The organism is Rhodopseudomonas rhenobacensis (genome assembly GCF_014203125.1).
In the GTDB taxonomy this organism is placed as follows: domain Bacteria; phylum Pseudomonadota; class Alphaproteobacteria; order Rhizobiales; family Xanthobacteraceae; genus Rhodopseudomonas_A; species Rhodopseudomonas_A rhenobacensis.
On the sequence record NZ_JACHIH010000013.1, the window covers coordinates 1 to 113267 of the forward strand.

Below are 113267 nucleotides of genomic sequence, written 5' to 3' on the forward strand. Positions count from 1 at the left end.
GCGCGCAAACTCCTGGTCCGCCTCAACGCCAAAGCGCGCGATGCGCGAGCCGAATACGCTAATGCAACTTGACACGCCAGATAGTCGCTCACCCGGCGCTACGCGCCGACCTCTCCCCGCGAAGAGCGGGGAGAGGTGAGGTCGTGCTTGCGGCAAGTTCGGCATTTCGATTGATGAACCGCGCTTACGAATGCAGCCGGCGCTTGCGCCGACCCGGCCCGGTCGGCGGCGCCGCGGTCTCGCTGAACAATTCGGCGAGCTTTTCGGTGATCGCGCCGCCGAGTTCTTCGGCATCGACGATGGTCACCGCGCGACGATAGTAGCGCGTCACGTCGTGACCGATGCCGATCGCGATCAGTTCGACCGGCGAGCGGGTCTCGATCTCCTCGATGATGTGGCGCAGGTGGCGTTCCAGATAGTTGCCGGGATTGACCGACAGCGTGGAATCGTCGACCGGGGCGCCGTCGGAAATCATCATCAGGATCTTGCGCTGCTCGCTTCGGCCGAGCAGCCGCTTGTGCGCCCAATCCAGCGCCTCGCCGTCGATGTTCTCCTTCAGCAGCCCCTCGCGCATCATCAGCCCGAGATTTTTTCGCGCGCGACGCCAGGGGGCATCGGCCGACTTGTAGATGATGTGGCGCAGATCGTTGAGCCGGCCCGGCGACGCCGGCTTGCCGGCGGCAAGCCACGCCTCGCGCGACTGCCCGCCCTTCCAGGCCCGCGTGGTGAAGCCGAGAATCTCCACCTTGACGCCGCAGCGCTCCAGGGTTCGCGCCAGAATGTCGGCGCAGGTCGCCGCCACGGTAATCGGACGGCCGCGCATCGAACCGGAATTGTCCAGCAGCAGCGTCACCACGGTGTCGCGGAAGGTGGCTTCCTTCTCGCTCATGAACGACAGCGGATGGAACGGGTCGGTGACCACCCGCGACAGCCGCGCCGGATCGAGCACGCCTTCTTCCAGATCGAAATCCCAGGCGCGGTTCTGCTGCGCCATGAGACGCCTTTGAAGTCGGTTGGCGAGCCGCGCGACGATGCCCTGCAGGTGCGCCAGCTGCTTGTCGAGATAGCTGCGCAGCCGCTCCAATTCGTCGTGGTCGCAGAGGTCTTCGGCGGCGACCACCTCGTCGAATTTCGGCGCAAACGCGTGATATTCCGGGCCGCGCGGCTCGTTGCCGCCGCGCGAATTCGGTCGCGTCGCCTCGCCCGGGGTCTCGTCGTCGCCGAGTTCGCCGTCGTCGAAGGCGTCGCTCATCGAGGCCTGCGCGCTCTCCATGGCGCTATCCGACATCTCTTCGGACGACGCCTCGGCCTGGTCGGCGCTCATCTCCTGCGCGGCGTCGCTATCGGGCGAGCCTTCGGCGCCGGACTGGTCGTTCTCGCCCTGCTGGTTGTCGTCTTCGCTCTCCTCATCGTCGGCGTCGGCATTGCGATCGTCGCCGAGCTCCAGCGCCTGCAACAGATCGTGGATCGCGTCGCCGAACTTGGTCTGGTCCTCGGCAAACCGCTCCAGCCGGTCGAGTCGGGGGCCGATCTTGTCTTCCAGCACCGGGCGCCAGAGGTCGACCATCTTCTTCGCCGCGGCGGGCGGCGCGAGCCCGGTCAGGCGTTCGCGCACCAGCATCGCCAGCGCATCCGCCAGCGGCGCGTCGGCGCGGTCGGTGATCTCGTCGAACTTGCCGCGGTGGAAGTGATCGTCGAGCATCGCGCCGAGGTTCTTCGCCACGCCGGCCATGCGGCGCGAGCCGAGCGCTTCCACCCGGGCCTGCTCGACGGCTTCGAACACGCCGCGCGCCTGCGGATTGCCCGGCATCAATTTGCGATGCAGCTTGGCGTCGTGGCAGGCGAGCTTCAACGCGATGGAATCGGCGTGGCCGCGCACGATCGCGGCGTCGCGCTTGCTCATCTTGCGCGCCGGCTCCGGCAGCCGGGCCTTGCCGGGTGACAGCCCGGGGCGTTCGGCGGCGAAGGTGACTTCGAGCTCCGGCGATTTGGCGATCGCGCGCAGGCAGGAGGTCACCGCGCGCTTGAACGGCTCGGTCGGCGCTTCACGGGAGTTGCCGCGGAATTTGGTGTTGGATGTGGTCATGTGATCGCGCGACGCTCCAGCAACATGTCAATCTTTCGGCGATCGCTGATCGTCGAACTCGACGAAGCGGGTCGTAATGACAGACCAGTCGTAGGGGCAATCTGTCGGAAAGTTTGCCTCCGCGAGGCTGGTTTCAAAAGCTGCACCGCCGCGCGCGTCATCGTAGGCTTCCCTGGTGGCTTCCGGAATACGCGGCTTGAGGCTCGGATTTTCCCGCAGGAGGCGTGCGATCTGTTTCCTCTGGACCTCGATGGAGCGCACCCAACTTCGCGAACGATGCGTCGCTTGATGGTCCCATTTCAGAAGATGCAGCATCAATACGCGCAACGCACTTTCCAATCTGTTGTACTGATCGCGCCCCACGTCGGACAATTCCTCGGCAATGTTGTCCGCATCGATCTCGGACAGCCGACCGGCCTTCAACAGCGCGACTTGATGTTCGACCCAGCCGTAGACATCGTCTTCGTAGCGCGGCGACGCGACCAAAGGCGTGGTCGACGGAGAGCGGATCTTTAAACTCGTGGTCATCGCCAATCCTCAGACGCGCCGTGATCAACCGGGCTACGCCGCCGGCTCAACGGCGCAATTCGCCCCTCACCCGGCTTCGCTTCGCGAAGACTGCCTCTCCCACGAGGGGAGAGGGCTAGAACCTCAGCTCATCGCCACGTTGACCGAGCTTTCCGGCAATTCGGCGTTGAAGCAGCGTTGATAGAATTCCGCCACCAGCGGGCGCTCCAGCTCGTCGCATTTGTTGAGGAAGGTGACGCGGAAGGCGAAGCCGACGTCGCCGAAGATCTCGGCGTTTTCCGCCCAGGTGATCACGGTGCGTGGGCTCATCACCGTCGACAGATCGCCGTTGGCGAAGGCGTTGCGGGTCAGATCGGCGAGCCGCACCATCTTGTTGGTGATGTCGCGGCCTTCCGGGTTGCGGTAGTGCACCGCTTTCGCCAGCACGATTTCGACTTCCTCGTCGTGCGGCAGGTAGTTCAGCGTGGTGACGATCGACCAGCGGTCCATCTGGCCCTGGTTGATCTGCTGGGTGCCGTGATAGAGCCCGGAGGTGTCGCCGAGACCGATGGTGTTGGCGGTGGAGAACAGCCGGAACGCCGGATGCGGCTTGATCACCTTGTTCTGGTCGAGCAGCGTGAGGCGGCCGGAGACTTCCAGCACGCGCTGGATCACGAACATCACGTCGGGACGACCGGCGTCGTATTCGTCGAACACCAAGGCGACGTTGTGCTGCAGCGCCCAGGGCAGGATGCCGTCGCGGAATTCGGTGACCTGCTTGCCGTCGCGCACCACGATGGAGTCCTTGCCGACCAGATCGATGCGGCTGATGTGGCTGTCGAGATTGACGCGCACGCAGGGCCAGTTCAGCCGGGCCGCGACCTGCTCGATATGGGTCGACTTGCCGGTGCCGTGGAAGCCGGTGACCATGACGCGGCGGTTTTTGGCAAAACCGGCGAGAATCGCCAGCGTGGTGGCGCGGTCGAAGCGGTAATCGGCATCGACATCCGGGACGTGGGCGTCGACTTCGGAATAGGCCGGAACTTCAAGATCACTATCGATGCCGAACACCTGCCGCACCGACACCTTCATGTCGGGCAATCCGGCGGGCTCCTGCGAGGTCGTCATGGCGGCGGTCATCAATCCTCCGTGGTCCCGGACGCGCCCGGGACCGGATAAGCATGTTGCTGCGGTTGAGTGCTTCGGCAAACCTAGCAGAGAGCCGCGATTGGCAGAAGCCCGTCGGAGCATCAAAGTTCCGCTGCGATATCATCAAGATAAGCACACAGCGCGAAATTTGCCAGGCTGCCTTGCGAATCGCGGAGGATTTGCCAGCCATTCCGGGCGGAACGCGATCGGCGGCAGCGGCTTTTCCCCGCGTGCGCACATGCCGCCCTCCAGGCCGCAGTCAGGCCTGCGCCATCGCCGAACGGGGGTCACGTGAGCGCTTTCCTCGACCAATTGATCGCTTTCGCCGGCCACCATGCCGGCTGGGCCTATCTGACGCTGTTTCTCGTAGCTCTGTTGGAAGCCGTGCCGATCCTCGGCTCGCTGATTCCGGGCTCGACCATCATCCTGGCGTTGAGCGCGCTGGTGCCGGGCGGGCAGCTCGAGCTCGTGCCGGTGCTGGCCTCGGCGGCCGCCGGGGCGCTGATCGGCGACGGCACTGCGTACTGGATCGGGCATCGCGAGCAGCGCCAGATCCTCGGCGCCTGGCCGATGTCGCGCTATCCGGAGCTGGTGGCGCGCAGCGAGGCATTCTTCAAGCGCTTCGGCATGTGGGCGGTGTTCTTCGCCCGCTTCGTGCCGCCGATCCGCGCCTTCGTGCCGGTCACCGCCGGCGCGTTGGGGCTATCGCCAGCGCGGTTCTTCGCGGTGAATATTCCGGCGATTCTATTATGGGCGCCGGCGCATGTGCTGCCCGGCGTGTTCGCGGCGACCGAGTTGGAAAAGTCGGGCGGCTTGCGGATCCATCACTGGCTGCCGGTCGTGGCCGGCGTGGTTGCGACCTTGGCGCTTGCAGTGTGGGCGTTTCGCTGGTGGCGAAAGAGCAATCTGGCCAGCCACGACGCCTGACGACGCGGAGCGCGCAAGCCGACCTCAGCTCGCGCCGCGGACCACCGTCTTCAGGTAGTTGTACGCCTTGATGATCTCGATGAGGCGATCCTCGGTGGAACGGTCGCCGCCGTTGGCGTCGGGGTGATGCTGCTTGACCAGCGCCTTGTACTTCGCCTTCACGGTTTCCAGCGTGGCGTCGGCGCCGAGCCCCATCACCTGCAGCGCCTTACGCTCGGCGTTAAAGACTTTGCGCGTTTCCGGCTTCGGTTCCTCGGCGGCGGAGCCGGGACCCGGACGCCAGCGGCCGCGGCCGTTGAGTTCGCTGAACATGTGGAACGGATCTGCGGCGGCTTCCAGATCGGCTTCGGCGGACTTGCCTTTGCCCTTGGTGCCGTTGGCGCCCATCTTCCAGGTCGGGCGATGCCCGGTCAGCGCGTCTTTCTGATAACGCGCCACCGCATCGGCAGCCATGCCCTGGAAAAAATTATAGCCCTGGTTGTATTCGCGGACGTGGTTGAGACAGAAGTGCCAGTATTCCTTCTCGGCGCCGCGGCCCTTCGGCGCGCGATGCGGCCCCTTGTTGGCACAGCCCGGGGCTTCGCACATCACCGCGGCCTCGCGCGCCGCCGCTTGCTGCTTCGCGCTCAGCTTGTTCGGCTTGATGCGGATACTGTCGAAGAATTTTGAGGAATCGATCGCCATGGCCGACTATGACAACGCAACGCGAAATGCTTCAAGTCTTGACATTGCGATTCCCTGACAGGTTGATACGCGGTTGACGTCACTCGGCTCACCACGTAAGGCGACGACATGAGCGCAAAAGACGATATTACAAAGAAGTTGAGCGAAGCTTTCGCTCCGCAGCGTCTCGACGTGATCGACGAATCACATCTTCATGAGGGTCATTCCGGGCACCGTCATGGCGGCGAGACCCATTTCAGGGTCAACATCGTGTCGCCGGCGTTCGAAGGCAAGAGCCGGGTCGAGCGCCACCGCATGATCAACACCGCGCTCGCTGCGGAACTCGCCGGTCAGCTGCACGCGCTGGCGATCAAGGCGCAGGCGCCGGGCGAGGCCGGGGCTTAGCATCAACCGGCGCTGAAACGATTTGCGGCGGCATCTTCGCCGCAACCTCATGGCTGGCGCCGCGATCAGAACCCTGTCACGGCGCGCTTGGGCTTGTCGTCGCCGTCGGCCTCGCCCTCGCGTAGCACCGGCACGATGCGCAGCGCGGTGATGCGATTGCGCTCGCGGCGCAGCACCCGGAACCGAAAGCCGTGAAAGGTGAAGCTCTGGCCGCGCTCCGGAATCGAGCGCGCCTCGTGGATCACCAGGCCGGCGACCGTGGTGGCCTCCTCGTCCGGCAAATGCCAATCCATCGCGCGGTTGAGATCGCGGATCGGCACCGAGCCGTCGACCACCACCGAGCCGTCGGGCTGGGCGCGGACGCCTGCGAACACCACGTCGTGCTCGTCGGCGATGTCGCCGACGATCTCTTCCAGAATGTCTTCCAGCGTCACCATGCCTTCGACTTCGCCGTATTCGTCGACGACGAGCGCGAAATGGGTCTTGCGGCTGCGGAACGCCTTCAGTTGTTCCGACACCGGGCGCATTTCCGGCACGAACCACGGCGGCAGCGCGATGGTGGTGACGTCGATGTTGTCGGTCTCGCCGTCGGCGGCGCGGATCGCCCGCAGCAGGTCCTTGGCGTGCAGCACGCCGATGATGTTTTCCGGCTTGTCGCGCCATAGCGGAATGCGGGTGTATTCGGTCGCCAGCACTTCGCGCACCAATTCCTCGGGCGGCAGATCGGCGTTGATCATCACCATCTCGGTGCGATGCACCATGACGTCGGACACCTGCAACTCGCTGAGGTCCAGCAGGCCGCCCAGCATGTCACGGTCCTGCTTGGCGACGCCGCCCTCGTGATGGATCAGTTCGACCGCGCCGCGCAGCCGTTCGGTCGGCGACAGCAGCGGCTGGTTGGCGCCGATCCGGATGCCGAGCAGGTTCATCAACACCCGCACGATGCCTTCGATCACCCGCAAGAGCGGACCGAGCACCAGCACCATCAGCCGCATCGGCCGCGCCACCAGCAGCGACACCCGGTCCGGCGCGTTGATCGCGATGGTCTTCGGCAGCACTTCGGCGAAGATCACCACCACCACGGTCATCACCCCGGTGGCGTAGAGCACGCCGAGTTCGCCGAACCAGGCGGTGAACAGCCCGGTCGCCAGCGCCGAGGCGCCGATGTTGAAGATGTTGTTGCCGAGCAAGAGCGCGCCGATCATCCGCTCGCGCATCGCGAACAATTCGCCGACCACGCCGGCCTCGCGGCTGCCCTGGCTGGCGAGCCGCATCATGCTGGCGCGCGACGAGCCGGTCAGCGCGGTTTCGGAAGCGGAGAAGAACGCCGAGCCGACCAGGCAGGCCAGCACGATGCCGAATGTGATCCATTCCATCTTCAATTACTGCTCTGGTTTGGCGCTCAAATCTTGTCCGCGAGCTTGCGCGCCAGAAAATCGCGAACCGGCTGCGGCTCGACGTCGTTGGCGATCACCGCGCGGCCGATCGCTTCCAGCAGAATGAAGGTGAGACGGCCGCGCTTGACCTTCTTGTCCTGCGCCATCAGCGCCATCAGGGCGTCGGCGTCGGCCAGGCCCTCCTGCGCCAAGCCGGCGATGTCCTGCAGCCGGGTCGGCAGCCCGACCTCGGCGAGATGATGCGACAGCCGCTTCGCGGCGTCAGCCGCCAGCATGCCGCGCTCGGCGGAAAATTCAGCCGCCAGCACCATGCCGACCGCGACGCCTTCGCCATGGAACAGCCGGTCGGAGAAGCCGGTGGCGGCCTCCAGCGCGTGGCCGAAAGTGTGGCCGAGGTTGAGCAGCGCGCGCTCGCCGGTCTCGCGCTCGTCACGCGCCACGATCGCCGCCTTGGCGCGGCAGGAGGTGGCGATGGCGTGTTCGCGAGCTGAGCCGCCGCGGACGATATCGGCGTGATTGGCCTCCAGCCAGGCGAAGAACGCCTCGTCGCCGAGCGCGCCGTATTTTGCGACCTCGGCATAGCCGGCGCGGAACTGACGCGGCGACAGCGTGTCGAGCACCGCGGTGTCGGCGATCACCAACACCGGCTGATGAAACGCGCCGACCAGATTCTTGCCGTGCGGCGAATTGATCCCGGTTTTGCCGCCGACGGAGGAATCCACCTGCGCCAATAGCGAGGTCGGCACCTGCACGAAATCGAGACCGCGGCGCACGATCGAGGCGGAAAAGCCGGCGAGATCGCCGACCACGCCGCCGCCGAGCGCAATCACCAGGTCGTTGCGCTCGATCTTCGCGGCAATCAGCGCCTCGCAGACTTGCTGCAAGCCGGCATAGCTCTTCGAGCCCTCGCCGCCCTCGACCACGATCGGGAACGAGACGATGCCGACATCGTCGAGCGCCTCCTGGGTCTGCGCCAGCCAGCTGGCGGCGACGGTGCGGTCGGTGACGATCGCGGTGCGGGCGCCGGGCCGCAACGCCGCGATGCGGGTCCCGAGCGAGCGCAGCACGTCGCGGCCGATCACGATGTCGTAGCCGCGGTCGCCGAGCGCGACCTCGACGGTGATCGGGGCGGAGGGGTTGAGCTGCGCGGTCATGATGAGGGACTCGTGGTTGAGGCGACGACAGCGCCGCGGCCAAGATGGGCGTGCAACGCCTCGACGCATTCGTCGACGATCTTTTCGTGCGGCACGTCGCGCGACGCGATGGTGAGGTCGGCGCTTTGATAGACCGGATAGCGCTCGGCGATCAGCCGGTCGATGGTGGCGGCGGGGTCGGGGGTTTTCAGCAAGGGGCGATCGGCGCGGCGTTTGATCCGGCGCATGATGACGTCGGCCTCGGCGTGCAGCCACAGCGACACCGCCTGGGCGGCGATCCGCTGCCTGGTCTCCTCGCGCATGAAGGCGCCGCCGCCGGTCGCCAGCACCTGCGGGCCGTTGTCCAGCAGCCGCGCGATCACCCGCGCCTCGCCGTCGCGAAAATACGGCTCGCCATGGTTGGCGAAGATATCGGCGATGGTCATGCCGGCCGCGGTCTCGATTTCGGTGTCGGCATCGACGAACGGCAGATGCAGCCGGGTCGCCAGCCGCCGTCCGACCGTGGACTTGCCGGCCCCCATCATGCCGACCAGCACGATCGGGCGCCGCCCGAGCGCCGCGACGATCGCGGCCTCGGCGGCGGTGGGCGGGCTGGCGGAGGGCACCGTCTCGGACATCAATGCAAGAACCCGCAATCAAATGAAGCTGTTGGCGCCGCGCTGGGCGGCCCGGCCCACCTATACTCCCGCAGTCGGCGGCGTTGCCAGAGACTCTTGCAACCTGGGAACGAACATGGTCATCGTCAGCCGCCGCCCGACCGCCTTCTTGCTGCCCCCGCGCCGAGACCCTTGATGCCCAGTCTGTTCCGCTTTCTGACCATAGTCGCGGTGATCGGCGGGCTGATTTACGGTGCGATCTTCGCGCTGGCCAATTTCGTCACCCCGAAGCCGCGGGAAATGACCGTCACGATCCAGGCCGACAAGTTTCTCAAGAAATAGCGTGGGCCCGCCATGCCGCCCGGCAAAAATTCCGACGCCCGGCTGATCGAGCTGTTCCTCGACATGATCGCCGCCGAACAGGGCGCCGGCAAGAACACGCTCGACGCCTATCGCAGCGACCTCACCGATCTGTCGGATTTCCTCGGCCACGCCAAGTCGAGCTTCGTCGCCGCCGACACCGAGGTGCTGCGCGGCTATCTCGCCGATCTCGACGAGCGCGGCTACAAATCGACCAGCGTGGCGCGGAAATTGTCGGCGTTCCGGCACCTGTTTCGCTTCCTGTTGACCGAACGGATCCGCGCCGACGATCCGGCCGCGATCCTGTCCGGGCCGAAACGCGGCCGCGGCCTGCCGAAGGTGCTGTCGATCGCCGACGTCGACCGGCTGCTGCAGCACGCCAAGGATCTGATCGAGACGCCGCAGGCCAACACCCAGCAGCGGTTGCGGGCGGCGCGGCTGTATTGCCTGCTGGAAGTGCTCTACGCGACCGGGCTGCGGGTCTCCGAGCTGGTGTCGCTGCCGTTGTCGGCGGCGCGGCGCGACGCCCGGATGATCGTCGTGCGCGGCAAGGGCAACAAGGAGCGGCTGGTGCCGCTCAACGAATCCTCCAAGCAGGCGATGGCGGGCTATCTCGCGGCGCTCGATGAGCTGCGAAAAGAGAAAGCCAGCAACGCCAGCGCCTCGAAATGGCTGTTTCCGTCGTTCGGCGAAAGCGGCCATCTCACCCGGCAGCACTTTGCCCGCGAGCTGAAAGAGCTCGCCGGCGCCGCCGGGCTGTCGCCGCGGCTGGTCAGCCCGCACGTGCTGCGCCACGCCTTTGCCAGCCACCTTTTGCACAACGGCGCCGACCTCCGCATCGTGCAGGCCCTGCTCGGCCACACCGATATATCGACCACGCAGATCTACACCCATGTGGTCGAAGAACGGCTCAAGAGCCTGGTGCGCGATCTGCACCCGCTGGCCGACAAGCCGTAGCCAAGTCTCCCATTAAAATACGGTCGTGATATATCATATCTCTTGCTTTGCCGATTTTTATGATATATCTCAGAACAATCATAAACGCACAAAGGACTTGAAATGTTTGGTTTTCATCACGAACCCCACCCGCAAGGTCGCCATGGTCGCGGCGACGGATGCCATCACCATCACGCCGGCCCGCGCGGCGGCGGGCGCTACGGCCGCGGCGACGGTCCCGAAGACTTCCAGGGCGACGACCGCGGCCACGGCGGCGGGCGCCGGCGCCGGTTCGACGGCGCCGAGCTGCGGCTGGTGCTGTTGAAGCTGATCGCCGACAAGCCGCGGCACGGCTACGACCTGATCCGCGCGGTCGAGGAATTGACCGGCGGCGCCTATGCGCCGAGCCCCGGCATCGTCTATCCGACGCTGACGCTGCTCAGCGACATGGGCCTGATCGCCGAGCAATCGGCCGAGGGCGCCCGCAAGCAGTTCGCCGTCACGCCGGACGGCACCGCGCATCTCGCCGAACAGGCGACCGAGGTCGCCGCCATGCTGGCGCGGCTTGCAGCGCTCGGCGCAATGCGCGAGCGGGTCGATGCCGTCCCGGTGCGCCGCGCCATGCACAATCTGCGCAGCGTGCTGATGCATCGGCTCGGCGAGGGGCTCGACAAGGAGAAGCTGCTCGCGGCGGTGGCGCTGATCGACGAGGCCGCGCAGAAGATCGAGCGGCTCTGACCAAAAGCAACTGGCCGAGCGGCGCATCGCTCGGCCGGTTCTCCGCGATCCGCAAGCATAGTGACGCAAACGCGCCAAGCATTCGCATCAATCCTGCGCCGTAGCGCAATTGCTAGGGTCGCCGCCGCTTGACTTGGCGCGGCATTTGGCTTGAAAAGCCCGAAAGGTCGGCGTTTGCCGCGATTTCGCTTTTCCCTTTGCAACTCTCCGAATGCACCCCATGCCCGAACCGATGCGCAGTTACCTGGATTTCGAAAAGCCGGTTGCGGAACTCGATTCCAAGATCGACGAATTGCGGGCGTTGGCGGCCTCCGGCAGCAACATCGGCGAGGAAATCGCGCGGATGGAGGAGAAGGCGCAGCAGGCGCTGACCGATCTCTACGTCGCGCTGACGCCGTGGCAGAAGACCCAGGTGGCGCGGCATCCGCAGCGGCCGCACTGCATCGATTACGTCGAGGCGCTGATCGCCGATTTCACCCCGCTCGCCGGCGACCGCAAATTCGGCGACGACGAAGCGCTGATCGGCGGCTTCGGCCGCTTCCGTGGCGAGAGCATTTGCGTGCTCGGCCAGGAGAAGGGCTCCTCGACCGAGACCCGGCTGAAGCACAATTTCGGCATGGCGCGTCCGGAAGGCTACCGCAAGGCGGTGCGCCTGATGGAAATGGCCGACCGCTTCGGCATTCCGGTGCTGTCGCTGGTCGATACCGCCGGCGCCTACCCCGGCATCGGCGCCGAGGAACGCGGCCAGGCCGAGGCGATCGCGCGCTCGACCGACGCTTGTCTGTCGCTGACCGTCCCGAATGTCGCCGTGGTGATCGGTGAGGGCGGCTCCGGGGGCGCCATCGCGATCGCCACCGCCAACAAGGTCTTGATGCTGGAACACGCGATCTACAGCGTGATCTCGCCGGAAGCCGCGTCCTCGATCCTGTGGCGGGATTCCGCCAAGGCCCAGGAAGCCGCGACCTCGATGAAGATCACCGCGCAGGATCTGGCGCGGTTCGGCGTGATCGACAGCATCCTCACCGAACCGCGCGGCGGCGCGCATCGCGATCCCGAAGCGATGATCGCCAAGACCGGCGACGCCATCGCCAAGGCGTTCGGCGACATGCGCGACCTCGACGGCGCCGCGATCCGCGCGCAGCGGCGGCAGAAGTTTCTCGATATCGGCCGCAAGCTCGGCTGAGTCGCGCGCTGCGATCGCGATTTCAGCGTTTCGGCGAGCGTTCGTCGCCACCGGCAAGTTCAACCGAAGTATTCATCTGCGGCGCTCAGCGCAATCGCGGCTTTTTCTAGGCAAGCCGCTTCGTTCGCGACGGTTATCAGCTCGGCGAAATCTTCAGCCTCTATTCACCATGGCGGCCCTGCGGCCCGCCGGGTCGGCCTGATCGGCTTGCGACCCGGGGGGCTTAAGGATAATAATTGCTTCACGGCGGCGGACAGATCGTCTCAAATTCCGGGACGATGCCCCGATCGGCTGCGGAGCTTTACCTTGATTGATCGCACGCTCGTTCGCGCGCTGGTGACGTCGGTTGCGCTTGCCACTGGTGTCATGCTCGCCGGCTGCAACAGCGACGAGATTTCGCTGGCCAACAACGCCAAGGCCAACCAGCCGGTGTCGCCGAAGCTGATCGCCGAGATGCAGGCCAAGGACATGGACCTGCAGGCGCCGATGCTGGTGCGGCTGTTCAAGCAGGAGGCCGAGCTCGAGGTCTGGAAGCAGACCCGCTCCGGCCAGTTCGCGCTGTTGAAAACCTATCCGATCTGCCGCTGGTCCGGCGATCTCGGCCCGAAGGTGCGCGAGGGCGACCGCCAGGCGCCCGAGGGCTTCTACAACATCACCCCGGCGCAGATGAATCCGCAGTCGGCCTATTACCTGTCGTTCAACACCGGCTACCCCAACGCCTTCGACAAGGCGCTCGGCCGCACCGGCTCGCAGCTGATGGTGCATGGCGACTGCTCGTCGCGCGGCTGCTACGCGATGACCGACGAACAGATCGCCGAGATCTATTCGCTCGGCCGCGAATCCTTCTTCGGCGGCCAGCGCGCGTTCCAGCTGCAGGCCTATCCGTTCAAGATGACGCCGGTGAACATGGCGAAGCACCGCGACAACCCGAACATGCCGTTCTGGAAGATGATCAAGGAAGGCTACGATCATTTCGAAGTGACGCGGCAGGAGCCGAAGGTCGAGTTCTGCGAAGCCAAATACGTGTTCGATCCGGCCGCGCCGCCGAACGCCTCGAGGCCGCTGGCGTTCAACGCCGCGGCGAAATGCCCGGCCTATGTGATCCCGAGCGAGATCGCCGACGCGGTGCGGCAGAAGCAGCGTCAGGACGACGTCAAGACCGCCGAACTGGTCGCCAAGGGCATTCCGGTGGCGCAGCGCCGGCCCGACATCGACGGCGGCATGAACCGGATCTTCGCCTCGAAGATTCCCGACGGCGCGACCGGGCTGTCGGAGCCGGATGCCCCGGGGCTGCAGACCGCCTTCGCCCGCGCGCCCGGCACCATCCCGGCGCATGTCAATCCGCCGAAGGCCACCGTGGCGACCGCGTCCGAAGAGGCCGAGCAGCTCGCCAACAGCCGCGCCGCCTCGCCGTCGCAGGGCTTGCTCAACAATCTGGCGCAAAAGAGCAGCAGCGAAACCACCGCTACGACGGCGCCCGCCAAGCCGAAGCTGGTGGTCGCCCCGAAGCCGGCCAGCGAGCCGGCCCGCCCGGCCTCGGTGGTCGCGGTGAAGCCGCCGGCCGCCAAGCCGGGCAGCGCGCCGCATCAGGTCGCCGCGGCCCGGCCGCCGCTGAAGCCGTCGGTCTCGTCGGCCGATGCGGCCGCCCCGTCCGCCCCCGCACGCGGCGGTACGCTGTCCGGCGCGCAGCCGGTGGTGTCGGCCAATTCCTTCGAGAACCGCTTCTCCGCGATGCGCTGAAGCGGGCGCTCCTCAGGATCTATTTGAAGTAATCGCGAGCGCATTCATCGCTTAATTACTGGCATCACCCAACGTGCTGTCATCTGCGGATTTCAGCAGAGATGACCCGTCACAACAGCGGTGGTAAATTATGTTGGATAGAATGGCTGCCAACATAGAGAGGTGCCCGTCTTCCATGTCGTCAAAATGCAATTGTCCATGCTCAAGAGATGCATGTACACGGCCAGACGCCGCAGCGATTGAATCGCTTTGATTTAGATCTCGAAACGCGCCCTGCTCAAGAATCCAAGCATAGTCGTAGCCAATCCAGCGACCACTTTTCTTCTGTATAGGCCACCTCGCCTCTCGCAAGAGATGTTCAACAAGAGCATCTTCGTGGCGATGATATTCGTCTGGGCGAGGACATAAGGCAACAAGCTCAATTACTTCGTTAATATCAGCGGCAAAACTGAAGGGCTCAGGACGGTACGATTTCTTTTCGTGATCCCACCGGAGTTCCCAATACGGAGCAATGTGACTCAAGGGCCTGAGCACGAAATGGTCGAGCCAATTGCTCCAGGCGAAAAATCGGCGAACGTCGTCCGGCGTATATCGCCGAGCTAAGGTCCTACGCCTCACTTAACTTAAGCGTACCTGCCGTGGCAGTGCTTGTACTTCTTGCCGGAGCCGCAGGGGCAATCCTCGTTACGGCCGACCTTGCCCCAGGTCGAAGGATCGTTCGGATTGCGCGCGGTCTTGTCGGCATTGTCCGCCGGCGCCAGCGAGACGTTGGCGAACGCCATCTCGTCCTCGCCGGTGTCGGCGTTGAACTTATGGCCTTCCATCGGCGGCAGTTCCTGCGGCTGCTCCGGCGGCACGATCTCGACCCGCATCAGCTGCGCGGTGACCGCCTCGCGCAGATGCGTGATCATCGCCTCGAACAGCGCGAAGGCCTCCGACTTGTACTCCTGCAACGGGTCGCGCTGGCCATAGCCGCGCAGGCCGATGACGTTGCGCAGATGGTCGAGCATCACCAGATGCTCGCGCCACAGATGATCCAGCGTCTGCAGCAGGATCGATTTCTCGGCGTAGCGCATCACCTCGGGGCCCCACTGCGCCACCTTGGCGGCCATGTGCTCGTCGACGCGCTGCTCGATCCTGGTCAGCAATTCCTCGTCGGCGATGCCTTCTTCCTTGGCCCATTCGTCGACCGGCAGGTCGAGCCCGAGCACACGCTCCAGCTCTTCCTTCAGCCCGGCGACGTCCCACTGCTCGGCATAGGCGTGTTCCGGCACGTGCTTGGCGACGATGTCGTCGATGTAGTCGTGGCGCATCCCGGCGACGGTCTCGGCGACGCTGTCGTCCTTCATCAGGCTGACGCGGTGATCGAAGATTTCCTTGCGCTGGTCGTTCTGGACGTTGTCGAACTTCAGCAAATTCTTGCGGATATCGAAGTTGCGCGCCTCGACCTTCTGCTGCGCCTTCTCCAGCGCCTTGTTGATCCAGGGATGGATGATCGCCTCGCCTTCCTTCAGGCCGAGCCTTGTCAGCATGGTGTCGAGCCGGTCGGAGCCGAAGATCCGCATCAGATCGTCTTCCAGCGACAGGAAGAACTTCGAGCGGCCGGGATCGCCCTGACGGCCGGACCGGCCGCGCAGCTGGTTGTCGATACGGCGGGATTCGTGGCGTTCGGAGCCGATGATGTAGAGACCGCCCGGGCGGGTGATGGTCTTGGCCGGCCTGTTGCCCTTGGCGGGCTCGATCTCGACGGTCTCTTCGGCCTTCAGCACGATCTCGCGGAACCGCTCGATGTCGGCCTTGATGCGCTCGATCTTGGCGGCCTTCTCGGCCTCGTCGGTGATGCCGACGGTCTCGTGCTGGATCCGCATCTCCAGCGAACCGCCGAGTTTGATGTCGGTGCCGCGGCCGGCCATGTTGGTGGCGATGGTGATCGCGCCCGGTACGCCGGCTTCGGCGACGATATAGGCTTCCTGCTCGTGGAAGCGGGCGTTCAGCACCGCGAACAGCTTGGCCGGCTTGCCCGCGCGGGCCGCGGCGTACAGCTTCTCCATGCCCTTCGGATCGGTGAAGTCGATCTGCTTGTAGCCGTGCTTCCTCAGATACTCGCCGAGCACCTCGGACTTCTCGATCGAGGCGGTGCCGACCAAGACCGGCTGCAGCCGCGAATTGGCGCGCTCCACTTCGGCGAGGATCGCGGCGTATTTCTCGCCCTGGGTGCGATACACCTCATCGTCTTCATCGAGACGGGCGATCGGCACGTTGGTCGGGATCTCGACCACTTCGAGCTTGTAGATGTCGAACAATTCGTCGGCTTCGGTCAGCGCCGTGCCGGTCATGCCCGACAGCTTTTCGTACATCCGGAAGTAGTTCTGGAAGGTGATCGAGGCCAGGGTCTGGTTTTCCGGCTGGACCTGGACGTGTTCCTTGGCTTCCAGCGCCTGGTGCAGGCCTTCGGAATAGCGCCGGCCCGGCATCATGCGGCCGGTGAATTCGTCGATGATCACCACTTCGTCGTCGCGGACGATGTAGTCCTTGTCGCGCTGGAACAGCGAATGCGCGCGCAGCGCCTGGTTGACGTGGTGCACCACCGAGACGTTCTCGACGTCGTACAGCGAGTCGCCCTTGAGCTGGCCGGCGTCGCGCAACAGCACCTCGATGTGCTCCATGCCGGCTTCGGTCAGCGTCACGGTGCGCTGCTTCTCGTCGACCTCGTAATCGGTCGCCTTGTCGAGCGACGGCATGAAGGTGTCGATGGTGTTGTAGAATTCCGAACGGTCGTCGAGCGGACCGGAGATGATCAGCGGGGTGCGGGCTTCGTCGATCAGGATCGAGTCGACTTCGTCGACGATCGCGTAGTAGTGGCCGCGCTGGACCATGTCCTCCAGCCGGTACTTCATGTTGTCGCGCAGATAGTCGAAGCCGTATTCGTTGTTGGTGCCGTAGGTGATGTCGCAGGCATAGGCGGCCTGGCGCTGCTGATCGTCGAGACCGTGGACGATGACGCCGGTGGTCATGCCGAGGAAGCCGTAGATCTCGCCCATCCAGGCGGAGTCGCGCCGCGCCAGATAATCGTTGACGGTGACGACGTGGACGCCCTTGCCGGCCAGCGCGTTGAGATAGACCGCAAGCGTCGCGACCAGGGTCTTGCCTTCGCCGGTCTTCATCTCGGCGATGTCGCCCTCGTGCAGCACCATGCCGCCGATCAGCTGCACGTCGAAATGCCGCTGCCCGAGCGTGCGCTTGGCGGCCTCGCGCACCGTGGCGAACGCCGGCACCAGAATGTCGTCGAGCGTCTTGCCGTCGGCCAGTTGCTGGCGGAATTCCGCGGTCCGCGCCCGCAGCGCCTCGTCGGACAACGCGATGAGCTCGGGCTCCAGCGCGTTGATGGCCTCCACACGGGGTTGATAGGCCTTGATCCGGCGGTCGTTGGGGGAGCCGAAGAGCCTACGGGCGAGCGCGCCGATCATACCAATTTCCTGTCTTTGCAGTTCGGCGTTGCAGCCATCGTCCGTTCACCCCGTCGCTATCAACTCATCGTGACGCTTTGAGGCCGGTATCCCTTTCTGGGGATCGGGCGCGAAATGAATGGAAAGCCAGCAATCCGAAAGTTCGCGGCCCAGGCGCGGCCAGGCACCTGCCGTCGCGCCGGTCCGATCGCGGAGAGATATGGCTGGGGTAGTGGGTTGTCAACGCGCCGACGTGGCGGGAAATTCATGATTTTGACAGAGTTTGCGCGTTGCCAAGGCGGCATGATTGGGCGAGTGTCCCGCCGCCCCGCACATTCCGCCTTTGCAGATAAGGATTTTCCATGACCTCTTTGCCGCTCCATTCCAAACCGGGCCTGCGCTTCGGCCTGGCCGGCGTCGCCATGACCGGCTGCCTGCTGCTGGCCGGCCTGCCGGTCCGCGCGCAGGACGCCGATCCGGTGCTCGCCAAGGTCAACGGCCAGGAAATCCGCCAGAGCGACGTCGCCGTCGCCGAAGAGGAGCTCGGGCCGAGCCTGGCGCAGATGGACCCCGCCACCAAGAACGAGAACGTGCTGTCGTTCCTGATCGACCTCAAGATCGTCGCCAAGGCCGCCGAAGACAAGAAAATCGCCGACCGCGAGGACTTCAAGGCCAAGCTCGGCTTCGCCCGCAACCGGCTGTTGATGGACAATCTGTTGGCCGTCGAAGGCAAGGCGGCGACCACCGACGTGGCGATGAAGAAGGTCTATGAGGACGCCGCCAAGCAGATCACCAGCGAGACCGAAGTGCGCGCCCGCCACATCCTGGTGGAGACCGAGGACGAGGCCAAGGCGATCGAAGAGGAACTGAAGAAGGGCGCCGATTTTGGCGAGCTCGCCAAGAAGAAGTCCAAGGATCCCGGCGCCTCCGACGGCGGCGACCTCGGCTTCTTCACCAAGGACCAGATGGTGCCGGAGTTCTCTTCGGTCGCCTTCGCGCTGGAGCCCGGCAAGATTTCCGATCCGGTGAAGTCGCAATTCGGCTGGCACATCATCAAGGTCGAAGAAAAGCGCAACCGCAAGGCGCCGGACTTCGAACAGGTCAAGGCGCAGATCGAGACCTATGTGACCCGCAAGGCGCAGGCCGATTACGTCACCAAGCTGCGCGAAACCGCCAAGATCGAGCGGCTCGACAAGCCGGCCGACGCCGCCAAGACCGATGCGGCGAAGCCGGCCGAAGTCGCCAAGCCCGAGGCGGCAAAGCCCGACGCCGCCAAGACCCCGGCGAAGAAGTAACCGACGCTGCGAGGCTTCTCCCCCTGCGGGGAGGCATCGCGTAAGCAAGCGAGCCGGATGAGGAACGCAGCGGTCGGCCGCAGCACCCCTCGTCCGGCTTTTTCGTTTTGCGCGCAACCGGCCCTCCCCGCGGTGGCGCGGAGGTGATACAGAGCGCTCCACTCGTCGCAGATCCTTGCTGAAAGCTGAACGCGCATGTCGACCGCCGTCTCCCCGCTCGCCCCGACCAATGTCCCCGAATTGCCGCCGCTCGACGGCGTCAAGCTCGCCACCGCCGCCGCCGGGATCCGCTACAAGGGCCGCACCGACGTGCTGCTGGCGCTGCTCGACCCCGGCACCGCGGTCGCCGGCGTGTTCACCCAGTCGAAATGCCCCTCCGCCCCGGTGGAATGGTGCCGGCTCAATCTGAAGGGCGGCAAGGCGCGGGCGCTGGTGGTGAATTCCGGCAACGCCAACGCCTTCACCGGCAAGACCGGCCGGGTCGCAACCGCTTTGACCGCGAAAATCGCCGCCAAAGCGATCGGCTGTAAACCCGCCGATATTTTTCTCGCCTCGACCGGGGTGATCGGCGAACCGCTCGACGCGACGAAATTCGACGGCGTGCTGGATCAGCTCGCCGAGGGCGCCGTGCCGGGCGGCTGGATGGACGCCGCCAAAGCCATCATGACCACCGACACCTTCCCGAAGGTCGCCACCGCCACGGTGAAGCTCGGCAAGGCCAAGGTGACCATCAACGGCATAGCCAAGGGCGCCGGCATGATCGCCCCCGACATGGCGACGATGCTGGCCTTCGTATTCACCGACGCGCCGATTGCGGCGCCTGCGCTGCAGTCGCTGCTGAAGGCCGGCGTCGCCGATACCTTCAACGCCGTGACCATCGACGGCGACACCTCGACCTCGGACACGCTGCTGGCCTTCGCCACCGGCGCCGCCGCGGCCAACGGCGCGCCAAAAATTTCCAAGGCCAGCGACATCCGGCTGAAAGCCTTCGTCAAAGCCTTCAACGCGGTGCTGGCAAATCTCGCCGAACAGGTCGCCCGCGACGGCGAAGGCGCCCGCAAGCTGGTCGAGATCATCGTCGACGGCGCCACCTCGAAGGCCAGCGCCCGCAAGATCGCGATGTCGATCGCCAATTCGCCTTTGGTGAAGACCGCGATCGCCGGCGAGGATGCCAATTGGGGCCGCGTGGTGATGGCGGTCGGCAAGGCCGGCGAGCCCGCGGACCGCGATAAATTGTCGATCTCGTTCAACGGCATCCGGGTCGCCAAGGCGGGCGCGCGGGATCCGTCCTACAACGAGGCCGAAGTCTCCAAGGCAATGAAGAGCCCGGAAATCCAGATCAAGGTCGCGCTCGGCCTCGGCAAGGGCCGCGACCGCGTGCTGACCTGCGACCTCACCAAGGAATACATCGCCATCAACGGCGACTATCGGTCGTGAACCTGCTGCTGGTCGTCGCGGTGGCGTTGATCGACGCCGATAATCGCGTGCTGATCGCCCAGCGCCCGCCCGGCAAGACCTTGGCGGGGCTATGGGAATTCCCCGGCGGCAAACTCGACGCGGGCGAGCGGCCGGAGCAGGCCTTGATCCGCGAATTGGACGAAGAACTCGGCATCACCGTCAAGGAACCGTGCCTGGCGCCGCTGACCTTCGCCAGCCACGCTTACGAGGACTTTCATCTGTTGATGCCGCTGTACATCTGCCGGCGCTGGGAAGGCGTTGCGACCGCGCGCGAAGGCCAAACGCTGGCCTGGGTTCGCCCGAACAAATTACGCGACTATCCGATGCCGCCCGCCGACATTCCGCTGCTCTCGCACCTGATCGATCTGTTGCAATAGTTCTTCGTGCCCCGGACGCAGTGCACCGCGCCGCCCTTGCGGCGTGGTGCACTGCAGATCCGGGGCCGTTACGAATGCTGGCTTTGCGGCGGTCCCGGCTCGCGGAGCAGCGTAAGAACGCTGCCCGCGTCCGGGACAAAGCACTCGTTATATTTGTTATTTCGGCATCATCCGCTTCACCGCGTCGGCCAGGCTGGCCTTGGCGGAGCCCGGTTTCAGCGGCTGCTGCTGACTTTCATGCGGCGACCAGGCGGATAACCACACCAGTTCGAAGGTGGCGCGGATGCGGCCGTCGGGGTCGGCGAAGCGTTCGCCATAGATCTCGACCATCCGCAGCAGCGTGGCGCGGCGCAAGGGCGTGCGGCGGCGTTCCACCAAAACGTTGGTGGCGCCCATTCGCCGCAAATCCTGCATCAGCGCCAAGGCGTTATCGTAGCGTACCACGATCCGGTCAACGTCGGTGACCGGCAGCGCGAAGCCGGCGCGCTGCAGCAAGGCGCCGAGATCGCGCAGATCGGCGGCCGGCGCGACCCGCGGCGAGACCCCGCCGTCCAGCTCGGATTCCGCTGTGGCAAACGCGTGGCGCAATTCTGTCAATGTGTCGCCGCCGGTCAGCACCGCCAACAGCAGCCCATCCGGCTTCAAAGCGCGGCGAATCTGCGCGAGCACCCCGGGCAGGTCGTTGACGAACTGCAATGCCAGCGCCGACACCGCCAGATCGATCGCGCCTTCGGCGAGCGGCAGCCGCTCGTCGGCACCGAGGTCGATCGCGGCCACTTCACCAAGTCGATCCTGCAGCGCCGCGCGGAGTTCATCGCCCGGGGTGGCGATGTCGGCCGCGGCGGAAAAATCGCGCAGCACCGCGTGGAGGCGTTCCGCCATCTCCTCGGCGACGCGGTCGAGCAGAAACGTCGCCGGTCCCAAGGCGCGGGCGCGGCGCTGCCGCGCGGCCAACAGGGCGCGATCGAACAATTTGGGCGCTTGCGGCGAACTCATGCCGCAGGGTTAAGCCGGCCGCGCGGCGCTGGCAATCAGTTCAGCTTCGACGACGCCGCGGCCGGACCCGGCGTCTGCGGCGGCGCTTCGAACATCTTCAACGAGGCGTCGAGCGCGTTGCGCAGATGCATCGCCGCAGCCTGGCTGCAGCGCAGCCGGCCGGTGGTGACGAATTTCACCTCGACCGAGCCGTCGGGCAACGGATTCAGCGTCCGCGACGCCAGTTCGATCTGCACGGTGTTGGCCATGATGCCGTGCGCCGGGGCGATGTCGAACGAGATGATCGGCGCGGTCGAGATATCGACATAGATCAGCGTCTCAGTTGGCTTGGCCTCTGGATCGGACAACTCGCTCTCCTCGGTCTGATTCGTTTGTCAGGCAACTTAGGCATCTGGCCGGCAAAATACGACGAAGCTGCCGCTTGAGCGGACGCCGCGGCGGCCGTAGCCTCGGGAGATGGAAACCGACGTCCCAGCGCCGCGATCCATCGCGGCCTCGTTGCATGGCGTGCTGCGGCTGTGCCGGCAGGCGGTGCGGCACGGCGCGCGCCTCGCGATCGACATCGCGCTGCCGACGCTGTGCGTCGCCTGCCGCGAGCCGGTCGACGGTCCCGGCGTCTGCGCGACCTGCTGGTCGCAACTGTCGTTCATCGCCCCGCCCTATTGCGAACGGCTCGGCATTCCCTTCGTCTATGATCCCGGCCCCGGCATTCTGTCGATGCAGGCGATCGCCGATCCGCCGGCCTATGCGCGGGCGCGCGCCGCGGTGCGCTACGACGAGATGGCGCGGACCTTGGTGCATGCGCTCAAGTTCCACGACCGCGTCGATCTGGCGCCGACCATGGGGCGCTGGATGGCGCAGGCCGGGGCGCCGCTGCTCGCCGACGCCGATCTGCTGGTGCCGGTGCCGCTGCATTGGCGGCGCGGCTTTTCCAGGCGCTACAACCAGTCCGGCGCGTTGGCGCGGGCGATCAGCCGGCACGCCAACGTGCCGGTGTCGCGCGACGCGTTGCGCCGGGTACGGGCCACCGCGCATCAGATCGGGCTCTCGAAAGCCGAGCGCGCCGCCAATGTGCAGGGCGCGTTCCGGGTTCCGCCGGAGAACAAATCCACTGTGCAGGGCCGCCGCATCGTGCTGATCGACGACGTCTTGACCTCTGGTGCTACGGTCGACGCCTGCGCCCGGGCGCTGCTGCGCGCCAAGGCCGCCTCGGTCGATGTGCTGGTCTTTGCGCGGGTTGTGGAGACCCACAAATCCCCCATATAATCCGGTCAACCTGTTCTTGATGAGCATGATTTGGTCCGAAACCCCGCGTCCGCTTTTCGGAATCATGCTCCAGCAATCTGAGGCGACATGACCGCTGCAATCGAAATCTTCACGCGGCCGGGCTGTGGTTATTGCAGCGCCGCCCGTTCGCTGTTGACCCGCAAGAAGGCGGCGTTCACCGAATACGACGTGGCGCGCGATCCGAAATTTCGCGACGAGATGACGACGCGGGTCGGCCCCGGCGCGACCTATCCGCAGATCTTCATCGGCGAACTGCATGTCGGCGGCTGCGACGATCTCTATGAGCTCGACCGCGCCGGCAAGCTCGATGCGCTGCTCGCCGGCGAAACGGCCGCTTCATGAGCGCCGCGGGACCCTTCACCGCCGCGATGGTGCAATTGCGCACCGGGCTGTTGCCGCAGCCGAGCCTGGAACAGGCCAGCGCGCTGATCCGCGAAGCGGTCGCCGCGGGCGCCGACTACGTGCTCACCCCCGAGGTGAGCAACATGATGCAGCCGAACCGCGCCGCGCTGTTCGAGCAGCTCGCGTTCCAGGACGACGATCTTTCGCTGAAGGCGTATCGCACGCTGGCGCGCGACCTCAACATCCATCTGCACATCGGCTCGCTGGCGCTGAAGGCGTCGCCCGATCGCGCCGCCAATCGCTCGTTCCTGATCGATCCGCAGGGCGCGATCCTCGCCAGCTACGACAAGATCCACATGTTCGACATCGATCTCGAGAACGGCGAAAGCTATCGGGAATCGGCGAACTATCAACCCGGCGAAACCGCGGTGATCAGCGACCTGCCGTGGGGCCGGATCGGGCTGACGATCTGCTACGACGTGCGGTTTCCGGCGCTGTATCGCGCGCTGGCCGACGCCGGCGCTTCGTTCATCACGGTGCCGGCGGCATTCACCAAGACCACCGGCGAGGCGCATTGGCACGTTCTGTTGCGCGCCCGCGCCATCGAGAACGGCTGCTTCATCTTCGCCGCGGCGCAGGGCGGGCGGCACGACAACGGCCGCGACACCTTCGGCCATTCGCTGATCGTCGATCCGTGGGGCGTGGTGCTGGCGGAAGGCGGCACCGAGCCGGGCTTCATCATCACCGAGATCGACCCCGCCAAGGTCACCAAGGCGCGCAGCGCGATCCCGTCGCTGCAGCACGGCCGCCGCTTCGGCCTCGCCGATCCGAAAACCAATCCCGAGCATCTGCACCTGGTGCGGGGCACGGTATGATCCGCTACACGCTGCGCTGCGACCACGGCCACGAATTCGAGAGCTGGTTTCAGAGCTCGGCGGCCTATGATCAGCAGGCGCGGCGCAAGCTGGTGAGCTGCCCGAGCTGCGGTTCGGTCAAGGTCGACAAGGCGATCATGGCGCCGCAGATCTCGCATCGGCGCAAGGATCCGGCGCCGCCCGCCGCGACGCCGTCGCCTGCCGCGACGGCCGAGCCCGAGGTGACGGCGCCGGCCGCACACTCGACCTCGACGCCGCTGTTGCTGGCGCAGGAGCGCGAACTGCGCAGCAAGCTGAAAGAGCTGCGCGACCACATCACCAAGAATGCCGAGAACGTCGGGCAGAAGTTTCCCAACGAAGCCCGCAAGATGCATTACGGCGACATCGAGCACCGGCCGATCTTCGGCGAGGCCACCACCGACGAGGCCCGCGCGCTGATCGACGAAGGCATCGAGGTCACGCCGCTGCCGGTGCTGCCGGAAGACCGCAATTAGTTCAAGTCGCCGGGGCATACATGGAGAGGCTCACCGGATGCTGCGACGGCGATCAGGCACTTTGCTCAAGCCGTCATTCCGGGGCGCGAGGCCGCAGGCCGAGCGAACCCGGAATCCAGTATCCCAGGGCGGTGATTACTGGATCCCGGGTTCGCTCGCGGCTGACGCCGCTCGCGCCCCGGGATGACGGCCTGGTGGTTCAACGGATGTCAGCGCCATGAACATTGACTCATTCTCCTCGTGGCAATTCTGGGCGGTCGCCTCGGCGGTGTTCGCGGCGCTGACCGCGATCTTCGCCAAGATCGGCGTCGCCGATATCGATAGCGATCTCGCCACCTTCATCCGTACCATCGTGGTGCTGATGAGCCTCGCGCTGATCCTGCTCGCCACCGGCAAGTTCGCCGCGCCCGGCCCGATCAGCGGCAAGACCTGGCTGTTCCTGGTGCTGTCCGGGCTCGGCACCGGCGCGTCGTGGCTGTGTTATTTCCGCGCGCTTAAACTCGGGCCGGCGTCGCTGGTGGCGCCGATCGACAAGCTGAGCGTGGTGCTGGTGGCGCTGTTCGCGGTGGCGTTTCTCGGCGAACGGCCCTCGCTCAACCAATGGCTCGGTATCGGCCTGATCGCAGCGGGCGCGGTGCTGATCGCGCTGCGCTGATCAGCCGGCGATCAGCAGCCCGACGCCGACCACGATCAGCGCGATGCCGAACAATTCCCGCGGCAACAGCGGCTGCTTGAACGAGTAGTATGCCACGCCTTGCGCGAACAGCACCTCGACCAGCGCCAGCGTGCGGACGTTGGCGGCGGCGGTCAGCGCGAAGGCGAGGAACCAGAACTGCGAGGCCAGCGCGCCGGTGAAGCCCGCCAGCATCGACGGCTTCCACAGCCGGAGGATGTCGCGCAGAATGTTCGGCGCGCGGGCCAAGAGATAGATCGTCAGCACCAGCGTCTGCACGCCGAGTCCGAACACCAGCGTATAAGAGGCCGCGGTGACGAAGGAGACGTCCGGCACCACGATAATGGCGCCGCGAAAGCCCACCGCCGACAGCGCGAAGGCGGCTGCCGCAACCAGCCCCTGGATGGTCGGTTTCAGACTGGTGAACGCCTTGTCGCCGCCCGGCCGCAGCGCAGTGATCACCACGCCGATCGTGGCGATCACGATCGCGGTGACTTTCAGCCAAGTCAAATGATCGCCGAGAAACACGAAGCCGAAGATCGCGGTCTGGATCGCCTCGGTCTTCAGATACGCGGTGGTGACCACGAAGGAGCGGTCGTTCATCGCCGCCAGCATCAGGCCGGTGGCGAGGATCTGGCTCAGCGCGCCGAGCAGCAGCCACGGCCAGAACGCAGCCGTCGGCCACGGCACCGCGTCGCCGGTGGCGAGGATCACCACCGCGAAGAACACGAGCGAGAACGGAAAGCCGAACAGGAAGCGGATATTGGTGGCGCCCCAGGTGCCGAGCGGCCCGGTGAGTGAGCGCTGCATCGCGTTGCGCGCGACCTGGCCGAGCGCGGCCACGATCGTGAAGGGAATCCAGAGCGCGGCGACGGAGAACATGCGGGGGCTGCTAAGCGGGAGGGCGGGTCGAGTATCGTGCCGGGCATGCGCCGCGCGGTCAACGGCGGCCGCGGCATGGCGCCATGCGCGGCGGCCCGTCACGCTGCGCGCGCCCCTATCCCCAGCGCCGTCGTGCTGCGCGCGCCCCGATCGCAGCGTCGTCATCCTGAGGCGCCCGAGCGTCGCGAGGGCCTCGAAGGATGCGGCTCCGGGTGCATGCGGCTCGCCAAGGACTCGCGGCTCATCCTTCGAGACGCCCGGCTACGCGCTGCGCGCTATGCCGAGCTCCTCAGGATGACGGCGGAGTGAGTGGCAAGGTCCAGCCCGGCCATGACGCGAAGGGGACAAACATTCTAAGTGGCGCCGCCTGCGTAGCAACGTTGGCTATTCGGCGCGACCTTCCAGATAGAAGTCGCCGCTTCAGCTCGCCACAGCGGTCTCGGCCACCACCATGTAGTTGACGTCCATGTCGGCGGAGAGGCTCCATTTGTCGGCGAGCGGATTGTACACCAGCCCGGCCTGTTCGGTGACCGCGAGCTTGCTGTTGTGCAAATGCTTGGTGAGTTCGTCCGGGGTGACGAACTTGTCCCATTGATGGGTGCCGCGCGGCAGCCAGCGCATCACATATTCGGCGCCGACGATGGCCAGCGCAAAACTCTTCCAGTTGCGGTTCAGCGTCGCCACCACCATCAAGCCGCCGGGCTTGGTGATCGCGGCGCAGCGCGCCAGAAAGGCGCCGACGTCGGTGACGTGCTCGATCACCTCCATTGCCAGCACGATGTCGAAGCGCTCGCGCGGATCCATCTGCTCGACGGTGGTGCAGCGATAGTCGATCAAGAGCTGCGATTTCTCGGCGTGCAGCTTCGCCGCCGCGATGTTGGTGGCGGAGGGATCCACCCCGATCACCTGGGCGCCGAGCCGCGTGAACGGCTCGCACAACAGCCCGGCACCGCAGCCGATGTCGATCATGCGCAGGCCGGACAGGCAGTTCAGGCTCTTGGCGTTGCGTTCGAATTTGCGGCAGGCGGCGTCGCGAATGAACGACAGCCGCAGCGGGTTGATCTTGTGCAGCGGCGCCATCTTGCCGGTGGGGTCCCACCACTGCGCCGACAGCTTGGAAAACTTGGCGATTTCGGCGGGATCGACGGTCGCCGACGAGGCGTTGGCCGACGATACGTTCGGTGAATCTGATTGCATGCTCATGAGATGCGCCGTTGCTCCTAGCGGGCGGTGATCGAATGGCGAAACGCCTGCGGCGCGGCGGGGTTGCGCGGGCTGCGCTGGCCGACCGGGGCGTCCCCGCCCGCGAGGGCCCGGGATCGGTGCCGGCGATCGCCCAGACTATCGTCGCTATGGCACCGCATCGAGCCTCGAATCGCTTTCGCCAGAGTTCTGCTATTCCGCCCGCGGGGCCGGGGCCGGTTGCTTGCCCGCATCCGGCTCGATATGTATACGCGCCTTCCGGCGCCGCGTCGCGGACCGCGATATCATTATCCGTTGTTCTCAGGGAATGCACTATTGGTCATGGGCCGGCTCGTGATGAAATTCGGCGGCACGTCCGTCGCCAATATCGACCGCATCCGCAACGTCGCACTGCATGTGAAGCGCGAAGTCGATGCCGGCCATCAGGTCGCGGTGGTGGTGTCGGCGATGTCCGGCAAGACCAACGAACTGGTGGCGTGGTGCCGCGACGCCTCGGCGATGCACGACGCCCGCGAATACGACGCCGTGGTGGCATCCGGCGAGCAGGTGACCTCCGGGCTTTTAGCGATCGCGCTGCAAGCGATCGGCATCCAGGCGCGATCCTGGCAGGGCTGGCAGATCCCGATCAAAACCAGCGACGTCCACGCCTCGGCGCGAATTCTGGAGATCGACGGCAGCGAGATCATCAAGCGGTTTGACGACCGCAAGGAGGTCGCGGTGATCGCCGGGTTCCAGGGCATCAATGCCGAGACCGGCCGCATCACCACGCTCGGCCGCGGCGGCTCCGACACCTCGGCGGTGGCGATCGCCGCGGCGCTGAAGGCCGACCGCTGCGACATCTACACCGACGTCGACGGCGTCTACACCACCGACCCGCGGGTGGTGCCGAAGGCCAAGCGGCTCGACAAGGTGTCGTTCGAGGAAATGCTGGAACTGGCGTCGCAAGGTGCCAAGGTGCTGCAGGTGCGCTCGGTCGAGCTCGGCATGGTGCACAACATGCCGATCTTCGTGCGCTCCTCGTTCGACAAGCCGGAAGACATCGACCCGCACGGCACCCCGCCGGGCACGCTGATCTGCAGCGAGGAGGAAATCATGGAAAGCCACGTCGTCACCGGTATCGCCTTCTCCAAGGACGAGGCGCAGATCTCGGTGCGCCGCATCGAGGACAAGCCCGGCGTCGCCGCCTCGATCTTCGGCCCGCTGGCGGCGGCCAATATCAACGTCGACATGATCGTGCAGAGCGTATCCGAGGACGGCGCCACCACCGACCTGACGTTTACGGTGCCGGCCTCCGACTTCGCCCGCGCCAAGCAGACCATCACCTCGGCCCAGGCCACCATCGGCTATGCCAGGTTCGACTCAGAAACCGACGTCGCCAAGGTCTCGGTGATCGGCTCGGGGATGCGCAGCCATGCCGGCGTCGCAGCCCAGGCCTTCGAGGCCCTGGCCGCGCGCAAGATCAACATCCGCGCCATCACCACCTCGGAAATCAAGTTTTCGGTGCTGATCGACGCCGCCTACACCGAACTTGCGGTGCGCACCCTGCATACGCTGTACGGATTGGACCAAGTTTAGAACAATTTTCACGGCATTTTCGTCGCCGGCGGGGCGCAGGTTTCCGCCCGCTGGCAGGCGTTTTGCTTGGCAAAACAAGCTTCAATTCGCTATACGGCCTGCGGAGACCGGTGCGGTCAGTGGCCGGCCGAGGCTAACCCTCGGTTGTGCCGCGGCATCGCTGCCGGACGCCGTCTGGATCGAAACCGTACGCGAATCAGAGTTTTGCGTGGCCTTGAGTTTGCCGGCGCGCCGCCGGCGGACGACGTGATGCTGTTGGACTGAGTTTGCGCCGGCGCCGCCCGCAAAGGCGGCGCGCCGGCCCGCAGGGGAGATATCGGCATATGCGGAGCGCGTCGGGTGGCCCCCGCGTCCTGCTGAGACGGCTCCGCGAAACCATGGCGGAGCAGGTCTCCGCGCAGGAACGTCTCGACAAGATCGTGGTGCTGATCGCCGCCAACATGGTGGCCGAGGTCTGCTCGACCTATGTGCTGCGGGTCGACAACACGCTCGAACTCTACGCCACCGAGGGCCTCAACCGCGACGCGGTCCACCAGACCGTGCTGAACGCCCATGAGGGCCTGGTCGGCCTGGTCGCCTCCGAAGCCACCCCGCTGAATCTCTCCGACGCCCAGACCCATCCGGCGTTCTCGTTCCGCCCGGAGACCGGCGAAGAAATCTATCATTCCTTCCTCGGCGTGCCGATCCTGCGCGCCGGCAACACGCTCGGCGTGCTGGTGGTGCAGAACCGCGCCAAGCGCACTTACGTCGAGGAAGAGGTCGAGGCGCTGCAGACCACCGCGATGGTGGTGGCGGAGATGATCGCGTCCGGCGAATTGTCGGCGCTGGCGACGCCGGGCGCCGAGCCGGCGGCGCGGCATTCGATCCACAAGACCGGCGCGGTGCTGTCCGACGGCATCGCGCTCGGCCACGTCGTGCTGCACGAGCCGCGCGTCGTTATCACCAATTACATCGCCGAGGACCTGCCGAAGGAAATCAAGCGGCTCGATACCGCGCTGACCAAGCTGCGCGCCGATCTCGACCGCATGCTGGAGCGCGGCGACGTCGCCGAGAGCGGCGAGCACCGCGACGTGCTGGAAGCCTACCGGATGTTCGCCAACGACCACGGCTGGTCGCATCGGCTGCACGAGGCGGTCGCCACCGGCCTCACCGCCGAAGCCGCGGTCGAGCGCGTGCAGTCCGACACACGGGCGCGAATGCTGCGCTCGACCGATCCGTACTTACGCGACCGATTGCACGATCTCGAAGACTTGGGCCACCGCCTGATGCGGCAACTGGTCGGCCAGGACCACGCGCCGTCGCGCGAACAATTGCCAGACAACGCCATCCTGATCGCGCGCTCGATGGGGCCGGCGGCGCTCTTGGACTACGACCGCAAGCGGCTGCGCGGCTTGGTGCTGGAGGAAGGCACCGCGAATTCCCACGTCTCGATCGTGGCGCGGGCGCTCGGCATCGCGGCGGTCGGCGAAATCCCCAACGCGCCGGGCATCGCCGATCCGGGCGACGCCATCATCGTCGACGGCACCTCGGGCTCGATCTATGTGCGGCCCTCCGCCGAGGTGGAATCCGCCTTTGCCGAGCGGGTGCGGTTTCGCGCCCGGCGGCAGGCGCAGTATTCCGCGCTGCGCGACCTGCCCTGCGTCACCAAGGACGGCCAGCCGGTCGACCTGATGATCAATGCCGGGCTGGTGATCGACCTGCCGCATATCGAAGACACCAATTGTTCGGGGATCGGCCTGTTCCGCACCGAACTGCAGTTCATGATCGGCCAGAGCCTGCCGCGCTCCTCGGACCAGCTGGCGCTGTACCGCGCGGTGCTGGATGCCGCGGGGCCGAAGCCGGTGACCTTCCGCACCCTCGATATCGGCGGCGACAAGGCGCTGCCCTATATGGAGACCGTGGTCGAAGAAAACCCGGCGCTCGGCTGGCGCGCGATCCGGCTCGGGCTCGACCGCCCCGGACTGCTGCGCAGCCAGATCCGCGCGCTGCTGCGCGCCGGCGGCGGACGCTCGCTGCGCATCATGTTTCCGATGATCTCCGAGGTCACCGAGTTCGACCAGGCCAAGTCGATCGTCGAGCGCGAACTGACCTATCTGCGCCAGCACGGCCACACCCTGCCGGAGCGGGTCGACGTCGGCACCATGGTCGAAGTCCCGGCGCTGCTCTACCAGCTCGACGAATTGCTGGAGCGCGTCGACTTCGTCTCGGTCGGCTCCAACGACCTGTTCCAGTTCCTGTTCGCGGTCGACCGCGGCAACGCCAAGGTCTCCGACCGCTTCGACTCGCTGTCGGCGCCGATCCTGCGGGTGCTGCGCCAGATCGTGCAGCGCGCCAATGCGGCGCGGCGCGCGGTGTCGTTGTGCGGCGAGATGGCGTCGCAGCCGCTCGGCGCGCTGGCGCTGATCGCGCTCGGCTATCGCTCGCTGTCGCTGTCGGCGATCCAGCACGGCCCGGTCAAGGCGATGATCCTCGATCTCGACGCCGCCAAGGCCGCGGCGGTGATCACGCCGCTGTTGAACGCGCCGACCGGCAGCGTGTCGATCCGCAAGGCGCTGACGGAATTCGCCGAGGCCGAAGGGCTGTCGTTGTAGCGAGGCTGTTTGCCCGCTTCACGCCGCCAAGCCTTCCGAACACTCGCCCGAACTTCCGAGACCTCCGATGTCGATGCTCCCCGAAACCAAACTCGACGTATTGCTCGCCCACCACGCCTCGCTGGAAAACCAGCTGCAGAGCCAGGTCGGCGCCGACACCTATGTCAAGCTGATGCGCGAGCTCGCCGAGCTCACGCCGCTGATCGAGCTGGTGAAATCCTATCGCCAGGTGCGCGCCGAACTCGCCGATATCGACGCGCTGATCGCCGATCCTTCGACCGACGCCGAGATGCGGGCGATGGCAGACGCCGAGCACGAGGCGCTGCAGGGCCAAGAGGCCGACTTGGCGCAGCAGATCCGCGTGGCACTGCTGCCGAAGGACGCGATGGACGACCGCAACGTGATGCTGGAAATCCGCGCCGGCACCGGCGGCGACGAGGCCTCGCTGTTCGCCGGCGACCTGTTCCGGATGTACGAGAAATTCGCCGGCTTGCAGGGCTGGAGCGTCGAGGTGGTGTCGGCCTCCGAGGGCACCATGGGCGGCTACAAGGAAATCATCGCCGAGGTGAAGGGCCGCGGCGCCTTCGCCAAATTGAAATTCGAATCCGGCGTGCACCGGGTGCAGCGGGTGCCCGACACCGAGACCCAGGGCCGCATCCACACGTCCGCTGCGACGGTGGCGGTGCTGCCCGAGGTCGAGGAGGTCGACGTCGACATCAAGCCCGACGATCTGCGGATCGAGACCATGCGGGCGCAGGGCGCCGGCGGCCAGCACGTCAACAAGACCGAATCGGCGATCCGCATCACCCATATCCCGACCGGGCTGCAGGTGATGATGCAGGACAGCCGCTCGCAACACAAAAACCGCGCGTCGGCGATGAACATCCTGCGCTCGCGGATCTATGACGCCGAGCAGCAGCGGATCGATTCGGTGCGCTCCGCCGAACGCAAGGAGAAGGTCGGCTCCGGCGACCGCTCGGAGCGGATCCGGACTTATAATTTTCCGCAAGGCCGCGTCACCGACCACCGCATTAATCTCACGCTGTACAAGCTGCCGCAGGTGATCGCCGGCGAAGCCTTGGGCGAATTGATCGACGCGCTCACCACCGAACACCAGGCCGCGCAACTCGCCGCGCAGGGCAACGCGGCGTGAGCGCCGGGATTGGATTGGCATGTCGAGTTGGGTTGATGCTCTTGGTAGAGTGGGGTGATGCGCTTCGTCGATAAGAGGCCGTCATCCCGGGGCACGAGCGGCGGAGCCGCGAGCGAACCCGGGACCCAGTACTCACCGCCCTGCAATACTGGATCCCGGGTTCGCTCGTTCTTCGAACTCGCGCCCCGGGATGACAGCCTCGGTATTGACGTCCTATCAAACGGAAGGCTGGTAACGTGAGATGTGCCCTCTTCCCACCTCGGGCTGAGTCCACCGAGCGGTCCGCATGTGGATGTCTGCATCTCAACGGGTCGTCCCTGCGCACGCAGGGACCCATAACCCCTGGCGTCCGAGTTAACGAAGCGGCCTCGACCACACCGCACAAACGAATCTCCGCGCCGTATCGGTCCCTGCGTGCGCAGGGACGACCCGCTGAAAGGCAGTGGCGCCTTCACCGGCGCCGCACGAGAAGTGCAACGTGACGGAAAGCTTCACCGCCCTCACCATCGACGCCGCCCGCCGCGCGGTGGCGGCGCGTCTACGGCAGGCCGCGATCGAATCCGCCGAGCTCGACGCGCGGCTGTTGATCGGCGCGGTGCTGGAGCTCGATCTCACCGGACTGATCACCGCCGCCGCACGGCTGCTGACGCCGGATGAAGCGGCCGCGCTCGACGCCCTGGTGGCGAGGCGCATCGAGGGCGAGCCGGTGGCGCGCATCTTGGGCGTCAAGGAATTCTGGGGCCTGCCGCTGCATCTGTCCGGCGACACCCTAGTGCCGCGGCCCGATACCGAGACCATCGTCGAGGCGGCGCTGCAGAGCTTTGCCGGCGCATCGTTACCAGGAGAGCCGCGGCCGGCGGAGCCGTTGCCTCGGCTGTCGCTGCAGCGCGCCTCGGGACCACAGCGCATCGCCGATCTCGGCACCGGCTCCGGCGCAATCCTGCTGGCGCTGTTGTCGGAATGGCCGGACGCCCAGGGCGTCGCCACCGATATCAGCCTTGATGCGCTGCGCACCGCGCGCGGCAACGCGGCGCGCTTGGGGCTCGCCGACCGTGCCGGCTTCGTTGCCTGCAACTACGCATCGGCCTTGCAAGGGCCGTTCGACCTGATCGTCTCCAACCCGCCCTATATCCGCAGCGCGGACATTGCGGCGCTGGACCGCGAGGTGCGCGAGCACGACCCACGCCGCGCGCTCGACGGCGGCGCCGACGGGCTCGACGCCTATCGGACGATCGCACAGCAGGCGGCCGCGCTGCTGGCGCCGGGCGGAGCGCTGATCGTCGAGATCGGACAGGGCCAGGACGACGAGGTCGCGGCCCTGATGCGATCGGCCGGGCTGACCACCGACGGCGCGCCGAAACCCGATCTCGCCGGCATCGCCCGCGCGGTGATCGGCCGCCGTCCCGGGGGGTGAGGTCGGAACCGATTGCAAAAAACCGCTTGGAATATTGTCCAAGAGCGATTACGTTCCGGCCATGACATCAGGGTTGCTGGCCCCGCGGACGCTGCGGGCGAAGGCCGCCATTCTCGGCGATGAGATTCTCGGCGATGAGAATGCCTCTTCGATGAGAGCCCTGAGTAAAAAGGTTCCAAAAACGCGGGTTGGGTTGAGCGCGATGGCTGAGAGAGCTGCGCTGCTTGCGACCGCAAAGCGAACGAAAGCCTGATATTGCGCTTGAAAACTCACGCGAGACCATCTGAGCTGGTTGCGGCTGACTGAATGAGTCGGTGCGGCTTTGCGCTTGGGGCGCTCGCGGTCGGTTGGGGAACGCGTCGGTAACGCGATGGGCGGCAAAACCGGTTTGAACGGCAGTGCGATCCGGACGCCCATGGCGCGTCCGGAAGCGGACCAAGCTATGTCCGCAGCTAATAACTCCTGCGCTATGACAATTTCGCTGTGACAATGACTTCAGTGACAATGACTTCAATGTGGGTGTGGTAAAAAGGCTCGACATGAGAAACGGTCAGAACAACAACAAGCGGCTGCGTAACCGTAACAACAACAGCAACAATAATAACAATAACAACAACCGGCGCGGTCAGAACCCGATGACAAGGGTGTTCGAATCCAACGGCCCCGATATCAAGATCCGCGGCACCGCCTCGCACGTCGCCGAGAAATACGTGCAGCTGGCGCGCGACGCCCGCTCATCGGGCGACCCGGTCGCAGCCGAGAATTATTATCAACACGCCGAGCACTATTTCCGGCTGATCGCCGCCGCCCAGGAGCAGTTTCGCCAGAACCTGCCGCAGCAGCGCACTGACAACGAGATGTCGGACGACAGCGCCGAGTTCGGCGACAACGAGACCTATTCGAATTTCGGCGCCGAGCCGGGCCTGGTGCCGGTGCAGCCGCAGCCCTTCGTGCCGCGCGAGCCGCAACGCGAGACCCAACAGCGCGACCCGCAGCCGCGCGAACAACAACAGCGTGAGCCGCGCGACGCGCAGCCCTATCAGCCGCGCGAACAGCGCGAGCCGCGCGACCAGCCGCAGCCCCGCGAACATCGCCCGCAGCCGCAATACCAGCCGCAGCCGCAGCCGGTGATCCCGGTCAGCGACAGCGTCGACCGGCTGCCGTCGTTCATCACCGGACCGCAGCCGCAGATCAACAACGCCCCAGGCTTCGAAGCCGCCGGCGGCGAGCGCTTCCCGCCGCGCCGTCGCCGCCGTCCGCAGGGTCCGCGTCCCGAGGGCGCCGCCGCCCCCGCCGCCCCGGCCGACGACTTCAACCCCGGCAACGAATAGGTTTTCGCGCGTGCCACGCCGGTCACGGGTGGCGCGAGCGGCCGTTTTCGACCAAGCAATCCGGCGCGCCCGCGTGGCGCTGCCGGATTGTTTTGCGTTTTGGGGAGCGCAGCCTGGCCTGGGGAGCATGCGCTGCAGGACGCCGTCGCGATAGGAGAACCGGGTGCAGCAGCTCCGCGCCGACATCCACCGCGAGCGTGATCATAGCGACCATTCCATCGGAACAGCTTGTGCGGAGTTCCCTAGTTCGCCCGTCCGGCCATGGTTTCCTCCCGTTAGTGCAAGGGCCACGGAACTTCCACGCGGTGGCCGACTTAGCCTGCCGCCACACCCCTTTCACTATCTTTGGAGCTTCTCATGATTCGTCGTTTGCTTGGTACTGCCGCCGTGATTATCGCCGTCGCCACCCCCGCGATGGTGCAGGCGCAAGGCGTCCCCGGGGGCATGGAACGCGGCGCCCGCGAGGGTGAGCGCGCGGCCGGTCCGGTCGGCGCCGTGGTCGGCGGGACGATCGGCGGCGTTGTCGGCGGCGTCGCCGGCGTGCTCGGCGTCGATCAGCGCCCGCGTTTCCGCACCTACGCGGTCGAACAGCGTCATCCGTCGTATCGCTACAGCGACGAAGTCCGCGTCGGCGCGGTGCTGCCCGGCGAAGGCGTGACGTATTACGAAGTGCCTTCGGAATACGGCGTGCGCAACTATCGCTACACCGTGGTCAATGATCGCACCGTGCTGGTCGATCCGGCCACCCACCGCATCGTCGATATCGTCGAATAAGCCAATCGACTTGACGTAGCAAAGGCCGCCCCTCACCGGGCGGCCTTTGTGCTTTGGCGGTCGTGGCGCTTCGGCGGTCATGCTGAACCGGGCGTGCCGGCGAATAATAAATCTTTCATGATGTGGAACCGGCGGGCGTCCCGCCCTGTTGAGGCGGCATGACCCAACCCGATATTTGGTACGTAGCATATGGTCCGGATCAAGCGGTCAAATCAGACGACCGCGCCTCCGGCATGGTTCGCTCCACAAAGACCTTCAAATCCGAAGCCGAGGCCAAGCTGTTCGCCTTGGAGATCATGGATAAGGGCTGGTCGGCCAACGCCGGCACACTCAATCCGTATCAGCCCAAGCAGATGATCGGCTCGTCGCAGATCGGCAAGTGGGCCAGCACCAAGCCGGCGCTGCACCGTACGTCGCATTGAACCGAGGCTTGCCGCTCGCCCTGCTCGGCAGCGTTACAGCTGGCCGGTCAGGAACGGGTTGGTCATCCGCTCGTGACCGATGGTCGAGCCCGGGCCGTGGCCGCAGATGAAGCTGACGTCGTCGCCGAGCGGCACCAGCTTGGTGGCGATCGATTCCATCAGCGTGGCGTGGTCGCCACCCGACAGGTCGGTGCGGCCGATCGAGCCCTTGAACAGCACGTCGCCGACGATCGCGAACCGCATCTCGTCGTTGAAATACACCACGCTGCCCGGCGAATGCCCGGGGCAATGCAGAATCGCGAAGCTGAGTTCGCCGACGCTGACGGTTTCGCCCTCTTCGAGCCAGCGATCCGGCAACACGTCGCGCATCCCGGTCATGCCGAACATCTCGCCGCTGGTGACGACGTTGTTCAACAGATATTTGTCGGCGCGATGCGGGCCTTCGATCGGCACCTTCAATGCGTCACGCAGATCGGCGGCGCCGCCGACATGGTCGATATGGCCGTGGGTCAGCCAGATCTTCTCCACCGTGACATTGGCCTGTTTGATCGCCGCCAGAATCTGCGGCACCTCGCCGCCGGGATCGACCACCACGGCCTTGCGGGTGGTCTCGCACCACAACAGCGTGCAGTTCTGCTGGAACAGCGTCACCGGAATGATCGCTGCGCCGGCCTTGGCTCCAGCTTTGGCTTTGGTCTGGTTGGCGTCTGTCATCCCCGCACAATGCCGATTTTTGCCCCTTCGCCAAGCCGAAAAGCGCACCCGGCGTTGCATGGTTCCGCTGCACCGGCCGCTTGGGTGAGGCGTCAGCTTCGGCTAGACTGCGCGCGATGGACCCCGCTCACAAGCTCGCGCCGCCGCCGGACCGCCGGCAGTCCGAGACCGCGCTGTTGATCGCGCGCGGCACGGCGCGGCTGCTGCATGCGCTGGGCTTTAGCTGCGTCAGCGAATTGCCGCTGCCGTCGGGCCGCCGCGCCGATCTGGTCGGGCTGAACGGCCGCGGCGAGATCTGGATCGTCGAGATCAAGTCGTCGCTGGAGGATTTGCGCGCGGATAATAAATGGCCGGACTACCGCGCGCATTGCGACCGGCTGTTCTTCGCCTTCACCCAGGACCTGCCGTGCGAGATCTTTCCCGGCGACACCGGACTGATCGTCGCCGACGGCTACGGCGCGCATCTGCATTGCGAGGCGCCGGAGCATCGCCTCGCCGCGCCGACCCGCAAGCTGATGACGCTGCGCTTTGCGATGGCGGCGGCGCAGCGGCTGCAGCGGCTGCACGACCCGCAGGGGATCGTGGAGTTTTGAATGCGATCAAAGCCGGGGTGAGGTGCAATACCCGACCCAGGCTGTCATTCCGGGGCGCGAGCAGCGCAAGCTGCGAGCGAACCCGGAATCTCGCAACGAGCAAGGGGATTTCCCCAGCAGCAAGATTCCGGGGTCGCTCGTTCTGACGAACTTGCGCCCCGGAATGACGGCGCGTTTCGATCCGGCGTTTCGCTGCCGATGCAACTCTGCGGCGTTTGCTACACATCCCGCGTCATCCTGTGCGTGATCCGGCGCGCGTATGCGCGACGGATCGCGCCTCGAAGGATGGGCCGCAGGGTGAGGGCCTCGCGCGTGTGGCGACCGAGTCGCGCGGAGCCGCATCCTTCGAGGCCCTCGCTTCGCTCGGGCACCGGGATGACGGCGTTATGATGTGTTCAGACGTACTGCGAAGCGATGCCGCGCGCATCCGGAGCGACAGCGCGGCTCGCGACCCTACCTCGGCGCGCGCTTCGCCAAAATGCGCTGCAGGGTGCGGCGGTGCATGTTGAGGCGGCGCGCGGTTTCCGAGACGTTGCGGTTGCACATCTCGTAGATCCGCTGGATGTGCTCCCAGCGCACCCGGTCGGCCGACATCGGATTGTGCGGCAGTTCGGATTTCTCGCTGCCGCTGGCCAGCAGGGCCGCGACCACGTCGTCGGCGTCGGCGGGCTTCGACAGATAGTCCACCGCGCCCATCTTCACCGCGGTCACCGCGGTGGCGATGTTGCCGTAGCCGGTCAGCACGATGGCGCGGGCGTCGGGGCGCTGCTGCTTCAACGCCGCCACCACGTCGAGGCCGTTGCCGTCGCCGAGCCGCAGGTCGACCACCGCGAAGGCCGGCGCGGCCTTGCCGATCTGCACCAGACCCTCGGCGACGTTGTCGCACGCCGTCACGGTGAAGCCGCGGGTCTCCATCGCGCGCGACAGCCGCTCCAGAAACGGCTTGTCGTCTTCGACGATGAGTAGCGAGCGATCGGCGTAGTCGGACAATTCGGGAATGGCGTTCACGGTTCGTACGTCTCCTGAGCAGGCCCATCAACATATGGCGAGGCGGTGCGGCGCTGCCAAGGCCGCGGCGGCGGATCAGCCGCCGGCGGCTGCGCGACAAAAGCGCGCGAGGCGACGATTACGCCTCGACCGCTGCTGCCGTGTGCACGGTCTCGAAATCGGCGCGCGGCCAGACGATCTGCACCACCGCGCCGTGATCGGGGAAGGTCTTGTTGCCGAACGAGACCTTGGCGCCGGTGCGCTCCAGCAGGGTGCGGGCGATGAACACGCCGAGCCCGAGCCCGCCGTGCACGCCAGAGGTTTCGTCGGCGCGGCGCCGCGACAGATACGGTTCGCCGATCCGCCGCAGCATGTCCGGCGCGATGCCGGGGCCGTCGTCGGAAATCACGATCTGCACCGTCTCGGCGTTCCACCAGGCATTCACCTCGACCGCGGTGCGGGCGAAATCCACGGCGTTCTCCAGGATGTTGCCGACGCCATAGAGGATCGCCGGGTTGCGCATCACCACCGGCTCGGCGACGCCGGCGACCGCGATCCGCACCCGGATGTCGATGCCGAAATCGCGGTGCGGCGCCACCGCCTCCTCGATCAGCGTCGACAGCGGCATGCGGTCGAACGGCGCGCCGGAGGACGACAGCTGGGTGATCTTGCCGAGGATTTCGCGGCAGCGCTGCGCCTGTTCGCGCAACGACCTGAGGTCGGCGGCGAGCGGGCTATCGGCCGGGACGCTGTGCTCGACCTCGCGGGCGATCAGGAAGATGGTCGACAGCGGCGTGCCGAGTTCGTGCGCGGCGGCGGCGGCGAGGCCGTCGAGCTGGGTGAGATGCTGTTCGCGGGTCAGCACCAGCTCGGTCGCCGACAGCGCGTCGGACAATTTGCGCGCCTCCTCGGTGACCTGAAACGTGTAGAGGCTGGTGACGCCGATCGCGAGCAGGATCGAGAGCCAGACCCCGATCAGATAGATCTGCGGCAGCACCACCGGGTCCTCAGGGTCCCACGGCAGCGGCAGGTGGTAGAACAATAGCGCCGCGGCGCAGCTCGCCGCGAATACGCCGAGCGTGATGGTCAGCCTGGTCGGCAGCGCGGTGGCGGCGATCAGCACCGGGCCGAGGAACAGGAACGCAAACGGGTTCTGCAGCCCGCCGGTGAGAAACAGCAGCCCGGCCAGTTCGGCGATGTTCAGCGCCAGCAGTGCCGCGGCATGCGCCGGCTCCAGCCGCTGCATCGGATTGAAGGCGATCTGCAGCGCCAGATTGACCAGCGCCGACAGCGCGATGATGGCGAGGCAGGGCACCACCGGCAGCTCGAATTCGAGGCCGTTGGCGACCACGAACACCGCGGCGAGCTGCCCCAGCGCCGCGAGCCAGCGCAGCCGCAGGATGGTATCGAGCCGGACGTGGCGGCGCGGATGGCGGAAATCGGCGGCTTCGGTATCGGTCATGCGGGAACACTAGCCGCGCCGCCGCGCGATCACAAATCGGGACACACCACGCCGGGCGTTGGGACACGCCGTGTTGTCATTCCGGGGCGCGCGGGCGCAAGCCCAAGCGAACCCGGAATCTCGCAACGAGCGCTGATCGCGGAACGTGCAGCAAGATTCCGGGTTCGCTCGCAGCAGAGCTGCTCGCGCCCCGGAATGACGCGGTGGTTTGTGGACGCGCCGCGCGGGACCGGAACGACATCGCGCCGCCGTGCGATCACAAACCCGCGCCGCGCCACCATCTTGCGCTCGGCGCGATGATGGCTCAGGAACGGCCTCATGACCCGCAACCAATCCGCTCCGCCGCCCGGCACCGCCGCGCCTGATCCGGACCACGCCGCCGCGATCGACGTCGCGCATCTGGTCAAGATCTACAAGACCGCCCGCGCGGTCGACGACGTGTCGTTCCAGATCGCGCGCGGCAGCATCACCGGGCTGCTCGGCGGCAACGGCGCCGGCAAGACCACCACCATCGCGATGATCATGGGGCTGGTACTGCCGACCTCGGGCCGCGTGCGGGTGCTGGGCTACGCGATGCCGGAGCAAAGCGAGGACGTGCTCGGCCGGATGAATTTCGAAAGCCCCTATGTCGACATGCCGATGCGGCTGACGGTGCGGCAGAATCTGACGGTGTTCGGCAAGCTCTATGCGGTGCCGGAGCTGCGCGAGCGGATCGCGCAGCTTGCCGAGGATCTCGATCTCAACGAGTTCCTGGACCGGCCGAACGGCAAGCTCTCGGCCGGGCAGAAGACCCGCGTGGCGCTGGCGAAAGCGCTGATCAACCGTCCCGACCTGTTGCTGCTCGACGAGCCGACGGCGTCGCTCGATCCCGATACCGCCGACTGGGTGCGGCAGCGGCTGGAAACCTACCGCCAGCAGCACGGCGCTACGATCCTGCTCGCTTCGCACAACATGCTCGAGGTCGAGCGGTTGTGCGACCGCGTCATCATCATGAAGCGCGGCCGCATAGAGGACGACGACAGCCCGGACAACATCATGCAGCGCTACAACCGCGCCACGCTGGAGGAAGTGTTTCTCGACGTCGCCCGCGGCCGGGTGCAGGACGGCGCGTTGCAGGCCACCCCGTTGCATGGCGACGCGTCATGAGCGCCGTGGTTCATCGCGGCATCGCTCCGCACCGCATCGGCGCGATGATCCTGCGCTACTGGTACCTGTTGTTGTCGTCATGGCCGCGGCTGCTGGAACTGGTGTATTGGCCGGCGCTGCAGATCGTCACCTGGGGCTTTCTGCAGAACTACATCTCGCAGAATGCCGGGTTCTTCGCCCAGGCCGGCGGCACGCTGATCGGCGCAGTGATCCTGTGGGACATCCTGTTCCGCGGCCAGCTCGGGTTTTCGATCTCGTTCCTGGAAGAGATGTGGGCGCGCAATCTCGGCAATCTGATGATGAGCCCGCTGAAGCCGATCGAGTTCCTGATCGCCCTGATGATCATGAGCCTGATCCGGCTGGCGATCGGCATCGTGCCGATGCTGGCGCTCGCCACCTTCATGTTCGATTTCAATCTGTTCGGTTTTGGACTGCCGCTGGTGGCATTTTTCTGCAACCTGATCTTCACCGGCTGGTCGCTCGGGATCTTCGTCTCCGGGCTGGTGCTGCGCAACGGGCTCGGCGCCGAAAGCATCGTCTGGACCGTGATGTTCGGGCTGATGCCGCTGGCCTGCGTGTACTATCCGGTAACGGTGTTGCCACATTGGCTGCAATATGTGGCATGGACGTTGCCACCGACCTATGTGTTCGAAGGCATGCGGGCGCTGCTGATCGAACACGTATTTCGCCCGGATTTGATGTTTTACGCGTTGCTGATCAATGCGGTGCTGTTCGCGGCGTCGTTCATGAGCTTCATCTGGCTTCTGAACAGCGCGCGGCGCCACGGCTCGCTGATTCAGGGCGGCGAGTAATCCCCCCAGGGCGGAAACTCGGAACTGCGGATTGACGCTGTGCTGTGCAATCGCCACTATGCTCGGATGGAACCGGGCGTGGAACCGGAATTTGAGGGACGAGATGCCGAACATCATTGGTGAATTTGGTCGTCCGCCGGAGTTGCCGGCCGAAGTCAGCCCGGCGATGACGACGCCGATGTACTGGTTCTACGAACTCGCCCACGCGTCGCTCAATCCGGCGCGGGCGCTTGGTGATGTCACCAAGATCATGTTCCAGAATCCGCTCAACCCGTGGACCCACACCGAGCTCGGCAAATCGATCGCCGCGGCCTGCGAAGTGTTCGAGCGCACCACGCGGCGCTACGCCAAACCGGAATGGGGCCTCGACGCCACCGAGGTGCTGGGCGTGCGCACGCCGATCGAAATCGAATCGGTGTGGGAAAAGCCGTTCTGCCGGCTGTTGTATTTCAACCGGCTGCATCCGCGGCCGCTGCGCCATGCGCAGCCGCGGGTGCTGATCGTGGCGCCGATGTCGGGGCACTACGCCACGCTGCTGCGCGGCACCGTCGAGGCCTTCCTGCCGACCCACGAGGTTTACATCACCGACTGGTCCGACGCCCGCATGGTGCCGCTCGCCGAAGGCCGCTTCGATCTCGACGACTATGTCGACTACGTCATCGAGATGCTGCAGCATCTCGGCGGCAACATCCACGTGATCGCGGTGTGCCAGCCGTCGGTGCCGGTGCTGGCCGCGGTGTCGGTGATGGAAGGCAATGACGATTCCTGCGCACCGCTGTCGATGACGCTGATGGGCGGGCCGATCGACACCCGCTGCAATCCCACCGCGGTGAACAATCTGGCGGCGGAACGCGGCATCGACTGGTTCCGCAACCACGTCATCACCAAGGTTCCGTTCCCGCATCCCGGCGTGATGCGCGACGTCTATCCGGGATTCCTGCAGCTGAACGGCTTCATCAGCATGAATCTCGACCGCCACATGGACGCCCACAAGAACCTGTTCAACCATCTGGTCCAGGGCGACGGCGACTTGGCCGACAAGCACCGCGACTTCTACGACGAATATCTCGCGGTGATGGATCTGACCGCCGAATATTATCTGCAGACCGTCGACGTGGTGTTCGTCAAGCATGCGCTGCCGAAGGGCGAGATGATGCACCGGGGCCAACGCGTCGATCCGAGCAAGATCCGGCGCACCGCGCTGATGACGGTGGAAGGCGAGAACGACGACATCTCGGGCCTCGGCCAGACCGAGGCGACGCATCGGCTGTGCACGTCGATCCCGGACCAGCGTCGGGTGCACTACGTGCAGAAGGGCGTCGGCCATTACGGCGTCTTCAACGGCTCGCGCTTCCGCTCCGAAATCGTGCCGCGGATTTCCGACTTCATGGTGTCGGCGGCGAATGAGAAGCCGGCGAACGCCGCCGAATAGCGAACTACGCGTGCGCCAATCGACATCAGCGGCAAGAATTCGCCGCTGATTCGTCCGCCGCTCGTTAAGCCGCTGATTTTGCCGCGAGAATGCGTAAAATCCGGCGGGTTATACATTTGGACGCAGATTCATCCTTTGGGCCCGCAAAATCATTTTATGAATCCAGAATCCGGTGTTCCGGGCCCCTTTTGCTAGGGGTGCGCGGGCGCGGCTCAGCTGTATATTGGGCAAATGATTTGTTTTTGCGCCGAGCGCTTCCAATGGCGGCGGATATGGCAGAATCCGGGGACATTCTCCCTGTCCGGATCTGCAGAAATGGCCTTTCGCGCACTGCTTTATCGGCGTCCTGCCGAACCCCAATCGATTGCCGTCAAATTCGGCTCGCAGATTTTCGCCATCCGTTTGCGACGTCACCGGCGCGCGCGGCGCTACACCTTGCGCATCCATCCGAGCGATCGCGAAGCGATCCTCACCATGCCGCCGCGCGGCACCTTGGTCGACGCCAAGGAATTCGCGCAACGTCACGGCGCCTGGATCGCCGCGCGGCTCGGCCGGTTGCCGAAGGCGGCGCCGTTTCATCCCGGCACGCTGCTGCCGCTGCGCGGCGTCGACCACAAGATCGTGCATCGCGCCGGCGTCCGCGGCACGGTGTGGGCGGAGACCCGCGACTCCGGCGAGCGGATCCTCTGCGTCGCCGGCGAGCCCGAACACATCGATCGCCGGGTGCACGACTTTCTCAAGCGCGAGGCGCGGCGCGATCTGGCGAAGGCGGCGCAGCACTATGCCGACCTGCTCGGCGTCAAGGTGACGCGGATCTCGATCCGCGACCAGTCGAGCCGCTGGGGCTCCTGCACCTCGGCGGGATCGCTGTCGTTTTCCTGGCGGTTGATCCTGGCGCCGCCCTATGTGCTGGATTATCTCGCCGCGCATGAAGTCGGGCATCTGGTGGAGATGAACCACTCGACGAAGTTCTGGCGCGTGGTCGGCAAGGTCTGTCCGCAGATGGAGCGCGCCAAGAAGTGGCTCGACGGTTTCGGCAACGACCTGCATCGCTACGGCATTACGGATTGAAATCTGTAGCCCGTGTGCCGGACGCCGGCAGCGCCCTTGCGCTGCGCAGCGAGCCGGGACCGTTGCGGATGCAGCCTTCGTAATGGCCCGGCTCGACGGCGCCGCGCTATCGCGCTTCGCCGCGTCCGGGGCACGCCGAACAGAGTCGCTGGGATGCGCAGAGCGGCCACGATTTGAAGCGGTCATCGCCCGGCTTGACCGGGCGACCCAGTATTCCAGAGCGCTCGTTACTCACCAAACGCTCTCTGGACTACTGGGCCACCCGCTTTCGCGGGTGGTGACGGCCATGTGTGTGGCGACGCCCCAGAGCATGCCGACGTCCAAACCCGCCGTTACCGCCCGAACAGCCGCTCCACCAGCCAGCCATCGAGGCCGCTCGACGCTTCGGGCCGCACCGGCTGCGGCCGCTGCGTGACCTCGCGACCGCCGCCCCTGACCGGGATCGGCGGCGCCTGCTGATAGCCCGATCCGCCCGGGCCCGGCGCGCCGTAACCGGGTTGCGGCGGGTAGCTCGGTTGCGGGTAGGCCGGCTGCCCATAGCCCTGCTGCGCCGTGCCTTGCTGCACCAAACCTTGATCGCCGCGCGGCGCCTGCGCCACGCTGGCGGCGTAACTCTGTCCGGCGCCGGGCAGCGGCACCGCTGGCACGCCCTGATGCGCCGTGCGCATGAACCGGGTCCACACCTCGACCGGCAGGCCGCCGCCGGTGGCCTTCTTGGTCGGCGCATTGTCGTCGTTGCCGAGCCACACCCCGGTGACCAATTTGCCGGTGAAGCCGATGAACCAGGCGTCGCGGAAATCCTGGCTGGTGCCGGTCTTGCCGGCGGCGGTCCAGCCCGGGATCTCCGCCTTGCGGGCGGTGCCGGAGATCAGCGTCTCCTGCATCATGCTGTTCATCATCGCCACATAGCGCGGCTCGATCACCTGCGCGGGCGCGTCCTGCGAGCGGTCGTACAAAACCTTGTTGCCGTCGGCGGTGCGGATCTTCTCCACCACATGCGGCCCCGCAATGAATCCGCCATTGGCGAACGGCGCATAGGCGCCGACCAGTTCGACCAGCGACACCCCGGAGGTGCCGAGCGCGATCGAGGCGTTGGGCTCGAGCTTGGAGGCGATGCCGAGCCGATGCGCGGTGCGGACCACGCTCTTGGCGCCGACCTCGAGGCCGAGCCGCACCGCCACGGTGTTGAGCGACATCGCCAGGCCCTGGGTCAGCGTCACCGCGCCGAAATATTCATGGCTGTAGTTCTCCGGCCGCCACCCCTTGACGTCGATCGGGGCGTCCTGCCGGATGGTGTCCGGCGTCAGCCCGGCCTCGATCGCGGTCAGGTACACGAACGGCTTGAACGCCGAGCCCGGCTGCCGCTTGGCGGTGACGGCGCGATTGAACTGGCTGTCGGCGTAGTTGCGCCCGCCCACCATGGCGCGCACCGCGCCGTCCGGCGTCATCGCCACCAGCGCGCCCTGCGAGACGTTGAACTTGACGCTCTTCGCCGCCAATTCGTCGATGATCGCTCCCTCCGCGACCGACTGCAGCTTCGGATCGATCGAGGTCTCGACGATGATCGACTGGTCGATCTGGCCGACCAGATCGTCGAGCACCTCGCCGATCCAGTCGGCGACGTAGTTGATGGTGCCGGCGCCGGTCGGCTTCACCGTGCCGGACGGGTTGGCGCTCGCCACCTGGGCCTGCGACGCGTTGATGAAGCCGGCGTCGGCCATCGCGCCGAGCACGGTCTGCGCCCGCTTCTCGGCGCCCTCCGGATTGCGGTTCGGGGCGAGCCGCGACGGCGATTTGACGAGGCCCGCCAGCATCGCGGCCTCCGCCAGCGTCACGTTCTTCGCCGACTTGCCGAAATAGCGCTGCGCCGCGGCTTCCACGCCGTAAGCGCCGGAGCCGAAATACACCCGGTTGAGATAGAGCTCGAGAATCTCCGACTTGGAATGCTTGCGCTCCAGCCACAGCGCCAGTTCGACCTCCTGCAGCTTGCGCTGCAGCGTGCGCTCCTGGGTCAGGAACAGGTTTTTGGCGAGCTGCTGGGTCAGCGTCGAGCCGCCCTGCGAGACGCCGCGATGCATCACATTGGCCAGCGCGGCACGGCCGATGCCGATCGGGTCGACGCCGTAATGGTCGTAGAAGCGGCGGTCCTCGATGGCGATGAAGGCTTTCGGCAGATAGGGCGGCAGATCCTTCAACGCGACGTTGGTGCCGGCCTGTTCGCCGCGGGTGACCAGCGAACTGCCATCCATGCCGACGATCTGGATGGTCGGCGGCCGCTTCGGGATTTCCAATGACTGGATCGCCGGCAGGTGCGCGCCGACATAGATCAGGAGGCCTACCACCGCGATCACGCCCCAGATCGCGGTCACTACGCCCCAATAGAACAGCCGGAAGATCGCCGCGCCGATCGTTCCACGCGGTTTCTTTTTCGCGGGTTTGGCGGCCGGCTTCTTGCCGGTGGCCTGCTTCGGCGCGTCGGCCTTCTTCGCGTCGGCCTTGGGCTTGATCAGCTTCTCATCCGGCGGACCGATGCGGTCCTGCACCGACAGCCGTAGGCCGGACAGCGACGACGCCAGGTCGAACACCGGCTCCTGCCGCGTGCCGCTTTTCTTCTTGCCCCACGCCATCCGGAAAATGCCCACCCGACAGATGGGCCAGCTTAGGCGGCGGGATTTAAAGCCCCGTTAAACCACGGTTAAGCCTACGGTTCCAAGAATGCGAGAAAGCCATGCGGCACAGCGCTTTCATCGCGGCTTAACCTTACCGGCGATTGCCGCTTTTCAGCTCAAATCCCCGCCATCATCACGTATTTGATCTCGACATATTCCTCCATGCCGTGATGCGAGCCTTCGCGGCCGAGCCCGCTTTCCTTGACCCCGCCGAACGGCGCCACCTCGGTGGTGATCAGCCCGGAATTGACGCCGACCATGCCGGCCTCCAGCGCTTCGGCCACCCGCCAGACCCGGCCGAGATCGCGGGCGTAGAAGTAGGAGGCGAGCCCGAACGGCGAGTTGTTGGCGAGCTTGATGACTTCCTCTTCGGTGCTGAAGCGGAACACCGGCGCCAAGGGACCGAAGGTCTCTTCATGCGCCACCAGCGCGTCGGGCTTGACGTTGGCGAGCACGGTCGGCTCGAAGAAGGTGCCGCCCAGCGTATGGCGCTTGCCGCCGGTGACGATGGTGGCGCCGTTCTTCACCGCGTCGGCGATGTGGCGCTCGGTCTTCTCCACCGCGGCCAGGTTGATCAGCGGGCCTTGCGTCACGCCCTGTTCGGTGCCGTCGCCGATCTTCATCGCGGCGACCTTGGCGGCGAGCTTTTCGACGAAGGCGTCATAGACGCCGTCCTGGACATAGAGCCGGTTGGCGCAGACGCAGGTCTGGCCCATGTTGCGATATTTCGACACCATCGCGCCTTCCACCGCGGCGTCGACATCGGCGTCGTCGAACACGATGAACGGCGCGTTGCCGCCGAGCTCCAGCCCGAGCTTCTTCACGCCTACGGCGGCCTGCCGGTACAGGATCTTGCCGACTTCGGTGGAGCCGGTGAAGCCGACGAAGCGCACCGCCGGGTGCTCGCATAGCACCTTGCCGATCGCCGGGGCGTCGCCGGTGATGATGTTGAACACCCCGTTCGGCACGCCGGCCTGTTCCGCCAGCGCGGCGAGCGCCAGCGCCGAGAACGGCGTCTCGTTGGCGGGCTTCAGCACCACGGTGCAGCCGGCGGCCAGCGCCGGCGACACCTTGCGGGTGATCATCGAATTCGGGAAGTTCCACGGCGTGATCGCGCCGCACACCCCGATCGGCTGCTTGATCGCGATCAACCGGGCGTCGGCGCGCTGCGTCGGAATGGTCTCGCCATAGACCCGGCGGGCTTCCTCGGCATAGAACTCCACATAGGCGGCGCCGATATCGACTTCGCCGAGCGCCTCGCTGAGCGGCTTGCCCTGTTCGGAGGTCAGAATCAGCGCCAGATCCTCACGGTTGGCGACGATCAGCTCGAACCATTTGCGCATCACGTTGGAGCGCTGCTTGGCGGTCATCTTGGCCCAGGCCGGGAACGCGCGCTGCGCCGCCTCCACCGCCTCCGTCGCCTCGGCGGCGGCCATATTCGGCACCCGGCCGAGTTCGACGTCGTTGGCCGGATTGGTCACCACGGTCTCCGGGTTGCCGCTCCATTGCCCGTCGATAAAGCAGGCCTCGCGCAGCAGCGACGGATTCTTCAGGCGGTCGCGCAGCGAGGGCGCGGTGGACCCGGAACGAGCGGCGGCAGTGGTCGACATGAGCATTCCTCAGCGCGGGATTGTAATTGGGGCCGGTCGGCCCGGACCGTCATACGCGAAATTATCGGCGCGAAAAAGCCGGCGCATCGGGCGCGCCCGCTTGGGTGACGATCTGTTGAAGTGACCGCGGGCTCAGGCCGCGCCGCGCAGATAGGTCTCGCGGCGGCCGATCATCCGTTCCGCGGCGATGCGGGCGTCGGCCTTGGTGGCGGTGGCGCAGATCCGATATTCCAGCGGCGGAAACGTCGCGGCGGCGCGCCGGCCGAAAAACGACGCCAACGATCGCGGCGTCACCTGCAAACCGGCCAGCGCCTGCGCGACATTGTCGACGGCGCCGAAATCGAACAGCTCGCCGGTGTTGGCGTATCGCACTTCGTAGATGCCGGGACCGATCGGCGCCTCGATGTTTTCGCCGCGTCCAGGCCGCGGATAGGATTTCCAATTGCCCCAGCCTACAATCATGGTCTGCCTTTCGCAGCCGACTGGCCGCATGGTGTTTGCTGCACAGAATTGATGTCTGCGGCAGCGTGCAAATGGTTCAGCGCCGAATCTTTTTCGCGCTCGGGTTCCGCTTGCCGCATTCATGGCGGCTGTCGGATTTTGAACATCGTGCGGTTACAATCGTTCCCGTGACCTTGGCGGCGGCGGGGATTCCGGCAACTGGCTGGCTTTATCGTAAACAACTCCCGCTTGCGGCCCCGCAGTCTGCGGATAACACTGGGGTTCCAACCAAAAAACCGGGAGGACGCCATGCAAGACCCATCGCAGATCGATCAGCACTTGCGGCAGCAGGCCGACACCGGGGAGATCCCCGGCCTAGTGGCGATCGCCGCGACCGGCAGCGACATCGTGTATCAGGGCGCGTTCGGTCGCCGCGATCTGGCGAAGCCGGAACCGATGACGCCGGACAGCGTGTTCTGGATCGCCTCGATGACCAAGGCGATCACCGCCGCGGGCGCGATGCAGCTGGTGGAACAGGGCAAATTGTCGCTCGACGAGCCGATCGGCCGGCTGCTGCCGGAGCTCGCGGCGCCGCAGCTGCTGGACGGCTTCGACGCCGAGGGCAATCCGCGGCTAAAGCCAGCCACCACGCCGATCACGCTGCGCCACCTGCTCACCCACACCTCGGGGCTGTGCTACGACATGTGGAACGCCGACATGGTGGCGTATCGCGACAAGTTCGGGGTGCCGCCGATCACCTCGTGCCGGAACGCCGCGCTGCAGGCCCCGATCATGGCGGAACCGGGCAGCCGCTGGGAATACGGCATCGGCCTCGATTTCGTCGGCAAGGCGATCGAGGCGGCGAGCGGGATGCGGCTCGACGCCTATCTGCACGATCATGTGCTGGCGCCGCTCGGCATGACCGACACCGCGTTCCGGATCGGCGAAGCACAGCGCGCGCGGCTGGTGGCGATGCATGTCCGTGGTCCCGACGGGGCGCTGGCGCCGATCCGGTTCGAGCTGACGCAGGAGCCGGAGTTCCACATGGGTGGCGGCGGCCTGTACGGCACCGCGCCGGACTACATCAAGTTCACCCGGATGATCCTCAACCACGGCCGCGGCAACGGCAACGAGATCCTGAAGCCGGAGACCGTGGCGCTGATGAGCCAGAACCACATCGGCGATCTGTGCGTCGGCAAGATGAGTTCGGCGATCGCCTTCGCCACCAACGACGTCGATCTCTATCCCGGCATGGACAAGAAGTGGGGGCTGAGCTTCCTGATCAATACCGCGCAGACCCCGGAGGGCCGCAGCCCCGGCAGCCTGGCCTGGGCCGGCCTCGCCAACACCTACTACTGGATCGATCCGACCCGCGACATCTGCGGGGTGATCCTGATGCAGGTGCTGCCGTTCGCCGACGCCAAATGCCTGGCGGCGTTTGCCGGCTTCGAACGCGGCGTCTATGCCGCGCTCAACGCGGCGCAGCGCGCGGCGTGACCTGCGCCGTCATCCAGAGGAGGCGCGTAGCGCCGTCTCGAAGGATGGCGGCGGCACACACCCTTGCGTCATCCTTCGAGACGCCGCGCAAAGATCCGCGGCCCTCAGGATGACGCGACTTGCGCTACGAACTACACCGGCAGACCGTTCTGTTGCGCCAGATCCTTCAGCGACAGCTGCGGGCGGGCGCCGATGTGCTGGATCACCTCGCCGGCGGCGAGCGCGCCGAGCCGGCCGGCGTCCTCGAAGCTGGCGCCGCGGACCAGTCCGAACAGGAAGCCCGCCGCGAACAGGTCGCCCGCGCCGGTGGTGTCGACCAGCGTCTCGATCTTCGAGGCCGGAACCAGCGTAATGCTATCGGGCGCCACCACGGCGCAGCCCTTTTCGCTGCGGGTGACGACGCCGAGCGACACGTCCTGCTGCAGCTGGTTCAGCGCGGTGTCGAAATCCGCGGTCTGGTACAAGGAATGCAGCTCGGATTCGTTGGCGAAAACCAGATCGACGGTGCCCGAGCGCATCAGCTCGAGGAATTCGCTCCGATAACGATCCACGCAGAACGGGTCCGACAGCGTCAGCGCCACCTGGCGGTCGGCCGCATGCGCGATCTGCGAGGCTTTCAGGAAGGCGTCCTTGGCGTTCTTCGGATCCCACAGATAGCCTTCGAGATAGATCAGCGAGGCGGCGGCGATCTGCTCCGGATCGATGTCGTCGGGGCCGAGATCCTGCGCGGCGCCGAGATAAGTGTTCATGGTACGCTCGCCGTCCGGCGTCACCAGGATGTAGGAGCAGCCGGTGGCAGGTCCGCCCAAAGCCGGCTTGGTCTGGAACGCCACCTCGGCGGCGCGGATGTCGTGGCTGTACAGCCGGCCGATCTGGTCGTCCTTGACCTTGCCGACATAGGCGGCGCGGGCGCCGAAATTGGCGAGGCCGACGATGGTGTTGGCGGCCGAGCCGCCGGACATTTCCACCGCCTGCCCCATCTCGGCGTAGATCGCCGCAGCCCGCGGCTCGTCGATCAGCGCCATGCCGCCCTTGACCATGCCGTGCTTGAGCAGGAAGTCGTCCTCGGTCCGCACCAGCACGTCGAAGATCGCGTTGCCGATTCCGAGCACGTCGTATTTCGCTGAGGTCATGAGATTTGTCCCGTTGGGCGATTGCGAGGGCGCGGAAGATCCGGTCGAATTCGCCGGCATGCGCTGCAGGTTTGTCAAATAGGATGGCGCGACCTATCACGTTCCCCCCGACGCCAGCAAGGCGCGCCCAACCGATGGTTTCATGATCCGCCCGCTGCTCACCGTCTCTTCCGGCACGCTGGCGTCGCGGCTGTTGGGATTCGTTCGCGATGCGATGGTCGCCGCCCTGCTCGGCGCCGGCCCGGTGGCGGACGCGTTCCTGGTGGCGTTTCAACTGGTCAATGTGATCCGCCGGCTGTTGACCGAGGGCGCGCTGAACGCGGCGTTAGTGCCGGCCTGGCTGCGGCTGCGCGACGCCGAAGGGCCGGCCGCCGCGGCGGCGTTTGCCGGCCGCGTGCTCGGCACCGTCAGCGCGGCGCTGGTGGTGGCGGCGGCGCTGATCGCGCTAGCGATGCCGCTGGTGGTCGGGCTGGTGGCGCCGGGATTCGTCGGCGGGCCGAGCCTCAAGCTCGCCGTCGACGATGCAAGGCTGATGCTGCCTTACCTGGCCTTCGCCGGGCCGGTGACCGTGCTGATGGGGATCCTCAATGCGCAGCACCGCTTCGCGCTGACCGCGTTCTCCCCGCTCTTATTCAATCTGGCGCTGATCGCCGTGATGGTGGTGCTGTTGCTGCAGCCCCGCGACGCCGCCGAGGCCGCGCTGATCATGGCTGCCACCGTGGGAATCGCCGGGCTGTTGCAACTCCTGATGCTGGCCTGGCGGCGCGGCGATGCGGTGGCGACGCCGCTGCGGGTTTCGTTCGACGGCGAGATGCGCGGGTTTCTCGGCAAGGCGGTGCCGGGCATGCTGGCGAATTCCGGGCCGCAATTGCTGATCGTCGGCGGCGCGATCATCGCATCACACTCGCCCGCCGTGGTGTCGTGGCTGTATTTCGCCAACCGGCTGATCGAACTGCCGCTCGGCATCGTCGGCACCGCGATGGGCACCGTGCTGGTGCCGGAACTAAGCCGCGCGGTGCAGGGCGACGACAAGGCCGCGATCGCGCAGGCAGAATCCCGCGCGCTGGAGCTCGCGGTCGGGCTGGCGCTGCCGGCGATGCTCGGGCTGATCGTGCTCGCCGAGCCGATCGTGCGGCTGTTGTTCCAGCATGGCGCGTTCGGCGCCGCCGACGCCGCCGCCACCGCGCAGGCGCTGCAATTCCTGGCGCTCGGCCTGCCGGCGCATGTCGCCGTGAAGGCGATCGCGCCGGCGTTTTTCGCCCGCGACAATACGAGGGCGCCGCTCAACGCCATGCTGGGCGGGCTGGCGCTGGCGATCGTCGCCGCCTTGGCGCTGGGCGCGCTGTTCGGCTCAAGCGGCATCGCCGCCGCCGTGGCGCTGGGCGCCTGGGGCTCGGCCTGGCTGCTGATCCGGCAGGCCGCGGCCTCGTTCGGCTTCGCGGTCGACGTTTTGGCGCGACGGCGATTGGTCTTGATCGCGGCCGCCGCGCTGGGGATGGCCGGGCTGTTGTGGCTGAAAGTAGCGTTCGCGCTGCCGCTGGTGGCCGGCGCGAGTGTGGTCATTCAGGCGCTGGGGCTCGGGCTGGTGATCGCGGGCGGCGTCATCGTCTATGGCGGGCTTTTGATGCTGCTGGGCGTCGTCAACCCCTCAGATCTGCTCCGCGCGCTCAAGCGACCGGATCGCTTGCGCGACTGACGTCCGCGTGGCAGAGCACGGCGCCTGACGGCACGAATGGCGCAAGACGCTCGCAGGAACAGCAACATGACGATCGAACGGGTTTTCTCCGGCATCCAGCCGACCGGCAATCTCCACCTCGGCAACTACCTCGGCGCGATCGTCAACTTCGTGAAGATGCAGGAGACGCACAATTGTCTCTACTGCGTGGTCGATCTGCACGCCATCACCGTGCCGCCGGCGGTGTGGGGCGGCCCGGACGAATTGCGCCGCAACATCCGCGAGGTCACCGCGGCGTTCATCGCCTCGGGCATCGATCCGAAGAAGCAGATCATCTTCAACCAGAGCCAGGTCGCCGAGCACGCCGAGCTCGCCTGGGTGCTGAACTGCATCGCAAGGCTGGGCTGGCTCAACCGCATGACCCAGTTCAAGGAGAAGGCCGGCAAGGACCGCGAGAACGTCTCGGTCGGACTTTATGATTACCCGGTGCTGATGGCGTCCGACATTCTGGTGTACCGCGCCACCCACGTGCCGGTCGGCGAGGACCAGAAGCAGCACGTCGAACTGACCCGCGACATCGCGCAGAAGTTCAACAACGACTTTTCCGCATCGATCGCCGCGCAAGGCTTCGGCGAGGCGTATTTCCCGCTGCCGGAGCCGGTGATCACCGGCCCGGCGACGCGGGTGATGAGCCTGCGCGACGGCACCAAGAAGATGTCGAAATCCGACCCCTCGGACTATTCGCGCATCAACCTCACCGACGACGCCGACGCCATCGCGCAGAAGATCCGCAAGGCCAAGACCGATCCGGAGCCGTTGCCGAGCGAGGAAAAGGGCCTCGAGCCGCGCCCCGAGGCCGACAATCTGGTCGGCATCTATGCGGCGCTGGCCGGCAAGCCGAAGTCCGAGGTGCTGGCCGAATTCGGCGGCGCGCAGTTCTCCGGCTTCAAGTCGAACCTGGTCGATCTCGCGGTCTCGAAACTCGCCCCGCTCGCCGCCGAGATGAAGCGGCTGAGCGGCGATACCGCCTATGTGGATTCAGTGCTGGCCGACGGCGCCGACCGCGCCCGCGTCATCGCTGCCGAGACCATGACGGCGGTGAAGGACATCATGGGCATGGTGCGCAAGAAGTAACCACCTCTCGTCATTCCGGGGCGCGAGAGCGAAGCTCGAGCGAACCCGGAATCTCGCAACAGGTGATCCGGAGCGAGATTCCGGGTTCGCTCGGCCTTTCGGCCTCGCGCCCCGGAATGACTCGCACCACAGGTCTCCCGTCCGCGCAGACGCGCAAGAGGCGCGCCATGCCCTCATTTCGTGCCGCTTGTCGAGACGCGCCGGACCGTGTCAGCATGTCGCAGGCGCGCCAGCGCGGATCGGCAGCGGGACTTCGATGAGAACGCAGCGACGAAGCTATGAGCCGGGGCACCAGCCGAAGTGTCTGGTGATCGTGGACGAGACCGCCGAATGGGATCGCGCGGTGTATTACGCCAGCCGCTGGGCGGTGCGGATCGGCGGCGGCGTGGTGATGCTGCGGGTGATCGAGATCCTCGACCATAATCAGCAATGGCTCGGCGTCGCCGACGTGATGCGCGCCGAGGCGCAGGAGATCGCCGAAACCGCGCTGGATCGCGCCTCCGGCCGCGCCAACGGCATCGCGGCGATTACGCCGGAGCGGGTGATCCGCGAGGGCGACCCGCTGCAGCAGATCAAGGACGTGATCCACCAGGACGTCGACATCGTGATGCTGGTGCTCGCCGCCAATGAGGGCCCCGAGGGGCCGGGGCCGATCGTCACCACCATGCTGCGGAGCATCGGGGCGTTTCCGATCCCGGTGATGATCGTGCCCGGCAACCTCACAGACGACGAGATCGACGCGCTGTCGTAGCGGCGCCTGCCAACCAGCCGCCCGCAACGCCGAATGCCGCCGACCTTCGGCTGCGCGCCCGCTATGACCAGAAGGCTTGATGATGGATACCGACATGCTCGCGCCCGATCCACACACGATCGGTTCGCACGGCCTTGAAGACTTGCCGACGCCCTGCCTGCTGCTCGACGAGGCGCTGCTGCGTCGCAACGTCTTCACCATGAAGCAGCATCTGGCGGCGCTCGGCGTCGGCTTCCGGCCGCATCTGAAGACCGCCAAGTGTCTCGAAGTGGCGCGGATCGCGATGACGCAGCCGAGCGGGCCGGCGATGGTGTCGACGCTGCGCGAGGCCGAGTTCTTCGCCGAGGGCGGCGTCCGCGACATGATCTACGGCGTCGGCATCGCGCCCGCCAAGCTCGATCGCGTCGGCGCGATCCGCAAGCGCTTCGGTGCCGACCTCGCGGTGGTCCTCGACAGCGCCGAACAGGCCGACGCGGTGGCCGATTGGGTCAAGGCGCATGGCGACGCGCTGCCGGTGCTGATCGAGGTCGACGCCGACGGCCATCGTTCCGGCGTCGCGCCGAACGATGCCGCCACGCTGACCGCGATCGGGCGGCGGCTGATCGGCGGCGGCGCCGACTTGCGCGGCGTATTGCTGCATGCCGGCGCCAGCTACGGCCTCAGCGATCCGGAGGCGATCGCGGCGGCGGCGGAAGCCGAACGCGCGGCGGCGGTCGGCGCCGCGACGCTGCTGCGGCAGGCAGGACTGCCCTGCCCGGTGGTCAGCATCGGCTCCACCCCGACCGCGCGATTCGCCAAGGATCTTTCCGGCGTCACCGAGCTGCGCGCCGGGGTGTTCATGATCGGCGATCTGTTCCAGGCCGGGGTCGGCTCCTGCGCCATCGACGACATCGCGCTCTCCGTGCTCGCCACCGTGATCGGGCAGCAGCGCGCCAAGGGCTGGATCATCGTCGACGCCGGCTGGATGGCGATGTCGCGCGACCGCGGCACCGCGCGGCAGGCAGTCGATCAGGGCTACGGCGTGGTCTGCGACCTCGCCGGGAAGCCCTATCCGGACCTGATCGTGGCCGACGCCAACCAGGAACACGGCATCGTCGCGGTTCGGCCGGGCAGCCAGGCCGCGCTGCCGGAGCTGCCGATCGGCGCCAAGCTGCGGATCCTGCCCAACCACGCCTGCGCCACCGGGGCGCAGCACGACCGCTACCACGTGCTCGACGCGTCCGGCGGCGTGACCGCGGTCTGGCCGCGAATCAACGGCTGGTGAAGCGCCCCGTCCCTCCGGCCGCAGCGGCGCAACCCCGATCTGCGCGGTTTCCCGCGTCTTGATCGTGCGTTCGGCGTCGCCATCTGCTAGATGAGCTGCCATCAGCGAGCCAGGCCACGCGCCGGCCTTGAACCGGCGACGACGGAGACAATCATGTTCATTCAGACCGAACCCACGCCCAATCCCGCCACCCTGAAGTTCATCCCCGGCCGCGTCGTGCTCGACAGTGGCACCATGGAATTCAACGACCGCGCCGCCGCGGCGCGCTCGCCGCTGGCAGAACGGCTGTTCGAAGTGCCCGGCGTCACCGGGGTGTTCTACGGCTCGGACTTCGTCACCGTGACCAAGGACGACAGCGACTGGCAGCATCTCAAGCCGTCGATCTTGGGCGCCATCATGGAGCACTACATGTCCGGCGAGCCCTTGATGGCCGACGGCCGGGTCGACGGCGACGAGCCCTCGGAGGACGACGAGTTCTTCGACAAGGCCGATGCCGAGGCCGTCGACATGATCAAGGACCTGATCGAGACCAGGGTGCGCCCGGCGGTCGCCAATGACGGCGGCGACATCACCTTCCGCGGCTTCAAGGACGGCATCGTCTATCTGAAGATGCAGGGCGCCTGCTCGGGCTGTCCGTCGTCCACCGCGACGCTGCAGCACGGCATCCAGAACCTGCTGAAGCACTTCGTGCCCGCCGTGGTCGAAGTCCGGCCGATCTGAGCCGGAGCTTCACGCGCGACGTCTGCCGCCGCGCGGAAAAATTGGCGCGGTACGACCAAACGACTCGGGATTAATGCCCGAGGCGGTATCGCGGGACATGACGCGGCGGTGACGATGCTGGTATAGTCACCGCCATGCTGATCCTCGCCATCGACACGGCCCTCGACGCCTGCGCCGCCGGCGTGCTGAACACCGATTCCGCCACCATGATCGGGCAGCAATCGCTGCCGATGCAGCGCGGCCACGCCGAAGCGCTGGTGCCGCTGATCGCGCGGGTGATCGCCGAGGCCGACATCTCTTTCGAAGCCATCGACCGTATCGCGGTGACCACCGGCCCCGGCAGTTTCACCGGGCTGCGGGTCGGTCTCTCCGCGGCGCGCGGCCTAGCGCTCGCCGCCGACCGCCCGGTGGTGGGCCTCACCACGCTCGCCGCCTTCGCGGCGCCGTTGGTCGGCGAGACCGCCGCCGATCCGATCCTGTCGGCGATCGATGCCCGCCACGACCAGGTCTATTTCCAGGTGTCCGGCGGCGACGGCACCACGCTGTTGCGGCCGCGCGTCGCGCCGATCGACGAGGCCATCGCTGCAGCTTTGCGGTTCGGTGCGCCGCGGCTGGTCGGCAATGCGGCGCAGATCCTGGCCGCGCGTTGGCCGTCCGACGCCGCGCCGCCGGTCTCGGTCGATGCGAAGCCCGCGCCGGACATCGCCTGGGTGGCCTGGCTCGGCGCCGCCGTCACCCCGGAGAATTCGCCGGCGCGGCCGTATTATCTGCGCCCGCCCGACGCCAAGCCGCAAATTCCCGTGGTGCAATTCGCCGCATCGCCCTCCGCGTGACGACCCGCCGTGACCCTTGCCGCCGTGACCCTTGCCGCCGTGACCCTTGCCGATCGTGACCCGCCGATGATGACCTGGCTTGCAGAATTCTGGGGCTACGCCGACGCGCAGGTCGAAGGCGCGACGCTGCGCGACGCCGCGCGGCTGGCGGAGCTGCACGCCGCCTCGTTCCACCGCGGCTGGAGCGAGCACGAATTCGAGGACATGCTGAGCCAGCGCAACACGCTGGTGCACCGGCTGCGGCTGGGGCGGCGGATCATCGGCTTCGTGGTGTCGCGGATGGCGGCGGACGAGGCCGAAATCCTCTCGATCGCCATCGATCCGGGCTATCGCGGCCGCCGGCTGTCGCGCGACCTGCTGCACACCCATCTGCGCCACCTCGCCGGGCGCGGCATCAAGACCTTGTTCCTGGAGGTCGAGGAAAACAATCAGCCGGCGCGGCGGCTCTACGATCATTTCGGCTTCACCGTGGTCGGCCGGCGCGATCGCTATTATCGGCAGCCGAATGGAGAACAATTGAACGCATTGCTAATGCGTCGCGACTTGTCGTGACCACCTTGCGGTGGCAGAACAGGCCGGCACTCTTGAGCCGAGTTCTTAAGGCCAAGCCCTCATGACCGCGTTGGAAGCCATGCCCGTGTTGAAATCTACAGAAATCGAGGCGCGTTGCGCCGCCACCGGGATGCGGATGACCGAACAGCGGCGGGTGATCGCCCGGGTGCTGGCGCAGGCCGAAGACCATCCCGACGTCGAGGAATTGTATCGCCGCTGCGTCGCGGTCGACGACAAGATCTCGATCTCCACGGTGTATCGCACGGTGAAGCTGTTCGAGGACGCCGGCATCATCGAGCGGCACGATTTCCGCGAAGGCCGCGCCCGCTACGAGCAGATGCGCGACAGCCATCATGATCACCTGATCAATCTGCGCGACGGCACCGTGATCGAATTCACCAACGAGAACATCGAGAAGCTGCAGGCCGAGATCGCCCGCGAACTCGGCTACAAGCTGGTCGATCACCGCCTCGAGCTGTATTGCGTGCCGCTGGACGACGACAAGCACGGCGGGTGAGCGTCGACCTCGTCATCTTCGATTGCGATGGCGTATTGGTCGACAGCGAGATCATTTCCTGCCGGGTCTATGCGCAAGCGCTGAGCCGATACGGCTATCCGATCACCGCCGATCAGGTGCATGACCGCTTCCTCGGCCGCTCGTCGCGGGAGACCCGGCTCGAGGTCGAACGCGAGCTCGGCCGGATGTTGCCGGACGATTTTCAAGCGCAACTGAACGCCGAGCTGTTTGGCGAGCTGGAAACCTCGCTGGAACCGATGCCGCACATCGACGAGGCGCTGGATGCCATCCTGCAGCCGGTCTGCGTCGCCTCCAGCGGTCCGTTGCAGAAGATCAGCGTCAGCCTCAATCGCGTCGGGCTCACTCAGCGCTTTGCGCCGCATATCTTCTCCGCCACCCAGGTCAACCGCGGCAAGCCGGCGCCGGATCTGTTTCTTTACGCTGCCATGCAGATGGGGGCGGAGCCAAGCCGCTGCCTGGTGGTCGAGGACAGCGTCGCCGGCGTCACCGCGGCCCGCGCCGCCGGCATGGTCGCGCTCGGATTTGCCGGGGGCAGCCATTGCCGGCCCGGCCACGGCGAAAGCTTGCGCCATGCCGGCGCCCAGGCGAGCTTCGTCGACATGCGGCAACTATATGATATAATTTCACAATTCTAACGACTGAAGAACCTGCCCGGCGACCGAGGCAGGTCGATTGGGCGCCGGTGCTGGATTTCGCCGGCTTTAGCCTATATCTGGAGCGGAGATCTTACCGGCGCGGCGTGACCGCGCCGTTTTTGCCTTGCATTTCGGGTTCCATGACTCAGCCGCGCAAGCTGCACATCAAATCCTTCGGCTGTCAGATGAATGTCTATGACGCCCAGCGCATGGTCGATGCGCTGGCGCCGGAGGGGTTCGTCGAGACCGCGAATCCGGACGAGGCCGACCTGGTCATCCTCAACACCTGCCACATCCGCGAGAAGGCCTCCGAGAAGGTCTATTCCGAGCTCGGCCGGCTGCGCGTCGCCAAGGACGAAGCGGCCTTGCAGGGCCGCCGGATGGCCATCGCGGTGGCCGGCTGCGTGGCGCAGGCCGAGGGCGCCGAGATCATCCGCCGGCAGCCCGCGGTTGACGTCGTGGTCGGGCCGCAAAGCTATCATCATCTGCCGCAATTGCTGGCTGAGGCGGCGCGGGGCGGCCGGGCGCTGGAAACCGAATTCCCGGTCGAAGACAAATTCGGCTTCCTGCCGCCGCCGCAGCCCGACGCGATCCGCGCCCGCGGCATTTCGGCGTTCGTCACCGTGCAGGAAGGCTGCGACAAGTTCTGCACCTTTTGCGTGGTGCCCTACACCCGCGGCGCCGAAGTCTCCCGCCCGGTCGACAAGATCGTCGAGGACGTCCGGCGGTTGGCCGACAACGGCGTCCGCGAAATCACCCTGATCGGGCAGAACGTCAACGCCTATCACGGCGACGGCCCGGACGGCCGGCCCTGGCCGCTCGGCGACCTGCTGCGGCATCTGGCGACAATTCCCGGCATCGCCCGGCTGCGCTATTCCACCAGTCACCCGCGCGACGTCGATCAATCCTTGATCGACGCGCACCGCGACCTGCCGGCCCTGATGCCGTTCGTGCATCTGCCGGTGCAGTCCGGTTCCGACGCAATTCTGGCGGCGATGAACCGCAAGCACACCGCCGACGACTATCGCCGGCTGGCCGACCGCTTTCGAAGCGCCAACCCGGCGATCGCCTTCTCGTCGGACTTCATCGTCGGCTTCCCCGGCGAGACGGCGGAAGATTTCGCCGCCACCCTCGCGCTGGTCACACAAATCGGCTACGCTGGGGCCTATTCGTTCAAGTATTCGCCACGGCCCGGGACGCCGGCGGCGGAATTGCAGGAGACAGTCTCAGCGGCGGTCATGGACGAGCGATTGGTGCGGCTCCAGGAATTGATCGACAGCCAGCAGTCGGCCTTCAACGAGGCTGCGATCGGCACGACGGTCGAAGTGCTGTTCGAGCGCGCCGCCCGCAATCCGGGCCAGATCGTCGGCCGCACCGCCTATCTGCAGCCCGCCCATGTGATGGCCGGCCCGGAGATCATCGGCCGGATTCTGCCGGTCAGGATCGACAGCCTGGAGCGCTACAGCCTGATCGGCGAACTCGCAGCGCCGCAGCCCCACGCCGCTTTCGTCACGCGACCCGACTCGTCCCCCCAGTCCCTGCCGATCACCACGGGAGCCTGAACCCTTGCCCAAAAGCGCATCGGATTCGCCTGCACTCGCTCCCCGCCGCAAACTCGACCGCGATCCTCAGGCTCAGCCGGAAACCCAGGTGGTGGTCGCCTTCGACGACAACCGTGCGGTGTCGTCGCTGGTCGGCCCCTATGGCCAGAACCTGGCGCTGGTCGAGCGCCGGCTCGCCGTCGTGGTGGATTCGCGCGGCAACCACATCACCATCGCCGGCTCCCGCGAGGGCTGCGACGCCGCCCGGCGGGTGCTCGATACGCTGTACGAACTGGCGACCCAGGGCCACGATCTGGCGCAGGGCGACGTCGAAGGCGCGATCCGCGCGGTGATCGCGCAAGGCTCGCTGTTCGAATTCGACGCCAAGCCGTCAAGCTCGGCGTTCGAGGCCATCAACCTGCGCAAGCGCCCGGTGCGCGCCCGCACCGCGGCGCAGGATTCCTACATCCGCGCGCTGAAGCGTCACGAATTGGTGTTCGGCATCGGCCCGGCCGGCACCGGCAAGACCTGGCTTGCGGTGGCGCATGCCGCGCAACTGTTCGAGCGCAAGGAGGTCGACAAGATCATCCTGACGAGGCCCGCGGTGGAAGCCGGCGAGCGGCTCGGCTTTCTGCCCGGCGACCTCAAAGAAAAAGTCGATCCTTACCTGCGTCCAATCTACGACGCGCTGTATGATCTGATGGATTCGCGGATCGTCGAGAAGGCGCTGCAGAGCAACGAAATCGAGATCGCGCCGCTGGCCTTCATGCGCGGCCGCACGCTGACCAACGCCGCGATCATTCTCGACGAGGCGCAGAACACCACCTCGATGCAGATGAAGATGTTTCTGACCAGACTCGGCGAGAACAGCCGCATGATCGTCACCGGCGACCCCAGCCAGGTCGATCTGCCGAACGGCCAGACCTCCGGCCTTGCCGAAGCCGCCAAGCTGCTCGACGGCGTCGAGGGCATCGCCCAGGTGAAATTCACCGCCGGTGACGTGATCCGTCACGAACTGGTCGCGCGCATCGTCGCCGCCTATGAGGGCATCCCGCGACCGGCCAGCAACGGGGGCTGAAGCCCCGCGAACACGGCAGGCGTCCGCAATCCGGACATGCTTGCGAAGGACATTCCCGACCGATGACCCGCTTTATTCCACCCGCGACCGAGGTTCTGATCGTCGCCGATTGCTGGCAGGCCGAAACCGAGGCCGAAGCGATCGTGCTGCGCGCGATCGAGGCCGCCGCTTTGAGCGTCGATGCTGACACCGCCGACGCCGAACTCGCCGTGATGCTGACCGACGACACCGGCGTGCAGACCCTGAACGCCAATTGGCGCGGCATCGACAAGCCGACCAACGTGCTGTCGTTTCCGGCGCTGCAGCCGGCGCATGACGCGCCCGCCGATGCGCCGAAGATGCTCGGCGACATCGCGATCGCCTACCAGACCACGCGGCGCGAGGCCGACGACGAAGGCAAGCCGTTCGACCACCACCTCAGCCACCTGGCGGTGCACGGCTTCCTGCATCTGGTCGGCTACGACCACGAGAAGGACGGCGAGGCCGAGGCGATGGAAACCTTGGAGCGCGAGATTCTGGCGCAGCTCGGCGTGCCGGATCCCTATGCCGACCAGGACCGGGTGAACTGACATGCCGGATCCCGACCCAGCGCAAGACAACGCCGTGAGCGACACGATGCCCAGTGGTAGTAGCCTCCCCGCGGTGGTGCATCAGGGCGACGTGCTGCGCCCCGCCGCCGAGAATTGGCTGGTGCGGGCGATCCGCACGCTGTTCGGCTGGAAGCCGGGCTCGGTGCGCGAGGACCTGCAGGTGGTGCTCGACGCCACCACGCCGGACGACACCGGCTTCTCGGCGATCGAGCGCACCATGCTGCGCAACATTCTCGGCCTGCACGAGCGCCGCATCGCCGACGTCATGGTGCACCGCGCCGACATCGTCGCGATCAGGCAGGACATCACGCTCGGCGAGCTGATGGGGCTGTTCGAGAGCGCGGCGCATTCCCGCCTGGTGGTCTACAACGAGACGCTCGACGATCCGGTCGGCATCGTCCACATCCGCGACCTGTTGGCCTATATGACCGCGCGGGCGCGCGACGAACTGCCGAGCAAGACCAAGGCCGCCAGCAAGGCCGCCGCCGCGGCGACCGCTGCCGCAGCCGTCAAGACGGCGCCGCTGAAGAGCTCGCCGGCGAAAGCGTCGCGCAAGAAACCGTCAACCAAGGGCCTCGATCTGCGCGCCATCGACCTCAAGATTCCGCTGACCGAGACCGGCATCATCCGCAAGCTGCTCTATGTGCCGCCGTCGATGCGGGCGATCGACCTGCTGGCGCAGATGCAGGCCTCGCGGATTCATCTGGCGCTGGTGGTCGACGAATATGGCGGCACCGACGGCCTGGTTTCGATCGAGGATATCGTCGAGCAGATCGTCGGCGAGATCGACGACGAGCACGACAGCGCCGAGCCGCCCTCGATCGTGCGGCAGGCCGACAACTCGTTCATCGCCGACGCCCGCGCCAGCCTTGAGGACGTCCGCTCGGTGATCGGCGAGGACTTCGTCACCGGCGAAGCCGGCGAGGAGGTGGAGACGCTGGGCGGCTACCTGGTCACCCATGTCGGCCGGCTGCCGGTGCGCGGCGAAGTGATCTCCGGCCCCGGCAACTACGAAATCGAAGTACTCGACGCCGATCCGCGGCGGGTCAAGCGGCTGCGCATCGGCGCACGCAAGGAGCGCCCGGCGCCGCGGCAGCGCGAACCGCGGCGGCGCGACGCGCCGAACGAGCCGGGCGCGCCGCAGAGCAACGACAATATCGGCCCGGCCGCGCCGGGCGACGGAGCCGGCTCGCCGTGACGCTGGCCCACAGTTTTCGTAAGCTCGGGCTCGGCATCATTCTAGCGTGGGGATGGAAGCGGGCGGCGATCGCGCTTTCCGCCGGCGCGCTGTCGGCGCTGGCGATGGCGCCGATCAACGCCTGGCCGGTGTTGTTCGTCACCTTCCCGGTGCTGGTCTGGTTGATCGACGGCGCCGGCGCCCGGCGCTGGCGCGGCGTCGGTGCTGCGGCGTTGACCGGCTGGTGGTTCGGCTTCGGCTATTTCGTCCCCGGCCTGTATTGGATCGGCTACGCCTTCCTGGTCGACGCCGATACTTTCGCCTGGCTGCTGCCGGTCGCGGTGTGCGGGCTGCCGGCCTATCTGGCGCTGTTCACCGCGCTCGGCTGCGCGCTGGCGCGGCTGTTGTGGACCAAGGACGCTACCCGGGTGCTGGCGCTCGCGGTCAGCCTGACCTGCGGCGAATGGCTGCGCGGCCATCTGCTGACCGGCTTTCCCTGGAACGCGTTCGGCTACGCGCTGACCGAGCCGCTGGCGCTGGCGCAGACTGTGTCGGTTATCGGACTCTGGGGCCTGACTTTCCTCGCCGTGGCGATCTTCGCCAGTCCGGCGGTGCTGATCGACGATCGCGCCGCGACGCGCCGGCCCTGGCTGGCGCCCGTGGCGGCGCTGAGCGTGCTGATCGCGATGGCGGCTTACGGCATGATCCGGCTGTCGCTGGAGCCGACCACCACCGTCGCCAACGTCCGGCTGCGCATCATGCAGCCCAATCTGCAGCAGGACGTCCGCTTCAACTACGCGGCCAAGGCCGAGGTGATGCGCAAGTATCTGACGCTGTCGGATCGCGCCACCGGGCCGCAGACCACCGGCGTGCGCGACGCGAACATTCTGATCTGGCCGGAATCGGCGTTTCCGTTTTTCCTGACGCGCGAAGCCGACGCCATGGCGCAGATCGCCGATCTGTTGCCGAAGGACACCATCCTGATCACCGGCTCGGTGCGCGCGCCGGAGCTGCCGCCGGGGACGCGGATAACCCGCGCTTATAACTCGATCTATGCGATCGATCACGACGGCAGCATTTTGTCGGTTTATGACAAACTGCATCTGGTGCCGTTCGGTGAGTTTCTGCCGTTTCAGGATTTGATGGAGAAGATCGGCTTCGTTCAACTAACCAAGGTGCAGGGCGGCTTCATTCCGGGCGATCGCCGCCGCGCCATCGACTTGCCGAATGCGCCGCGGATGTTGCCGCTGATTTGCTACGAAGCGGTTTTTCCTGACGAACTCGGCTCGCGCGAAGGGGTCGGCTGGATCGTCAATCTCACCAACGACGGCTGGTTTGGTATCAGTAGCGGGCCTTATCAGCATCTGCAGCAAACCCGCGTGCGCGCAATCGAGCAGGGACTACCGATCGTTCGCGCAGCGAACAGCGGCATTTCTGCGGTAATCGATCCGCTCGGCCGCATTGTTGCCAGGCTTGATCTCGGCGTCGAAGGCGTGCTCGATTCGGCGCTGCCGACCGCGCGAAAACCCACGCCATATGCGCGTTTCGGCAATATCCCCGCGCTGATTATCATCGCGCTCGCGGTGATAGTTGTGGGGCGTCGCCGCCTAGCGAACCGATGAACGATAAGCCGGACTCGTAGTCCGAGATAAGCAAAAGCTTTTGATCTGCTTGTCAGCAAGGCAATACACGCAGCGCTTTCAAATTCCCGGCTGCTGATTTGCTGAAATTAACCGCAAATCTCGTTCAGGTGTTTGCACGGATTTGACGTGGCGATTATTTAGGGCGTATTCCCTGTCCGTGCACGCGAATGGTTTTGCGCGCGATTTCCAAGGAGTGCGTACGATGTCGACTAAAGCGCCCAACCCTGTTGACAAATATGTCGGCAGCCGTGTGCGCATGCGGCGCATCATGCTCGGCATGAGTCAGGAAAAACTTGGCGAGGCGCTCGGGCTGACGTTCCAGCAAGTTCAGAAATACGAAAAAGGCACCAACCGTGTTGGCGCCAGCCGCATCCAGCAGATCTCCGAGATCCTGCAGGTGCCGGTGTCGTTTCTGTTCGAAGGCGGTCCTGGCGGTTTGGCCAAGGCCGACGGTTTCGCCGAAGCCGCGTCGCCGGCCTATGTGTCGGACTTTCTCGCCACGTCGGAAGGCCTGGCGCTGACCCGCGCGTTCACGCGGATCACCGATGCGAAGCTGCGTCGGAGCATCGTCGACCTGGTCGAACAGATCGCTTCGCGCGAAGCGCCCGATCAGCGCTGACACCCATGCTTGCGAGTTCAGAGTGAACTCCGGCAATCCTGCCTTACCGCGCACGCGCGGTTCGGCCCGGCTTTCGGCTTCGCGTCGATTCGCCCGCCCGCGGCCCAGCGCCGCTTAGAATAATTCCAAATTTTGCTGAGTGAGTCCGGACGGTGTAGATTTGCCGGCTCAACCGGAATTGCTCACATGCCCAGCGCCATCACCCTGCCGGACTCCCGCGACGACGCTGCCGACCCGGCGGCGACGGTGCCGGAGCGCGCCTTCTTCGGACGCCGCAAGGGTCATAAGCTGCGCAACCATCAGGCTGATCTGATCGCGCAGCTGTTGCCGCAGCTGTCGTTCGATCTCGGCGCACCGGCGCCGGCCCGGCTGCAGGCGCTGTTCGGTCCCGAGATCGCCGAGGTCCGGCTCGAGATCGGCTTCGGCGGCGGCGAGCATCTGATCGCGGAAGCGCAGGCGCATCCGGCGATCGGCTTCATCGGCTGCGAGCCTTACGTCAACGGCATGGCGAAGATCCTGGCCCAGATCGAGGCGCGCCAGATCGGCAACATCCGGCTGTTCGCCGGCGACGCCGCCGAGCTGCTGGCCTGGGCGCCGCCTTCGTCGCTGGCGCGGGTCGATCTGATCCACCCCGATCCATGGCCGAAGCGGCGGCATTGGAAACGGCGTTTCGTCCAGGACAGCAGCGTCGCCGCGATGGCGCGGGTGCTGCGCGACGGCGGCGCGTTTCGCTTCGTCAGCGACATCGACGATTACTGCGCCTGGACGCTGGCGCATCTGCTGCGGTCGCCGGAATTTCGCTGGACCGCGGAGCGCGCCTGCGACTGGCAGCTGCCGTTCGCCGGGTACACCATGACGCGTTACGGCCGTAAGGCCGAGCGCGAGGGCCGCCGCGCCGCTTATTTGCATTTCGCGCGGACGTCGGGTGATTAGCTAACGACGCTATCAGCTAACGCCGACGCCTAATTGCCCGGCTCGCGCATCCGCCAGAAATTCAGCACCCGCAGCGCGGTGGTCGGCGCCAGCCTTTGAAAATTCAGCCGCGCCTCCTCGATGTCCGGCGCCGACGGCGCGCGGCCAGGACCTAACCGCAGCCCGATCAGCGCCCGCACCGTCGCCCACTCGATGCCGATCGATTTGCCGAGGATCAGAATCGGATCCTGCCGTTCGCCCATCAGCAACTGGTCGAGCGTCGCGATCCGCACCCCGGACATCGCCGACAACGCGGCGACGGATTCCTCGTAGCGATACGCCTTGGCGAAGCCGAGCAGCGCCGCTTCGGTCAGCCCGGCCTCGTTGTGCAGCTGGACGATCAGCCGCTGCGCCGGGCCGAAATCGCGTACCACCGCGAGCTGGCGCGGGGCCGCGGCGAGTTCGCTCATCGCCCGGTTGATGGCGATCTTGGCGGCCGGCCTGGCGGTGTCGAACAGCCGCCGCCGCACCACGTCGACGGTGACCGACAGCAATTCCTTCAGCACTGGCGCCGGCAGATCCTCGCGCTGGCCGATCGTCACCGCCAGCATGTCGTCCAGTCCGGCGCGGCGGACCAGGCCGGAATAGCCGACCGGCGAGAACTCCGCGCCGGCATTGCCGGCGAGCCTGCGCACCACCTCGCCGTCGCCGCGCACCACGATCACCTCGGTGAGCGGCGGCGACAGCGTCGGCCGCTGCGTGATCGCCAGCAGGTGGGACTGGCCGCGCGCCTTCGCGATCTCGACCAGCACGGCATCGTCGATCAGCAGCGAGCGGCTCAGCACCGGCGCGGCGACGCGGATCTCCTCGTCCTCCGCCAGACTGCGAACCAGCCCGGGCGGCGCGTTGGACAACGACGCCAGCCGCTCGGCCAATTCGCCGCGCACCTCGGCTTCGGTCTTCGGCACCAGCGTCGCCAACACGCCGTCGAACAAGTTGACGTGATCGGCATGAAAATTTTCGGCGCCGGCGATGAACAGCTCGGCGATACGGCGCACCGCATCGGCGCAGCGATCGGGGTCACCATTCCGGACGATGTCGTCCAGACCGGGCAGCAGGGCATGGGCAAGAGGCATGGGCGGCACGGCGGGCGAGAGGAAATTGTTGAGCAAATCTAGCCCCTTCGAATGAAGGAAACGTTAGATTCCGGGCCGCCGCGGAGGCCGGCGAATTCCCGGTTCCCGTGATTCGCGGGCCTTGCTGCTGGTTGCGCGATCGGCTATATTCGCGATGAACTTGGTATCTCATACAGGCTGTATTGAGAGTGGGTCCTCCCGGACCCGCTCTTTTTTATTACCTGCAGCGACCCGATGCGGGCGAGATGCCGGCTCGTTCTTTCAACCGCCTCCGGCGGCTGCCTAGCTCACAACCAATGCCCGACAGATCGCATTTGACCCTGGACATGACCGATCCGACCACCGCTGACGTCGACCTCGAACTGCTCGCCGAACCGCGGCTGGTGATCGAGCCTGGGCTCGGCGCGCGCGTCGCCGCAGTCGCCGGCCCGGTGCTGCAGGGCATGGGTTACCGCCTGGTGCGGATCAAGGTGTCCGGCGAACTCGGCTGCACGGTGCAGATCATGGCCGAGCGGCCGGACGGCACCATGCTGGTCGAGGACTGCGAGGCGATTTCGCACGCGCTGTCGCCGGTGCTGGACATCGCCGACCCGATCGAGCGCGCCTATCGGCTGGAGATTTCCTCGCCGGGGATCGACCGCCCGCTGGTCCGCCGCTCCGATTTCGAGCGCTATGAAGGCTACCTGGTCAAGATCGAGATGGCGGTGGCGGTCGGCGGCCGCAAGCGCTTCCGCGGCCTGCTCGGCCCCATCGAGGGCGACGCCGTGCTGCTGGCGCGCGAAGGCGCCCGCGACGGCGAGGACCCCAACACCCTCTTGCCGCTGGAGGATATCGCCAGCGCCAATCTGGTGCTGACCGACGAATTGATCGCCGAATCGATGCGCCGCGGCAAGATCGCCGAGCGCGAGATGAAGCGGGAGCTCGGCGTGCTGCCGCCGCCGCCGCCGCACGCCAAGAAGAGCGATCCGACCAAGAGCAACGCGCCGAAAGCCAAGCTGCCGAAGGCCAAGCTCAAGGCGGCGAAGAAGCCGCCGCCGACCAATACCAAGGAACACCGGCTCGCCGCCGCCGAACGCAAGCGGTTGGGCCAAACCGATCCCACCGAAGGAGACTGAACATGGCCGCTGTCAGCGCCAACAAGCTCGAACTGCTTCAGATTGCGGATGCCGTTGCGCGCGAGAAATCGATCGATCGGTCGATCGTGATCGCCGCGATGGAGGACGCCATCGCCAAGGCCGCGCGAGCCCGCTACGGCAGCGAAACCGACGTCCACGCCGAGATCGACGCCAAGAAGGGCGAGCTCAGGCTGTCCCGCCACATGCTGGTGGTCGAAGAAGTCGAGAACTCGTCGAACCAGATTTCATTGAAGGACGCCCAGCGCGCCAACCCCGGCGCGCAGATCGGCGACACCATCGCCGACACCCTGCCGCCGTTGGAATACGGCCGCATCGCCGCGCAGTCGGCCAAGCAGGTGATCGTGCAGAAGGTGCGCGAGGCCGAACGCGACCGGCAGTATCAGGAATTCAAGGACCGCATCGGCGACATCGTCAACGGCGTGGTCAAGCGCGTCGAATACGGCAGCGTGATCGTCGACCTCGGCCGCGGCGAAGCCATCGTGCGCCGCGACGAGATGCTGCCGCGCGAAGTGTTCCGCAACGGCGACCGGGTCCGCGCCTATATCTTCGACGTCCGCCGCGAAACCCGCGGTCCGCAGATTTTCCTCTCCCGCACCCACCCGCAGTTCATGGCGAAACTGTTCGCGCAGGAAGTGCCGGAAATCTACGACGGCATCGTCGAGATCAAGGCGGTGGCCCGCGATCCCGGCTCGCGCGCCAAGATCGGCGTGATTTCCCGCGACTCCTCGGTCGATCCGGTCGGCGCCTGCGTCGGCATGCGCGGCTCGCGCGTGCAGGCGGTGGTCAACGAGCTGCAGGGCGAGAAGATCGACATCATCCCGTGGTCGCCGGACATCGCCACCTTCGTGGTCAACGCGCTGGCGCCCGCTGAAGTCTCGAAAGTCGTGATCGACGAAGATCGTGAGCGGATCGAGGTTGTGGTTCCGGACACCAATAACCAATTATCCCTAGCGATCGGTCGGCGCGGGCAAAACGTGCGGCTGGCCTCGCAGCTCACCGGATGGGATATCGACATTCTGACGGAGACCGAGGAATCGGAGCGCCGCCAGGCCGATTTCGAGAACTCCACCCGTGTCTTCATGGAATCGCTGAACGTCGACGAAGTGGTCGGCCAGTTGCTGGCGTCGGAAGGCTTCACCTCGGTCGAGGAGCTGGCCATGGTCGACGTCCGGGAACTCGCTTCCATCGAAGGCTTCGACGACGAGACCGCCAACGAACTGCAGAGCCGGGCGCGCGAATATCTTGAACAGCTCGAATCCGAGCTCGAAGCCAAACGTAAGGAACTCGGTGTGGAAGACGCTTTGAAGACGGTGCCGGGCGTGACCTCGAAGATGCTGGTGAAGTTCGGCGAGAACGACATCAAGACCGTCGAGGATCTGGCCGGCTGCGCCACCGACGACCTGGTCGGCTGGAGCGAGCGCAAGGAAGGCGGCGAGCCGGTGAAGTATCCGGGCATCCTCGACGCCAACGAAATCTCGCGCGCCGACGCCGAGACCCTGATCATGCAGGCCCGCGTCATCGCCGGCTGGATCACCGAGGCCGACCTCGCCAAGAAGACCGACGACGCCGAGGCGTCCGAAGACCAGCCGGTTTAGGAGCGGTGTCACGCACATGCTCGCTTCCGCCGACCCGGCAGATCTCGACAACGGACCCCGGACCGCAAGGTCCGGGACCGAGCGGATGTGCGCGGTGTCGCGAGACGTGCGGCCGATCGACGAACTGATCCGGTTCGTTCTGGCGCCTTCGGGCGAGGTGATCCCCGACCTGAAGCGCAAGCTGCCGGGCCGTGGGCTGTGGGTGAGCGCGTCGCGCCCGGCGGTGGCCGAGGCGGCGCGGCGCAATCTGTTCGCCAAGGGCTTCAAGCGCGAGGTGCGCGGCACCGCGGCGCTGGCCGTGGTCACCGACGCGGCGATGCTGCGCGGGGTGATCGAGGCGCTGGCGATGGCCGCCAAGGCCGGCCAGGTGGTCAGCGGCTTCTCCAAAGTCGAAGCCGCGCTGAACCAGGGCGAGGCGGTGGCGCTGCTTCATGCTTTAGACGGAGCCGCCGACGGAATCCGCAAGCTGGACGCCGTTGCGCGGCAAAATGACCTGTTTACGACCGAATCGCGCGAATTCCCCGTTGTGACATTTCTCACTTCGGCCGAATTGGATTTGGCACTCGGGCGATCAAATGTGATACATGCTGCGCTTCTCGGAGGCGCGGCGGGCAAGACGGTCCTGTCGCGCAGTCAGATTCTGGTGAAATACCGGCTGGCGGACGACAGCACCACGGCCAACAAATTCACGGCTAAGACTGTGCGGGCACGCACTGCGTAACGAGATTGGGACTGCTGAATGGTTGATACGAAAAATCCTGGCGACAAGACTTTGAGCGTCAGCCCGAGCAAGACCTTGACCCTCAAGCGAGGCGTCGAGCAGGGCACCGTGCGCCAGAGCTTCAGCCACGGCCGTACCAAGCAGGTGGTGGTGGAAAAACGCGGCAAGCGCCGGGTTGGCGGCGACGGCCCGGCCGATGCGCCGGCGGCGCCCGCGCCCGTTGCGGCGGCGAAGCCCGCGCCGGTCCGTGCTCCGATGTCGCGCCCGCCGCAGTCGCAACACCGCGGCGGCGGCTCCGGCGTGGTGCTGCGCACCCTGACCGAGGACGAACGCACCGCGCGCGCCTCGGCGCTGGCCGATGCAAGGATCCGCGACGAGGAAGAGCGCAAGGCGGCGGAAGCCGAACTCGCCCGTCGCAACAGCAAGGAAGGCATCGAACAGGCCGAGCGCGAGGCCGCCGAGGCCCGCAAGAAGGCCGAGGAAGAGCGCCACCGGGCCGACGAAGAGGCCAAGCGCAAGGCCGAGCTCGAAGCCAAGAAACGTTTCGGCGAGGAGGAGGCCAAGAAGGCCGCCGCTGCCGCCCCCGCCAAGACCACGACTGCGACGACCGCCACCGCGGCGAAGCCCGGCGCGCCGGCGCGCGCCCCCGGCGTGGCCGCCGACGCCACCGACGAGGATGAAGGTCCGCGGCAGATCCGCCGTGGCCCCGGCGGCGCCGCGCGCCCCGTGGTCGCGCCGAAGCCGACCGCCAAGCCCGCGCCCGCCAAGCAGCGCGGCCGCCTGACGCTGGTCACCGCGCTCAGCGCCGACGACGTCCGCGAGCGCTCGATCGCCTCGTTCCGTCGCCGCACCCAGCGGCTGAAGGGCCATGCGGCCAACGAGCCGAAGGAAAAGCTGGTCCGCGAAGTCATCATTCCGGAAGCCATCACCATCCAGGAACTCGCCAACCGTATGGCCGAGCGCGCCGTGGACGTGATCCGGATGCTGATGAAGCAGGGTCAGATGGTGAAGATCACCGACGTGATCGACGCCGATACTGCGCAGCTGATCGCCGAAGAACTCGGCCACACCGTCAAGCGCGTCGCCGCGTCCGACGTTGAAGAAGGCCTGTTCGACATCGTCGACGACGCCACCGACACCGAGCCGCGTTCGCCGGTGGTGACGGTGATGGGTCACGTCGACCACGGCAAGACCTCGCTCTTGGACGCGCTGCGCCACGCCAATGTGGTGTCCGGCGAAGCCGGCGGCATCACCCAGCATATCGGCGCCTATCAGGTCACCTCGCCGGAAAGCGGCAAGAAGATCACCTTCATCGACACCCCGGGCCACGCCGCGTTCACCGCGATGCGCGCCCGCGGCGCCAAGGTCACCGATATCGTGGTGCTGGTGGTCGCCGCCGATGACGGCGTGATGCCGCAGACCATCGAGGCGATCAATCACGCCAAGGCCGCCAAGGTTCCGGTGATCGTGGCGATCAACAAGATCGACAAGCAAGACGCCAAGCCGGAGCGGGTCCGCACCGAGCTGTTGCAATACGGCATCCAGGTGGAATCGCTCGGCGGCGACGTCGTCGACGTCGAGGTTTCGGCCAAGAACAAGACCAACCTCGACAAGCTGTTGGAAATGATCGCCCTGCAGGCCGAACTGCTCGACCTCAAGACCAACACCGAGCGTCCCGCCGAAGGCACCGTGATCGAAGCCAAGCTCGATCGCGGCCGCGGTCCGGTTGCGACCGTGCTGGTGCAGCGCGGCACGCTGCGGGTCGGCGACATCATCGTCGCCGGCGCCGAAATGGGCCGCGTCCGTGCGCTGATCTCCGATCAGGGCGTCACCTTGACCGAAGCCGGCCCCTCGGTGCCGGTGGAAGTGCTCGGCTTCAACGGCCCGCCGGAAGCCGGCGACCGCATGGCGGTGGTCGACAGCGAAGCCCGTGCCCGTCAGGTGACGAGCTATCGTGCGCATCAGAAGCGCGAGAAGTCCGCCTCGGCCGTGTCCGGCCTGCGCGGCTCGCTCGAGCAGATGATGAGCCAGCTCAAGACCACCGGCCGCAAGGACTTCCCGCTGATCATCAAGGCCGACGTGGCGGGCTCGCTGGAAGCGATCCTCGGCTCGCTGGAGAAGCTCGGCACCGACGAAGTGACCGCGCGCATCCTGCATGCCGGCGTCGGCGGCATCTCGGAATCCGACGTCACGCTGGCGGAAGGTTTCAACGCCGCGATCATCGGCTTCAACGTCCGTGCGCATAAGGAAGCGGCCGCGGCCGCCAAGCGCAACGGCATCGAGATCCGCTACTACAACATCATCTACGACCTGGTCGACGACGTGAAGAAGGCGATGTCGGGCCTGCTGGCGCCGACCTTGCGCGAAACCATGCTCGGCAACGCGCTGATCCTGGAAGTCTTCAACATCTCCAAGGTCGGCAAGGTCGCCGGCTGCCGGGTCACCGACGGTTCGGTGGAACGCGGCGCCAATGTCCGACTGATCCGCGACAACGTCGTGGTTCACGAAGGCAAGCTGTCGACGCTGAAGCGGTTCAAGGACGAAGTGAAGGAAGTGCAGTCCGGTCAGGAATGCGGCATGGCGTTCGAGAACTACGGCGACATGCGCGCCGGCGACGTGATCGAGTGTTATCGCGTCGAGACGATCCAACGCTCGCTGTAAGTCCAAGTCTTACCGCGCGCCTGATCGCCTAACGCGTTTTGCTGCCTCATCCTTCGAGACGCCCGGCGCCGCTCTTCGAGCGATGCCGGGCTCCTCAGGATGAGGAACAACTCTGCTCCAGTGGATCAGAGGCCAAACAACCGCAGACCTCATGGTGAGGAGCGCAGTCGTCTCGACTGCGCGTCTCGAACCATGAGGCTATTGGACATCAACGATGCCGAAACATCATCAAAAGACCCAGACCCCGGGCGGGTCGCAGCGCCAGTTGCGGGTCTCCGAGACCGTGCGCCACGCCATCGCCGACATCCTGTCGCAGGGCGGCGTGCACGATCCGGTGCTGGAAGGCCATCTGATCACCGTGCCGGAAGTGCGGATGTCGCCGGATCTGAAGCTCGCCACCGTCTATGTGATGCCGCTCGGCGGCCGCGATACCGAGATCGTGCTGACCGCGCTCGAGGCCAACAAGAAGTTCCTGCGCGGCGAGGTGGCGCGGCGCGTTAACCTGAAATTCGCACCCGATCTGCGCTTCCGCGTCGACGACCGATTCGACGAAGCGGAACGGATCGAGAAATTACTGAGAACACCCGCGGTCCAAAAAGACCTCCAGCATGATTCGGACGAAAACTGATGAACGAAACCACCGCCACCGCCGTGATCGACCCGCCGAGCGACGAGCCGATCGACGCGACCACCCCGAATTCGGCCGCGATGGTGTCCGATCAGTTAACGCTGCAGCCCGAGCAGGATGACCGCGCCCCGCGCGGCAACAACGATCCGCGGCAGAACGGCCGCGGCGGCAAGCCGAAGCAGAACGGTCAGCCGCGCCGCGACAAGCGCGACGTCCACGGCTGGGTGGTGCTGGACAAGCCGATCGGCATGACCTCGACCCACGCGGTCGCGGTGGTGAAGCGGTTGTTCTCCGCCAAGCGCGCCGGCCACGCCGGCACGCTCGATCCGCTCGCCTCCGGCGGCTTGCCGATCGCGATGGGCGAAGCCACCAAGACGGTGCCGTTCGTGATGGACGGCCGCAAGCGCTATCGCTTCACCGTGGCCTGGGGCGAGGAGCGCGACACCGACGACACCGAGGGCCGCGCCACCGCGACCAGCGAGCTGCGTCCGAGCGTCGAGGCGATTCGCGCGCTGCTGCCGCAATTCACCGGCGAGATCGAACAGACTCCGCCGCAATATTCCGCGATCAAGATCCAAGGCGAGCGCGCCTACGACATGGCGCGCGACGGCGAAATCGTGCCCTTGGTTCCCCGCCCGGTGGTGATCCACGAATTAACCCTGGTCGATCAGCCGGATGACGGCCATTCGACGTTCGAGGCCGAATGCGGCAAGGGCACCTATGTGCGGGCTTTGGCCCGCGACATGGGGCGAATTCTCGGCTGCTACGGCCATATCTGCGCGCTGCGCCGCACCCTGGTCGGGCCGTTCGGCGAGCAAGATATGATTCCGCTGGAACAGTTGGAGGCTTTATGCGATAGAGCCGCGTCCGGCGAGGGTAGCCTCGCCGACGCGCTTTTGCCCGTTGAGACCGCGCTGGACGACATCCCGGCGCTGGCCGTCACACGGGCTGATGCGGCAAGACTCCACCGGGGTCAGGCCGTTTTGTTGCGCGGACGGGATGCGCCCAACTGTAGCGGCACAGTTTATGTCACGGTGGCCGGCCGGCTTTTGGCCCTCGCCGAACTTGGCAATGGCGAACTCATCCCCAAGCGCGTGTTCAACCTGAACGGACTGACCGCCAGTTCGATCGCTAAGGAAAGTAACTGACGATGTCGATTACCGCAGAACGCAAAGCGGAAGTCATCAAGACCAATGCGAAGAAGGCCGGCGACACCGGGTCGCCCGAGGTTCAGGTCGCGATCCTGTCGGAACGCATCGCCAACCTCACCAGCCACTTCAAGACCCACGTCAAGGACAACCATTCCCGCCGTGGCCTTTTGAAGCTGGTGTCGACCCGTCGTTCGCTCTTGGACTACGTCAAGAAGAAGGACGAGGCGCGCTACAAGGCGCTGCTCGAGAAGCACAACATCCGTCGTTGAGCGAATTTCGCGCGCCGACCCCGGCGCGCGTTTTTGCATAGGGTGGGACCACGGGTCATCCCGGTTCCGTCCGCCTCCTATGCATCCGATGTGCGGGCCAGTCGATGGCCCGCAACCAGATGTCCAGCAGCACTCCGGCGGCTGGACGATGACGGGCAAGGGGTCCGTCGCGCGGGCAAGCGTCCGAAGGACTTGTCCGCACCCACGGGAGGATGGACGCCATCCAGGGCTCGAAAACCATGGCAGGATCGCCGGACGCTGACGCCGCACGCGGCCGGTTCAGCGTCTCGCAATCTTGCGCATGGTTTTCGGGGTTTGGGCGTTCGTGCCTTTCGTGAACTCATGAAAGAAACACGCAATGTTCAATATTCATTCAGTCGAAATCGATTGGGGTGGGCGTCCGCTCAAGCTTGAGACCGGCAAGATCGCCCGTCAGGCTGACGGCGCCGTCGTCGCCACTTACGGCGAGACCGTGGTGCTCGCCACCGTGGTGGCCGCCAAGTCCGCCAAGGAAGGCGTCGACTTCCTGCCGCTGACCGTCGACTACATCGAGAAGACCTACGCCGCCGGCCGCATCCCCGGCGGTTACTTCAAGCGCGAAGGCCGTCCGACCGAGAAGGAGACCCTGGTCTCCCGCCTGATCGACCGTCCGATCCGTCCGCTGTTCGTCGACGGCTGGCGCAACGAGACCCAGGTGATCGTCACCGTGCTGTCCCACGACATGGAGAACGATCCCGATATTCTCGCGCTGGTCGCCTCCTCGGCCGCGCTGACCTTGTCCGGAGCGCCGTTCAAGGGCCCGATCGGCGCCGCCCGCGTCGGCTTCATCAACGACGAATACGTGCTCAACCCGGTGCTCGACGAGATGGTCGAGACCCAGTTGGACCTCGTCGTCGCCGGCACCGCCGACGCCGTCTTGATGGTGGAATCCGAAGCCAAGGAACTCAACGAAGACATCATGCTCGGCGCGGTGATGTTCGGTCACCGGCACTTCCAGCCGGTGGTGCAGGCGATCATCGAGCTCGCCGAGAAGGCCGCCAAGGAGCCGCGCGAAGTCGCAGTGGTCGACGAGAGCGTGCTCGAGAAGGAGATCCTCGGTCTCATCGAGCCCGAGCTGCGCGCCGCCTACGCCATTCCGGTCAAGCAGGATCGCTACGCAGCGGTCGGCAAGGCCAAGGAAAAGGTGATGGCGCACTACTTCCCGGAAGGCCAGGAGCCGCAATACGACAAGCTGCGGATCGCCGGCGTGTTCAAGGAACTGGAAGCCAAGATCGTTCGCTGGAACATCCTCGACACCGGCAAGCGCATCGACGGCCGTGACAGCAAGACCGTGCGCAACATCATCGCAGAAGTCGGCGTGCTGCCGCGCGCCCACGGTTCGGCGCTGTTCACCCGCGGCGAAACCCAGGCGATGGTGGTCACCACGCTCGGCACCGGCGAGGACGAGCAGTACATCGACTCGCTGTCCGGCACCTACAAAGAGACCTTCCTGCTGCACTACAACTTTCCTCCCTACTCGGTCGGCGAAACCGGCCGCATGGGCGGCACCAAGCGTCGCGAAATCGGCCACGGCAAGCTCGCCTGGCGCGCGATTCATCCGGTGCTGCCGCCGCATCACGAGTTCCCCTACACCGTGCGCGTGGTCTCCGAGATCACCGAGTCGAACGGCTCGTCCTCGATGGCCTCGGTGTGCGGCGCGTCTCTCGCGCTGATGGACGCCGGCGTGCCGTTGAAGCGGCCGACCGCGGGCATCGCGATGGGGCTGATCCTGGAAGGCGAGCGCTTCGCGGTGCTCTCCGACATCCTCGGCGACGAGGATCATCTCGGCGACATGGACTTCAAGGTGGCCGGCACCGAGCAGGGCATCACCTCGCTGCAGATGGACATCAAGATCGCCGGCATCACCGAGGAGATCATGAAGGTGGCGCTCGGCCAGGCCAAGGACGGACGCATCCACATTCTCGGTGAGATGTCGAAGGCCCTGACCAACGCCCGCGCCGAACTCGGCGAATACGCGCCGCGCATCGAGACCTTCAAGATCGCCACCGACAAGATCCGTGAAGTGATCGGCACCGGCGGCAAGGTGATCCGCGAGATCGTCGAAAAGACCGGCGCCAAGGTCAACATCGACGACGACGGCACCGTCAAGGTCGCCTCCAGCGACGGCGAATCGATCAAGGCCGCGATCAAGTGGATCAAGTCGATCGCCTCCGACCCCGAGCTCAACGCGATCTATGACGGCACCGTCGTCAAGGTCATGGAGTTCGGCGCCTTCGTGAACTTCTTCGGCGCCAAGGACGGCCTCGTGCACATCAGCCAGCTCGCCGCCGGCCGGGTGCAGAAGACCTCCGACGTCGTCAAGGAAGGCGACAAGGTCAAGGTCAAGCTCTTGGGCTTCGACGACCGCGGCAAGACCCGGCTGTCGATGAAGGTGGTCGATCAGGAAACCGGCGAAGACCTCGAGGCCAAGCAGAAGGCCGCCGAGGGCGCCACCGCCGCGGAGTAAGCGTTTCGTCGCGATCGGCGCGAGCCGGGCGTGAACGCGATCAGCAAATCGACGAAAGGGCGGCCGCGAGGCCGCCCTTTCTCGTTTGCGCGGAGCGGCTCCCGCCAAATACGAAGAGGCGCCGTGCTCACGTAGTCCTCCGAGGTGCCGCGCCCGGTCGCGTGCGATCGATCGGCGCTGCGGTACTCCGTCGCAGTGCGGCGCGATGCCGGTTGCGGGCGGAACCGGGTCGGGACATGTGAGTCATTGACGGCAGGCAAATCGCCGCAACGGAGGAACCCCCATGTCATTATTGTCCCGACGCCATCTGATGATGGCCGCTACCGGCATCGTCGCTGCCGCGGCCGCGCCGCGCTTGGCGTTCGCGCAGGCCACGACCGCGGCGCCGACAGGCCCGTTCACGCTGCCGCCGCTGCCCTATCCGGTTGCTGCACTGGAGCCGCATATCGACGCCAAGACCATGGAGATCCACCACGGCAAGCACCACCAGGCCTACGTCAGCAATCTCAATAGTTTCGCCAAGGACAATCCGAAGCTGGCGTCGATGCCGGTGCCCGAGGTGCTGGGCAACCTCGGCGACGTGCCGGAGGCGATCCGCACCGGCGTGCGCAACAATCTTGGCGGCCACGCCAATCACACGATGTTCTGGGAGATCATGGGCCCGAACGGCGGCAAGCCGGCCGGCGAGGTGTTGGCCGCGATCGACCGCGACCTTGGCGGCATGGAGAAGTTCCAGGCCGATTTCAACGCTGCCGGCGGCCGGCAGTTCGGTTCGGGCTGGGTGTTCGTGACCGTCAGCAAGGACGGCAAGCTGGCGATCGAGACCCGTCCGAATCAGGACAATCCGATGATGGACGGCAAGCGCGCGCTGCTCGGCAACGACGTCTGGGAGCACGCCTATTATCTCAATTACCAGAACCGCCGCGCCGATTATCTCAAAGCCTGGTGGAACACGGTGAATTGGAACAAGGTCGGCGAACGCTACGCCGCCGCCAAGGCCGGTCAGCTCGGCGTCTGACCGGCGCAAGGCGAGCTGCCGCAACTATCAGGAGGGCGGCCCGCAAGGCCGCCCTTTTGCTCATCCGTGCCGCTCGCGCCAACCAACGCGGCTGGAGCAGCTTCGGTTAGGAGTGATGCGGTTCAAGAGCCCCGGGCCGTCATTCCGGGGCACAGCAGCGTCAGCTGCGAGTGAACCCGGGATCCATAACCACCGCAGGGAGTATGGATTCCGGACTTGCTCGTTCTAACGAATTCGCAAACCGGAATGACGACTGCATTTTGGTTGGATGATTCAATCCTAACCGAACAGTCTCTAATCGATCACCGCGGCATGGTCCGGCGCCTCGGACTGCTGGCGCAGCGTCGCCTTGGTCGAGCCGATGATGATCGCCGCCGGGATCGCCAGCGCGGTGAGGAACATCACCAGCGCGTAGTCCTGCGAGAACGCGATGATCTGCGCCTGCATGGTGACGATGGCGTCCATCATCGCCCGCCCGGTGTCGGTCGCCATGTCGATGGTGCCGCGGACGTCCGGCATCTGCATCGCGTGATTGAACGGCGTGACGTATTCGGTCAGCACCGCATGCGCCCGCCGCGTGCCCGAGGTCAATTCGGCGATCACCACCGAGATGCCGATCGACGAGGCGACGTTGCGCACCAGCGTCAGCATCGCGGTGCCGTCGGTGCGCAGATGGCCGGGCAGCGTCAGGAACGCCACCGTCGACAGCGGCACGAACACCAGCCCGAAGCCGAAGCCCTGCGCGACGCTGACGACGATGATGCTATAAACGCTGGTCTGGTCGGTCCACTGCGTCATGTAGTACAGCGTGGCGCAGGTCAGTGCGAGGCCGCCGGCGATCAGCGTGCGCGCCTCGATATGCCGCATGATCCGCCCGACCAGCATCATCGCCACGAAGGTGCCGGTGCCGCGGGTGGCCAGCAAGAGGCCGGCGGTGAGGATCGGAAAGCCGATCACGTTCTGCATGAACGGCGACGACAGCGCCATGGTGGAGAACAGCACCAAGCCCATCACCGCCATGAACACGCAGCCGCCGATGAAATTCTTGTCGGTGAAGATCGCGAACTGGATGAACGGCTTCGGCGTGGTGAAGGAATGCGCGAAGAAGTAGTAGAAGCCGACCACCGAAACGATGCATTCGGTGATGATCTCGCCGGATTCCAGCCAGCCGAGCTGCTCGCCGCGGTCGAGCGCGAGCTGCATCGCGCCGATCCCGATCGCAAGGGCGGCGAAACCGAACCAGTCGAACCGCAGCGCGTGGTTCAGTTTGGTCTCGTCCATGAAGACTAACAGTCCCGCCACCGTGACGATGCCGAACGGCAGGTTGACGAAGAACACCCAGTGCCAGGAATAGGTTTCGGTCAGCCAGGCGCCGAGCGACGGCCCCATGATCGGCCCCAGCATCACCCCCATGCCCCAGATCGACATCGCCTTGGCGCGCTCGTGCAGCGCGTAGATGTCGAGCATCACCGACTGCGACAGCGGCACCAAGGCCGCGCCGAACACGCCCTGCAGCAGCCGGAACAACACCATTTGCGTAATGTCTTGCGCGAGCCCGCACATCACCGAGGCCACGGTGAAGCCGGCCGAGCAGATGATGAAGATGCGCTTGCGACCAAAGCGATTGGCGACCCAGCCGACCGGCGCGGTCATGATCGCGGCGGCGACGATGTAGGACGTCAGCACCCAGTTGATCTGGTCCTGCGACGCCGACAGCGAGCCCTGCATATAGGGCAGCGCGACGTTGGCGATCGTGGTGTCGAGCGCCTGCATGATGGTCGCGGTCATGGCGCAGACCGTCACCATGTTGCGGCGCAATCCTGGAACTGCAACCGGGGCTGCGCCTGCGGTGGTCATCGATGAGTTGCTCCGGGTTTCAACGCCGAGCATTTGCCGGGCGGAGCAATTTGCAGCGGCGACAGCTTGATGAGGCGTAGCGCCGGCAGCAGCCGGCTCCCTCGCCCCGCTCTTGCGGGGAGAGGGGTGGGGTGAGGGGCGATCCGACCAGTGAGCGCAATGATCTCGAACGGCCGTGCCAGGCCCCTCACCCGCCCGGCTTCGCTAACGCTCGCCGGTCGACCTCTCCCCGCGAAGAGCGGGGAGAGGTGCGGCTGCGCGCGGGTCGCGTATGATACTAAATCCATCACGTCCGATTAGTCCTGCGGCTGCGCTTTGGCCGACGACAGCCCGATCAGCCCCGCCAGCGAGCGGGTGTGCTGGGTGTCGATCGAGACATACGAACTCATGCCGGCCTTCAGTTTGCGCACCGCCTTGTCGTTGGTGTCGAAATAGATCCGCACCGGCACCCGCTGCACCACCTTGACGAAGTTGCCGGTGGCATTCTGCGCCGGAAGGATCGCGAACTGCGCGCCGGTGCCCGGCGACAGCGAGCCGACCGTGCCGACGAAAGTGTGGTCGGGGAAGGCGTCGATATCGATCGTCACCTTCTGGCCGATGGTGACGTAGGTGAAATCGCTCTCCTTCGGATTGGCGTCGACCCACGGCGCGGTGGTGTCGATCACGCTGAACACCGGATTGCCGGCGGCGACGAAGCGGCCGAGCTGGATGTTGTCGACCTGGGTGGCGGTGCCGTTCATCGGCGCGCGCACCGTCGACAGATCGAGGTTGCGCTGCGCGTCGTCGAGCGCCGCCTTGGCCTGCATGTAGGCCGGGAATTGCTCGAGCGGCAGCTCGGGATTGCCGAGCAGCTGATTGAGCGCGGTGGACTGCTGCTGCTTGACCAACTGCAGCTGCGCCTGCGCGGTGACCAGCGCCGAATTCGAATTGTCGAGGTCGAGCTGCGAGCCGGCCGAGCTCTTCACCAGCGAGCCCTTGCGTTCGACGTCGCGCTGCTTGATGGCGATGCCGGCGTTGACCAGTTCGACGGTCTGGCCATACAGCTTCACATTGGCGACCAGATTGTCGTGGCTGGTCTTGGCGTCGTCGAGCTTGGCCTTGGCCTGCTGCACGGCGAGCTGGAACGGCACCGGATCGATCTGGAACAGCACGTCGCCGGTGGCGACCACTTGGCCTTCCTTCACCGTGACGTCGATGATCTTGCCGGCGACGTCCGGCGTGATCAGCACCTTCTGCGCGCCCACATAGGCGTCGTCGGTGGAGACGTAGCGGCCGCCCTCGAGATAGAACGCGATGCCGGCGATCAGCACCACCAGCGGCAGCACGATCAGCAACAGCGGGCGGCGATACGCCTTCAGCGCGCCGAGCAGGCCGCGCCGCGGCGGCGCCGTGGCGTCGACGCGCGGCTGCGGATTGCTCTTCGCTTCGGGCGCCAGTTTCAGCACCGGATCAGCCATGATGCTGGACCTTTCTTTGGGGCACCGCATTCGCCTGATGGATGGCGTTGCGGACGTTTTCCCGGATGGTTTCGAGATGGCCGACCAATCGATGAACCTCGACCGGATTGATTCCGGCGAGCGCGGTGGCGGTGAGTTCCGCGCGCAGCCCGGCCAGTTTGCCGAGCAACGGGCGCGCGGCCTTGCGCAGATAGAGACGTTTGGCGCGGCGGTCGGTCTCGTCGCTGCGCCGTTCCAGCCAACCATGCTCGCACAGCCGGTCGATCAATCGCGTCAGCGTGATCGGCTGCATCTCCAGCAGTTCGGCGAGCTCGGATTGCTTGAGGCCTTCGCAGCGCTCGACCTTGGCGAGCACCGCCCATTGCGCCCGGGTGATGCCGTAGCGCGACGCCGCCTTGTCGGCATAGCAGCGCACCAGGCGCTGTACCTCGGCCAGCGTAAACAGAAAATTGGGCTCGACGGAACCGCGCGGCATGGTCGTTTCAAACTCCCTATCGTTGCATAAGATAAGCAAGCTCATCATTTCTGCGAGCGGCGTTTCGGTATGGTATCTTTGTCCGGCGCGCATACGTTCCGCGTTGCGGAACTTCGGTGTCGCAGCATCACCGCTGATGAAACGGTGGGCGAAACGCCCGCGGCGCGCTACATAGGAGGCATGACCGCCGCCAAGCCGACCTTCCCGCCGCCCGATCACGATCACGTCCGTTGCGCCACGGAGGCGATCGATCACGCCGAACGCATCTGCCAGCGCCGCGGCCAGAACTTCACGCCGATCCGCCGCCGCGTGCTGCAGGCGTTGTTGACCAGCCACCGGCCGCTCGGCGCCTATGAGGTGATCGACGAACTGGCCCGCGACGCCGCGCGCCCGGCGCCGATCACGGTGTATCGCGCGCTGGATTTCCTGATCCAGAACGGGCTGGTGCACCGGATCGAGAGCCGCAACGCCTTCCTGGCCTGCGCGCACGACCACGACGACGCCGCCACGGTGGCGTTCCTGATCTGCGACCGCTGCGGCTCGGTCGGCGAAATTCCGGCCGGCCCGCTCGCCACCGGGCTCAACGAGGCGGCGCGCGCCAGCGGCTTTGCGCCGAAGCTCGCGGTAGTGGAAATCGCCGGCACCTGCGCGCATTGCCTGTCGGCCGAACCGCCCGGCCTCTGATCAATCAATCACGGCGACACGCCGGGGGGCCGATGCCGTCACAGCAACCGAGCGCGGGGCCGACCGCGCGTCCGCTGAGCCTCGGCGCGATCGCCCTGGTGCTGCTGTGCTGCCTGTCCTGGGGCTTCAATCAGGTCGCCATCAAGCTGGTGCTGCCGGAAATCCCGCCGTTTCTGCAGGCGACGATCCGCTCGGTCGGCGCGCTCGCGGTGATCTTTCTGGTCGCGCAGGCCCGCGGGGTGAAGCTGTGGCACCGCGACGGCGCCTGGCGCGCCGGGCTCTGCGCCGGCGTGCTGTTCGGGCTGGAATTCGTGCTGATCTATCAGGGCCTGAAATTGACCACGGCGTCGCGCGCCGTGGTGTTCCTCTATACCTCGCCGTTCTTCGTGGCGTTCGGCGCCTACCAATTGCTGCACGAGCGGCTGCGCCGGCTGCAATGGAGCGGGCTGGCGCTGAGCTTCGTCGGCGTCGCGCTGGCGATCGGCGTGCCGCAGCCCAATGTCGACGCCAGCGTGCTGCTCGGCGACCTCTTGATGATCGGCGGCGGCGCGCTGTGGGCCGCCACCACGCTGATCGTCAAGACCACCCGGCTCGGCCATGTGCCGGCGGAACGCGGCCTCGGCTATCAGGTCGCGGTGTCGATCCCGATCCTGGCGCTCGCTTCCTGGCTTTCCGGCGAAACCCTGCCGCAATGGCCCGGCCCCGTCACCTGGGCGCTGATGGCCTATCAGGCGATCTGGGTGGTCGGGCTGACCTTCCTGATGTGGTTCGGGCTGGTGAAGACCTATTCGGCCAGCAAATTGTCGGCCTTCACCTTCATCACCCCGCTGTTCGGCGTCGCCGCCGGCTATCTGATCATGGACGACCCCTTGACGCCGACCTTCGGCGTCGCGGCGCTGCTGGTGACCGCGGGGTTGTATCTCGTGAACAAGCCCGCGCCGGCGACCGCGGTGAGGCCGGTCGGGAACCGGGCCCCGTAACTGCGTGTGGAACCGGATTGGAAGGTCGCTCACTCGGCGCCGCCCCTTGGTTTCCCCCGTCCGCGGGCCATCTGAGAGGTGCATGCCACCTCTGATCCGGGTTCCTGCATCCATTGATCGATTGCTGACTGTCATCAAAATCTGATATTTGGGGCCCCATGAACAAGCTCGAAAATCCGCTTCCGAACGACCTCGCCGGCCCCGCGGCCCGGCACGTCACCACCCAGGTCATGGTCGGCAACGTCGCCGTCGGCGGCGGCGCCCCGATCGTGGTGCAGTCGATGACCAACACCGACACCGCCGATATCGCCGGCACGGTGGAACAGGTCGCAGCGCTGACGCGCGCCGGTTCCGAACTGGTGCGGATCACGGTGGATCGCGAGGAAGCCGCGGCCGCGGTGCCGCATATCCGCGACGGCTTGCGCAAGCGCGGCATCACCACGCCGTTGATCGGCGACTTCCATTACATCGGCCACAAGCTGCTCGCCGACTACCCGGCCTGCGCCGAGGCGCTGGACAAATACCGCATCAACCCGGGCAATGTCGGTTTCAAGAACAAGCGCGACAGCCAGTTCGCCGACATCGTCGAGATCGCGATCAAGAACAACAAGGCGGTGCGGATCGGCGCCAATTGGGGCTCGCTCGATCAGGAACTGCTGACCAAGCTGATGGACGAGAACGCCGTGTCGGCGAAGCCGCGCGACGTCCGCGCGGTGACCCGCGAGGCGATGGTGCAGTCGGCGCTGCTGTCGGCCGCGCGGGCCGAGGAAATCGGCCTGCCGAAGAACAAGATGGTGCTGTCGGCCAAGGTCTCGGCGGTGCAGGACCTGATCGCGGTGTACCAGGATCTGGCGTCGCGTTCGGATTACGCCATCCATCTCGGCCTCACCGAGGCCGGCATGGGCTCCAAGGGCATCGTCGCCTCCTCGGCGGCGCTCGGCATCCTGTTGCAGCAGGGCATCGGCGACACCATCCGGATTTCGCTGACGCCGGAGCCCGGCGGCGACCGCTCGCTGGAGGTCCAGGTCGCGCAGGAACTGCTGCAGACCATGGGCTTCCGCACCTTCGTGCCGCTGGTGGCGGCCTGCCCGGGCTGCGGCCGCACCACCTCGACCACGTTCCAGGAACTGGCGCGCTCGATCCAGGACTTCATCCGCGTCGAAATGCCGGCCTGGAAGACCCGCTATCCGGGCGTCGAAAATCTCAACGTCGCGGTGATGGGCTGCATCGTCAACGGCCCCGGCGAGAGCAAGCACGCCAATATCGGCATCTCGCTGCCCGGCACCGGCGAAACCCCGGCGGCGCCGGTGTTCGTCGACGGCCAGAAATTCCGCACCCTGCGCGGCGCCAACATCTCCGGCGAGTTCAAGGCGCTGGTGATCGACTACATCGAGCAGCGCTACGGCGCGGGCGTCGCGGCGCCGGTCAGCGCGGCGGAGTAAGCAGACGCCGCGGCGGCGAAGCTAATCAAGCGCCGTCGCTTGAGCCGTGTGCCGGATGTGTAGGATGACGACCTCGTCAGCCGGAATGTCGATCGCGTAGAAGATGACGAACGGATAACGGACGACCGAAACGACCCGTGCCCCGGTTTCGTTCGTCAAACGGCCGCTATACGGGAATTGTTCAAGTCGCTCGGTCAATGCTTCGATGCGCCGAACCACTGAGCTGGCCGCGCGTCTGTTGCGCTTAGCAATATAACGAAAAATCTCGTCGAGTTCGACAAGCGCGGTCTTTGACCAGCGCACATTCATTCACGATAGCGATTAAAGAGCGCCGCGACCTCTTCGTCGCTGGCGAGTTTCCCTTCCCGCATTTCCGCAAGTCCCCGGCGGACCGCGGCGCGCTCATCATCGTTGAGCTGATAGACGCCCAGATATTTCGTCTGGATCTCGGAAAATGACCTCAACAATTCTTCCTGCGCCTCTTCAGGCCAGGTCGATACGCTGTCCAGCAGAACTTCGAGGGCTTCTCTCGTCATGCGGCCAGATTAGCAGCTTTTTGAACGCCAGGACATCCGGTTTGCGGCAGCCTCGCACGTTGCACCGCGCCTCGGGACGCGCCCTCCGCCCGCTCACGCCCCCTTCTTGTATTCCCTATTCGCCAGGCTCGCCTCCTCCAGATCGAGGTCGCGCTCGATGCGGCGGCGGCTTTCGTCGGTGATGTTGCCGTCGCGGAGCTGGGCGTGGATGAACTTGCGTTCTTCGGTGATCAGTTCGCGCACCAGCGCGGCGCCGGTCGCGGTGACGTCGTTGCCGTCGGCGTCCGGCGGCTGCGGCAGCTGATTGGCGCGAGTCTCGTGTCGGGCACGCAGCAGCTTCACCACCTCGTCGGAGAGTTCGCGGTCGTCGGTGATGGCGTCGAGCGAGGCCAGCGCCGCGTCCAGCGCCTGGCGCCGCGCCGCAATCTCCGCCTCGCGCTCGCGGCGGCGTTCGGCGTGGCCGTCCTTGGTGATGCCGAGCAGCCGCACCACCCACGGCAGGCTGAGGCCGAGCCCGACCAGCGTGATCAGGATCACGCCGAACGACACCATCTGGATCAGGTCGCGGTACGGAAAGTCGACGCCGGACGGCAGCGTCAACGGCAGCGCCAGCGCCGCCGCCAGCGACACCGCGCCGCGCACCCCGGTGAACGCCACCACGAACATCGCGCGCCAGTCCGGCAGCGGCTCGGCGCGCAGCCGCGGCCGCCACAGCCGCTGCAGATAGGTGCCGGGAAACACCCAGGCGAACCGCGCCAGGATCACGATCACCGCGACCAGGCCGGTGGCGAACAGGATGTCGCCGAGCGGAAACTCCTTGGATTTCTCCAGCAGCACCCGCATCTGAAAGCCGGTGAGCAGGAACAGCAGCCCCTCGACCAGATAGATCACCAAATCCCAGAAGAAGATGCCCTGCAGCCGCGTCGCCGAAGAGATCAGCAGCGGGCCGTTCCAGCTGATGTAGAGCCCGCAGGTGACGGTCGCGATCACCCCGGAGCCGCCGAGATGCTCGGGGATCCAATAGGCCGCATAGGGCGTGATCAAGGACAGCGTGATCTCGATCTGCGGATCGCGCGCCCAATGGCGCAGCCGCAGGCTGAGCCAGCCGATCGCGATGCCGAATGCGACCTCGCCGGCCAGGATCGCCGCGAAGGTGGCGGACGCGACCGGCAGCGAGAACGCGCCGGTGGTGATCGCCACCACCGCGAACCGATACAGAATCAGCGTGGTGGCATCGTTGGCGAGCCCTTCGCCCTCCAGGACGACCAGGATGCGACGCGGCAGCCCGAGTTTGCGCGCGATCGCCAGCGGCGCCACGACATCCGGCGGCGCCACGATGGCGCCGAGCAGAAACCCGATGCTCCACGGCAGTCCGAGCAGCAGATGCGTCGCCGTCGCCACCGCGCAGGCGGTGAAGATCACGCAGCCGATCGCCAACAGCGCGATCGGTTCCAGATTGAATTTGAACTCGCGCCAGCTCATCGCCACGCTGGCCGAATAGATCAGCGGCGGCAGCACCACCAGCAACACCAGTTCCGGCGGCAACTCGATCGGCGGCACGCCGGGTACCAGCGCCAGCACGATGCCGGCGAGCAGCAACAGGATCGCCGGGGCGACGTCGATCCGCCGCGCCAACCAGGCGGTGCCGGCCAGCACCACGAGCAGGGTCAAAAAGATCTGGAATTTGGCTTCCACTGCGGCTCCGCGACATCTTCGGGGCAATCCCTAATTCTGCAATCGCCCGGCCTTGCCGGCAGGTCAAGCGATACGGCCCGACCCGTGCAACCCGCAGTCGATCGGTCCTAACCGCTGATTCACCTTGCCCTGCATCAACCGCGGCAAATTCATGTCTTTGCAACGATCCCGCGCTTTGCTGCGTATCATGCCGATCCGCGCCAAGTCCCAGTCCCTCGCACTTGCCAAATCGTCGAAACGGCGCCCACCTGCCGCGCTCCGCGCGCAGCAGCCAGCCGATGCGCTTGCGCTCAGCGTGTTCATGCAAATGAAACGGGCCGCAGCGGTGGTCGACCATGATGGCCGGCTGTTGTTGAGCAATTCCGTGTTCGACGAGCTATTTGGCGCCGAGGGCGGCAATGCAATGCTCGCCCGTATCAATGGCGAGGCCGGTCGCAATGCCGGCAAAACCAGTCGCCAGGAGCGCTTTCCGAACGGCCGCACGTTTGAAATCGAGACCTTTCCGGTCGACCAGGGCTGGCTGATCGCCGCCGGCGATGTGACTGATCATCTGGCCGGGCAGGCCCGCGCGGCCGAAGCGGCCCGCACCGACGGCATCACCGGGCTCGGCAACCGGCTGATGTTTCGCGAGCAGCTGACCCGGCTGCTGCACAATCCGGATTCCGCCGCCGCCACCGTCGCCCTGCTGGTGGTCGATCTCGATCGCTTCAAGGCGCTGAACGCATCGCTCGGCCGCAAGGTCGGCGACGCGCTGCTCGGCCTGGTCGGCAAGCGGATCCGCTCCGCGGTCGCCGCCGGCGACACCGTGGCGCGGCTCGAAGCCGACAAGTTCGGCATCATTCAGGTGGGGCAGCCGCAGCCGCAATCCGCCGACGCGCTGGCGATCCGGCTGGTCGATCTGATCGGCCGCGCCTATCTGTGCGACGGTCAATTGATCAACGTCGCCGGCAGCATCGGCGTGGTGCTGCCCTCGCCAGGCGCGCAGGACTGTGATCACCTGCTGAAGAATGCCGACCTCGCGCTCGGTCGCGCCAAAAAGGACGGTCACGGTTCCTACCGCTTCTTCGAGGCCGAGATGGACGAGCGGATGCAGGCCCGCCGCCATCTCGAAATCGATCTTCGCCGCGCGCTGGCGCTGCGAGAATTCGTGCTGGTGTATCAGCCGCAGGTCAATCTGCGGACCAACACCGTCACCGGCTTCGAAGCGCTGCTGCGCTGGCAATGCCCGACCCGCGGCGCGGTGTCGCCGTTGGATTTCATTCCGCTCGCCGAAGAGACCGGCGTGATCATCCCGATCGGCGAATGGGTGCTGCGAACCGCCTGCCGCGAGGCGGCGAAATGGTCGCCGGCGCACATCGTCGCGGTGAATGTCTCGGCGGTGCAGTTCGGCAATCCCAATCTGGTCTCGACCATCATTTCCGCCCTGGCGGAAAGCGGCCTCGATCCGCGGCGGCTGGAGCTGGAGATCACCGAGAGCGTGATGCTCGACGCCCGCGGCACCGCGCACGCGGTGCTGCAGGTGCTGCGCACCATGGGGGTGCGCGTCGCGCTCGACGATTTCGGCACCGGCTATTCGTCACTGGGCTATCTGCGCAGCTTCCCGTTCGACAAGATCAAGATCGACCAGAGCTTCGTGCGCGGCACCTCGAACGATCCGGTCGGCGCCGCCATCGTGCGGGCGATCGCCGAACTCGGCCAGAGCCTCGGCATGGCGACCGTCGCCGAGGGCGTCGAGACCGCCGATCAGCTCGCCCGCGTCGCTTCCGACGGCTGCACCGAAGTACAAGGCTATTATTTCAGCCGGCCCATGGCTCCGGACCAGATCGAGAGCTATCTCTCGACCAGGAACCGTACGAACTTGCTGTAATCGGCCGGCTGCGCAGAGGGACCATGCATTCGCAACTCTATCGTCTGGTGTATTTCAGCAAAAATCGAATCGTCGGCGGTCCGGCAGCAATCACCGTGGAGATCGATTCGATCCTGCGCTCCAGCCAGCGCAACAACACCCGCATGGACATCACCGGGGCACTGATCTTCAACACCGGGATATTTGCCCAGGTGCTGGAAGGCCCGCGCGACAGCGTGGAGGCCACCTTCGAAAAAATCCAGCAGGACGTCCGCCACAGCGACGTTCAGGTGCTGGCCTTCGATGCCACCGACCAACGTGCTTTCGCGCGCTGGTCGATGGGCTATTTCGGCCGATCGCGCGAAAGCCAGGACCTGTTCGGTCATATCGCCGCTGCCACCGGCTTCACCACGGCTGGACTCGAAGGCGCGCGGATTTTCGAGATCATCCGCGACATCGCCTTCGAGGAAGAGGGCCGCGCCGCCTGACGCTACTCCATCAGCAGGAATCAGCGCGGGCTGTTGCCGGTGCCGGAATTGCCGGGCCAGCTGTGATGCGTTCCGGGAACCGGCGGTTTTTCGACACGTCGTGCCGCCGCGCGTCGTGCACACACACTCACTCCGTCATTGCGAGCCGAGGACGGCGCGCCGCGCCGTCCGACAGCGAAGCAATCCAGTGGCTGCACGCGGAGCCCTGGATTGCTTCGTCGCAACAGCTCCTCGCAATGACGAACTTGAGCATCGGATTTCGCGGAGAATCGTTATGAGTGAGACCGTCAGATCGCGCTGGCGGCGATGTTGACCATCAGCGCCACCAGCGCGGTGTTGAACACGAACGACACCACGCCGTGCGCGGTGGCGGTGCGGCGGATGGTCTTGTCGGTGATGCCGACGTCGGAGACCTGCGCGGTCATTCCGATCACGAAGGAGAAGTACACGAAATCCCAGTAGTCGATCTCCTCGTGGGTCTCGCCGCTGGGAAACTGCAACCCGCCGGGCTTGGCGCCGCGATAGTAGTCATGCGCGTAGTGCAGCGCGAAGGTGGTGTGCACCATCGCCCAGGACAGCGCGATGGTCAGCGTCGCCAGCAACAGCTCCATCGCGCCGCGGTGTGACGCGCCGAGTTCGGAGACGATCGCCGCCATGCTGGCAAAGGCACCGAGCGCGGTCACCAGCAGGATCAGGAAGCGGCCGTCGTCCTGCAGGATGGCGTTGCGGCGGATATGGGCGACGCCGCTGCGCAGCACCATGCCCAGCACCAGCGCCAGATACAGCCCCGTGAAGATATCCCAGCTCAGCAGCAGCCGCGTCACCAACCGCAGCTCGCCGGGCAGCAGGAAGTACGCCGCGGCGCCGACCGCCATCGCCACGAAGGTGCGCGGCCGCGCATAGACCACGCGGGCCGGCCGCGGCAGTTTGCGGAAGCGCGCCAGACGTGGGTCGTCGAGCGCGTCCGCGGCCATCCGCGTCAGTTCTTGCGTTCGGCGACGAAGCGCGCCGCGGCGCGCAACACGTCACCCTTCTCGCCGAAGATCGACAGCGCCTTGTCGGCGCGGGCCAACAGGTCGCCGACCCGCTTCTTGGCGCCGTCGATGCCGAGCTGCGTCACGAAGGTGGTCTTGTTGAGCGCGGCGTCGGCGCCGGCCGGTTTGCCGAGTGCCGCGGCGTCGCCCTCGACGTCGAGCAGATCGTCGGCGATCTGGAACGCCTCGCCGAGCGCGCGGCCGTAATCGTCGAGCGCCTTATATTGCTCCTTGGAGGCCTGGCCGAGCAGCGCGCCGGCGATGCAGCCGAACCGCAGCAAGGCGCCGGTCTTCATCTGCTGCAAGCGCGCGACGTCGACCGGCTCGCGGTCGCCGAACCGGCCTTCGCCGGCGAGATCGAGCATCTGGCCGCCGACCATGCCGCCGATCCCCGAGGCGCGCGCCAGCGCGCGGGTCAACAGCAGCCGGACGCCTGCGTCGGCGTGAATCTCGTCGCGGGTGATGATGTCGAACGCCAGCGTCAGCAGCGCGTCGCCGGCGAGGATCGCGGTGGCGTCGTCATAGGCGCGGTGCAGCGTGGGCCGGCCGCGGCGCAGCTCGCTGTTGTCCATCGCCGGCAGATCGTCGTGGATCAACGAGTAGCAATGGATGCATTCCAGCGCTGCGCCGGCCAACAGCGCCGCGTCGCGCGGCACGCCGAACACCGCGGCACTCTCCACCACCAGGAACGGCCGCAGCCGCTTGCCGCCCGCGAGGCTGGAATAGCGGATCGCTTCCATCAGCCGGCGCGGGCGGGCGATCTCGTCCGGGAGCAATTGGTCGGACAACAGCCGGGCCAACAGCGCCTCGGTGTCGTCGGCGGTCTGGTCCAGCCGTTGCACAAAATCGGTGGAAAGCGTGAGGGTCGACATTAAGAATAGCTCCGGATCAAGGTGGCGCGACAATCGGTCATGGGACCTGTTTCGTCAATTCCGCCAACGATGCAGCGTTAATGGCCGGACGATTTCCCAGCGCAGCAAAAAGCCGTAGATTGCGGCGCAATCGATCGCCGCGGCCCGATCTGCTGTCGCGCTCCCCGAACCGGTGACCCCGCCTTGCGTCTTGCTCGCAACATCGTCCTCGCCGTGCTGGTGCTGCTGGCGTTGCCGTATCTGTTGACGCCGCTGTATGGCGGCGGCCATCCGGTGTCGACCCTGATGCTATGGCGCTGGCTGACCGGCGCGCCGGTGACGCGGCAATGGGTCGATCTCGCCGAGATGTCGCCGGCGCTGCCGCGCAGCGTGGTCGGCGCCGAGGACGCCAAGTTCTGCGTGCATCACGGCATCGACTGGGATTCGCTGCGCGACGTGATCGACGACGCCCAGGACGGCGAGGTGGCGCGCGGCGGCTCCACCATCACCCAGCAGGTGGCCAAGAATCTTTTCTTGTGGCCGGGCCGCAGCGTGGTGCGCAAGGCGCTGGAATTTCCGCTGTCGATGTGGATCGACCTGGTGCTGTCGAAGCGCCGGATCCTGGAAATCTACCTCAACATCGCCGAATGGGGCCCGGCCGGCCAGTTCGGCGGCGAGGCGGCGGCGCAATACGCCTTCGGCCGGCCGGTGGCGGCGCTGTCCTCGCGCGAAGGCGCGCTGCTGGCGGCGATCCTGCCCAATCCGCATACCCGCAGCGCCCGCGCTCCGGGGCCGGGGGTGCGCCGGCTGGCCTCGACCTACGCCGTCCGCGGCCAATCCGGCGAGCTGCCGCGCTGCTGGGGCGAGGGCCGCGGATCGTAGAGTCTTTGCGGCATTTTTGCCGTGGCGGCGGCTAGCTTTGCGGCCGGGCTTCCGTTATAAGCGCGGCCTTATCCGAGTTTTGCCCGCGCCACGGCGCCGGGCCGTCCGCTGCTGTGGACGCCTCAACACCCTGCAAGGACCCCGATATGGCCGTTCCGAGAAGAAAAACTTCGCCCTCGCGGCGTGGCATGCGTCGTTCCGCAGACGCGATCAAGACCCCGACCTACGCCGAGGACAAGGATTCCGGCGAACTGCGTCGCCCGCATCATCTCGACCTGAAGACCGGCATGTACAAGGGTCGCCAGGTTCTGAAGAAGAAGGAATCCTGATCGCGCTTCCCGGGAGCCGCGGCTCCCGGATTGTTGCGTGATACGCGGATCAAGAGGGCGCACAGCGAGCTGAAGGCTGTCCCAGCGGGACGCCTGAAGAGGCCGCTGCCGTGACGACAGAGGACGGACTTGCGGCGAATCGCGTCGTTCGTCCAGACTCTGGCGTCCTGCTCCCAAGGAAGGCCCCCGCCGATGTCGACTATCGGTTTTCCGCTGCTACTGATTCCGCTGGCCATCTGCAATATCCTCGTCTTCCTGATGCCGGGCGTCGATTTCGACGCGCCGCTCGCGCAACTGACGCTGTTGTCCGGCGCGAGCTTCACGCCGCGCATCGGCGAGCTGTTGGTGGCGCTCGGCGTGCTGTTGCTGCTGCCCGAAGTCGTCAAGGGCGCGCGGCCCGGCGCCAAATACGTCACCGATCATCTGCTGTCGCTGCTGGTGTTCGGCGGCGCCGTCGCCGAATTCCTGCTGCTGCCGCCGTTCGGCAATGCCACGGTGCTGCTGCTGGCGCTGTTGGCGCTGGTGGATTTCCTCTCCGGCATCGCGCTGCGCAACCGCCGACGTCCGGCCGCGGCCGCCAAGGCGGGCAAGCCCGGCAAGGCCGCCAAGCAGGTCGCTGCTGCGCCTGAGCCTGCGGCCGAGCCGGAAGCGACCGTGGTGACGCCCGAAAAGACCGAGCCGGTGGCAATTCATCCCGCGGAGCCCGAGCCGGTCATTCCGCCCGAGCCTGTCGCGCCCGCGCCGACAACGACGCCTCAGCCCGTTGCTGTCGATGCGCCCCATGCCGAAACGCCGCACGCCACACCCGTCGACGCGCCGCAGCTGGCGCCGCCGGATCTGCAGGACGAGCCGCCGCGCAAGGCCACGCCGTCGGCTCACTGAATCACTTGAAGATGTAATCGAACTCGCGTTCAGACGTTGCGGCGGGTGACGCGCGCGCTCGCGCCCGGATGGTCGCTGCGATGCGCCGTGGTGTGATAGGCCGCCAGCGCATCCGCCGAGGTCGCCCGGCGCAGCGTCCGGGTCTGCGGCGACGCCTGTTGCACGGCGATCAGATGGGTGACGAAACCGGCGTCGGCGCGCGGCAGGATGCGCAATTGCACCACGTCGTCGCGCGCACCGCCCGCGCGCGGCGCCGCCACGAGCTCGGTGCTCGGCGTGTGGATGGCTTGCTCGATCTCCGGGGCGGCTGCATCGCTGACAAAACGCATACTCAGGCTCCCGATCCATTGTCTCGTTGTGGGACGTATCGTCCCCCGCAATGTCATCCTCGCAAGGCTTATGCCGGCCAGCCCCCGTGCGTTCCATAGGAACGCTGGACGTAGTTTCTGAATTGTTTAGGAACTTTGCCTAGCCTCGCCGGCAGCCGACGCCGTATTCTGCACAGAAGAATCAACCGCCGTGTCCCGAAACGAGGCGACCGTGACAACTGCCGACCCGTCGACCGCCGGCCCCCCTGCCGATCGACCCGGCCGCCCCGATGAGGCCGCCATTCTTGCCAACCTCGGTCAGGCCGCGTTTGTCTGGGACATCGCCAGCGATGTGATGCTGTGGAGCCCTGCCGCCGCCGCGATCTTCGGCGACATTCCGGCCGAGGCGCTGGCGAGCGGCGCCGGACTTGCAGCGCTGATCGAGCCGGAGCGCACGGTCCGCGCCGGGGCGCTGCTCGGCACCGCCGCCACGGCCGGCGGCCCCGTGCCCTACCGGATCGAATACGGCGTGCGCGCCTCCACCGCGACGCCGGTGCGCTGGCTCGAGGAAACCGGCTGCTGGATCGCCGGCCCGGACGGCAAGCCGGCGCGGGTCGAAGGCGTGGTGCGGCTCAACAACGAGCGCCACGCCCGCGAGCAGCATCTGGTGCAGCTGGCGCAGCACGATCCGCTGACCGGCGAGCTCAACCGCAGCCATCTGGTAGCGTCGCTCGCCGAAGCGGTCGAGGAGGCCTCGCGGTTTCGCTCCAACCTGGCCTTCATGCTGGTCGGCATCGACCATCTGGCGCGGGTCAACGACGCCTTCGGCTTCGACGTCGCCGACCAGGTGATCGGCGAGGTCGCGCGCCGGATCCGCGCCCGGCTGCGCGGCGGCGATCTGCTCGGGCGGTTCTCCGGCAACAAGTTCGGGCTGATCCTGAAGGACTGCACGATCGACGACATGACCGTCGCGGCGGAACGGTTTCTCGCCGGGATTCGCGACGAGGTGGTGCCGACCAAATCCGGCCCGGTGGCGGTGACGGCGTCGATCGGCGGCGTCAGCGCGCCGCGCTATGCCCGCAACGCCGATGAGGCGCTGAACCGCGCCCATGAATCGCTCGACGCCGCCAAGAGCCGGCGCCGCGGCTCGTTTGCGATGTGGCGGCCGAACGTCGAACGCGACGCGCAGCGCCGGGTCAACATCCGGGTCACCGACGAGATCGTCACCGCGCTGAACGAGCGGCGCATCGTGATGGCATTCGAGCCGGTGGTGCAGGCGGCGTCGCGCGCGCCGGCATTCCACGAATGCCTGGTGCGGATGCGGCAGGACGACGGAGAATTGCTGCTGGCGCCGGACATCGTGCCGGTGGCGGAGAAGCTCGGGCTGATCAGGCTGGTCGATCACCGGGTGCTCGAACTGGTGGTGGCCGAACTCTCCGCCTCGCCCGGCATCGAGCTCAGCCTCAACATCTCGCCCGATACCACGATGGACGCCGACTGGTGGGCCTCGATCGAATCGCTGCTCGGCGCCAATCCGGGTGTCGCCGAACGGCTGATCGTCGAAATCACCGAGACGGTGGCGATCCAGGACCTCGGCGACGTCCGCGGCTTCGTCAACCGGCTGAAGAATTTCGGCGCCAGGATCGCGATCGACGATTTCGGCGCCGGCTACACCTCGTTTCGCAATTTGCGCAATCTCGGCGTGGATATCGTGAAGATCGACGGCGCCTTCGTGCAGAACATCGCGCGCTCCGCCGACGACCGCGCCTTTGTGCAGACCTTGATCGATCTGGCGCGGCGGCTGGAGATCAAGACCGTCGCCGAATGGGTGCAGGACGAGCCGTCGGCGATCATGCTGCGCGACTGGGGCTGCGACTACATCCAGGGCCGGCTGATCGGGCTCGCCTCCGCGGAGCGGCCGTGGGCGGTTCGCGCAGCCGGCGTCACCGCGGCGAGCTAGCCGGGCTGGTCTCGGCGGGCGCACAGCTACCTGATCAGAAGCCGTCATTCCGGATTGCGAGTTCGTCCGAACGCGCCCCGCCATGCACGAAATCGCAACCGATTGAACGGCTTAATGCCGGAACAAGGGGCCGGGCGGGACGCCGCCGCCAGCCGGAACCGCAGCCGAGCCCGCGCGACTTCACCACAATGTTCCCGTGACAGCGTTCGCGCCGTCCGATATCCGGTTAGCTATGGACACCATGACCGCGCCCGCCGAGCCCGCTACCGACGACCGCTTCGAGACCGCCCGGATCACCGGCGAGATCGACGCCTTGGCCGCGACCCATGCGGGCCGCGACGACACCTTCCGCGTCGCGATGGCGCAGCTGTTGAAGGCCGAGTTCGTCAAGGCGCGGCAGACCGCGCAGGCCCTTCTGCTGCAGGACCGCCACGGCCGGCACTGCGCCGAGCGATTGTGCTTCATCCAGGACGAGATCATCCGCATCCTCTACGCGGCCGCCACCAAGCATCTGTACAATTCGCCGAACCATTCCAGCGGCGAGCGGATGGCGGTGATCGCCACCGGCGGCTACGGCCGCGGGCTGATGGCGCCGGAATCCGACATCGATCTCTTGTTCATCCTGCCCTACAAGCAGACCGCCTGGGGCGAGCAGGTCGCCGAGGCGATCCTGTATTGCCTGTGGGACATGGGTCTGAAGGTCGGCCACGCCACCCGCTCGGTCGACGAATCGATCCGCCAGGCCCGCGCCGACATGACGATCCGCACCGCGATCCTGGAGACCCGCTACCTGACCGGCGACGAACTGCTCTATGCCGAGCTGGTCGAGCGCTTCGACAAGGAAGTGGTGGAAGGCACCGCCTCGGAATTCGTCACCGCCAAGCTTGCCGAGCGCGACGAGCGGCATCGCCGTTCCGGACAGTCGCGCTACCTGGTCGAGCCCAACGTCAAGGACGGCAAGGGCGGCTTGCGCGACCTGCACACGCTGTTCTGGATCGCCAAATACGTCTACCGGGTGCGTGAGAGCAGCCAGTTGGTCGCGCGCGGCGTGTTCGACGCCCAGGAATATCGCATCTTCCGCCGCTGCGAGGATTTCCTCTGGTCGGTGCGCTGCAACATCCACTTCGTAGCAAACCGCGCCGAGGAGCGCTTGTCGTTCGACATGCAGCGCGAGATCGCGGTGCGGCTCGGCTACACCTCGCATCCCGGCATGCAGGACGTCGAGCGCTTCATGAAGCACTACTTCCTGATCGCCAAGGACGTCGGCGATCTCACCGCGATCCTGTGCGCCAAGCTGGAAGATCAGGAGGCCAAGCCGGCGCCGGCGCTGACCCGGATGATGGCGCGGCTGCGGCCCAACCCCAAGCGGCGAAGGGTGCCGGGCTCCGACGATTTCGTCATCGACAACAACCGCATCAATCTCGCCGCGCCCGACGTGTTCAAGCAGGACCCGGTCAACCTGATCCGGGTGTTTCGCCTCGCGCAAAAGAACAACTTAGCCTTTCATCCCGACGCGATGCGCACCGTGACGCGGTCGTTGCGATTGTTGAACGCGCAGCTGCGGGAAAATCCGGAAGCCAACCGGCTGTTCATGGAGATTCTGACCTCGGACAACGCCGAGATCGTGCTGCGGCGGATGAACGAGACCGGCGTGCTCGGGCATTTCATCCGCGCCTTCGGCAAGATCGTGGCGATGATGCAGTTCAACATGTATCACCACTACACGGTGGACGAGCACCTGTTGCGCTGCGTCGGTTTCCTGCAGGAGATCGAGCGCGGCGGCAATGACGAGTTCACCGTCGCCTCCGATCTGATGCGCAAGATCCGCCCGGAGCATCGCGCGGTGATCTACATCACGGTGCTGCTGCACGACATCGCCAAGGGCCAGCCGGAGGATCATTCGGTGGCCGGCGCGCGGATCGCGCGGCGGCTGGCGCCGCGGCTCGGCTTCAACGCCGCCGACACCGAACTGATCGCCTGGCTGATCGAGAAGCATCTGGTGATGTCGACGGTGGCGCAGTCGCGCGACCTGTCGGACCGCAAGACCATCGAGAATTTCGCCGCGGTGGTGGAATCGGTCGAGCAGATGAAGCTGTTGACCATCCTGACCACCGCCGACATCCGCGGCGTCGGCCCCGGGGTGTGGAACGGCTGGAAGGCGCAGCTGATCCGCACGCTGTACTACGAGACCGAGCCGGTGCTGACCGGCGGCTTCTCCGAGGTCAACCGCGCCGAGCGGATTCGCGCAGCCCAAGCCGAATTCCGCGCCGCCTTCACCGAATGGCCGGAGGCCGAGCTCAACGCCTATGTGTCGCGGCACTATCCGGCGTATTGGCTGAAAGTGGAGCTGGCGCGAAAAATCCGCCACGCCCGCTTCCTGCGCGCCTCCGAACAGGCCGGCCACAAGCTCGCGATCAATGTCGGTTTCGACGAGGCGCGCGGCGTCACCGAGCTGACGATTCTCGCGGTCGACCATCCCTGGCTGCTGTCGATCATCGCCGGCGCTTGCGCCTCGGCCGGCGCCAACATCGTCGACGCCCAGATCTACACCACCACCGACGGCCGCGCGCTCGACACCATCGCGATCAGCCGCGAATACGACCGCGACGACGACGAGGGCCGTAGAGCCACCCGGATCGGCGAGATGATCGAGGACATCCTCGAAGGCAAGGTGCGGCTGCCGGAAGTGGTGGCGCGGCGCGCCGCCGGCAAGGGCAAGCTGAAGCCGTTCACCGTGGAGCCCGAAGTCGCGATCAACAACCAGTGGTCGGAGCGCTACACCGTGATCGAAGTGTCGGGGCTGGACCGGCCCGGGCTGTTGTATCAGCTCACCACCTCGATCTCGAAGCTCAACCTCAACATCGCCTCGGCCCATGTCGCGACCTTCGGCGAACGCGCCCGCGACGTGTTCTACGTCACCGATTTGTTGGGCGCGCAGATCACCGCGCCGACGAGGCAGGCCGCGATCAAGCGCGCGCTGATCCACCTGCTCGCCAACGGCGACGTCGAACAGAAGCAGGCGTCGTAGTTTTTCGATTCAAGCTGTCGCGCTGGGTTGCCTCGGGCTGACCTCTGGACGGAGCGATGCGCGTCCCAAATAGCAGGCTGTCATCCCGGGGCATGAGCAGCGAAGCTGCGAATGAACCCGGGATCCAGTACGCACCGCCCTGGAATACTGGATTCCGGGTTCGCTCGGGCTTACGCCCTCGCGCCCCGGAATGACGGCTCTTTATTTCGGCGTGTCCCGGACGCGTTGCAGCGCGCTTGCGCTGCGGCGCGAGCCGGGACCGTCCCGAGCGCTGCCCACGCAACGGCCCCGGCTCTGCAGCGCAACGCGCCGCAAGGGCGGCGCCTGCGCTTTGTCCGGGGCACGAGCACGGGACGCCGCGCCTACTCCGCGATCGCGTCGAATTCGCGCTGCAGCCGGTCCATCGCCACCATCACGGCGGCGCCGGCGAATTCGCGGCTGCACTGGCCGTTGTCGACCACCGCGACGGTCCAGTTGGCGCCGTTGCTGTCCTCGTCCGGCTCGCACAGCCGGATCTCGATATAGGCGACCTTGTCGCAATGCCGCTGCCGGCGGACGTCGTCCAACAGCAGCGCCTCGATCTCGGCCACCGATTTGCGCGGCCGGCTCACGCGCCGGCCCCGGTGTCGAACGCGCCGTGGCGGCCGGCGCCGGCGGCAAAGCGCGCCGCGGCTTCCGCGCTCTCGCCCGACGCGATCACCGCGAGGCCGCCGCGGGTCTCGGCGAACAGCGCGTCTTCCTCGGGCAGCTCCCATTGCCCGATCGTGGAGGCGCGGTCGGCGCGCAGGCAGGCCTGCGGAAACTGCGCGATCTCCTTGGCGATGGTGATGGCATGTGCCGCCGCCTCGCCACGCCGCACCAGCCGGTTGGCGAGCCCGATGCGGTGCGCCTCGATGCCGGACACCGGCCGGCCGGTGAGGATCAGGTCCATGGCGTGCGACTGCCCGATCAGCCGCGGCAGCCGCACGGTGCCGAGATCGATCAGCGGCACGCCGAAGCGGCGGCAGAACACCCCGAAGGTGGCGTCGTCGGACACCACCCGCATGTCGGCCCACAACGCCAATTCGAGCCCGCCCGCCACCGCATAGCCCTCGACCGCGGCGATCACCGGCTTACTCAGCCGCAGCCGGCTCGGCCCCATCGGCGCCAGCGTGCCGTGGCCGCCGATCTCGGCCTTCTTCTGCAAGTCACCCTCGGCGACCGCCTTGAGGTCGGCGCCGGCGCAGAAATGCCCGCCGCGGCCGCTCAGCACCGCGACCGAGGCGGTATCGTCGGCCTCGAAGGCCAGGAAGGCGTCGAACAACAGCTTGGCGGTCGGCCCGTCCACGGCGTTGCGGCAATGCGGCCGGTTGATCGAAACGATGGTCACCGGCCCGTCGCGTTCGACTAGAACCGTGTCGCTGCTCTTCATGCTGTTGCTCCCGTTGATATCAGCCCTGGGGGCTTGTCGCTTTGATTGGTCAGGCGATGGCGAGCTCGGCGCCGGTGAGCCGGCGGTAGGCGTCGCGGTAGCGCAGGCTGGTGGCCTCGATCACGCTCTGCGGCAACGGCGGCGGCGGCGCCTCGCCGTTCCAGCGCCCGGCGCGGCGCTCGGCGTCGAGATAGTCGCGCAGCGGCTGCTTGTCGAAGGAGGGCTGCGAGCGGCCCGGCTGATAGGCGGCGGCGGCCCAGAACCGCGAGGAATCCGGCGTCATCACTTCGTCGATCAGGATGATGCGGCCCTCGGCGTCGCGGCCGAATTCGAATTTGGTATCGGCGATGATGATGCCCTGCTCGCGGGCGATGGTCTCGCCCTGAGTGTAGACCGCGCGGCTCATGCTCTCCAGCATGTAGGCGGTCTCGGCGCCGATCAGCTCGGCCATCCGCGTCACCGTGATGTTCTCGTCGTGGCCGGTCTCCGCCTTGGTGGCCGGGCTGAAGATCCACGGCTCGAGCTTGGCGCTTTCAAGAAGCCCCGCCGGCAGCGTCTCGCCGGCCAGCGTGCCGGAGGCGGAATATTCCTTCCAGGCCGAGCCGGTGAGATAGCCGCGGATCACGCATTCGATCGGAAACACCGTGGTGCGGCGGCACAGCATGGTGCGGCCGGCCAGTGCCGCGCGGTGCGCAGCGAGCTGCGGCAACGCTTCGATGATGGCGTCGATGTCGGCGCTGATCATGTGGTGCGGCACCACGCCGCCGAGCTGGCCGAACCACCAGGCGCTGAGCTGGGTCAGCACCGCGCCCTTGAACGGGATGGTCTCGGCCATCACCACGTCAAAGGCGCTGATCCGGTCGGTGGTGACCAACAGCAGGCGGTCGTCGCCGGCATCATAAATGTCGCGGACCTTGCCGCGTCCGATTTTCGGCAAGGGCAGATCGCTGGACAGCATCGTCGACATGGGCAGGACTTTCAGGAGCGCGCGCTTGCCGACGGAGCGGTCGGCGCACGGTCATTCCGGCAGCGGAATGAATTCGGTTTCGTTCGGCACGGCGGCGAAGCGGCCGGACTTCCAGTCCTGCTTCGCCTGTTCGATGCGCTCTTTACTGGAGGAGACGAAATTCCACCAGATGTAGCGCGGGCCTTCCAGCGCGTCGCCGCCGAGAAACATCATCCGGGTTGGCAGCGTCGCGCGCACGGTGATGCGGTCGCCGGGGCGGAAGACCAGAAGCCGCGGCGCTTCGAACCGCTCGCGCGCGATCTCGACTGCGCCTTCGACCAGATAAATCGCGCGTTCTTCGTGGTCGGGATCGAGCGGGACGCTGATTCCAGCCTCGACGCTGACTTCGGCGTAGAACCACGGCGACACCATCGCCACCGGGGATTGCAGGCCGAAGCCGCGGCCCGCGATCAGCCGCGCCGAAATGCCGCGGTCGGAATAGGTCGGAAGACTCGCCGCGGCGTAGTGCTGGAACGACGGCGCAATCTCCTCGGCGCCCTGCGGCAGCGCGATCCAGCTTTGCAGGCCGAGCATGTTTTGGCCGTCGCGGCGCGGGGCGTCCGGGGTACGTTCGGAATGCGCGATGCCGCGGCCGGCGGTCATCAGGTTCATCGCGCCGGGCTCGATGTCCTGGACGTTGCCCTCGCTGTCGCGATGCCGGATCCGGCCGTCGAACAGATAGGTGACGGTGGCGAGCCCGATATGCGGATGCGGCCGCACGTCCATGCCTTTGCCGGCGATGAACTGCACCGGGCCGAAATGATCGAAGAAGATGAAGGGGCCGACCATCTGCCGCTTGCCGTGCGGCAGCGCGCGGCGGACCAGAAAGCCGTCGCCGAGGTCGCGGGTGCGCGGCACGATCACCAATTGCAGCGCGTCGCAGGAGGCGGGATCGCCGAGCACCGGATCGTTGTCGGGCATCCAGCTCATCGCGCGCCTCCGGGTTGCACCTGTTGCGAGGCATTATCGGCTGTTGCGTCAGCCGAGACAAGCCGGCGTCCAGTGTCCCGGACGCGGTGCAGCGCGTTAGCGCTGCGCGGCGAGCCGGGACCGTTGCAAGGGCTGCGGCCTGCCGCGAGCGTCGCAAGCGCTGCCGCCGTAACGGCCCCGGCTCTGCAGCGCACCACGCCGCAACAGCGGCGCGGTGCACTGCGTCCGGGGCACGGAAAACATCAACACAAGATGATCAAGCAGGATTGAGTGGGACGCCGGTGCTCCACAAACAGCCGTCATCGCCCGGCTTGACCGGGCGACCCCGTATTGCAGAGCGGCTGCGATGAACGCGGGCGCTCTGGGATACTGGGTCCCCCGCTTTCGCGGGGGATGACCGTTGGTTGGGTAGCAGCGCGGTGCCCGAGCCGGGAAACTACTTCGCCGCCAGCGCCGCGGCGCGTTGCTTTTCGGCGGCGGTTTCGGCTTCGTCGACGGTCTTCAGCGCGTCGGGCTGCGGCATCGAGATGATGTTGTAGCCGGAATCGACGAAGTGGATTTCGCCGGTCACGCCGCTCGACAGATCCGACAGCAGATACAGCGCCGAGCCGCCGACCTCGTCGATGGTGACGGTGCGGCGCAGCGGCGCGTGGCGCTGCTGGTAGTTGAACATCTGCCGCGCGTCGGCAATGCCGGCGCCGGCCAGCGTGCGGATCGGGCCGGCGGAAATCGCGTTGACGCGGACGCCCTGCGGGCCGAAATCCGAGGCGAGGTAGCGCATGCTGGCTTCCAGCGCGGCCTTGGCGACGCCCATCACGTTGTAGTTCGGCATCACCCTCGTCGAGCCGCCATAGGTCAGCGTGACGATCGAGCCGCCCTGCGGCATCAGCAGCGCGGCGCGCTTGCAAAGTTCGGTGAAGGAGAAGCAGGAGATCACCATGGTGCGGGAGAAATTCTCCCGCGTGGTGTCGGCGTAGCGGCCCTTCAGCTCGTTCTTGTCGGAAAAGCCGATGGCGTGGACCAGAAAGTCGAGCCCGCCCCATTTTTCACGCACCGCCTCGAACAGCGCGTCGACGCTGCCGATGTCTTCGACGTCGCAGGGCAGCACCAGTTCGGCGTTGAGCGATTGCGCCAACGGCTTGACCCGCTTGCCGAGCGCATCGCCCTGATAGGTGAAGGCGAGCTCGGCGCCCTGCGCCGCCAGCGCCTTGGCGATGCCCCACGCGATCGAATGATCGTTGGCGACCCCCATGATCAAGCCGCGCTTGCCCTGCATCAATTGTTGCATATTTCGTCGCTTTCTCGGCTCGGGCCCTCATCCTGAGGAGCCCGGCGGAGCCCAAAGGGCGGAGACGGGCGTCTCGAAGGATGAGATGTTCAATATCCCATGGTCAGAGACGGCGCCCAGAGCGCCTCCTCACCATGAGGGATCACTGCCCGCGGTGGGTCCCGCAAAGGGCGGGGAGAGGTTCAGAGAACTTACGCGTCCATCCGCTTGAAAACCAGCGTGGCGTTGGTGCCGCCGAAGCCGAACGAGTTGGACAGCACGGTGCCGACTTTGACGTTGTCGATCCGCTTGCGCACGATCGGCATGTCGGCGAACACCGGATCGAGTTCGGTGATGTTGGCGCTTTCGCAGATGAAGCCGTTCTGCATCATCAGCAGCGAATAGATCGCCTCCTGCACCCCGGTGGCGCCGAGCGAATGCCCGGTCAAGGCCTTGGTGGCGGAGATCGGCGGGCAGGCCTCGCCGGTGCCGAACACCGCGCGGATCGCCTGCATTTCCGGCGGATCGCCGGCCGGCGTCGAGGTGGCGTGCGGGTTGATGTAATCGATCTTGATGCCGCCGGTGGTGGCGAGCGCCATCTTCATGCAGCGCTCCGCACCTTCGCCGGACGGGGCGACCATGTCGTAGCCGTCCGAGGTGGCGCCGTAGCCGATGATTTCGCCGTAGATCTTGGCGCCGCGCGCCTTGGCGTGTTCGAGTTCTTCCAGCACGATGACGCCGGCGCCGCCGGCGATCACGAAGCCGTCGCGCGACACGTCATAGGGCCGCGACGCGGTCGAGGGCGTGGCGTTGTATTTCGAGCTCATCGCGCCCATCGCGTCGAACAAGTTCGACAGCGACCAGTCGAGCTCTTCGCAGCCGCCGGCGAACACCACGTCCTGCTTGTTCCACTGGATCATCTCGTAGGCATTGCCGATGCAATGGTTCGAGGTCGCGCAGGCCGAGGAGATCGAATAGTTGACGCCCTTGATCTTGAACCAGGTGGCGAGCGTCGCCGACGCGGTCGAGCTCATCGCCTTCGGCACCGCGAACGGGCCGACCCGCTTCGGGCCCTTGGTGCGGGTGATGTCGGCGGCTTCGACGATGGTGCGGGCGCTGGGTCCGCCGGAGCCCATGATGATGCCGGTGCGGACGTCGGAGATTTCCTCCGGGGTGAGCCCGGAGTCCTGGATCGCCTGCTCCATCGCGACGTGGTTCCAGGCGGCGCCCTCGCCGAGGAAGCGCATCGCGCGGCGGTCGACGGTGTCGGCCGGGTTCAGCGTCGGCTGGCCCTGCACCTGGGAGCGGAAGCCGAGCTCGGCGAATTTTTCGGCACGGGTAATGCCCGACTTCGCCTCGTGAAGGCTGGCCAGCACTTCCTGCGTGTTGTTACCGATCGACGAGACAATGCCCATCCCCGTGACCACAACCCGTCTCATGATCGCCTCGTCCATTCCATTATCGTTGCAGGGTCAATTATCGTTGGAACCCAGAGTCGGTGAAGCCGGATTTTCGTAGCAGCCGGCCCCCGGTTAGCACGCCTGTCTCGCAGCAGCCTGTCGAAGTGATGGCCACCGTGTGGCGGAACCCGGCCCGATCACGCCGCCGGCTGCACCGCCGCGGTCTGTTTGAACAGGCCGACCTTCAGATCCTTGGCCCGATAGAAGATCTCGCCATCGGCGGACAACGTGCCGTCGGCAATGCCGAGCCACAGTTTCGAACGCATCACCCGCTTGATGTCGATATTGTACACGACCTTCTTGATGTTCGGTTGAACCTGGCCGGAAAATTTCAGTTCGCCGAGGCCGAGCGCGCGGCCGGGGCCGATGCCGCCGGACCAGCCGAGGAAGAAGCCGACCAATTGCCACATCGCGTCGAGCCCGAGGCAGCCCGGCATCACCGGGTCACCTTTGAAATGGCAGCCGAAGAACCACAGGTCGGGCTTCACCTCGAGTTCGGCGCGGATCAGCCCCTTGCCGAATTCGCCGCCGGTCTCGGAAATCTCGGCGATGCGGTCGAACATCAGCATCGGCGGCAGCGGCAGCTGGGCGTTGCCCGGGCCGAACAGCTCGCCGCGGCCGCAGGCCAGCAGATCCTCATATTCGTAACTGGCGCGTCGATCCCGCATGCTGCGTTACCTTTTCAATTTCGAAGTGTTCCAGCATGTGCACGGGTCCGCGCCCGAGGGCGGCGAAGATCCTCAAAGCGAGTGCCGCCAATGGCTTCGCGCCGGGCACGAAGCCTGTTTTTAGCAAGACCTGCTTTCCGCTTCTGCTGAATGCGTCAAAGCGAACGGGCGCTCTCTATCACAGCCGTGTGACACCGCAAAGCGGCTAACCACGGGGTTGTCCTAGGCATATCGTCCGACGGCTCGCAGATGCGAAAAACTTGCACGAGGGTCTAATGCTTCTTATAGTCAAGTCGGACTTACACAACGGGGCGGATGCCGACGTGGATATGCGAGACAGCAGCGAAAGCTTCGGGTTCTTCCGGGCCGAACCGGCGGCGGAGGACACCCCTCATCAGCAGCATGCGCAGCTGACCGGCTGCCCGTGGCACGACGTCAACGAAATGCTGCAATCGGTCGGGCTGCGGCCGACCCGGCAACGGATGGCGCTGGGCTGGCTGTTGTTCGGCAAGGGCGCGCGGCATCTCACCGCCGAAATGCTGTACGAGGAAGCCACCCAGGCGAAGGTCCCGGTGTCGCTCGCGACCGTCTACAACACCTTGAATCAATTGACCGATGCGGGGCTGCTGCGGCAGGTCAGCGTGGACGGCACCAAGACCTATTTCGACACCAACGTCACCCAGCACCACCACTTCTACCTCGAGAACAACCACGAGCTGGTCGACATTCCGGTCACCCACGTCTCGATGCAGAACCTGCCGGCGGTGCCGGCCGGCTACGAGATCAGCCGGGTCGACATGGTGGTGCGGCTGCGCAAGATCAGCTGAGCGGCGCGCGAGCGCTGCTAGGGGCTGCTCGGTGACGACTGGTGGACGTTGAGCTTTTGTTCGATCAGAGCCTCGATCCGCTTGATATCGAGGCCGTGGCGCGTGCTGTCTGCCTGCAGTCGCGCCAAGCGCTCGCCTAATTGATCCAGGCCTTCCACCGGCTCGGGACCGCGATTGGCGTAGGCCACGGGCATCACCCCACTTACCGATGCGGCCAGCTTTGCGCTTCCTTTGAGGTGACCCGCCGGCATCGAAGTGCCATTGGTGACTGCTGCCGAGGTCGCAGGTTTCCTGGGGTATGTGCGGTCGATCCAGCGCGACATAAACCAGCCGAACAGGCACATCGCCGCGACGCCGATGGCCGGCCACGCCAGAACCATGATGTCATTGTGCGTCATCCGGGTCATCCAGTTTTCGGAGAAACCACTGACCTGACCAATGTAGGAGCCAGGAGCCGCCGATGCAAATAATCGGCAGTCCATCCAGAAGGTTGGAGTTCCGCGGCGGATCGCCAATCCCGTAAATCGTCACCGCCAAGGGCGTGAAAACGCCGACCGTAATGAGGGCTGCCGATACGGTGTTGAACCAGTTCGCAATCAGTTTGACGCTTTCGCTCCGAGCCTGGCCAGGCATTCCGCCCTCTCAATCCACCTTTTCGTCGGCGTAGACGCCCCACAGCCGCTCCTGCTGGATCCAGCCGTCGAAGCCGGTGCCGATCACCCGGCACCAGCCCTGCGCGCAGCGCTTGACCTGGGTCACCACGCCGGCCTGCAGCCGTGCCGCCACCGGGCTGGTGGCGCTGGCGCTGTCGTAAAGCGGCGCCAACTCTTCCTTGCTCTTCATCGTCACCACCGCGGTGCGGCGGCCGGACAGCAGCGAATGATAGACCCAGCCCTCGGCGCCTTCGGAATCCCGCACCCGGCGCCAGTTCTCGTATTCGGCGGTGATTTCCACCGGCAGCCCGGAGCGGGTGTAGACCCAGGCGACGTCATTGTCCTTGGTCGGGCCGGCGCGGACGTTCACATGGTCGGATTTCAGGCTGACATAGCGCGGGATCGGCAGGCCGCTGGCCGAAGTCGGGACGGCATTCGTCGCCGCCTGCCCGGCGCTCGCCGCACAGCCCAGCACCGCGCCCGCCAACGCCAGAGAAACCATCAACTGCCTCAACGCCATCGCCCCGTCTCCTGCCGCGCGCTACTTCAGTCTTGAGGAAAGGCGGCCGCCGCCGCCGGCGACCGTCCGCGGGGTCCGCCCGTTGCTGCGACGCATCCCGCGTAGTTGCCGCGAATCCGGCGGTTTCGAATGTCGGGACTTAAGCCCTCTTGGGTTCTTGTCTTGGCCCGGCCTTCTGCTAGAGAGGACCGACCGTCGGCAGCCCGCGACGACGGCCGCTCCGCAAACCCATGGGCCACCGCTCGAAATTGCCGCGATCGCATTGCGCTGCAGTTTCCAGCAACCGGGTTAATGAGACCTGAACGCGACGCGTCGGATTGTTCGGGTTGGCGGATCCAACCGGCAGCCGACGGGCGGGCAGGTCGGCCGGGGCGAGCGACAACTCGCCTGAGAACTGGGGCTTGACGGCGTTGCGGCAGGGACGAAGCAGGCTTCGCCGCACCAGCTGCGGCCCGTTGAGAGCAGGACATGTCGGTTAAGAAAAAGCCTCTGGTTGTCGTCACCCGCAAGCTGCCGGACTCGATCGAGACCCGGATGCGCGAACTGTTCGACGCCCGCCTCAACCTCGACGACGAGCCGATGAGCCCGGAGGCCTTGGCCGAGGCGGTGCGCACCGCCGACATTCTGGTGCCGACCGTCACCGACGAACTCACCGAAGAGATTTTGCAGCAGCCGGACTGCCGGCTGAAGCTGATCGCCAATTTCGGCAACGGCATCGACAATATCAACGTCGCGGCGGCGCACGCCCGCGGCATCACGGTGACCAACACCCCGAAAGTGCTGACCGAAGACACCGCCGACATGACCATGGCGCTGATTCTGGCGGTGCCGCGCCGGCTGATCGAGGGCGCCACGCTGTTGACCGAGGGCAAGGACTGGGCGGGCTGGTCGCCGACCTGGATGCTGGGGCGCAGGCTCGGCGGCAAGCGGCTCGGCATCATCGGCATGGGCCGGATCGGCCAGGCGGTGGCGCGGCGCGCCCGCAGCTTCGGGCTGCAGATCCATTATCACAACCGCCGCCCGGTGGCGCCGAAGATCGCCGACGAATTGAGCGCGACCTATTGGGAGAGCCTCGACCAGATGCTGGCGCGGATGGACATCATCTCGGTGAACTGTCCGCACACGCCCGCGACCTTCCATCTGCTGTCGGCGCGGCGGCTGAAGCTGATCCGCAAGGACGCCTATGTGGTGAACACCGCGCGCGGCGAGGTGATCGACGAGGAGACGCTGACCAAGCTGATCGAGTCAGGCGATATCGCCGGCGCCGGGCTCGACGTGTTCGAGAACGAACCCGCGGTCAATCCGAAGCTGGTGCGGCTCGCCAAGCAGGGCAAAGTGGTCTTGATGCCGCATATGGGCTCCGCCACCATCGAGGGCCGGGTCGAGATGGGCGAGAAGGTGATCATCAACATCCGCACCTTCCTCGACAATCACAAGCCGCCGGACCGCGTGCTACCGCATATGCTGTGAGGCTTGCTGTCCCGGCCCCCGCGCGTTTTCACCCTCCCCCTCCAGGGCAGGCTGAAGAGACGGCGCTTCTTCCCCGCTTCCGCCACTGCGCCACGAAGCCGATGAATGCCGCCAGCGCCGGCGGCGGTTGGCGCCGGCTCGGATAGTACAAGAACGGCCCGGGAAACCGCTCGCACCAGTCGTCGAGCACGCCGACCAGCGCGCCCGAGGCGATGTCGTCCCGGACGTAGCCCTCGAAGGTCGCGAAGAAGCCCAGCCCATCCCGCGCGGCGCGGATCGCCAATTGGGAATAGCTCGCCACCAGCGGCCCGCGCGGCATCACCCGGACCACGCGGCCGGCCTTCTCGAATTCCCAGTCCGGCGTGGCGCCGCTTTCGAACCGGATCCGGATGCAGCACTGCGCCAACAGATCCTGCGGCTGCTGCGGGGCGCCATGCTGCGCAACATAATGCGGCGACGCCACCACCACGAAGCGCTCCGGCGGCCCCAGCGACACCGCGATCATGTCCTGCGCCAGATGCTCGCCATAGCGCACGCCGGCGTCGAAGCCGGCTTCGACGATGTCGATCAGCGAGGTCTGCGCCACGATCTCCAGTTCGATCTGCGGATAGGCCTGCAGGAACGGCGTCACCATCGGCGCCAGCACCAGATCGACCGCCGGCGCCGGGGCGTTGATGCGCAGCCGCCCGGCCGGCACGTCGCGCAACCCGCGAACCTGGTCCAGCGCCGCGTCGACGTCGTGCAGCGCCGGACCGACCCGCGCCAGCAGCACCTCGCCGGCCTCGGTCAAGGCCACGCTGCGGGTGGTGCGATTGAGCAGCCGCACCCCCAGCCGTTCCTCGATGTCGCGCAGCCGCTGGCTCAGGCTGGACACCGAGACGCCGCTTTCCAGCGCGGCGCGGCGGAAATTCTTGGTGCGGGCGACCGCGACGAAGGCGGCCAGATCGCGAAGGTCGAGGTCGGACATTGTGCGCCATACTGAACAAGCCTTTCGGCATTGTCCAGCTTATCGTCGCCTCATCGCCGCGCCATATCAGTCAGGCAAACGGCGCGGATCGCCCCGCCGCAGCTTTCGGAGACTGATCATGGACAAGCGCGCACTCGGCCGAACTGGCCCCACGGTTTCGGCCCTTGGACTGGGCTGCATGGGCATGTCGGATTTCTACGGCCCGGCCGACCGCGGCGAGAGCATGGCCACGATCCATGCCGCGCTCGACGCCGGCATCACCTTGCTCGACACCGGCGATTTCTACGGCATCGGCCACAACGAACTGCTGATCCGCGAGGCGGTGGCCGGCCGCGCCCGCGACAGCTTCGAACTCAGCGTCAAATTCGGCGCGCTGCGCGATCCCGCCCGCGGCTTCACCGGCTATGACGGCCGTCCGCTGGCGGTGAAGAATTTTCTGGCTTATTCGCTGGGCCGGCTCGGCGTCGACCATATCGACATCTACCGTCCGGCACGGCTCGATCCCAACGTGCCGATCGAGGACACCGTCGGGGCGATCGCCGAGATGGTGCAGGCTGGCTATGTCAAACATATCGGGCTGTCGGAAGTGGGAGCCGACACCATCCGCCGCGCCGCCAAGGTGCACCCGATCGCCGATCTGCAGATCGAATATTCACTGCTTTCACGCGGCATCGAGGCCGACATCCTGCCGACCTGCCGCGAGCTCGGCATCGGCGTCACCGCCTATGGCGTGTTGTCGCGCGGCCTGATCAGCGGGCACTGGCAGAAGGACCACTCCGCTCCGCGCGACTTCCGCAGCGTCAGCCCGCGGTTCTCCGGCGCCAATCTCGACGCCAATCTGGCGCTGGTGGAGCGGCTGCGCGAGGTCGCCGATG

Annotated in this window: 107 protein-coding genes (1 of these 107 running past the window's edge); 66 read left to right on the forward strand and 41 right to left on the reverse strand. The window is 66.3% G+C overall.

Annotation, left to right across the window (positions count from 1 at the left end; translation table 11 throughout):
• Positions 1–184: 184 nt before the first annotated feature.
• The 3 genes from cobT to cobS form a co-directional block, all read right to left on the reverse strand.
• Entirely contained in the window at positions 185–2086 is a 1902-nt protein-coding gene (gene cobT / locus HNR60_RS11715; protein ID WP_184257617.1) for a cobaltochelatase subunit CobT, read from the reverse strand.
• Positions 2087–2113: 27 nt separating this feature from the next.
• Positions 2114–2614: a DUF29 domain-containing protein gene (locus HNR60_RS11720; RefSeq protein WP_184257618.1), complete on the reverse strand. Its 501-nt coding sequence runs from the start codon at positions 2612–2614 to the stop codon at positions 2114–2116.
• Positions 2615–2737: 123 nt separating this feature from the next.
• Positions 2738–3733 carry a cobaltochelatase subunit CobS gene (gene cobS / locus HNR60_RS11725; protein ID WP_184257620.1) on the reverse strand — a complete coding sequence of 332 codons (996 nt, stop codon included), beginning with the start codon at positions 3731–3733 and terminating at the stop codon, positions 2738–2740.
• Between the two features lie 300 nt (positions 3734–4033).
• Here cobS and HNR60_RS11730 point away from each other — a divergent pair, with 300 nt between their 5' ends.
• On the forward strand, positions 4034–4669 hold the full coding sequence (locus tag HNR60_RS11730) for a VTT domain-containing protein (protein WP_184257622.1): 636 nt from the start codon (positions 4034–4036) through the stop codon (positions 4667–4669).
• Between the two features lie 24 nt (positions 4670–4693).
• Here HNR60_RS11730 and HNR60_RS11735 read toward each other — a convergent pair whose 3' ends face one another.
• Complete coding sequence (locus HNR60_RS11735; protein WP_184257624.1) at positions 4694–5353, reverse strand: J domain-containing protein; 660 nt, start codon at positions 5351–5353, stop codon at positions 4694–4696.
• Between the two features lie 108 nt (positions 5354–5461).
• On the opposite strand from HNR60_RS11735, the gene HNR60_RS11740 reads away from it, so the two are divergent.
• Complete coding sequence (locus tag HNR60_RS11740; RefSeq protein ID WP_184257626.1) at positions 5462–5737, forward strand: BolA family protein; 276 nt, start codon at positions 5462–5464, stop codon at positions 5735–5737.
• Between the two features lie 65 nt (positions 5738–5802).
• Here HNR60_RS11740 and HNR60_RS11745 read toward each other — a convergent pair whose 3' ends face one another.
• The 3 genes from HNR60_RS11745 to HNR60_RS11755 are packed head-to-tail and all read right to left on the reverse strand — an operon-like array spanning position 5803 to position 8905.
• Entirely contained in the window at positions 5803–7113 is a 1311-nt protein-coding gene (locus tag HNR60_RS11745; RefSeq protein WP_184257628.1) for an HlyC/CorC family transporter, read from the reverse strand.
• Positions 7114–7139: 26 nt separating this feature from the next.
• Positions 7140–8288 carry a 3-dehydroquinate synthase gene (aroB, locus tag HNR60_RS11750; protein WP_184257630.1) on the reverse strand — a complete coding sequence of 383 codons (1149 nt, stop codon included), beginning with the start codon at positions 8286–8288 and terminating at the stop codon, positions 7140–7142.
• A complete protein-coding gene (locus tag HNR60_RS11755) occupies positions 8285–8905 on the reverse strand; it encodes a shikimate kinase (protein ID WP_184257633.1) in 621 nt (206 codons plus the stop codon). The genes aroB and HNR60_RS11755 overlap by 4 nt, the downstream gene beginning before the upstream one ends.
• 174 nt (positions 8906–9079) lie before the next feature.
• On the opposite strand from HNR60_RS11755, the gene HNR60_RS11760 reads away from it, so the two are divergent.
• The 5 genes from HNR60_RS11760 to HNR60_RS11780 all read left to right on the forward strand — a co-directional run bounded on the left by HNR60_RS11760 (position 9080) and on the right by HNR60_RS11780 (position 13841).
• The gene (locus HNR60_RS11760; RefSeq protein ID WP_184257635.1) at positions 9080–9226 is read left to right on the forward strand and encodes a histidine kinase; all 147 of its coding nucleotides are present in this window, start codon (positions 9080–9082) and stop codon (positions 9224–9226) included.
• 12 nt (positions 9227–9238) lie between these two features.
• The gene (gene xerD, locus HNR60_RS11765; RefSeq protein ID WP_184257637.1) at positions 9239–10201 is read left to right on the forward strand and encodes a site-specific tyrosine recombinase XerD; all 963 of its coding nucleotides are present in this window, start codon (positions 9239–9241) and stop codon (positions 10199–10201) included.
• 102 nt (positions 10202–10303) lie between these two features.
• Positions 10304–10918, forward strand: a complete 615-nt coding sequence (locus HNR60_RS11770; protein ID WP_184257639.1) for a PadR family transcriptional regulator — start codon at positions 10304–10306, stop codon at positions 10916–10918.
• A 220-nt stretch (positions 10919–11138) separates the two neighbouring features.
• Positions 11139–12101, forward strand: a complete 963-nt coding sequence (locus HNR60_RS11775; protein WP_184257640.1) for an acetyl-CoA carboxylase carboxyltransferase subunit alpha — start codon at positions 11139–11141, stop codon at positions 12099–12101.
• 306 nt (positions 12102–12407) lie between these two features.
• A complete protein-coding gene (locus tag HNR60_RS11780) occupies positions 12408–13841 on the forward strand; it encodes a L,D-transpeptidase family protein (RefSeq protein ID WP_184257642.1) in 1434 nt (477 codons plus the stop codon).
• A gap of 623 nt (positions 13842–14464) precedes the next feature.
• Here the strand turns inward: HNR60_RS11780 and secA are convergent.
• Complete coding sequence (gene secA / locus HNR60_RS11785; protein ID WP_184257644.1) at positions 14465–17308, reverse strand: preprotein translocase subunit SecA; 2844 nt, start codon at positions 17306–17308, stop codon at positions 14465–14467.
• Positions 17309–17649: 341 nt separating this feature from the next.
• On the opposite strand from secA, the gene HNR60_RS11790 reads away from it, so the two are divergent.
• The 3 genes from HNR60_RS11790 to HNR60_RS11800 all read left to right on the forward strand — a co-directional run bounded on the left by HNR60_RS11790 (position 17650) and on the right by HNR60_RS11800 (position 20417).
• Positions 17650–18582 (forward strand): peptidylprolyl isomerase, encoded by a 933-nt coding sequence (locus tag HNR60_RS11790; protein WP_184257646.1) that lies wholly within the window; start codon positions 17650–17652, stop codon positions 18580–18582.
• Positions 18583–18777: 195 nt separating this feature from the next.
• The gene (gene argJ / locus HNR60_RS11795) at positions 18778–20019 is read left to right on the forward strand and encodes a bifunctional glutamate N-acetyltransferase/amino-acid acetyltransferase ArgJ (RefSeq protein WP_184257648.1); all 1242 of its coding nucleotides are present in this window, start codon (positions 18778–18780) and stop codon (positions 20017–20019) included.
• The gene (locus HNR60_RS11800) at positions 20016–20417 is read left to right on the forward strand and encodes an NUDIX domain-containing protein (RefSeq protein ID WP_184257650.1); all 402 of its coding nucleotides are present in this window, start codon (positions 20016–20018) and stop codon (positions 20415–20417) included. The genes argJ and HNR60_RS11800 overlap by 4 nt, the downstream gene beginning before the upstream one ends.
• A 156-nt stretch (positions 20418–20573) precedes the next feature.
• On the opposite strand, the gene HNR60_RS11805 is transcribed toward HNR60_RS11800, so the two are convergent.
• Both HNR60_RS11805 and HNR60_RS11810 read right to left on the reverse strand, forming a co-directional pair.
• Positions 20574–21413, reverse strand: coding sequence for a methyltransferase domain-containing protein (locus HNR60_RS11805; RefSeq protein WP_184257652.1), 840 nt, complete (start codon positions 21411–21413; stop codon positions 20574–20576).
• A gap of 35 nt (positions 21414–21448) precedes the next feature.
• A complete protein-coding gene (locus tag HNR60_RS11810; protein ID WP_184257654.1) occupies positions 21449–21760 on the reverse strand; it encodes a hypothetical protein in 312 nt (103 codons plus the stop codon).
• Between the two features lie 109 nt (positions 21761–21869).
• On the opposite strand from HNR60_RS11810, the gene HNR60_RS11815 reads away from it, so the two are divergent.
• From HNR60_RS11815 to HNR60_RS11835, 5 genes are all read left to right on the forward strand, one after another.
• Positions 21870–22679 (forward strand): ComF family protein, encoded by an 810-nt coding sequence (locus HNR60_RS11815; RefSeq protein WP_184257656.1) that lies wholly within the window; start codon positions 21870–21872, stop codon positions 22677–22679.
• Positions 22680–22766: 87 nt separating this feature from the next.
• Positions 22767–23042, forward strand: coding sequence for a glutaredoxin 3 (gene grxC / locus HNR60_RS11820; RefSeq protein ID WP_184257658.1), 276 nt, complete (start codon positions 22767–22769; stop codon positions 23040–23042).
• Positions 23039–23917, forward strand: a complete 879-nt coding sequence (locus HNR60_RS11825; RefSeq protein WP_184257660.1) for a carbon-nitrogen hydrolase family protein — start codon at positions 23039–23041, stop codon at positions 23915–23917. The genes grxC and HNR60_RS11825 overlap by 4 nt, the downstream gene beginning before the upstream one ends.
• Complete coding sequence (locus tag HNR60_RS11830) at positions 23914–24411, forward strand: DUF1178 family protein (protein ID WP_184257662.1); 498 nt, start codon at positions 23914–23916, stop codon at positions 24409–24411. Before HNR60_RS11825 ends, HNR60_RS11830 begins: the two co-directional genes overlap by 4 nt.
• Before the next feature lie 217 nt (positions 24412–24628).
• Complete coding sequence (locus HNR60_RS11835; RefSeq protein ID WP_184257664.1) at positions 24629–25066, forward strand: EamA family transporter; 438 nt, start codon at positions 24629–24631, stop codon at positions 25064–25066.
• Here the strand turns inward: HNR60_RS11835 and HNR60_RS11840 are convergent, their stop codons facing one another.
• Positions 25067–25966 carry an EamA family transporter gene (locus tag HNR60_RS11840; RefSeq protein WP_184257666.1) on the reverse strand — a complete coding sequence of 300 codons (900 nt, stop codon included), beginning with the start codon at positions 25964–25966 and terminating at the stop codon, positions 25067–25069. It lies immediately after the preceding gene.
• A 420-nt stretch (positions 25967–26386) separates the two neighbouring features.
• On the reverse strand, positions 26387–27169 hold the full coding sequence (gene ubiG, locus HNR60_RS11845) for a bifunctional 2-polyprenyl-6-hydroxyphenol methylase/3-demethylubiquinol 3-O-methyltransferase UbiG (RefSeq protein WP_184257668.1): 783 nt from the start codon (positions 27167–27169) through the stop codon (positions 26387–26389).
• Between the two features lie 321 nt (positions 27170–27490).
• Between ubiG and HNR60_RS11850 the strand changes: the two genes are divergently transcribed.
• From HNR60_RS11850 to prmC, 4 genes are all read left to right on the forward strand, one after another.
• Positions 27491–28744, forward strand: a complete 1254-nt coding sequence (locus HNR60_RS11850; RefSeq protein WP_184257670.1) for an aspartate kinase — start codon at positions 27491–27493, stop codon at positions 28742–28744.
• Between the two features lie 323 nt (positions 28745–29067).
• Positions 29068–31335 (forward strand): phosphoenolpyruvate--protein phosphotransferase, encoded by a 2268-nt coding sequence (ptsP, locus tag HNR60_RS11855; protein ID WP_184257672.1) that lies wholly within the window; start codon positions 29068–29070, stop codon positions 31333–31335.
• 67 nt (positions 31336–31402) lie between these two features.
• The gene (prfA, locus tag HNR60_RS11860) at positions 31403–32488 is read left to right on the forward strand and encodes a peptide chain release factor 1 (protein WP_184257674.1); all 1086 of its coding nucleotides are present in this window, start codon (positions 31403–31405) and stop codon (positions 32486–32488) included.
• Positions 32489–32966: 478 nt separating this feature from the next.
• Positions 32967–33902 (forward strand): peptide chain release factor N(5)-glutamine methyltransferase, encoded by a 936-nt coding sequence (gene prmC, locus HNR60_RS11865; RefSeq protein WP_184257676.1) that lies wholly within the window; start codon positions 32967–32969, stop codon positions 33900–33902.
• 48 nt (positions 33903–33950) lie between these two features.
• On the opposite strand, the gene HNR60_RS11870 is transcribed toward prmC, so the two are convergent.
• Positions 33951–34319: a hypothetical protein gene (locus HNR60_RS11870; protein ID WP_184257678.1), complete on the reverse strand. Its 369-nt coding sequence runs from the start codon at positions 34317–34319 to the stop codon at positions 33951–33953.
• 122 nt (positions 34320–34441) lie between these two features.
• Here HNR60_RS11870 and HNR60_RS11875 point away from each other — a divergent pair, with 122 nt between their 5' ends.
• The 3 genes from HNR60_RS11875 (at position 34442) to HNR60_RS11885 (ending at position 36429) form a co-directional block, all read left to right on the forward strand.
• Complete coding sequence (locus tag HNR60_RS11875; protein ID WP_184257680.1) at positions 34442–35233, forward strand: DUF4167 domain-containing protein; 792 nt, start codon at positions 34442–34444, stop codon at positions 35231–35233.
• 357 nt (positions 35234–35590) lie between these two features.
• Positions 35591–36007 (forward strand): DUF1236 domain-containing protein, encoded by a 417-nt coding sequence (locus HNR60_RS11880; protein WP_184257682.1) that lies wholly within the window; start codon positions 35591–35593, stop codon positions 36005–36007.
• A gap of 233 nt (positions 36008–36240) precedes the next feature.
• Entirely contained in the window at positions 36241–36429 is a 189-nt protein-coding gene (locus tag HNR60_RS11885) for a hypothetical protein (protein WP_184257684.1), read from the forward strand.
• Positions 36430–36462: 33 nt separating this feature from the next.
• Here HNR60_RS11885 and HNR60_RS11890 read toward each other — a convergent pair whose 3' ends face one another.
• Positions 36463–37143 carry an MBL fold metallo-hydrolase gene (locus HNR60_RS11890; protein ID WP_184257686.1) on the reverse strand — a complete coding sequence of 227 codons (681 nt, stop codon included), beginning with the start codon at positions 37141–37143 and terminating at the stop codon, positions 36463–36465.
• A 116-nt stretch (positions 37144–37259) separates the two neighbouring features.
• On the opposite strand from HNR60_RS11890, the gene HNR60_RS11895 reads away from it, so the two are divergent.
• Positions 37260–37736, forward strand: coding sequence for an MmcB family DNA repair protein (locus HNR60_RS11895; protein ID WP_184257688.1), 477 nt, complete (start codon positions 37260–37262; stop codon positions 37734–37736).
• 453 nt (positions 37737–38189) lie between these two features.
• Here HNR60_RS11895 and HNR60_RS11900 read toward each other — a convergent pair whose 3' ends face one another.
• Together HNR60_RS11900 and HNR60_RS11905 are read right to left on the reverse strand one after the other, a co-directional pair.
• A complete protein-coding gene (locus HNR60_RS11900; protein ID WP_184257690.1) occupies positions 38190–38744 on the reverse strand; it encodes an ActR/PrrA/RegA family redox response regulator transcription factor in 555 nt (184 codons plus the stop codon).
• A 118-nt stretch (positions 38745–38862) separates the two neighbouring features.
• Positions 38863–40185 (reverse strand): ActS/PrrB/RegB family redox-sensitive histidine kinase, encoded by a 1323-nt coding sequence (locus HNR60_RS11905; protein WP_184257692.1) that lies wholly within the window; start codon positions 40183–40185, stop codon positions 38863–38865.
• Between the two features lie 318 nt (positions 40186–40503).
• On the opposite strand from HNR60_RS11905, the gene HNR60_RS11910 reads away from it, so the two are divergent.
• The 4 genes from HNR60_RS11910 to HNR60_RS11925 all read left to right on the forward strand — a co-directional run bounded on the left by HNR60_RS11910 (position 40504) and on the right by HNR60_RS11925 (position 44646).
• Positions 40504–41331: an ABC transporter ATP-binding protein gene (locus tag HNR60_RS11910; protein ID WP_184257694.1), complete on the forward strand. Its 828-nt coding sequence runs from the start codon at positions 40504–40506 to the stop codon at positions 41329–41331.
• Entirely contained in the window at positions 41328–42143 is an 816-nt protein-coding gene (locus HNR60_RS11915; RefSeq protein ID WP_184257696.1) for an ABC transporter permease, read from the forward strand. The genes HNR60_RS11910 and HNR60_RS11915 overlap by 4 nt, the downstream gene beginning before the upstream one ends.
• Positions 42144–42246: 103 nt before the next feature.
• Positions 42247–43575 carry a polyhydroxyalkanoate depolymerase gene (locus tag HNR60_RS11920; protein WP_184257698.1) on the forward strand — a complete coding sequence of 443 codons (1329 nt, stop codon included), beginning with the start codon at positions 42247–42249 and terminating at the stop codon, positions 43573–43575.
• A gap of 231 nt (positions 43576–43806) precedes the next feature.
• Positions 43807–44646, forward strand: a complete 840-nt coding sequence (locus HNR60_RS11925; RefSeq protein WP_184257700.1) for a M48 family metallopeptidase — start codon at positions 43807–43809, stop codon at positions 44644–44646.
• Between the two features lie 332 nt (positions 44647–44978).
• Here the strand turns inward: HNR60_RS11925 and HNR60_RS11930 are convergent, their stop codons facing one another.
• The 3 genes from HNR60_RS11930 to HNR60_RS11940 form a co-directional block, all read right to left on the reverse strand.
• Positions 44979–47273 carry a transglycosylase domain-containing protein gene (locus tag HNR60_RS11930; protein ID WP_184257702.1) on the reverse strand — a complete coding sequence of 765 codons (2295 nt, stop codon included), beginning with the start codon at positions 47271–47273 and terminating at the stop codon, positions 44979–44981.
• Between the two features lie 158 nt (positions 47274–47431).
• Positions 47432–48925, reverse strand: coding sequence for an NAD-dependent succinate-semialdehyde dehydrogenase (locus HNR60_RS11935; RefSeq protein ID WP_184257704.1), 1494 nt, complete (start codon positions 48923–48925; stop codon positions 47432–47434).
• A gap of 132 nt (positions 48926–49057) precedes the next feature.
• Positions 49058–49387, reverse strand: coding sequence for a hypothetical protein (locus HNR60_RS11940; RefSeq protein ID WP_184257706.1), 330 nt, complete (start codon positions 49385–49387; stop codon positions 49058–49060).
• A gap of 288 nt (positions 49388–49675) precedes the next feature.
• Between HNR60_RS11940 and HNR60_RS11945 the strand changes: the two genes are divergently transcribed.
• Positions 49676–50863 carry a serine hydrolase domain-containing protein gene (locus HNR60_RS11945; protein ID WP_184257708.1) on the forward strand — a complete coding sequence of 396 codons (1188 nt, stop codon included), beginning with the start codon at positions 49676–49678 and terminating at the stop codon, positions 50861–50863.
• 131 nt (positions 50864–50994) lie between these two features.
• Here HNR60_RS11945 and HNR60_RS11950 read toward each other — a convergent pair whose 3' ends face one another.
• Positions 50995–51996, reverse strand: a complete 1002-nt coding sequence (locus HNR60_RS11950; protein WP_184257710.1) for an adenosine kinase — start codon at positions 51994–51996, stop codon at positions 50995–50997.
• A gap of 142 nt (positions 51997–52138) precedes the next feature.
• Here HNR60_RS11950 and murJ point away from each other — a divergent pair, with 142 nt between their 5' ends.
• From murJ to trmB, 16 genes are all read left to right on the forward strand, one after another.
• Positions 52139–53692, forward strand: coding sequence for a murein biosynthesis integral membrane protein MurJ (murJ, locus tag HNR60_RS11955; protein WP_184257712.1), 1554 nt, complete (start codon positions 52139–52141; stop codon positions 53690–53692).
• A gap of 66 nt (positions 53693–53758) precedes the next feature.
• Positions 53759–54805, forward strand: a complete 1047-nt coding sequence (gene trpS, locus HNR60_RS11960; RefSeq protein ID WP_184257713.1) for a tryptophan--tRNA ligase — start codon at positions 53759–53761, stop codon at positions 54803–54805.
• Positions 54806–55061: 256 nt separating this feature from the next.
• Positions 55062–55556 (forward strand): universal stress protein, encoded by a 495-nt coding sequence (locus HNR60_RS11965; RefSeq protein WP_184257715.1) that lies wholly within the window; start codon positions 55062–55064, stop codon positions 55554–55556.
• Positions 55557–55638: 82 nt separating this feature from the next.
• On the forward strand, positions 55639–56820 hold the full coding sequence (locus HNR60_RS11970; RefSeq protein WP_246432916.1) for an alanine racemase: 1182 nt from the start codon (positions 55639–55641) through the stop codon (positions 56818–56820).
• A 153-nt stretch (positions 56821–56973) separates the two neighbouring features.
• Positions 56974–57540 (forward strand): NifU family protein, encoded by a 567-nt coding sequence (locus HNR60_RS11975; protein ID WP_184257719.1) that lies wholly within the window; start codon positions 56974–56976, stop codon positions 57538–57540.
• A gap of 134 nt (positions 57541–57674) precedes the next feature.
• A complete protein-coding gene (gene tsaB, locus HNR60_RS11980) occupies positions 57675–58373 on the forward strand; it encodes a tRNA (adenosine(37)-N6)-threonylcarbamoyltransferase complex dimerization subunit type 1 TsaB (protein WP_184257720.1) in 699 nt (232 codons plus the stop codon).
• A gap of 66 nt (positions 58374–58439) precedes the next feature.
• The gene (rimI, locus tag HNR60_RS11985) at positions 58440–58925 is read left to right on the forward strand and encodes a ribosomal protein S18-alanine N-acetyltransferase (protein WP_184257823.1); all 486 of its coding nucleotides are present in this window, start codon (positions 58440–58442) and stop codon (positions 58923–58925) included.
• A 79-nt stretch (positions 58926–59004) separates the two neighbouring features.
• Complete coding sequence (locus HNR60_RS11990; RefSeq protein ID WP_430694920.1) at positions 59005–59442, forward strand: Fur family transcriptional regulator; 438 nt, start codon at positions 59005–59007, stop codon at positions 59440–59442.
• Entirely contained in the window at positions 59439–60098 is a 660-nt protein-coding gene (locus HNR60_RS11995; protein ID WP_184257724.1) for an HAD-IA family hydrolase, read from the forward strand. The genes HNR60_RS11990 and HNR60_RS11995 overlap by 4 nt, the downstream gene beginning before the upstream one ends.
• Before the next feature lie 140 nt (positions 60099–60238).
• A complete protein-coding gene (gene miaB / locus HNR60_RS12000) occupies positions 60239–61660 on the forward strand; it encodes a tRNA (N6-isopentenyl adenosine(37)-C2)-methylthiotransferase MiaB (protein ID WP_184257726.1) in 1422 nt (473 codons plus the stop codon).
• Positions 61661–61664: 4 nt separating this feature from the next.
• Positions 61665–62717 (forward strand): PhoH family protein, encoded by a 1053-nt coding sequence (locus HNR60_RS12005; protein WP_184257728.1) that lies wholly within the window; start codon positions 61665–61667, stop codon positions 62715–62717.
• Between the two features lie 62 nt (positions 62718–62779).
• On the forward strand, positions 62780–63286 hold the full coding sequence (gene ybeY, locus HNR60_RS12010; protein WP_184257730.1) for an rRNA maturation RNase YbeY: 507 nt from the start codon (positions 62780–62782) through the stop codon (positions 63284–63286).
• A gap of 1 nt (position 63287) precedes the next feature.
• Entirely contained in the window at positions 63288–64505 is a 1218-nt protein-coding gene (locus HNR60_RS12015; RefSeq protein ID WP_184257733.1) for a hemolysin family protein, read from the forward strand.
• Positions 64502–66106 (forward strand): apolipoprotein N-acyltransferase, encoded by a 1605-nt coding sequence (gene lnt / locus HNR60_RS12020; RefSeq protein ID WP_184257735.1) that lies wholly within the window; start codon positions 64502–64504, stop codon positions 66104–66106. The genes HNR60_RS12015 and lnt overlap by 4 nt, the downstream gene beginning before the upstream one ends.
• A gap of 223 nt (positions 66107–66329) precedes the next feature.
• Complete coding sequence (locus HNR60_RS12025) at positions 66330–66746, forward strand: helix-turn-helix domain-containing protein (protein WP_184257737.1); 417 nt, start codon at positions 66330–66332, stop codon at positions 66744–66746.
• Positions 66747–66932: 186 nt separating this feature from the next.
• Positions 66933–67679 carry a tRNA (guanosine(46)-N7)-methyltransferase TrmB gene (gene trmB, locus HNR60_RS12030; protein ID WP_184257739.1) on the forward strand — a complete coding sequence of 249 codons (747 nt, stop codon included), beginning with the start codon at positions 66933–66935 and terminating at the stop codon, positions 67677–67679.
• A 29-nt stretch (positions 67680–67708) separates the two neighbouring features.
• On the opposite strand, the gene HNR60_RS12035 is transcribed toward trmB, so the two are convergent.
• Positions 67709–68794: a DUF2336 domain-containing protein gene (locus HNR60_RS12035; protein WP_184257741.1), complete on the reverse strand. Its 1086-nt coding sequence runs from the start codon at positions 68792–68794 to the stop codon at positions 67709–67711.
• Between the two features lie 326 nt (positions 68795–69120).
• Here HNR60_RS12035 and rimP point away from each other — a divergent pair, with 326 nt between their 5' ends.
• The 9 genes from rimP (at position 69121) to HNR60_RS12080 (ending at position 80479) form a co-directional block, all read left to right on the forward strand.
• On the forward strand, positions 69121–69909 hold the full coding sequence (gene rimP, locus HNR60_RS12040) for a ribosome maturation factor RimP (protein WP_184257743.1): 789 nt from the start codon (positions 69121–69123) through the stop codon (positions 69907–69909).
• Between the two features lie 2 nt (positions 69910–69911).
• Positions 69912–71525: a transcription termination factor NusA gene (gene nusA, locus HNR60_RS12045; protein ID WP_184257745.1), complete on the forward strand. Its 1614-nt coding sequence runs from the start codon at positions 69912–69914 to the stop codon at positions 71523–71525.
• Positions 71526–71541: 16 nt separating this feature from the next.
• Complete coding sequence (locus tag HNR60_RS12050; RefSeq protein WP_184257747.1) at positions 71542–72246, forward strand: RNA-binding protein; 705 nt, start codon at positions 71542–71544, stop codon at positions 72244–72246.
• A gap of 18 nt (positions 72247–72264) precedes the next feature.
• Complete coding sequence (gene infB / locus HNR60_RS12055) at positions 72265–74907, forward strand: translation initiation factor IF-2 (RefSeq protein WP_184257749.1); 2643 nt, start codon at positions 72265–72267, stop codon at positions 74905–74907.
• 214 nt (positions 74908–75121) lie between these two features.
• Positions 75122–75535, forward strand: coding sequence for a 30S ribosome-binding factor RbfA (rbfA, locus tag HNR60_RS12060; protein ID WP_184257750.1), 414 nt, complete (start codon positions 75122–75124; stop codon positions 75533–75535).
• Between the two features lie 80 nt (positions 75536–75615).
• Complete coding sequence (gene truB / locus HNR60_RS12065; protein ID WP_246432917.1) at positions 75616–76683, forward strand: tRNA pseudouridine(55) synthase TruB; 1068 nt, start codon at positions 75616–75618, stop codon at positions 76681–76683.
• Between the two features lie 2 nt (positions 76684–76685).
• On the forward strand, positions 76686–76955 hold the full coding sequence (gene rpsO / locus HNR60_RS12070; RefSeq protein ID WP_011470966.1) for a 30S ribosomal protein S15: 270 nt from the start codon (positions 76686–76688) through the stop codon (positions 76953–76955).
• Between the two features lie 358 nt (positions 76956–77313).
• The gene (gene pnp / locus HNR60_RS12075; protein ID WP_184257754.1) at positions 77314–79461 is read left to right on the forward strand and encodes a polyribonucleotide nucleotidyltransferase; all 2148 of its coding nucleotides are present in this window, start codon (positions 77314–77316) and stop codon (positions 79459–79461) included.
• Positions 79462–79744: 283 nt separating this feature from the next.
• Positions 79745–80479 (forward strand): superoxide dismutase, encoded by a 735-nt coding sequence (locus HNR60_RS12080; RefSeq protein WP_184257756.1) that lies wholly within the window; start codon positions 79745–79747, stop codon positions 80477–80479.
• A 294-nt stretch (positions 80480–80773) separates the two neighbouring features.
• Here the strand turns inward: HNR60_RS12080 and HNR60_RS12085 are convergent, their stop codons facing one another.
• The 3 genes from HNR60_RS12085 to HNR60_RS12095 form a co-directional block, all read right to left on the reverse strand.
• Positions 80774–82336 (reverse strand): MDR family MFS transporter, encoded by a 1563-nt coding sequence (locus HNR60_RS12085; protein ID WP_184257758.1) that lies wholly within the window; start codon positions 82334–82336, stop codon positions 80774–80776.
• Between the two features lie 296 nt (positions 82337–82632).
• Positions 82633–83793: an HlyD family secretion protein gene (locus HNR60_RS12090; protein ID WP_184257760.1), complete on the reverse strand. Its 1161-nt coding sequence runs from the start codon at positions 83791–83793 to the stop codon at positions 82633–82635.
• Positions 83786–84268 (reverse strand): MarR family winged helix-turn-helix transcriptional regulator, encoded by a 483-nt coding sequence (locus HNR60_RS12095; protein WP_184257825.1) that lies wholly within the window; start codon positions 84266–84268, stop codon positions 83786–83788. The genes HNR60_RS12090 and HNR60_RS12095 overlap by 8 nt, the downstream gene beginning before the upstream one ends.
• A gap of 180 nt (positions 84269–84448) precedes the next feature.
• Here HNR60_RS12095 and HNR60_RS12100 point away from each other — a divergent pair, with 180 nt between their 5' ends.
• The 3 genes from HNR60_RS12100 to ispG all read left to right on the forward strand — a co-directional run bounded on the left by HNR60_RS12100 (position 84449) and on the right by ispG (position 87374).
• Entirely contained in the window at positions 84449–84952 is a 504-nt protein-coding gene (locus tag HNR60_RS12100) for a Fur family transcriptional regulator (RefSeq protein WP_184257762.1), read from the forward strand.
• A 32-nt stretch (positions 84953–84984) separates the two neighbouring features.
• Positions 84985–85932 (forward strand): DMT family transporter, encoded by a 948-nt coding sequence (locus HNR60_RS12105; protein ID WP_184257764.1) that lies wholly within the window; start codon positions 84985–84987, stop codon positions 85930–85932.
• 158 nt (positions 85933–86090) lie between these two features.
• Positions 86091–87374 (forward strand): flavodoxin-dependent (E)-4-hydroxy-3-methylbut-2-enyl-diphosphate synthase, encoded by a 1284-nt coding sequence (gene ispG / locus HNR60_RS12110; RefSeq protein ID WP_184257766.1) that lies wholly within the window; start codon positions 86091–86093, stop codon positions 87372–87374.
• Between the two features lie 21 nt (positions 87375–87395).
• Here the strand turns inward: ispG and HNR60_RS12115 are convergent, their stop codons facing one another.
• From HNR60_RS12115 to HNR60_RS12125, 3 genes are all read right to left on the reverse strand, one after another.
• Positions 87396–87683, reverse strand: a complete 288-nt coding sequence (locus HNR60_RS12115; protein WP_184257769.1) for a type II toxin-antitoxin system RelE/ParE family toxin — start codon at positions 87681–87683, stop codon at positions 87396–87398.
• Positions 87680–87910 carry a hypothetical protein gene (locus tag HNR60_RS12120; RefSeq protein WP_184257771.1) on the reverse strand — a complete coding sequence of 77 codons (231 nt, stop codon included), beginning with the start codon at positions 87908–87910 and terminating at the stop codon, positions 87680–87682. The genes HNR60_RS12115 and HNR60_RS12120 overlap by 4 nt, the downstream gene beginning before the upstream one ends.
• A 93-nt stretch (positions 87911–88003) precedes the next feature.
• Positions 88004–89605: a Na+/H+ antiporter gene (locus HNR60_RS12125; RefSeq protein ID WP_184257773.1), complete on the reverse strand. Its 1602-nt coding sequence runs from the start codon at positions 89603–89605 to the stop codon at positions 88004–88006.
• Between the two features lie 307 nt (positions 89606–89912).
• Between HNR60_RS12125 and HNR60_RS12130 the strand changes: the two genes are divergently transcribed.
• Positions 89913–91472, forward strand: coding sequence for a putative bifunctional diguanylate cyclase/phosphodiesterase (locus tag HNR60_RS12130; protein ID WP_246432914.1), 1560 nt, complete (start codon positions 89913–89915; stop codon positions 91470–91472).
• A gap of 23 nt (positions 91473–91495) precedes the next feature.
• On the forward strand, positions 91496–91939 hold the full coding sequence (locus HNR60_RS12135; protein WP_184257777.1) for a BLUF domain-containing protein: 444 nt from the start codon (positions 91496–91498) through the stop codon (positions 91937–91939).
• A gap of 287 nt (positions 91940–92226) precedes the next feature.
• On the opposite strand, the gene HNR60_RS12140 is transcribed toward HNR60_RS12135, so the two are convergent.
• The gene (locus tag HNR60_RS12140) at positions 92227–92913 is read right to left on the reverse strand and encodes a DUF1345 domain-containing protein (protein WP_184257779.1); all 687 of its coding nucleotides are present in this window, start codon (positions 92911–92913) and stop codon (positions 92227–92229) included.
• A gap of 5 nt (positions 92914–92918) precedes the next feature.
• The gene (locus HNR60_RS12145; RefSeq protein ID WP_184257781.1) at positions 92919–93845 is read right to left on the reverse strand and encodes a polyprenyl synthetase family protein; all 927 of its coding nucleotides are present in this window, start codon (positions 93843–93845) and stop codon (positions 92919–92921) included.
• Positions 93846–94028: 183 nt separating this feature from the next.
• Here HNR60_RS12145 and mtgA point away from each other — a divergent pair, with 183 nt between their 5' ends.
• From mtgA to HNR60_RS12160, 3 genes are all read left to right on the forward strand, one after another.
• Positions 94029–94706 (forward strand): monofunctional biosynthetic peptidoglycan transglycosylase, encoded by a 678-nt coding sequence (mtgA, locus tag HNR60_RS12150; protein ID WP_184257783.1) that lies wholly within the window; start codon positions 94029–94031, stop codon positions 94704–94706.
• Positions 94707–94852: 146 nt separating this feature from the next.
• Positions 94853–95035: a 50S ribosomal protein L32 gene (gene rpmF / locus HNR60_RS12155; protein ID WP_184257785.1), complete on the forward strand. Its 183-nt coding sequence runs from the start codon at positions 94853–94855 to the stop codon at positions 95033–95035.
• A gap of 192 nt (positions 95036–95227) precedes the next feature.
• Positions 95228–95917, forward strand: coding sequence for a hypothetical protein (locus tag HNR60_RS12160; protein WP_184257787.1), 690 nt, complete (start codon positions 95228–95230; stop codon positions 95915–95917).
• Between the two features lie 29 nt (positions 95918–95946).
• On the opposite strand, the gene HNR60_RS24145 is transcribed toward HNR60_RS12160, so the two are convergent.
• Positions 95947–96246, reverse strand: a complete 300-nt coding sequence (locus HNR60_RS24145; RefSeq protein WP_246432915.1) for a hypothetical protein — start codon at positions 96244–96246, stop codon at positions 95947–95949.
• A gap of 211 nt (positions 96247–96457) precedes the next feature.
• On the opposite strand from HNR60_RS24145, the gene HNR60_RS12170 reads away from it, so the two are divergent.
• Together HNR60_RS12170 and HNR60_RS12175 are read left to right on the forward strand one after the other, a co-directional pair.
• Positions 96458–98185, forward strand: a complete 1728-nt coding sequence (locus HNR60_RS12170; RefSeq protein WP_184257789.1) for an EAL domain-containing protein — start codon at positions 96458–96460, stop codon at positions 98183–98185.
• Between the two features lie 232 nt (positions 98186–98417).
• Entirely contained in the window at positions 98418–101213 is a 2796-nt protein-coding gene (locus tag HNR60_RS12175; protein ID WP_184257791.1) for a [protein-PII] uridylyltransferase, read from the forward strand.
• 362 nt (positions 101214–101575) lie between these two features.
• Here HNR60_RS12175 and HNR60_RS12180 read toward each other — a convergent pair whose 3' ends face one another.
• The 7 genes from HNR60_RS12180 to fabA form a co-directional block, all read right to left on the reverse strand.
• Complete coding sequence (locus tag HNR60_RS12180) at positions 101576–101824, reverse strand: hypothetical protein (RefSeq protein WP_184257793.1); 249 nt, start codon at positions 101822–101824, stop codon at positions 101576–101578.
• Entirely contained in the window at positions 101821–102624 is an 804-nt protein-coding gene (locus HNR60_RS12185) for a crotonase/enoyl-CoA hydratase family protein (protein WP_184257795.1), read from the reverse strand. The genes HNR60_RS12180 and HNR60_RS12185 overlap by 4 nt, the downstream gene beginning before the upstream one ends.
• A gap of 49 nt (positions 102625–102673) precedes the next feature.
• Entirely contained in the window at positions 102674–103591 is a 918-nt protein-coding gene (locus HNR60_RS12190; RefSeq protein WP_184257797.1) for a phosphoribosylaminoimidazolesuccinocarboxamide synthase, read from the reverse strand.
• Positions 103592–103642: 51 nt separating this feature from the next.
• Positions 103643–104560, reverse strand: coding sequence for a pirin family protein (locus HNR60_RS12195; protein WP_184257799.1), 918 nt, complete (start codon positions 104558–104560; stop codon positions 103643–103645).
• Positions 104561–104996: 436 nt separating this feature from the next.
• A complete protein-coding gene (gene fabI, locus HNR60_RS12200; protein WP_184257801.1) occupies positions 104997–105848 on the reverse strand; it encodes an enoyl-ACP reductase FabI in 852 nt (283 codons plus the stop codon).
• Between the two features lie 191 nt (positions 105849–106039).
• Entirely contained in the window at positions 106040–107266 is a 1227-nt protein-coding gene (gene fabB / locus HNR60_RS12205; protein WP_184257803.1) for a beta-ketoacyl-ACP synthase I, read from the reverse strand.
• A gap of 158 nt (positions 107267–107424) precedes the next feature.
• A complete protein-coding gene (fabA, locus tag HNR60_RS12210; protein ID WP_184257805.1) occupies positions 107425–107955 on the reverse strand; it encodes a 3-hydroxyacyl-[acyl-carrier-protein] dehydratase FabA in 531 nt (176 codons plus the stop codon).
• A gap of 329 nt (positions 107956–108284) precedes the next feature.
• Here fabA and irrA point away from each other — a divergent pair, with 329 nt between their 5' ends.
• On the forward strand, positions 108285–108782 hold the full coding sequence (gene irrA / locus HNR60_RS12215; protein ID WP_184257830.1) for an iron response transcriptional regulator IrrA: 498 nt from the start codon (positions 108285–108287) through the stop codon (positions 108780–108782).
• A gap of 17 nt (positions 108783–108799) precedes the next feature.
• Here irrA and HNR60_RS12220 read toward each other — a convergent pair whose 3' ends face one another.
• From HNR60_RS12220 to HNR60_RS12230, 3 genes are read right to left on the reverse strand one after another with little or no spacing between them, the layout of a single operon-like run.
• Complete coding sequence (locus tag HNR60_RS12220) at positions 108800–109180, reverse strand: hypothetical protein (protein WP_184257807.1); 381 nt, start codon at positions 109178–109180, stop codon at positions 108800–108802.
• Positions 109167–109415, reverse strand: coding sequence for a hypothetical protein (locus HNR60_RS12225; protein WP_184257809.1), 249 nt, complete (start codon positions 109413–109415; stop codon positions 109167–109169). Before HNR60_RS12225 ends, HNR60_RS12220 begins: the two co-directional genes overlap by 14 nt.
• 9 nt (positions 109416–109424) lie before the next feature.
• Entirely contained in the window at positions 109425–109955 is a 531-nt protein-coding gene (locus HNR60_RS12230) for an SH3 domain-containing protein (RefSeq protein ID WP_184257811.1), read from the reverse strand.
• Between the two features lie 468 nt (positions 109956–110423).
• Here HNR60_RS12230 and HNR60_RS12235 point away from each other — a divergent pair, with 468 nt between their 5' ends.
• Positions 110424–111425, forward strand: a complete 1002-nt coding sequence (locus HNR60_RS12235; protein ID WP_184257813.1) for a 2-hydroxyacid dehydrogenase — start codon at positions 110424–110426, stop codon at positions 111423–111425.
• Positions 111426–111453: 28 nt separating this feature from the next.
• Here HNR60_RS12235 and HNR60_RS12240 read toward each other — a convergent pair whose 3' ends face one another.
• Positions 111454–112392 carry a LysR family transcriptional regulator gene (locus HNR60_RS12240; RefSeq protein WP_184257815.1) on the reverse strand — a complete coding sequence of 313 codons (939 nt, stop codon included), beginning with the start codon at positions 112390–112392 and terminating at the stop codon, positions 111454–111456.
• A 118-nt stretch (positions 112393–112510) separates the two neighbouring features.
• Here HNR60_RS12240 and HNR60_RS12245 point away from each other — a divergent pair, with 118 nt between their 5' ends.
• Positions 112511–113267, forward strand: the 5' portion of a protein-coding gene (locus HNR60_RS12245; RefSeq protein WP_184257817.1) for an aldo/keto reductase. It continues 128 nt past the right edge of the window; 757 of the gene's 885 nt are visible here — the first part of the coding sequence; the start codon lies at positions 112511–112513; its stop codon lies off the right edge, out of view.

Bases quoted from the DNA above. Each gene is read 5' to 3' on its own strand.
- infB (WP_184257749.1), top strand. From the start codon at position 72,265: ATGGTTGATACGAAAAATCCTGGCGACAAGACTTTGAGCGTCAGCCCG.
- fabB (WP_184257803.1), bottom strand. From the start codon at position 107,266: ATGAGACGGGTTGTGGTCACGGGGATGGGCATTGTCTCGTCGATCGGT.
- HNR60_RS11970 (WP_246432916.1), top strand. From the start codon at position 55,639: ATGGATACCGACATGCTCGCGCCCGATCCACACACGATCGGTTCGCAC.
- fabI (WP_184257801.1), bottom strand. From the start codon at position 105,848: ATGCAACAATTGATGCAGGGCAAGCGCGGCTTGATCATGGGGGTCGCC.
- trmB (WP_184257739.1), top strand. From the start codon at position 66,933: ATGCCCAGCGCCATCACCCTGCCGGACTCCCGCGACGACGCTGCCGAC.
- HNR60_RS12035 (WP_184257741.1), bottom strand. From the start codon at position 68,794: ATGCCTCTTGCCCATGCCCTGCTGCCCGGTCTGGACGACATCGTCCGG.
- HNR60_RS11875 (WP_184257680.1), top strand. From the start codon at position 34,442: ATGAGAAACGGTCAGAACAACAACAAGCGGCTGCGTAACCGTAACAAC.
- HNR60_RS12050 (WP_184257747.1), top strand. From the start codon at position 71,542: ATGCTCGCTTCCGCCGACCCGGCAGATCTCGACAACGGACCCCGGACC.
- HNR60_RS24145 (WP_246432915.1), bottom strand. From the start codon at position 96,246: ATGCGTTTTGTCAGCGATGCAGCCGCCCCGGAGATCGAGCAAGCCATC.
- HNR60_RS11940 (WP_184257706.1), bottom strand. From the start codon at position 49,387: ATGATTGTAGGCTGGGGCAATTGGAAATCCTATCCGCGGCCTGGACGC.
- nusA (WP_184257745.1), top strand. From the start codon at position 69,912: ATGGCCGCTGTCAGCGCCAACAAGCTCGAACTGCTTCAGATTGCGGAT.
- HNR60_RS11895 (WP_184257688.1), top strand. From the start codon at position 37,260: ATGGACCCCGCTCACAAGCTCGCGCCGCCGCCGGACCGCCGGCAGTCC.
- HNR60_RS12100 (WP_184257762.1), top strand. From the start codon at position 84,449: ATGACCGCCGCCAAGCCGACCTTCCCGCCGCCCGATCACGATCACGTC.
- pnp (WP_184257754.1), top strand. From the start codon at position 77,314: ATGTTCAATATTCATTCAGTCGAAATCGATTGGGGTGGGCGTCCGCTC.
- HNR60_RS12230 (WP_184257811.1), bottom strand. From the start codon at position 109,955: ATGGCGTTGAGGCAGTTGATGGTTTCTCTGGCGTTGGCGGGCGCGGTG.
- prfA (WP_184257674.1), top strand. From the start codon at position 31,403: ATGTCGATGCTCCCCGAAACCAAACTCGACGTATTGCTCGCCCACCAC.
- HNR60_RS11990 (WP_430694920.1), top strand. From the start codon at position 59,005: ATGCCCGTGTTGAAATCTACAGAAATCGAGGCGCGTTGCGCCGCCACC.
- HNR60_RS11950 (WP_184257710.1), bottom strand. From the start codon at position 51,996: ATGACCTCAGCGAAATACGACGTGCTCGGAATCGGCAACGCGATCTTC.
- HNR60_RS12095 (WP_184257825.1), bottom strand. From the start codon at position 84,268: ATGCCGCGCGGTTCCGTCGAGCCCAATTTTCTGTTTACGCTGGCCGAG.
- HNR60_RS11805 (WP_184257652.1), bottom strand. From the start codon at position 21,413: ATGAGTTCGCCGCAAGCGCCCAAATTGTTCGATCGCGCCCTGTTGGCC.
- HNR60_RS12190 (WP_184257797.1), bottom strand. From the start codon at position 103,591: ATGTCGACGATGCTGTCCAGCGATCTGCCCTTGCCGAAAATCGGACGC.
- HNR60_RS11770 (WP_184257639.1), top strand. From the start codon at position 10,304: ATGTTTGGTTTTCATCACGAACCCCACCCGCAAGGTCGCCATGGTCGC.
- HNR60_RS12240 (WP_184257815.1), bottom strand. From the start codon at position 112,392: ATGTCCGACCTCGACCTTCGCGATCTGGCCGCCTTCGTCGCGGTCGCC.
- rpsO (WP_011470966.1), top strand. From the start codon at position 76,686: ATGTCGATTACCGCAGAACGCAAAGCGGAAGTCATCAAGACCAATGCG.
- HNR60_RS12105 (WP_184257764.1), top strand. From the start codon at position 84,985: ATGCCGTCACAGCAACCGAGCGCGGGGCCGACCGCGCGTCCGCTGAGC.
- HNR60_RS12185 (WP_184257795.1), bottom strand. From the start codon at position 102,624: ATGAAGAGCAGCGACACGGTTCTAGTCGAACGCGACGGGCCGGTGACC.
- HNR60_RS12225 (WP_184257809.1), bottom strand. From the start codon at position 109,415: ATGCCTGGCCAGGCTCGGAGCGAAAGCGTCAAACTGATTGCGAACTGG.
- HNR60_RS11925 (WP_184257700.1), top strand. From the start codon at position 43,807: ATGATTTGTTTTTGCGCCGAGCGCTTCCAATGGCGGCGGATATGGCAG.
- HNR60_RS12120 (WP_184257771.1), bottom strand. From the start codon at position 87,910: ATGACGAGAGAAGCCCTCGAAGTTCTGCTGGACAGCGTATCGACCTGG.
- HNR60_RS11890 (WP_184257686.1), bottom strand. From the start codon at position 37,143: ATGACAGACGCCAACCAGACCAAAGCCAAAGCTGGAGCCAAGGCCGGC.
- HNR60_RS11815 (WP_184257656.1), top strand. From the start codon at position 21,870: ATGGAAACCGACGTCCCAGCGCCGCGATCCATCGCGGCCTCGTTGCAT.
- aroB (WP_184257630.1), bottom strand. From the start codon at position 8,288: ATGACCGCGCAGCTCAACCCCTCCGCCCCGATCACCGTCGAGGTCGCG.
- HNR60_RS11915 (WP_184257696.1), top strand. From the start codon at position 41,328: ATGAGCGCCGTGGTTCATCGCGGCATCGCTCCGCACCGCATCGGCGCG.
- irrA (WP_184257830.1), top strand. From the start codon at position 108,285: ATGCGAGACAGCAGCGAAAGCTTCGGGTTCTTCCGGGCCGAACCGGCG.
- secA (WP_184257644.1), bottom strand. From the start codon at position 17,308: ATGATCGGCGCGCTCGCCCGTAGGCTCTTCGGCTCCCCCAACGACCGC.
- ubiG (WP_184257668.1), bottom strand. From the start codon at position 27,169: ATGAGCATGCAATCAGATTCACCGAACGTATCGTCGGCCAACGCCTCG.
- HNR60_RS11790 (WP_184257646.1), top strand. From the start codon at position 17,650: ATGACCTCTTTGCCGCTCCATTCCAAACCGGGCCTGCGCTTCGGCCTG.
- HNR60_RS12145 (WP_184257781.1), bottom strand. From the start codon at position 93,845: ATGTCGACCCTCACGCTTTCCACCGATTTTGTGCAACGGCTGGACCAG.
- HNR60_RS12175 (WP_184257791.1), top strand. From the start codon at position 98,418: ATGGACACCATGACCGCGCCCGCCGAGCCCGCTACCGACGACCGCTTC.
- rimI (WP_184257823.1), top strand. From the start codon at position 58,440: ATGATGACCTGGCTTGCAGAATTCTGGGGCTACGCCGACGCGCAGGTC.
- HNR60_RS11910 (WP_184257694.1), top strand. From the start codon at position 40,504: ATGACCCGCAACCAATCCGCTCCGCCGCCCGGCACCGCCGCGCCTGAT.
- HNR60_RS11935 (WP_184257704.1), bottom strand. From the start codon at position 48,925: ATGTCGACCACTGCCGCCGCTCGTTCCGGGTCCACCGCGCCCTCGCTG.
- HNR60_RS11825 (WP_184257660.1), top strand. From the start codon at position 23,039: ATGAGCGCCGCGGGACCCTTCACCGCCGCGATGGTGCAATTGCGCACC.
- HNR60_RS12220 (WP_184257807.1), bottom strand. From the start codon at position 109,180: ATGACGCACAATGACATCATGGTTCTGGCGTGGCCGGCCATCGGCGTC.
- HNR60_RS12160 (WP_184257787.1), top strand. From the start codon at position 95,228: ATGTCGACTATCGGTTTTCCGCTGCTACTGATTCCGCTGGCCATCTGC.
- trpS (WP_184257713.1), top strand. From the start codon at position 53,759: ATGACGATCGAACGGGTTTTCTCCGGCATCCAGCCGACCGGCAATCTC.
- HNR60_RS11745 (WP_184257628.1), bottom strand. From the start codon at position 7,113: ATGGAATGGATCACATTCGGCATCGTGCTGGCCTGCCTGGTCGGCTCG.
- HNR60_RS11905 (WP_184257692.1), bottom strand. From the start codon at position 40,185: ATGACCGATACCGAAGCCGCCGATTTCCGCCATCCGCGCCGCCACGTC.
- HNR60_RS12080 (WP_184257756.1), top strand. From the start codon at position 79,745: ATGTCATTATTGTCCCGACGCCATCTGATGATGGCCGCTACCGGCATC.
- HNR60_RS11775 (WP_184257640.1), top strand. From the start codon at position 11,139: ATGCCCGAACCGATGCGCAGTTACCTGGATTTCGAAAAGCCGGTTGCG.
- fabA (WP_184257805.1), bottom strand. From the start codon at position 107,955: ATGCGGGATCGACGCGCCAGTTACGAATATGAGGATCTGCTGGCCTGC.
- HNR60_RS11930 (WP_184257702.1), bottom strand. From the start codon at position 47,273: ATGGCGTGGGGCAAGAAGAAAAGCGGCACGCGGCAGGAGCCGGTGTTC.
- xerD (WP_184257637.1), top strand. From the start codon at position 9,239: ATGCCGCCCGGCAAAAATTCCGACGCCCGGCTGATCGAGCTGTTCCTC.
- HNR60_RS11830 (WP_184257662.1), top strand. From the start codon at position 23,914: ATGATCCGCTACACGCTGCGCTGCGACCACGGCCACGAATTCGAGAGC.
- HNR60_RS12195 (WP_184257799.1), bottom strand. From the start codon at position 104,560: ATGAGCTGGATGCCCGACAACGATCCGGTGCTCGGCGATCCCGCCTCC.
- HNR60_RS12015 (WP_184257733.1), top strand. From the start codon at position 63,288: ATGCCGGATCCCGACCCAGCGCAAGACAACGCCGTGAGCGACACGATG.
- HNR60_RS12025 (WP_184257737.1), top strand. From the start codon at position 66,330: ATGTCGACTAAAGCGCCCAACCCTGTTGACAAATATGTCGGCAGCCGT.
- HNR60_RS11850 (WP_184257670.1), top strand. From the start codon at position 27,491: ATGGGCCGGCTCGTGATGAAATTCGGCGGCACGTCCGTCGCCAATATC.
- HNR60_RS11920 (WP_184257698.1), top strand. From the start codon at position 42,247: ATGCCGAACATCATTGGTGAATTTGGTCGTCCGCCGGAGTTGCCGGCC.
- cobT (WP_184257617.1), bottom strand. From the start codon at position 2,086: ATGACCACATCCAACACCAAATTCCGCGGCAACTCCCGTGAAGCGCCG.
- tsaB (WP_184257720.1), top strand. From the start codon at position 57,675: ATGCTGATCCTCGCCATCGACACGGCCCTCGACGCCTGCGCCGCCGGC.
- miaB (WP_184257726.1), top strand. From the start codon at position 60,239: ATGACTCAGCCGCGCAAGCTGCACATCAAATCCTTCGGCTGTCAGATG.
- HNR60_RS12140 (WP_184257779.1), bottom strand. From the start codon at position 92,913: ATGGCCGCGGACGCGCTCGACGACCCACGTCTGGCGCGCTTCCGCAAA.
- HNR60_RS11945 (WP_184257708.1), top strand. From the start codon at position 49,676: ATGCAAGACCCATCGCAGATCGATCAGCACTTGCGGCAGCAGGCCGAC.
- truB (WP_246432917.1), top strand. From the start codon at position 75,616: ATGGTGTCCGATCAGTTAACGCTGCAGCCCGAGCAGGATGACCGCGCC.
- HNR60_RS12135 (WP_184257777.1), top strand. From the start codon at position 91,496: ATGCATTCGCAACTCTATCGTCTGGTGTATTTCAGCAAAAATCGAATC.
- HNR60_RS11880 (WP_184257682.1), top strand. From the start codon at position 35,591: ATGATTCGTCGTTTGCTTGGTACTGCCGCCGTGATTATCGCCGTCGCC.
- HNR60_RS12085 (WP_184257758.1), bottom strand. From the start codon at position 82,336: ATGACCACCGCAGGCGCAGCCCCGGTTGCAGTTCCAGGATTGCGCCGC.
- HNR60_RS12115 (WP_184257769.1), bottom strand. From the start codon at position 87,683: ATGAATGTGCGCTGGTCAAAGACCGCGCTTGTCGAACTCGACGAGATT.
- murJ (WP_184257712.1), top strand. From the start codon at position 52,139: ATGATCCGCCCGCTGCTCACCGTCTCTTCCGGCACGCTGGCGTCGCGG.
- grxC (WP_184257658.1), top strand. From the start codon at position 22,767: ATGACCGCTGCAATCGAAATCTTCACGCGGCCGGGCTGTGGTTATTGC.
- HNR60_RS11755 (WP_184257633.1), bottom strand. From the start codon at position 8,905: ATGTCCGAGACGGTGCCCTCCGCCAGCCCGCCCACCGCCGCCGAGGCC.
- rbfA (WP_184257750.1), top strand. From the start codon at position 75,122: ATGCCGAAACATCATCAAAAGACCCAGACCCCGGGCGGGTCGCAGCGC.
- ptsP (WP_184257672.1), top strand. From the start codon at position 29,068: ATGCGGAGCGCGTCGGGTGGCCCCCGCGTCCTGCTGAGACGGCTCCGC.
- HNR60_RS11735 (WP_184257624.1), bottom strand. From the start codon at position 5,353: ATGGCGATCGATTCCTCAAAATTCTTCGACAGTATCCGCATCAAGCCG.
- HNR60_RS12235 (WP_184257813.1), top strand. From the start codon at position 110,424: ATGTCGGTTAAGAAAAAGCCTCTGGTTGTCGTCACCCGCAAGCTGCCG.
- rimP (WP_184257743.1), top strand. From the start codon at position 69,121: ATGACCGATCCGACCACCGCTGACGTCGACCTCGAACTGCTCGCCGAA.
- rpmF (WP_184257785.1), top strand. From the start codon at position 94,853: ATGGCCGTTCCGAGAAGAAAAACTTCGCCCTCGCGGCGTGGCATGCGT.
- HNR60_RS11975 (WP_184257719.1), top strand. From the start codon at position 56,974: ATGTTCATTCAGACCGAACCCACGCCCAATCCCGCCACCCTGAAGTTC.
- HNR60_RS11760 (WP_184257635.1), top strand. From the start codon at position 9,080: ATGCCCAGTCTGTTCCGCTTTCTGACCATAGTCGCGGTGATCGGCGGG.
- HNR60_RS12130 (WP_246432914.1), top strand. From the start codon at position 89,913: ATGAAACGGGCCGCAGCGGTGGTCGACCATGATGGCCGGCTGTTGTTG.
- HNR60_RS11740 (WP_184257626.1), top strand. From the start codon at position 5,462: ATGAGCGCAAAAGACGATATTACAAAGAAGTTGAGCGAAGCTTTCGCT.
- argJ (WP_184257648.1), top strand. From the start codon at position 18,778: ATGTCGACCGCCGTCTCCCCGCTCGCCCCGACCAATGTCCCCGAATTG.
- HNR60_RS11835 (WP_184257664.1), top strand. From the start codon at position 24,629: ATGAACATTGACTCATTCTCCTCGTGGCAATTCTGGGCGGTCGCCTCG.
- HNR60_RS11870 (WP_184257678.1), bottom strand. From the start codon at position 34,319: ATGGGCGTCCGGATCGCACTGCCGTTCAAACCGGTTTTGCCGCCCATC.
- ybeY (WP_184257730.1), top strand. From the start codon at position 62,780: ATGACCCGCTTTATTCCACCCGCGACCGAGGTTCTGATCGTCGCCGAT.
- ispG (WP_184257766.1), top strand. From the start codon at position 86,091: ATGAACAAGCTCGAAAATCCGCTTCCGAACGACCTCGCCGGCCCCGCG.
- HNR60_RS11885 (WP_184257684.1), top strand. From the start codon at position 36,241: ATGGTTCGCTCCACAAAGACCTTCAAATCCGAAGCCGAGGCCAAGCTG.
- HNR60_RS12090 (WP_184257760.1), bottom strand. From the start codon at position 83,793: ATGGCTGATCCGGTGCTGAAACTGGCGCCCGAAGCGAAGAGCAATCCG.
- HNR60_RS11965 (WP_184257715.1), top strand. From the start codon at position 55,062: ATGAGAACGCAGCGACGAAGCTATGAGCCGGGGCACCAGCCGAAGTGT.
- HNR60_RS11720 (WP_184257618.1), bottom strand. From the start codon at position 2,614: ATGACCACGAGTTTAAAGATCCGCTCTCCGTCGACCACGCCTTTGGTC.
- cobS (WP_184257620.1), bottom strand. From the start codon at position 3,733: ATGACCGCCGCCATGACGACCTCGCAGGAGCCCGCCGGATTGCCCGAC.
- HNR60_RS11840 (WP_184257666.1), bottom strand. From the start codon at position 25,966: ATGTTCTCCGTCGCCGCGCTCTGGATTCCCTTCACGATCGTGGCCGCG.